Origin of the sequence: Acinetobacter sp. YH12120 (assembly GCF_013418795.1) — a bacterium.
Lineage (GTDB): Bacteria > Pseudomonadota > Gammaproteobacteria > Pseudomonadales > Moraxellaceae > Acinetobacter > Acinetobacter towneri.
The window spans coordinates 57,672-158,979 of the sequence record NZ_VPBI01000005.1 but is presented as its reverse complement, the minus strand read 5'-3'; the positions used below and the strand labels follow the sequence as shown (position 1 = coordinate 158,979).

Genomic DNA, 101,308 nt, shown 5'->3' with positions numbered 1-101,308 from the left:
ACTGGCAGTACTTTTATAATCATGAACGACCTCATATGTCAGTAAATGGTTGTCCACCTATTTTTAAACAATAACAAGGCTTTAGATTTTCTACCCATTAATTCAATTAAAAATGGGGGTATTACCTCACAACCAACATTTGATAAATATTTCTTTACCCAATACCAATCCGCAACACCCACCAAAAGAAGGGAAAAAGGCTTTTGTAACCTTCAAAATTCAGTTCAAACGAATTTTAGAAACGATTCAAGAAATTTCTGTACAAGAAAATCTCCAACTCAATAAATCACAAATATTAGATATCTCATACGTTATTTTTTACTTTGGTATAGAGGGAAGTTGGACGACATTTATAGTAAATAAACTATCAAGGTATAATGGATTTAATGAAGAATTAGTTATTAAAATTCAGAAAAGGTTAATGGAAAAGGATTTTAGAGGCTGCTTATTGAAAACCAATCAAACTCATTTAAGCTCTTATTTTAGAAATATGTATAATGCTATAAAAATAGTAGATGAATCAACAATCCTAAGTGATTTTGAAAAATACGAGTTAATAAAAATTTACCGTGCTCAACTTTCAAACCCTGAGCTTTATATCCTTTTTTTCAATGTTTTATCGCGTTTTGGAAAAAAATGGCTCCAAAATAATTTTATAAATAAATATGATTTTATTAAAAATATTCCATTTGAATATTGTGACGGATATGACCCTAAACATTACTTTCCATCTATCAAATTCGAAGAGGATGAATATTGATTTAAGTACTAACGCACAGAAAGGTGACATGGATGTAGCCTGTTCGTTAGGCACACGGACGTGCCCTCTAACGAACAAAGGATTTTTGTTACTTTTGATCCTTTAAAAGTAAGGCAAACATTTTAATTATTAGAATACCCTCATCCCAATCTTCTCCCAAAAGGCATAGGTATCTACACAAATAAATCACTTCATCCCAAAAATTAACTTTAATCCCAATACTGTCATGACCGCCCCTGCTGCACGGTCAAAAATAGCCTTAAACTTAATATAAGCCTGACGCGGTTTTTCTGCAGACAAAGCCACTGCAACCAATGAACACCAACCTGCATCAATAAAGAAACACAAAACTGGCAACACCACATAGAAATAAGTTGGAATTTCTTTAGGTAATAAAGCAGTAAAAATACTGGCAAGCACGATTGCAATTTTAGGGTTAGATAACTGCGTAATTAAACCTGTGGTAAACGCACGGCGCAGTGACATTTGCTGCCCATCCTCAAGATTGGTTTGAATAGGCGCTTTGGCATGCTTCACAATTTTATAAGCCAAAAATAACAGATATAAACCACCACAAATTTTAAGCAGAAAATATGCAGAAGGCACAGCCAATAAAATAGCCTGCAACCCCATCACCGCCAATAAACCAAAAATTGCGGCACCCGTACCCGTGCCTAAAGCAGTAAATAAACCATGCTTACGTGAAATGGCTATCGAATTTTTTGCCACATAAATAAAGGTAGGCCCAGGACTCATTGCCCCCAACATTAATGCCAAAGCAATAGAGCCTAAAATCAATAATGATTCCAAGATAGACCTCAAGATTAGAATAATTTTCAACTATTTATTTTACTTAAAAAACCATAATAGAAGATATAATTTTTTTGATTTATGTTTATAAATTTATGGATTTTTCAAGCAATTTGATATTTAGTAAAAAACCAAAAATAGAGTAAAAACTCAATTTAATTTTAATATCAAACAGTTAAAACATAGCATATGAACAGTAAAATTTTATTGTGCATCCATTTTTTCTATTAAAGTTTTTTTCTGATAATAATTTATCATCGATTTTTAGCAGAACTTTCATATATTTTTAAAACACATAATCCCATAATAAAATTACGGCTTTAATTTTCTTTAGAATTACAATCGAGGCACATCAGATGCAAAATAAAAGACTGAAAACATTAGACCACTCTAAATCACATCTTTGGATTGTAGGTGGAGGCATAGCTGGTATGGCTGCTGCTGCTTTTGCGATTCGTGATGCTAAAGTGCCAGCCGAACATATCCATATTTTAGAAGAATTGAATGTTTCTGGTGGTTCGATGGATGGTGGACATAATCCGCTTAATCCGAACCAAGCATGGGTCACACGTGGTGGACGTATGCTAACTGATGAAACTTATTTGTGTACTTGGGATTTATTTTCAAGCATCCCATCTTTAGAAAATCCAGACATTTCTGTTCGTGAAGAATGTCGTGAATTTAACGAACAAGTTAAAACCAATGCTCAAGCACGTTTGATCGACTCAAATCATATTATTGCAGAAGCTCAAAAATTGGGATTATCAACGCTCAACCGTGCTCAAATGTTACGTCTACTGGCATTAAAAGAAGATCGTATCGGTAGTCGCCGTATTGATGAATTTTTTGATGATGCATTTTTCCAAAGTAATTTTTGGCGGATGTGGCGAACCACGTTTGCCTTTCAAAAATGGCATAGCGCAGCGGAATTACGCCGTTATTTTCTACGTTTCATTCAAGAATTACCACGCATCCATACCTTAGCAGGTGTGAAACGAACTAAATACAATCAATATGATTCAATGATTCATCCTCTACAACGCTGGTTGGTGGAACAAGGCGTTGATGTTCGTTTCGGTAGTTATGTCACAGATGCAGACTTTGTCGAAGATGCCCAAACGAAGGAACGTAAGGCAACCCAACTTTATGTCAACATTCCAGAAGGCACTGAACAAATTCAACTGGGTGAGCATGATCTTGCGCTCTTTACTTTAGGTTCGATTACGGCTGATTCACGTTATGGCGATAAATTCGATGTTCCTGAGCTGATTCGTGATCGACAAGATCATGGCTGGCGTTTGTGGGAAACATTGGCTCAAAAAGCTCCTGATTTTGGTCGTCCAATGACCTTCTATGGCAACATTGATGAGCATAAATGGAAATCCTTTACGCTCACCATGCATGATGATGTGCTGCTAAAACGGATTATTGATTACACAGGAAATGAACCGGGTACAGGTGCACTCATGACTTGGTTTGAATCTGGTTGGCATCTATCTGTGGTCGTTCCAGCTCAACCGCATTTTGCTGACTTACCAGAAGGTAAATTCACCTTATGGGGTTATGGTTTTGAAATTGACCATATCGGCGATTACATTAAAAAACCGATGAGTGAAGCGACGGGTCAAGAAATTTTAATTGAGTTGATTCATCAACTTGGTTTCGATGACATTTTGGATCATGTGTTGGCACATACTGACATTACCACAGTAATGATGCCTTATGCCTCTGCCCTATTTGCATGTCGTAAAGCAGGTGATCGCCCATTGGTCATTCCAGAAAATGCAGTCAACTTTGCTTTCTTAGGTCAATTCGTAGAGCTTGAAGATGATGTGGTTTTCACTGTGGAATATTCCGTACGTTGTGCCATGATTGCCATTTATCAGCTCTTAGGTGTCGAACGTGAAATTCCAGAGATTTACAATGGTTTACTCGATCCTAAAGTTGGCTTAAATGCTTTGGAAGCAGTTTTTCATTAAATTTTAAAAAGCCATAGGGTAAATTGCTGCCCTATGGTTATTCAACTTATTTTGATAAAACGATCTTTGTACACGACAAAAAAGATAACTCATTGAAATAATGGCATAATACTTGTTTTCTGACGACGAATATGATCACACATTTCAATGAGTTACATCTCATATTAAACAAATATCTAAAGTGGAACAAGTCACATGTAAAATGTTTTACACTGATTATGCCTGCATTAATTGTAAAACAGACATGTAATCTTTCTTTTGTATCTAAAGCCTTACCCATCAAGTGCTTACCACAATCATTTTATCGACGTATACAACGCTTCTTTGCAGATCAGTATTTCGATTATCGTCAAATTTCTCAGTTAATTTTCAATATATTTTTATTCGATAAAGTCCAATTAACTTTGGATAGAACCAACTGGAAATGGGGAAAACGAGATATCAATATCTTGATGTTAGCCATCATCTATCGTGGAATAGCGATACCTATTGTTTGGACATTGCTCAATAAACCAGACCATGTGGAGCAGATTTCCACTGCTGCGGGCTCATAGTTCAGTGTACTCAAACCTGATAATGCCACAGGCAACTCTTTACCAAAGTGGTGCAACGTATTGCGGTACGCATCGCCATTGATCCAGAACAAAAAGGCATGGAAAACCTACGTCCTGGTATGTCGGTAATCACGTCGGTGGATACCGACTCATAAACCAACACTGACATTCTCAATCAAATACATTTACAATGTGGTCAAATTCATTTCTCGTTCGCAAAAAATGTTTGATCACATTGCTTTTCCTACCCCTTATCAAACATTAGAACTTCCCCAGCCTGTTCAACTGACCATCAAACGCCTTGATCAGATTCATCCCCAGATTTCGGGCAACAAGTTTTTTAAACTCAAATACAACCTCTTGGCAGCACAACAGCAAGGTTTTTCTCAAGTCCTCACTTTTGGCGGTGCATTTTCCAATCATATTGCAGCAACAGCTTTTGCAGCACAGCATTTTGGTTTTCAAAGTATCGGCATCATTCGTGGTCAGGAACTTGCGACCCAAGACTTAAATCCTACCCTACAAACAGCGCAAGATTTTGGCATGCAACTGCATTTTGTCAGCCGAGCCGAATATCGTCTGCGCCATGAAGTAGAATATTTACAACAACTTCAACAGCAATATCCTCAAGCCTTTATTATTCCAGAGGGTGGAAGCAATTCCCTTGCCATTCAAGGGACACAGGAAATCCTCTCCCCTGATGATTTAGAAAATTATGACGTAATTTGTTGTGCCGTGGGTACAGGTGGAACTCTTGCAGGCATCATTGAAAGCAGTTCAGATCACCAGCACATTTTAGGCTTTTCAGCCTTGAAAGGTGATTTTCTCAAACAGGACATTCAACAATGGACTGATAAAAGCAATTGGTCTTTAACCGATGCTTATTGTGGTGGCGGCTATGCCAAAACTACAGCTGAATTATTGAAATTTATTCAAAATTTTGAGCAAAAATATCAAATTCCACTCGAACACATTTATACAGGTAAAATGATGATGGGAATTCTTGATTTAATCCAGCACAATCATTTCCCTGCCCACACTCGAATCCTGGCCATTCATACAGGTGGGTTGCAAGGAAAGCTTAAAGCATATTAAAACCCCCACAAATCTTTTATAATTGCTCGCTTTTCGTCTACCGAGTAATACTCATGGTTCATCAGGTTGATGTTGTTGTTTTAGGTGCGGGCGCATCGGGGCTGATGACTGCTTACATGGCAGCACAACGTGGTCGTAAAGTATTGGTGCTAGAAAAAGCCAATAAAGTGGGCAAAAAAATTCTGATGTCGGGTGGTGGTAAATGTAACTTTACCAACTTAGAAGTCGAGCCAAACCATTATATTTCACATAATCCACACTTTGTCATTTCTGCACTCACCCGTTATACCAATTGGGATTTTATTGGTTTAGTCTGCGAATACGGCATTGAATATGAAGAACGCAAACACGGACAATTATTCACTTTAAACGGCGCTAAAGAAATTTTAGCCATGCTCTTAGCCGAATGTGAAAAAACCAAATTGGTCGATATTCAAACCAATTGTGAAGTCAAAGCCGTGAATGCGGTAGATGATCAAGGTTTTCAAATTGCAACGACTTTGGGTTATTTCCAAGCAAGCGCTGTGGTCGTAGCAACTGGCGGTTTATCTATTCCAACTTTAGGTGGCTCTGGAATTGGCTATGAAATTGCTAAACAGTTTGGTCATCGTGTTTACCCGACCCGTGCAGGTTTAGTGCCTTTTACCTTCTCAGACAGCTTTAAAGAAGTCACTACACGTTTAAGCGGTAATGCGGTGGATGCGACTTTATCAAATTCATTGACTAGTTTTACCGAAGCATTGCTATTCACCCATCGCGGTTTGAGTGGGCCGAGTGCCTTACAGCTTTCTAATTATTGGGATGTCGGACAAAGTTTTAAAATTAACTTTTTACCTTACTTAGAACTCTATGACTTTTTTAAAAATAAAAAGCAAAGCAGTCCTAAAGTTTTACTGCGCACCTTACTCAGCGAGCATCTGCCAAAAAGTGTAGTGGCTGAATTACAGCAACTGATTTGGCCTGCACTCTCTGAAACGGCAATTGGCAATATCAGTGATGAAAAGCTAGAACAGATTGCAGCACGTTTAAATGCCTTTGAAGTCAAACCATCAGGCACAGAAGGTTATCGTACTGCCGAAGTCACTTTAGGCGGAGTCGATACCCAAGAAGTTTCCTCTAAAACTATGGAAAGTAAAAAACAAAAAGGCTTGTATTTTGTTGGGGAAGTTTTAGATGTAACGGGACATTTGGGCGGCTATAATTTCCAATGGGCGTGGTCATCTGCACATGCAGCATCGGAGTATGTTTAAGTTTGCTTTTAGATGAAACATGCAAACAAATGAATGTGATAAAAATGATTCTAGTCTAAACAGAATAATATTGATCTTGCCGATCAAATTGCAAAATGACAAAAGCCAGTTTTTTCTAAACTGGCTTTTTCTTTAACACCGTCACGTACTATAAAGACTTAGCAATACGTGAATCCTGTTATTTTATTCTAAATAATCGGTACGAAATAATACCAATTTTGGCGTATTTGCCAAACGTGATTCAGTTTGCTGCATTTTAAGCACAGCATTTTGTTGATGCATAGGTAACGAATTTGCCACTTGAACTTTTAAACTGATACGTAATTTGTTTAGCATATTGATTTCTCTCATTATTGTCATCCTTGCGCGAATTTTAAGACTCAAATATTTCAGCTTGGTTAAAACCCAAGTTTTTTATTTTTCCCTTAAACCCTCATCAAGCTTTCCAAGTTATTGATCTGATTTATCCAAATCAGTCTTTGGCTCATTCCTGCCAAAGTTGATTAATTTTTAACATAATTTAAGAGCTTGGTCTATCCTCTTTTGGATGATTTTTCTCAACATTTTCAGTTGGTTTTGCGGTGGCTTCTGGCTTGGCAAAAACAAATTTATAGGCTGCAACAAAAAAGCCGATGGTGATGCCAGCAATCACGATTGGGGCAAAAAACTTATCGGGTGCTGATTTGGACATTAGTCTTTCCTCTTTTTTAATGAATACCGAAAAGAAATCGACCAATACGGTGATTGGTCGATCATCTTAGCGATTCAAATCAAAATTTGAACAGGTTATTTCGGGTCATTTTTTGGATGTTCATCAACATCTGGTTCAGCCTCACCTGTCGAACCAAATGGGTTATTGACTGGTGGATGTTCAGGATCAACCTTTAACGTATCTGGCACAGCATGATCAGTTGCCGCTTCAGGTGTTGTAGTCACATCACTTACAGACGCTTGTGGCTGCTCAGATACAATAGGTGTCATCACATTTGATGCTGACGTTGCCGTTTCTGTTTTGTGCAACGGATTCGGTTGATTCGCCTCACGTTTGGCTTTATCAATCAAATCAGTTAACACACGTTCTGCAGGTTGACGACCACCTAAACCAAAGGCAAGTGCGAAAGCCACTGCAACAGAACCAAGAGTTAAACCAAAGGCCAAGTTCACAATAGAGTCTGCAATACCCATCGCGCGTAAGCCCATGGCTACCACCAAGCCCATAATTAAAATACGGACTAAGTTTGCCAACCAACGCGAGCTGTTATATTCACCGCGCTGTACCACTTTGGCGACCAAATTCGCTAGCCAGAAACCCACCACCAAAATGACAGCACCCAACAGAATATCTGCACCAAACTGGATAAACATGGCAATCAAGCCGCTGACTTGATCAAAGCCCAAACGGTTCGCCGCTTCAGATACCGCAAATAGCATGGTAAAGAATACGATCAGATAACCAACCACACATGAAATTTTAGTTGTACCTAAAAAGCGCTGTAAGTCGAGTTTGGCAGGAATACCATCGACTCCTGTGCCTGCAACCACTTCCACCACAATATTGGCTACAAAACGCGACACCACATAAGCCAAAATAAGAATCAGACCTGCCGCAATAATATGCGGGATCGCATTCATAATTTCATACAGCATGGCAGTCGCAGGCTGTGAAATGGCTTCAATGCCAAGTGCCTCAAAACCAATAATCAAGGCTGTGATGATCACCAAGGCGAAAACAAACGAACCGAGTAATTTAGGTAAATTTGAATTTTTGAAGATGCCAACTTTTTCAGCATGCTGTTGAATATTCAAGCTACCCAATAAACCTTCGACAATGCCACGAACAATTTTTGCCAGAATGTATCCTACAAAAACAATCACGCCTGCAATGAAGATGTTCGGTAAATACAGCACAACTTCATTCACCATGTTTTGCACAGGGAACAACAGACCGTTTAAGCCTAAAATTGACAGCACAATTGGCAAGAACAGCAATAAAATCAGCCAATAAACAATTTCACTGATATTTTGACTTAAACCACTCACACCGACATCGGCACTGAGTTTTTCATCCAACTGAGTACGTGCCAACAGTTTTTGCATCCCCACTTTAACCAGATTTGCCAAAATCCAACCAATAAAACCAACAGCAACAGCAGCCAGTAAAGAAGGAATAAACAATAAGAACTGCTGAATCATATTACTGAATGGCCCACTGACACTGGTCAGATTCAACACGTTCAACGCACCAATGACTGCAATAATTAAAATTACCCAAAACACGACCCGTGACACAATCACTTCAATATTTGAACGATGCCCCGTTGCATTTGATAATTTTTGATCGGTACCTAATTTTTGTAGAACCTTTTTAATTCCACCCGCAACCAATAATGCAATCACCCACCCGACAAGTAAAATTGCGACTGCAGCTAAAATGGGTTGAAATTGCTCCCAATAATACATGGCATCAAAACCTCTGCCATGTAGGTTCCCATTAAAATAATCATTCATCTTGTTTAATCCTCATGGTGATTAGCTTCATTTTTAGGTTTGCACTACAGCGCAAAACTGCTTTTTATCGATTCAAATTATTGAGTAAAGCTCTACCCACCATAGAATTTGCATATTTTTTATTCAACCTTGGGATGCAGAATCGCAACAATTCTACAAAGGAGGGATAATAAACCTTGCGAAAATCCACAAAAAAGCCCTGCATCTAGGCAAGGCTGAATTTGTAAATACGATTTTTTGACGCTTAGGCTAAACTACCGATCTGTTGCTGTTGCAGTATTGCTGTCCTCTGCACGTGCTTCATCTCCAGCTGTGCCCGTTGTCGTGCTATTTGGCGTTGCTTGTTGTACGGTTGGATTAGGATGTCCAGGAGGTGCTTCGCTCGGACTCGGATTGCGATCCGCCATCATGTAAATCAGCAATGCCAATAAAAAGATTCCCACCAGTAGAAGCATATAGACTAGAATACGTTTTTTTCGCTTAATGTCTTCAGCTGAGTTTACATGAGGTGGTTTATTGAAATCATGCGGCATGTTCCCCTCACTTATGTATTTATCTGATGAATTTTCATACTAACAAGCTCCTCACGCTTATTGTGTGACAATACATAGCAAGATGGTGAAAAGATGTAATATACCTCAAGTACCACCTATGTTGCCCAATATCGACAAAGCTGCCTCTCACGGGGAAATGCGCTATAATCACGTACCGTTTTTTTGTGTACTTTGAACTTTATGGCGTATCGTCAACAAAGTGTATCGCTTGATCTTGACACTGACGTCACTCATCAATGTGCCTTGCACTATACCCGTGATGGGCATCTCATTGGTATTATTGAATTTAGCAAGCCCAGCTATCTGCTCAAATGGGGCGATTTGGAATATTTCCGTCGTCGTACCGAAGAATTTTCGGTCATGCCATTTCCAGATTGTGTGAATGCCATGATCATTGATATTCGCAACATTGCTGCATTTCTGGATAATGAAGTGCCAATTTTACCGTGGCGCTTACTTGAAGAAGAATGTCCTGTGCGTTTGGTGGTTCCTCAAGAGCGCTTAGAGCATTATGCAGGTTTTTTTGAACCGACTTGGCTAAGTAGCGATGTCGATAGCGCGATTCAGGAAATCCGCGAATATATGGATATGTTTGTGCATTAATCTCTTTAAAAAAATTCACTTTCAAGTATTACCCTTAAAAGTTGTTTTCAAACTGGAATCGTACAAAGTAAAAAACCTCATCTGCACCGTTGTAGATGAGGTTTTTATATGAATGGTGAAGATCACCTCAACAACCAATTTTTAGCGAATTGTGAAAATACATTTATTTTCAAAACTCGATTTAGGCAGCCACAAAACCTGCTTAAAACGCACCTGATCTATGCCAAAACTTCGCATTTTCTTAGATGTATAGCGCCAACCGACACAGTCTTGATATTTTTCATATTCAGGAGTCTGCCCTGCAATGGTTGAGCTTTGCTGAACTTTAATTTTCTGAAAAAAAGCGGTTTCCTTTGCACGGATTGGGCCAATATATTCATTATACATTTGTTCCATTTCGGCACTTTCAAATTGCATTTTTTGCAAACTGCCACCATGCCAACCCAACTGACTACGCAAGTTTAAATATTTTACTTTGCCCGCAGGAAACACATAATTGGCACAAGAAGAAAAGCAATACTGCGCAACTTCTACATTAAGTTGATGGTCAAAGACCAAATTGCCCAAATCAATACCTAAGCCGATCTCGCCACCCCGACTGTTGATTTTTAAGGTATCAATTTTATCTGACTGTTTAAGTAATTCCGCTGCACGTGCGTTGGCTTCAGGGCTAAGTGGCCCATCATAAATGAGTACGTGATCTTGCACAGCAACCTGAGTTTCCACCGTTTCAGCCTGTACGGTTTGTGCGACTATAAACATCAGCCCTGCGCTGGCTATATATTTGAACAGTTGATATTTGAATAGTTGTATCACATCCTCACCAATAATTTTCAACTGCAATATTACCTTCCCCACGGCGGTTCATGCTTAAACCACGTGCTTTTAAGGCTTCTTTGGTATCATCAACCATGGCAGGGTTACCGCATAACATCACATGGCTAGTTTCAGGGTTGAGTACACTGCCTGCAGCCTGTTCCAGTTCGCCATTCGCAATTAATACAGGCAAACGATCATGCAAAGCAGCTTGAGGGTCGCGAGTGATAATTGGGATAAACTCAAAGCCTGTATGCCCTTCGCCAAAAGTTTCGGCAATTTCGTGAATTTTATCGACATAAGCTAATTCGGCTTCGGTGCGCACACTATAAACCAAATAGATATATTGATATTTTGTCCACGTTTCAAAATCTTGCAGCATGGATAAAAACGGTGCAAGACCTGTACCTGTGGCCAACAACCATAAATCGTGTGGCGCAGGCAACTGATAACGCGCCAAGGTCAAAAAACCATAAGGGATTTTTTCCAAGTACAGCTCATCCCCCACTTGAAGGTGCTGCAAGTTAGAAGTAAATGCACCAGCTGGCACGACAATCGAGAAAAACTCTAAAGTTTCATCAAAGGGTGATGACACCACCGAATAAGCACGTACTACCAATTCATCGCCCACTTTTAACCCGATACGTGCAAACTGCCCTGCGGTAAATTTAAAATGCGCAGGTCGGGTCATGGTGAAGCTAAACAAGGTGTTGGTCCAACGATGAACCGAAAGCACTTTTTCTAAAGTAAATTTTTCAATTGACATGATTTGAGCGTGGCATGAAAGACTGTGCTCATGTTAGCATGTCGGGGTAATTTATGAATATTTTTTAAATGTTAAGGCTTGATTCATGCGCATGACTTTACGCCAGTTGGCGGTTTTTGTAGCAGTTGCCCAAGAAGGGACAGTAACCAAAGCCAGTGATGCCGTTAAGCTCACCCAAAGTGCTGCAAGCATGGCCTTAGCAGATTTGGAAGATGGCTTAGGCGCTCCACTGTTTGACCGTTTGGGTAAGCGTCTACAACTAAATGATTTGGGTCGTTTTTTATTGCCACAAGCCTTAGAAATTTTGGGTCGTTGTGAAGCATTTGAGCAAGCCGCTAAAGGCGAGCTACAAAGTATTGATTTGCGTTTAGGTGCAACTCTTACCATTAGTGACTATTTGATGCCTGATTTAATGGCAGACTTTTTGCAAATTCAGCCGCAGGCGCATTTACAGTTACAAGTGGGCAATACCCGCCAAATGATTGAAGCTGTAAACCAATTTCAGCTAGATTTAGCACTGATTGAAGGTTCTTGTCACTTACCCCAACTCCAATGTATTCATTGGCGTGATGATGAACTTGCAGTGTGCTGTGCGCCAAGTCATCCTCTAGCGCAGTTAAACCGTGCTTTAAGCATTGCAGATTTTGAAGATGCCGAGTGGATTTTACGTGAAGAAGGTTCAGGTACCCGTGAAGTGTTTGACAATGCAATTTTAAAAGACCTGCCTGATGCCAATATTCGTTTAACTTTGGGTCATAACGAAGCGATTTTAAAAATTGTCGCAGGTGGGATTGGTATGTCGTGTATTTCACGATTGGCGATTGAACCTTTACTAGAAAAAGGTCAATTGGTGATTTTAGATACACCTTTCTGGCAACTGACGCGCCCGTTATTCATGTTGGTGCATCGTCAGAAATACCAAGGGCCTGGCTTAAAGGCATTTATGAAGTTTTGCGACGCGAAATAGTTTATAAAAGAGTACCGATGATGGTACTCTTTTTTTAGCGATTAAACTGACTCTCACACGGTATGCCGTCACCATCACCGTCCATTTTAGTATTTGGACAATTTCGTATAAAGAATAATGCTTCTTCGTAAGACGTCATTTGACTACAGTGCTCACGCCCATCACAAGTAAAGTTCTGTTCAACAACAGGAACTTCTACTACTTTTTGTACTGATAAAGCTTCAGGCTGACTATTTTGCCAAGCTTGGTACTTATTAAATACTGCATAAGCCAAGCCGAATATAATCAATATACCAATATAAGTAACAAAATTGGATGAGTTATTTTCAGACTTCTGCTGTCTTTTATGATTCTGCTTTGTCGTATGAATTGCCCTTGATTGAGGTGTATGCCTTTCGACTGCAACCTTAATATCTAGACGGACAATATTATCTGCTTTGAACTTGCCATTTTCTTCTACTTTACGAAATTTTAGATTTTCTCCCACTTTTAGTGGAATATTTTTATTGGGAAAATCTTTAATATGAAAAAATAAATCTTTAGGCTCTCCTTCTATTTGAATAAAACCAAAGCCTCGTTCTTCGTTATAAGTTTTTATTTTCCCTTCTAAAAACATAAATTACTCTTTTCACGTTAATTTTTGATTATTGTACAAAAAAAGAGGCGAAAATGCCTCTTTTCTGTGCATGAAAACATTTAAAACTAACGCTTTAAGTTTGATAACAATGCAGACGTAATCGACGTATTCGCAGCAACCGCTTTGGCTTTTTTTGCTTTTTTGGATTTATCTTCTACAGGTTCAATATTAATGGCTTTATAACGATCACCATTTTGAACCACATTAAATTTAACGCGATCATTGCGCTTTGGCTCGCCTTCAGCCGCAGGAAAATCCGAGATATGGAAAAACACTTCACCTTCAGGTGCGGCAATAAATCCATAGCCTTTTTCGGCATTATATTGTATGATTTTCCCTTGATATTGTTCAGATTTCATGGCTTAACCTTTTACGAGCTGCACTTTATATGAGTATATAAAAAAGAGGCAGTTAATGCCTCTTTTTCACCGACATTCGGCTTAATCTTTTTGCACTGAACCAAAAATTTTATCGCCTGCATCACCCAAGCCAGGCACAATATAACCATCTTGGTTTAAACCTTCATCTACCGATGCAGTAAAGATCACCACATCTGGATGCGCGGCTTCTACACGTTGAATGCCTTCTGGCGCTGCAACCAAAACCATCACACGAATGTCTTTACAACCACTGGCTTTGAGCAAATCAATCGCTGCCACTAAAGATGAACCTGTGGCAAGCATAGGGTCAATAATCATCGCAATACGGTTTTGTACATCTGGTACTAATTTTTTGTAGTACGTACGCGCTTCTAAAGTTTCTTCATCACGTTCCAAGCCAAGTACAGACACTTTGGCACTTGGAATCAAGTTTAAGAAACCATCTAACATGCCAATACCTGCACGTAAAATAGGCACAACCGTAATTTTTTTACCCGCAATACGGTCTACAGTGACTGCACCATTCCAACCCGCAATTTCGTGCTCGACCATAGGCAAATCTTTGGTCGCTTCATAAGTCAGCAACATGGTGACTTCTTGTGCCAATTCACGGAAGTTTTTGGTGCTGATATCAGCACGACGTAATAGCCCTAATTTATGACGAATAAGCGGATGTCGGATTTCATGAATAGCCACGGGAGAACACCTAAAAGGAAAGAAAAGCAAATATCATTTTATTATATGCTGTTTTTATTGTGTATATAAACCAAAAAGCCCTCAATTTATGAAGGCTTTTTGACTGAAAGTTAAACTTCTTTCAAATTATTGCTGTGACAGCATGAAATGGATTGGTGACAAAATTTCAGCTTCAAGTGCAATTTTGATAATTGGGTCTGGATAAACACCAATCACCAATACCGCTAAAGCTGCAGCCAATACCATAATACCGCCCACTTTTTGACCCCAATGATCAACAGCGTCCATTTTTGGTTCATCTGGCGGTGTCATATACATCACCACCATAACGCGCAAGTAGTAGTACAAACCAATACCTGAACCTACGATGATCATCGCAGCTAAGAACCAGTGCTGAGTCGTTACCGCAGCCATCACCACCAAGAACTTACCAATGAAGCCTGCAGTTAATGGAATACCTGCAAGAGAAAGCATCATCACGGTTAATACAGCAGTCAATACTGGACGACGCCAGAACAAACCACGGTAGTCAGCCAAACTTTCAGCTTCTGCTACGTTGTTGTATGGGCTAGACATTAATGCCACTGCACCAAACGCGCCAATAGTCGTCAAGACATAGGTAATCACATAAACGCTGACATTACCCAAGCTTGCATAAGTCATGCTGATCAAACCAATCAACAAATAACCAAAGTGTGCAATTGATGAGTAAGCCAAAATACGTTTCAAGTTCACTTGACGTACAGCAAGGAAGTTACCCACCAAAATTGAAAGCACGGCAATAATGGTCATGATAGTTACAATCGAGTCGATCAGGATTGCCCCTGAACCCAAAATGTAACGCACGAACAAACCAATGGTTGCTACTTTCGCTGCAGTCGCAAGGAAGGTTGCGATTGGTGCAGGCGCACCGTCATAAACGTCTGGTGTCCATTTGTGGAATGGCGCCAAAGACAGTTTAAATGCCACAGCAAAGACAATTAAGCCTAAACCTAAAATTACCAAAGGTTGCTGGATGTTTTGCATTAATGCTTGAACAGAGTCATAGAACGACAATGAACCTGTGTACGCATAAATGTACGCCATACCCATAAGCAACATTGCTGATGCAGTTGCAGACAATACTAAGTACTTCACACCCGCTTCTAAAGATTTAGAACGCTGGTGGGTATATGCCAATAAGCCATAAACAGGAATTGACATTAACTCAAGGCTAATGAAGAACGATGCATAGTGCGAACTTGACACCATCAACATAGCACCCGCTACAGAACATAACATCAAGATGTAAAGTTCTTCGCGGTTGTCTTTATAGGTCTCAATATAAGCATGAGACAAAGTAGAACATGCCAATGCTGCGATCAGAATCACCAGTTGATATAACAAGGTGAACGGATCAATCATAAACATGCCCATCACGCTGGCAGGAGCAAAATTCCCGCCAAACATCATGAGTAAAAGGTAAGCAGCAGCGAGGTTCAAGCCCACCACTGATGCTGTAGCAATTAAGTTATGGTTACGCTTAATTGCAGTAAGGATCATCACGATAATCGCAGTTAAAGCCACGATCATCACAGGAGCTAAAGGCATAAGCTCAGAAAATGACATTGTGAAGTTCATGGCTTATTGGATCTCCACATTTTCGAGTTGAGCTGTTACTTCTTGCGTAACTTCAACTACTTCTTGAACTGGGATGTAGCTATTTGCTAACCACGCCATACTTGAATTTGAAATATCAAGGAAGGTTTGTGGATACAGACCAAGCCATACTAGACCCAGCGCACAAATTGAAAGAATCACAACTTCACGTGCATTTAAATCTTTTAACGGATTTGCATAGTGCTGTTTTTGCTCTTCATTTGGTACACCAAACAAAGCTTTGTGAATCAGGATTAAACCGTAAACACCTGCAAAAACTAAGCTGATTGCCGCAATAATTGTGAAGGCTGGGAACTGTTCAAATGAACCCATTAAAATCAGGAATTCACCAATAAAGTTACCTAAACCAGGAATACCAACTAACGCTGCCACAAAGAACATCAGGAAGAATGAAAGGTATTGGAATTGACCACGAATACCGCCCATTAAACGCATGTCACGTGTGTGTACGCGCTCATAAATTTGACCACACATAATGAACAGAGCTGCAGATGACAAGCCATGTGCCAACATCATGATCATTAAGCCTTGGTAAGTCAGAATATTACCTGCATAAATTGCAAGTAATACGAAGCCCATGTGCGAAATAGAGGTATAAGCAAGTAAACGCTTCATATCGGTTTGCTGGAAAGCACACCACGCACCGTAGAACACCCCAATTAAACCCAAAATAATGGCAATGTCAGCAAACTGAGCAGAAGCCGCTGGGAAGAATGGAATCACGAAACGTAGTAAACCGTATGCTGCAGTTTTAATCAAAATACCTGCAAGGTCGACAGAACCCGCTGTAGGCGCTTGTGCGTGTGCATCTGGTAACCAACCGTGTAATGGGAAAACTGGAAGTTTTACCGCAAAACCGATGAATAAACAGATCATGAGAGCATAAGCGACTGCTGGTAATTGTGCGTCAAGGGTATTCGCTACAGCCAATAAATAGTTGTAGTTGAATGAAATAGTACCTGACATCATGTATCCATAGATCACTAGACCTAAGATACCAATCAACATGATTAAACCAGCAACTTGCGTGTAGATAAAGAATTTGGTTGCAGCGTAAACACGTGAACGACCATTTGAACCTTTATGACCCCATAACGCAATCAGGAAGTAGATTGGTACAAGCATCATCTCCCAGAAGAAGAAGAACAGGAACAAGTCAATCGCAAGGAATACGCCAATTACCCCACCCAAAGACCATAAAAGGTTAAGGTGGAAGAAACCGACGTTCTTTTGAATCTCACCAAATGAACAGCCTACCGCTAAAATACCCAGTAATGCAGTTAAACCCACCATGAGTAAAGATAAGCCATCCACCGCTAAGTGAATGTTGATGCCTAGGGTTTGAATCCAAGGCAGCATAAATTCAGCCGACCAAGTTGGAACTTGAGCGCCTAATTCATAGTTATAGCTAGCACCTTGCCACAATGCGACAGTTAAGCCCAAAGTAACGAGCATGCCCACTAAAGCAATGTAACGCGGTAATTTATCGTCGAGTTTATCGACCAACCAGCAAATAAAACCTGCAATGAACGGAACAAGGATCAGCGCGGGTAGAATTAAATTGTTTGGAGTATCCATCTTATTTCCCCACGACCTGAATCACGATCAAGATCATTAGTAAGACCACCACACCAAGTGCCATACTCGATGCGTACTCACGTAATGAACCAGTTTGACGTGAACTTGTGAAGCTATGACCACCTTTCACCAGTGCAGGCAGTACTAACCACATACCATCCACTGGATCACGACCTAATAGTTTGGCAATCAGCAAGTATGGTTTTACAAATACGATGTCATACAACGCATCGAAACCAAGTGCATTACGGCAAATGTTGGCAAGGCCTGCGCCCAATGAAGTTTGCGCAAAACCTTTTACAGCATTGTAAGCAAAGGCAAATAACACCACACCTACTGCTAAACCAGCCAAAGCCACACCAATTGCAACATACTCTGCACCATGTGCGCCTGCTTCTAATGCTTCAGGAATCACAAATGCTGGGATTTTTGCAGCATCAAGAATGCTCATCACTGGTGCTTTTAATACAATCGCTAAACCAGTTGAAAGTACTGCAAGCACTGCCAATGGGAACCAGTAAGTTGCGCCTTTGATCTCGTGATACGGTGTGTTTTCTTTACCAAAGAATACAACCCAAATTAAGCGGAATGTATAAATTGACGTTAAGAATGCACCTGCTACACCCACCCAATATAAGGTGTTATATAGCGGAATACCTGCGATATGACTTTGCGTCCAAACTGCTGCCAAAATAGCGTCTTTTGAGAAGAAACCAATGGTCAAGAATGGAATCGCTGCCAATGCACCGCCACCAATTGCGAAACATGCAAATAGGAATTTGTTCTTGTAGAACAAGCCACCCATTTTGAAAATGTTTTGTTCGTGATGGTAAGCCAAAATCACCGCACCAGAAGACAAGAATAATAATGCCTTGAAGAATGCGTGAGTTAACATGTGGAATAGACCCGCTTGGTATGCTTCTGCACCAACTGCCATAAACATATAACCCAGCTGACTCATAGTTGAGTAAGCCAAAATACGTTTGATGTCGGTTTGAACCAATGCTGCAAAACCAGCAACTAGCAAGGTCACAGCACCTGTAATTGAAATGAATAACATCACTTCAGGTGCAAGTTCAAATACGCTGAACATACGGCAGCATAAGTAAACACCCGCAGTTACCATGGTTGCAGCGTGGATTAATGCAGATACAGGTGTAGGACCTGCCATCGCATCGGCTAACCAAGTTTGCAACGGAATTTGTGCAGATTTACCCGCAGCACCCAAGAACAACATTAACGCTGTCCAAATGGTGATCGACGAGCTTTGAGTCATTACATTGGCTGCATTTTCTACGATGTATTGTGTGTTCAACGTACCAAATTGTTGATACAACAAGAACAACGCGATCAGTAGGAAAACGTCACCCACACGTGTTACGGTAAATGCTTTGATTGCTGCAAAACCGTTTGCAGGGTTTTGGTAGTAATAACCAATCAGCAAGTAAGAGCACAAACCTACACCTTCCCAACCTAGGAACAATAACGCCAAGTTATCGCCAAGTACCAACAACAACATGCTCGCAACGAACAAGTTGAAGTAAGAGAAGAAACGTGCAAAGTCTTCTTCACCACGCATATACCATGATGCAAAGATGTGAATTAAGAAACCCACGCCTGTAATCATGCCCAGCATGAGCAAAGATAAACCGTCTAAGTGCAAGCTAAACGCAGGTGCAAAACCACCCACATTGAACCAAGTCCATAAATGTTGAGTCGTTGCAACCGAACCGTTGTTCACAAAGTCCATGCCTGCAATTAGCGCAAATAATGCAGACAGACCCACTGAACCTACGCCAATAATCGCAGCAACTTTTTCAGGTAAGTTGTTACGCCCTGCCGCTAAAAGGATAAAACCAATGAGCGGAAACAATACTGTTAGATATAAATAACTCATCCGCGCATCTCACTAGCAGCATCCACATCCAAATGATGGAAGCGATGATAGAACTGAAGGACGATCGCAAGACCGATACACGCCTCTGCCGCAGCAAGTGTCAAGATCAGGATAAACATGATCTGACCATCTGGTTGTACCCATGCACTACCAGCCAAGACAAACGCCAATGCCGCAGCGTTCATCATGATTTCAAGGCCCATTAAAATAAATAGTAGGTTGCGTCGCACCATCACACCGTAAAAACCGAGTGCAAAAAGAATGGTCGCGACAATCAAACCATGTTCTAAAGGGATGTTGCCCATTATTCTTTTTCCTCTTCTGCACTTGGTTCACGTTTACCGATGTGGAAGCCTGCAACCAAAGCTGCAAGTAATAACATTGCGGCAACTTCAACCAACAATAAGTACTGAGTAAAGAGTGCTTGACCCACTGCTTTTGGACCAACCATTTCGGTGCCCATAAGCGCGCTTGGTGCAGTGTAGTCTGAGCTTAATGACCACACTAAAACCAAACCAATTAGGAAGCTCATCAAAGCTGGGTATGCCCAAGTTGATGAAGTCAACCATTTACGCTCTTGCTCAACAGTTTGCTGACCAAGGTTGAGCATCATCACCACGAATACGAACAAGACCATGATCGCACCCGCATAAACAATGATTTCCAAGGCACCAGCAAATGGTGCACCCACGATCATGAACATGCCTGCAACCGCAAGTAATGACACGATCAAGCTTAATAAAGCATGTACTGGGTTCGCGTTAGTCACTACACGAACCGTAGAAACAATGGCCACGAGTGCCATCAAGTAAAACGGCCACATCATGGTAATAGACTCCGTACATCAATAGGTGCGCTTTCACGTTGCGCTTGACCTTTGTCTTTACCTGTAACAGCCATACCCGTTACACGGTAGAAGTTGTAGTCAGGATATTTACCAGGACCTGAAATGAGTAAGTGTTCTTTCTCATACACCAAGTCTTGACGCACATATTCACCTAACTCGAAGTCAGGTGTTAACTGAATTGCAGTCGTTGGGCATGCTTCTTCACACATACCGCAGAAAATACAGCGTGAGAAGTTGATACGGAAAAACTCTGGGTACCAACGACCATCTTCCTGTTCTGCTTTTTGCAGTGAAATACAACCTACTGGACAAGCAACTGCACAAAGGTTACATGCTACACAACGCTCTTCGCCATCTGGATCGCGTGTTAACACAATACGACCACGGAAGCGTGGAGGTACAATTTCTTCGGCTGGTACTTCCGGATACAAAATGGTGTCACGTTTACGTGTCACGTGCGAGAAAACCATCCACAGTGAACGTACAATTGACCCAAACCCAGCTAGAAACTTAAACATATTGTTCTCCCTGCTGTCTTAGGCCGAATGATTCATAAGAATCACAGCACCAGTTACCAAAAGGTTAACAAGCGCCAATGGCAAGCAAATTTTCCAACCAAAGTTCATCACTTGGTCATAACGCGGACGCATTAAAGAACCACGAGCCAAGACAAACATCATCACAAAGAATGCTGTTTTGATAATGAACCAGAAAGCTGCTGGAATGAATGGAATTTCAAGGTTAAACGGCGCTAGCCATCCACCGAAGAATAGAGTCACGATAAGCGCAGAGATCAGTACCACGTTGACATATTCTGCAACGAAGAACATCCCCCACTTCATACCGCCATATTCGACGTGATAACCTTCAGCCAATTCTTGTTCTGCTTCTGGTTGGTCAAATGGGTGACGGTGAGTTACCGCAACACCTGCAACCACGAAAATCAAGAAACCTAAGAATTGTGGAATCACAAACCAAACATCACGTTGCGCTTCAACAATTTCACGCATGTTGAATGAGCCTGCAATTGCAACCACACCCATGAGTGAAATACCCAAGAACACTTCATAAGAAATGGTTTGCGCGGCTGAACGTAAACCACCAAGCAAGGCGTATTTGTTATTTGATGACCAACCACCGAATAACACCGCATACACTGCGATACCTGCCATTGCCATAAAGAACAACAGGCCAATGCTCATGTCTGCCACACCTAAATAAGGTGATACAGGAATAACCATGAACGACAGTACCGCAGTTGCCATTGCAACTGCTGGTGCCATACGGAACGTAAGTTTGTCGGCAAATTTTGGTGTCCAGTCTTCTTTGAACATGATTTTCAGCATGTCGGCAACAATCTGGAACATACCGCCAGGACCTACACGGTTCGGACCATAACGGTCTTGCCATAAGCCCAGTAAACGACGCTCAATAAAAGACATGAGTGCAGCAATCAATACCACAACCAGTAAGATGACAATCGCTTGAATGACTGAATAGGCAATTGGCCAGTTCTCAGCCCACAGCGGCGTCTGACGGATTAATTCTTGTTGCATGAATTACACTCCTACCGCGACTGAAACAGGCTCTGCAAGAGATACCGTTGGTGCAAGACCAATTGGGTAGCCAATATAACCTGTAGGTAAATATTCAATCACTTGTACTGGCAACACGATAGATGTTTCGCCTGCTTGTACAGTAATTGTTTGACCATCTTGTAGATTCAAACGCTGCGCATCCTGCGTACCTACAGCAAATACTGCTTCAGGAATACGTGATTCCATTGCAGGAGTTTTCACCGTAAATTCCCCCGATGCAAAAATGTGATGCATTGGAATTAAACGGAAGCTGTCTGGATTTGCAAGTACTGGTGCAGGTGCAACATAGCTACGTGCAGGACGTTTCGCCAAACGGTCGAATAAACGAATACCTGCGTCACCACCTTTTAAGTGACCACCCACGTTGTCTTGGAATTTGTTCCAAGCTTGTGGCGAGTTCCAACCTGCAGACCAAGCAAATGGTACAAGTGCCGCTGGCGTTTGATTACCCACATAACCTTCCATAGAGAATGTTAATGCTGAATCTACATCGACAGGTTGTTTTGGTTCGTGAATGGATAACGGTGCACGCATAGCGGTACGACCTGAGTAACGACGTGGTTCACGCGCAACTTTTAAGCCATGTACACGGAAACCTGCATCTGGTGCAACATCTTGAATTGCTTCAAGTGCTGGAACATTCTTCACTACAGATTCAATCACGTCATCTAAAACAGTCCAAGCAATTGCTTTGCCTTTTAAGCCTGTTTCAAGTGCGTGTAACCAGCGCCAAGATTCTTTAATCGCCAATTCAGGTTTGTAGTAGCTTGGGTCATAAACTTGGAAGAAGCGTTGTGCACGACCTTCCTGACTCACCACCGTACCATCACCTTCCGCGAAGCTTGCTGCAGAAAGTACGATATTGGCTTTTTGCACAGTTGCGGTTTCAGCATGATCTAGCACGATGACATCTTGTGCTTTCGCTAAAGCTGCATCGACTTGTACTGCAGGTAAACGACGATATAAGTCATTTTCAACCACAATCACAGCATCGTAATCTTGCGCAAATGCTTGCTCTAAGCTTTGACCACCAAAAATAGCCAAGCCCATTGAGTTCACTTCTGGCACAGTTAAGCTTAAACCTGCGTTTTCACCCAAGTTTTGTGCCACTTGTGCAGCCGCTTCCATAATGGCAGCGTCTAGTAAGCTTGTACCTGAAATCACCAATGGTTTTTTCGCAGCTTTTAACGTGTCAGCAATGGTTTGTGCAAATGCTTTCGCATCGTCATCTAAACCTGTGATCACGTCACCTGCAACCGCAGCAGCAATGGCAAAACCTAAACGTGCGATATCATTTGGAGAAGCAACCACTTCACCTGTTGCGACATCAGCTAAACGAGTTTGCGTTGCAGCCAAAATGTAAATTGGTGATTTTGCATCTTGCGCAATACGTTGCACAGGTTCAGCCAACCAATCTGGCGTACGACGCTCTGCCGCCATTTCTTTGGCTTTGTTTTTCGCCGCTTGACGAACAGACAACGCCATACGTGGTGCAGTTTGGGTTAAATCTTCACCCAAAATTAACACAGCATCGTAGTCTTCAATTTCACGCATACCCGGGTTGTAAATCCCTTCGGTTTGCATGATTGAAGCTGCAAGTTCAACCAAGTTTTGCTCTTTTTGCGATAAACCTGTTGAGTAGTTGTCTTGACCCACCAACTCACGCAAAGCAAAGTTTGATTCAAGCGATGCACGCGGTGAACCAATACCCAAAACTTTTTTGCCTTGAACTTTGGCAATAATCGTATCAAGTGCAGCATCTACAGAAACGGTTTCTACGCTCGCACCGTTACGGAACTGAGGCTGACGTGGACGATCTTCACGGTTCACATAACCTGTACCGAATCGACCTTTATCGCATAGGAAGTATTGGTTGACTTCACCGTTAAAGCGGTTTTCTACACGACGCAATTCGCCATAACGCTCACCCGGAGAGATGTTACAACCTGAAGAACAGCCTTGGCATACGCTAGGCGCATACTGCATGTCCCACTTACGGTTATAACGCGCAGAGTGAGTTTTGTCGGTGAATACACCTGTTGGACAGACTTCAGTCAAGTTACCTGAGAATTCAGATTCCAAAGTACCCGATTCAGGACGACCAAAGTAAACACGTGATGCGTTGGCATAGACACCAAAGTCTGTACCGCCTGCATAGTCTTTGTAGTAACGCACGCAACGATAACACGCGATACAACGGTTCATTTCATGCGCGATGAACGAACCAAGCTCTTGGTTATAGTGAGTACGTTTAGTAAAGCGGTAACGACGACGATCGTGCTGTGTCATTACAGTCATATCTTGTAAATGACAGTGACCACCTTCTTCACAGACTGGACAGTCGTGTGGGTGGTTGGTCATCAAGAACTCTACAATTGAAGCACGGAACTCAGTTGCTTCCTTGTCTTCAATCGAGATATAGGTATTGTCAGCAGCAGGTGTCATACATGACATCACCAAGCGACCACGAGTATCTTCAGGGTTCGCATATTGGGTCACGGCACATTGACGGCAAGAACCGACAGAACCTAAGGATGGATGCCAACAAAAGTACGGAATGTCGATCCCAAGGCTCAAACATGCTTGCAGCAAGTTTTCCGAGCCATTGACTTCGTACGATTTTCCATCGACATGAATTGTAGCCATAGTCGAATTCCTTAAGCTTGTTCTACGTTGCTAGCTTGAGCAGCAGGACGGCTATTTGCCACTTTTGCTTCAAACTCGCCACGGAAATATTTGAGTGCGCCCATTAATGGCTCCATCGCACCTGGTGCGTGAGCACAGAAGGTCTTACCAATCCACAATTTTTTGGTGAGTTCTTGAAGATGTTGAATGTCTTCTTCTTTCCCTTCGCCATTTTCAATTGCTTTGAGTGCTTTTACAGCCCACGGTAAACCATCACGACATGGGGTACAGAAACCACATGATTCGCGCGCAAAGAATTCTTCTAAGTTACGGGTTGCAGAAACCATACACTGGGTTTCATCGACCACCATAAGCAAACACGTGCCTAAACGTGAACCTGCCTTCATGATGCTTTCTGCATCCATAGGCAAGTCAATGTGTTCTGCTGCCAAGAAGTCGGTAGATGCACCACCCGGTAACCATGCTTTTAGCTTCAAGCCATCACGCATGCCACCCGCATAGTCTTCAATTACTTCACGTGCAGTCGTACCAAATGGAAGCTCCCATAGACCTGGGAATTTCACCTTACCAGAAGCACCGTAAATTTTTGTGCCAGGGTCTTTCGATTTACCTGCAGATAAACCGATATACCACTCTGCACCACGCAACATGATTGCAGGTAAGTTGTTATAGGTTTCTACGTTGTTGACAATCGTTGGACGACCCCATGCCCCTGCAACTTGCGGGAATGGTGGTTTAGTACGTGGGTTAGCACGGCGACCTTCAAGCGAGTTAATCAATGCGGTTTCTTCACCACAGATATAACGACCTGCGCCTGTATGCACGTATAGCTCAAAGCCCCAGTTGGTACCTAAAATGTTTTCGCCCAAATAACCTTTGGCACGAATTTGCTCAATCGCTTCATTTAAGTACTGTGCAGCTTCGATGTATTCGCCACGAATAAAGATATAGCCGTGGGTAGCTTCAAGCGTGTACGCAGCAATCAGCATACCTTCAATCAGTTGGTGTGGAAGTTTTTCCATCAACAAACGGTCTTTGAAAGTACCCGGTTCCATCTCATCGGCATTACAAATCAGGTAACGTGGACCTGAATTGTCGTTTGGCGCCATCAGTGACCATTTGATCCCTGCTGGGAAGCCTGCACCACCACGACCTTTTACTGTCGCAGCTTTAATGACTTCAAGCACATCTTTAGGCGGCATAGAAATCGCTTTCTTAAAGCCTGCATAACCTTCTAGTGCTTCGTAATCATCTGCATTACGCACGTGCTCTTGCTTGCTTAAACGCCAAGTTAATGGATGCGTTTCTGGGTTACCGTCACCATAAATTGGTCTTGGTTCGGTATTCATACATACTTCTCCAATAACTGTTGCACCGATGTCACCTCAACTAAACCGTGAGTATCTTCATCAATCATCAAGGTTGGACCCTTATCGCAATTTCCTAAACAGCAAATTGGCAATAACGTGAAACGACCATCTGCAGTCGTTTGACCAAACTGAATGCCTAATTCACGCTGGAATGCTTCTGCCAGTGTTTCTGCACCCATCAAAAAGCATGCAATCGAGTCACACAATAAAATCACGTGACGACCTACAGGCTGGCGATAAATACGGTTATAGAATGTTGCGACACCTTCTAAATCAGCAACGCTGATGGTTAGAAGCTGTGCAATCGCATTGAGCTGCGCATCATCTACCCAGCCATTACGGCGCTGTACACACTTCAAGGCATCTAAAGATGCTGCACGTGGGTACGGATAATGACCAATGTGATGTTCAATTTCATGGATTTCTTCCGCAGTCAAAATCCCTTCAACATTCACACGTGGCTTTTTATCAGTCAAAATCATCATAATGCGTTTACCCCTTAGCGATCCACGTCTGCCATTACGACGTCAATGGTCGCTAAATAAATGATTAAGTCAGATACCAGACTGCCGTTAATCACAGAAGGCATTTGCTGTAAATGCGTGAAAGTTGGTGTACGAATACGGGTACGGTAACTCATCGTTGACTTATCTGAAGTCAAGTAGTAATTCGATGCACCTTTCACCACTTCTGCCATTACAGATGCTTCACCAGCAGGCATTACAGGACCCCAAGACACGCTTAAGAAGTGCGTAATCAGGGTTTCAATATCTTGTAATGTCTTGTCTTTTGGTGGTGGAACAGCCAATGGATGGTCTGCTTTATATGGACCAGATGGCATGTTATCTAGACATTGTTTGATGATTTTCAATGACTCTTCGATTTCACGGAAGTGAACCAGTACACGAGCGTAAGCATCGCCTTCGTACTCTACAGGTACTTCGAAGTCATAGTTTTCATAACCACTGTATGGACGGTATTTACGCACGTCAAAGTCGATACCTGTTGCACGTAAACCAGTACCTGTCACACCCCAAGCCAAGGCAGATTTCGCATCATACTGCGCTACACCTTGCGTACGACCCATGAATACCGAGTTGCGTAATGCCGCAGTGTAGTATTCGTTCATACGTTTTGGCATCCACTCTAAGATTTCACGAATCAGGTGTTGCCAGTTGTTTGGTAAGTCGTGTGCGGTACCACCGATACGGAACCATGCTGGATGCATACGGTAACCCGTAATAGCTTCAATCGCATCGTAGATTTTTTGACGGTCTGCGAACATATAGAATACAGGGGTCATACCGCCCGCATCCTGAATTGCAGTACCAATGAACAATAAGTGGTTATTGATACGGAACAATTCCGACATCATGACACGGATACATTGTGCGCGGTCTGGCACAGTAATGCCTGCCAGTTGTTCCACACCCATGACATACGGCATGTTTTGCGCACAACCACCCAAGTAGTCCACACGGTCTGTATAAGGAATGAATGAATGCCAAGTTTGACGCTCAGCCATCTTTTCCACACCACGGTGGTGATAGCCGATATCTGGCACACAGTCTTTCACTTCTTCACCATCCAACTGCAAAATTACACGGAACGCACCGTGCGCAGATGGGTGGTTAGGACCCAAGTTCAGGAACATGAAGTCTTCGTCTTTATTACCGCGCTTTAAGCCCCAATCTTCAGGCACAAAGCGAAGGTGTTCTTGCTCGAAGTCTTGTTTGGCTTGGTTCTGCATATACGGTGTATATTCCGTTGCACGTGCAGAATACTCTTTGCGTAACGGATGACCTTCCCAATATGTTGGCAACAAGATACGACGAAGCATTGGATGCCCTTCGAAGTTGATACCAAACATATCGTAAGCTTCACGCTCGTACCAGTTGGCATTTGGCCAAATGTTGGTTGCTGTTGGAATATTGAGATCACTCTCATTCAACGCAACTTTAATACGAATGTCCGTGTTACGCTCTAGCGATAACAAGTGATAGAACACAGTAAAGTCAGACGCAGGTAGACCATCGCGGTGAGTACGCAAACGCTCATCTACCGCAGACAAGTCGAACAACATCACGTATGGACGTGACACTGTACGCAAGAACATTAAAACTTCTTGTACACGTGCGCGCTCAACCCAGACTGTTGGAAAATCTTCAAAAGTCGTTTGCACATAGAAGTTCTCACCAAATTTGGTTTTGAGCTCTTCTACAATTGCAAATGCTGGGCGTGAATCAACTGCTGTTGATTCTGGCATAGCAATGTCAGTTTCAGCCATTGGCTTGGCTTCCTATTTAATACAAATTCAGTCAACCTAAACGACAACTACACCCGTCGGGTGCATCAATATTTGTACGTTTAAATTATTTAATTTCATCCATAGAGCGTAAGTTTTTCACCGCAATACGCTGCGCATTCTTACGGTCACGTTCTGGCATCATCTTCGGCTTATATACTGGCTTAAGATCATCACCAATCACCGCAGACAACGGACGACGCTCTAATTGAATTTGGTCTTGTAATAACATCAATGCTTGGATTAATGCTTCAGGACGTGGTGGGCAACCCGGAATGTACACATCCACAGGAATGATTTTATCCACACCTTGCACAACTGAATAAATGTCGTACATACCACCTGAGTTTGCACATGCGCCCATTGAGATTACCCACTTAGGCTCAAGCATTTGCTCGTACAAACGTTGAATTACAGGTGCCATTTTCACAAAACACGTACCTGCAACAATCATCAAGTCTGCCTGACGCGGTGAAGCACGAATAACTTCTGCACCAAAACGTGACAAGTCATGCACACCTGTTAAGGTAGTTGCATACTCTACGTAGCAGCACGATGTACCAAAGTTAAACGGCCAAACTGAGTTCTTACGTCCCCAGTTTACTGCTGTATGTGCCAAGTCCTCTAAACGAGTCATGAACACATTTTTATTCACTTCTTCTTCAAGCGGATCGGTTACGATCTGACGCTCTTGAAGTGGATATTGATCAGCATCGGGATTCGCACGGGTTAAGGTATATTTCATCCCGAGTTACTCCTTGTCAGATGAGGTAGTCGCAGATTTTTTTACACGACCAGAGGATTGAGCTGGAATTTGACCGGTAGGGTCCGTTACCAATTCTTCAATTGAGTTAAAGCGTGTGATTTCTGCAAGATCCATATTTGGCGAACCAATTTTAGGTTTAATCCCTGCTGCTTTACGCTTATCAGATGGAGCCCAGTTCAGCGCACCAGTTGATAATTCATAAATTAAGCCAACGAGTAAAACTAAAATAAATACAGCAGCCGTTGCAAAGCCCACCCAACCTACTTCACGAACAGAAGCTGCCCATGCGTATAGATAAAGTGCTTCTAAGTCGAAAACAACGAAGAAAATTGCAACCAAATAGAACTTTGCAGATAAGCGGATACGTGCTCCACCAGCACCTACAACACCCGACTCAAACTGCTCTTGCTTCGCACGCCCCCATGATTTACCCCCAAGGAGTAAAGGAACGGTCAGCATAAAGACGCATAAAAATGTAACGCCGATCACGAAGGCAATAATTGCCCATTCGTATGGAGTAATGGCACTCATGCGGGGATAACTCCTGGCAGGCCTATTTATTAACAAAGAATGTATGTATTGGCCTTCAAATACACCAAACACAAAATTAATCACGCCAATTGTACCTGATTTATGATTTCACTTGCTAGTTCATAAGTCTTAGTCTTTCGGATGATTTTTTATTCAAATACTTGATATTTTAGAATTCCACTACTCCGTAGGGCTCTTAATCGCTTTAACAAATAGATAAGTCAGTTGTGATTATTTTTTCCAAAACACCAATTGAGCGGTTCGTTGCAAAGTTTTTAAATTTATAGAGAGATCATCGCAACTTCAGGTTTCAGCTTAGTTTAAGCCGCACAAAATTTTGTGTAGTTTTTGCAACTTAGACCCTGAGTTTCTTTAATTTTTCACCCAGAGTGTGCTATTCCTAGTAAGCATTAAAAATTTGAATAATAAGGAGTAAACACATGAGCTTAGACTATACCCACAAACCAAATTACTTTATGTTTGCGCAATTATTTATTCGTCATTTGCAAAATTATTTTGAAAAACATCCTGACGCACAAAATGCAATTTTTGACCTGCGTGATATTTACGAGTTATTTCGCCAAGACAAAGCATCTGCCACCATTAATTTAGACGGCATTATGAATATTGCAGATGAATACCGCCTTGAAACCTTACAAGGCGATCAAAAATTAATTAGCCGTTATGCGATTGATCCACAAAATAATTCTTTGTTGGTAGATTTTAACCGCGAGGCTTTAGACAGCTTAAAACAAGGCAAAGCAATTTTACCACCTGATGCAACGCTACAAGAATAAAGCCGTATAGAATCTGCATTAAAGTGTGTTGCTTAAAACAGCCAACACTTTCATAAAGCACAAAAAAGCGAGCATCTGCTCGCTTTTGAGTATTGAGAGCCACAAGCCCTCCATCTAGAATAATTTAGCTTTTACGTGACAATAAAAACTCGGAAATTTGCTGTAACTCTAAGACGGTATCAGTTTTAAAATATGCCAACGCAGCAAAGGCTTGATCGTGCAATTCTTGTGCATAAGCTTGTGCTTTTTCCAAGCCCATGAGTGCAGGATAGGTCGACTTTTCAACTTGTTCATCTTTCCCCGCAGTTTTACCTAACACTTCAGTATCCGAAATAATATCTAAAATATCGTCTTGTACCTGAAAGGCTAAACCAATTGCCTGCGCATATTCACGCAATTGCGGAATCGCTTTATCTCGTCCATCAAACACGGTCACAGCTGCCATCATCACCGCTGCAGAAATTAACGCCCCTGTTTTATTACGGTGGATATTTTCCAAAGTCGCCTGATCTACCTGTTTACCTTCAGACTGCAAGTCTAAAACCTGACCACAGACCATTTTTGAAGAAGCGGTGGCTAAAATTTGCATCTGTTTGAGCACAATGCCTTGATCTACTGCAACAGCCTGATCAAACAAACGACTGCCTAAAATTTCAAATGCCATCGACTGTAAAATGTCGCCTGCCAACAATGCTGTATCTTCACCATACGCTGCATGGCACGTCGGTTGCCCACGACGCAACAAGTCATTGTCCATACACGGCAAGTCATCATGTGCCAATGAATAGCAATGAATCAGCTCAATCGCAACTGCAGCACGGCGTACCGCAGCAGAGTTTTGATTCGGTCTTAATGCTGCGGTGGCATAACACAAGGCAGGGCGAACACGTTTTCCACCCAACATGACGGCATGATGCACGGCAGACTTTAACGGTTCTGGCAATGCAAAAGCCTCTAAAGCGGTAAGCAAGTCTTGCTGAATACGTTGTTGGGCTGCGGTTAATGCATGCGCCTGTAAATCGTGAAGTGATGACACATTCGCCTCGAGTGGTTGGTTCATGTCTAATAAGCAGTAAGCTGCCTGTGTTGCAGCATTGTACCTGTAATTCAAAGTTTTTTAAGCCTTAACTGAACTGATATAACATTTCAGCCATAAGAAAGCCCCTATCGAGATAGAGGCTATATGTAGTTAATTAGGGTCTGTTGACACTTCATCTATGTTTGCGACAACGCATATTTTTTAGCTGATATAAGGCATGGGACAGGAAATTTAGTCATTCTAAATGACTGGCACATAACGCAATAGCAGCAAAAAATATGCTTGTCCTGAAAGGCTGTGGCTAAAACTTTCTCAGATTGCGTTATGAAACTTGGCAATAGACCCACTATTCCCTGCGTTTCATGCCTGATCTGCTCAGTTTTAGCCTACAGCGCAAGCCATTTATGAAATGTCAACAAACCCCAAATCTGTTCGAAGCAAAACTTATTCTAATGTTTCCGCAGGTACACGCACCCAACCTTCCATTAATACACGTGCACTACGGCTCATCACAGCTTTTTTGACTTGCCATTGTCCATTTTCCTGCACGGCTTGCGCACCCACACGAAGCGTACCTGATGGATGTCCAAAGCGCACTGCTTCACGCTCTCCCCCGCCCGCAGCCAAGTTGACCAATGTTCCCGGAATGGCTGCAGCTGTACCAATCGCGACTGCTGCTGTACCCATCATGGCATGGTGTAATTTACCCATCGACAATGCACGTACCAATAAATCGGTATCTTCAGCCTGAATTTGTTTACCACTTGAAGATACATAACTTTTTGGCGCAGAAACAAAGGCAATTTTTGGCGTATGTTGGCGTTTTTCAGCTTCAGCAATTTCCTGAATCAAACCCATTTGTTTAGCACCATAAGCGCGAATGGTTTCAAAACGTGCCAAAGCTTGTGCATCACCATTGATTGCATCTTGCAGTTCTGTGCCTGTATAACCAATTTCTTCTGCATTTAGGAAAATTGTTGGAATACCCGCATTAATAAAGGTCGCTTGGAATGTTCCAATATCTGGCACATGCAAAGTGTCCACCACATTTCCAGTTGGGAACATCGCCCCACCTTCTTCGCCATCATCGGCAGGGTCTAAGAATTCAATTTGTACTTCTGCGGCAGGAAAAGTCACGCCATCCAACTCAAAATCACCCGTTTCCTGCACCTGACCATGCGTCATTGGAACATGCGCAATAATGGTTTTTTCAATATTTTTCTGCCAAATACGTACGGTACAAATGCCGTTTTGTGGAATTTTACTGGCATCAACCAAGCCATTGCTGATCGCAAATGCACCGACTGCAGCTGTTAAGTTACCGCAGTTGCCACTCCAATCGACAAATGGCTGATCAATCGAAACTTGCCCAAACAAATAATCGACATCGTGATCGGGTTGAGTGCTTTTGGCTAAAATTACGGTTTTACTGGTACTTGAGCTTGCACCGCCCATTCCATCAATTTGCTTGGCATAAGGGTCTGGACTGCCAATCACACGCAATAAAATTTGATCTCGAATTTTGCCTGGCAGCTGGGCTGCTGCAGGTAAATCATCAAGTTTAAAAAATACACCTTTACTGGTACCGCCACGCATATATGTTGCTGGAATTTTAACTTGTGGTGCAAAACGCATGAATTTTATTCCCTTGTTTTTTGATTGTTATGGCCATATAAAAAGACCCTTTTGCATCATAACGGTTTTTATTCAAAAGGTATCGCGGTCTTGACTTAAGTATAAAAAAACAACATTTGGTAAATTTTACCCTAACCAGTCATCTTGATTTATAAGGCAAAAATAAAATTAATATATTGATTCACTTATCTTTTATACAAATAAAAACCATAAAATATTTTAATATTTATCATAAATTTATTTCATTATTGTCTAGCTACTAGGCTAATGAAATTTGATCTATTACAATCTTGTCACTTTTTCCTTGTCGGGCTGAATACTTTGAACAACGAGTCTTCACAACTTCAGCGTGGCTTAAAGAACCGCCATATTCAATTGATTGCCATGGGTGGCGCAATTGGTACAGGCTTATTCTTAGGTTCCGCGCAGGTCATCCAATCTGCTGGCCCTTCTATTATTTTGGGTTACGCCATTGGTGGTCTTATTGCATTTTTAATTATGCGCCAATTGGGGGAAATGATTGTTCATGAGCCCGTTGCAGGATCATTCAGTCACTTTGCCTATAAATATGCAGGTAAATTCCCTGGCTTTTTAGCAGGTTGGAACTACTGGATTTTGTATATTTTGGTGGCAATGGCAGAACTCACCGCAGTTGCCAAATATATTAACTACTGGTGGCCGCATATTCCTGCTTGGACTTCGGCATTGTTCTTTTTCATTGTGATTACCATTATTAACTTGGGCAATGTAAAGTTCTATGGTGAGTCAGAATTCTGGCTAGCAATCATTAAAGTCGCTGCTGTGGTTTCGATGATTGTGTTTGGTTTATATCTCTTACTTTCTGCAGATGCCAATTCAACCGCATCATTCAGCAACCTTTGGGCGCATGGGGGGTTCTTCCCGAATGGCTTTGAAGGTCTGTTCTTCATGCTTGCATTCCTCATGTTTGCCTTTGGCGGCATTGAGTTGATTGGTATGGCTGCCGCAGAAGCGCAAGATCCTGAAAAAACCATTCCTAAAGCCATTAACCAAGTGGTGTTCCGTATTCTAATTTTCTATATCGGTTCACTCACCATTCTATTGTCTTTAGTGCCTTGGAATCAGTTAGATTTAGGTGGTTTAGATAAAAGTCCATTCGTAATGATTTTTAGTCAAATGGGCATCGAATGGGCAGCGCACTTACTGAATTTCGTGATTTTGACTGCGGCACTTTCTGTGTATAACAGTGGGATGTATGCCAACAGCCGTATGCTGTTTGGTTTGGCCAAACAAGGTAACGCACCAAAAATTTTCCTAAAAGTGAATAAACAAGGTGTGCCAATTCCAGCAGTATTATTCTCTGCGGTATTAATTTTCGGCTGTGTATTGTTGAACTACTTTGTACCTGAAGAAGCTTTAAGCCACCTCATGTATATTGTTGTGGGTGCATTGGTTTTAAACTGGGCGATGATCAGTTTGACTCACCTTAAATTTACCAGCACACTGAAAAAATTAGCGATTCCAACTAAGTTCCCTGCGCTATGGTCACCATTTAGCAACTATTTGGTTTTAGCGTTTATTGCAGTGGTACTTTATATTATGTGGACACAAGGCTTTAAAGAATCAGTCATTATGATTCCTGTATGGGTGGTCTTGATGTACATTTTATTTAGAGTGCTTAATGCGAAAAAACCTTAATTTGCATAGTACGCATAGTACAGATTTCTAAAAATTAAAAAGTTATTGCTTCGGCAGTAACTTTTTGCTTTTAAGCCCCCCCCTTTTAATAGCCCATAAATAAAGTGCTGCACTTAAAATAATTTAAATTCCAACCTATTGTTTTCAGTTGATATTTCAACTTTTTGTAGCAAAAACTACATCATTTACATTCTAAATGATAAAAGGACTCTACATGAGAAGAGTTCTTAGTTATCATTTGAGCACAAAATTTGTCGTGTGAATAAACTATGAATGCGTACGCTGCTCAACCTGCCAATGTCTTGACGATCCAACAGCTCAGTAAAAAGTTTGGTTCGCGTTTTGCAGTGCAACAAGCAACATGGTCAGCGATGAGTGGACAAATTGTGTGTTTATTAGGTCATTCAGGCTGCGGCAAAACCACAATGCTACGTCTGATTGCAGGCTTGGAAACACCAAGCAGCGGCACAATCCAACTGGAACAAAATACCTTGTGGAGTGAGCAAGCACAGATTCCTGCGGAAGCACGCAATATTGGTTTAGTGTTTCAGGATTATGCACTTTTCCCACATTTAAGTGTGTTAGACAATGTTATGTTTGGCTTAAAGAAATTTCCCAAAGCGCAGCGGGAAACCATTGCCAAACAAGCTTTAGCGCATGTTTCCATGTTGCATCATCAAGACAGCTATCCATATACACTTTCGGGCGGCGAACAACAACGCGTTGCCTTAGCACGTGCCTTAGCACCAGAACCGCAAGTTTTGTTGATGGATGAACCTTTTTCAAATTTGGATCATCGTCTGCGTGATCAAATTCGTCAAAATACCATTCAACTCCTCAAACAAACTGCAACGACTACGGTTATCGTGACACATGACCCAGAAGAAGCATTGCAAATTGCCGATCAAATTATTTTGATGCATCAAGGGCAAATTATTCAAATTGGTTCACCGAAACAACTTTATTTACAGCCTAAAACGTTATTTGCTGCACGCTATTTTTCCGCATTGAATGAAATCCCAGCGCAAATCGATCACCAAGAAATTCATACCGTATTTGGCAAGATTGATTTGCCAGAACATACCACCGCTCAAGATTCACTGGTCTGCTGCTTCCGTCCGCATCACTTGCGTGTCAGCCAAACACCAAGTGAAAATGCGTTGCCCGCAAGCGTTGTGTCATCAAGTTTTATGGGACATGCGCAACAACTGCGTCTAAAACTACGCGATCACGATCTCACTCTTTTGGCGCAAGTCAGTCATCTTCAAGATATTCAGCCCGCTGAACAAGTCTATGTTTCTGTCAATTTAAACAGCTGTTATTTCTTGGCGTCTGATGAACAATCACCCACTGCTTCATCTTCTACTCAAGCTGCTGTTCAGGTTTAAATTTTTAATTAGGAATACTGCATGAAACCACTGTCTAATTTATCATTGCTTGTTACAGGTTTACTTGCATTTGGTGCAAGTGTCGCACAAGCAGCGGAAGTCAATTTATACACCACGCGCGAACCTGTGCTGATTCAAACCTTATTAACCGAATTTACCCAAAAAACTGGGGTAAAAGTCAATACGGTTTTTATTAAAGATGGTTTATTGGAACGTGTAAAAGCAGAAGGTCGTCGTTCTCCTGCCGATGTGATGCTGACTGTAGATTTTGGCAATTTGGTTGATTTAGTAGAAAGTGGTTTAACCCAGCGCGTAAGTTCTAAAACCTTAAATAGCGCAATTCCTGCCAATTTACGAGCTGCCAATGGTCATTGGTATGCTTTGTCGATGCGTGCACGTGCAGTCTACGCCTCTAAAGACCGTACACCGCTTAATGCGATTACTTATGAAGATTTAGCCAATCCAAAATGGAAAAATAAAATCTGTATTCGTTCAGGCAACCATCCATATAACACTGCTTTAATTGCGGCTTATATTGCCCATCATGGTGAAAAACAAGCCGAAACTTGGTTGCGTGGTGTGAAAGCCAATTTAGCTCGCCCAGCCAGCGGTGGTGACCGTGATGTGGCACGTGATATTTTAGGTAAAATTTGTGATATTGGCGTTGCCAACACCTATTATGTCGGCACGATGCGTACAGGTGATGCGGAACAAAAGCGCTGGGGCAATGCGATTAATGTTGTGTTACCACGTTTTAAAAATGGTGGAACGCATGTAAACGTATCGGGTGCAGTGGTTTCTAAACATGCACCAAACCGTAAAGAAGCTGTACAACTGCTCGAGTTTTTAGCTTCTGATCACGCACAAGCCATCTACGCACAAAACGGCTTTGAATACCCTGTCAAACCTGGGGTAAAAATTGACTCGATTATCGCTAGTTTTGGCAAACTGAATATTGATTCAATTCGTTTAAGCGATATTGCACGTCACCGTAAAGCCGCCAACTTATTGGTCGATAAAGTCCAGTTTAACCGCTAAAATTTTCTGCTTTTGTCTTACAGTGCAGCGCTTTGCACTGTAAGATGCTCAGCTGATCCCTCCCCCTTATTTAGTACCTCTATTGCAATGCTTAAAAATAAATTTAATTTTTTATTTTCGCTCAGTGGGTTATTGACGCTACTCGCCTGTTTACCTGTGCTCGCTTTAATTTGGACAGCATTACAAGGTGATAGCGAAATTTGGGGACATCTGCTGCGTTATGTAATTCCACACACGTTGGCAGAAACAGGGATTTTATTGTTGGGTGTGGGGATTCTCACCATCCTGATTGGTACAGGCAGCGCATGGATTGTAACAGCGTATCAATTCCGAGGTCGTGCATTTTTAGATTGGGCCTTACTGCTGCCTTTAGCCGTACCAACTTATATTATTGCGTATAGTTATATCGACATTTTGCACCCCATTGGCCCTGTGCAAAGTATCCTGCGGGATGGGTTTAATTTAGAATTACAACAGTTTTGGTTTCCTAATATTCGTACCGTTTGGGGCGGCATCTTCTTGCTTAGCTTTGTGCTGTATCCGTATGTGTATTTAAGCACCCGTGCAATGTTTCTGATGCAATCGGCCAGTTTAATTGAGGTTGCACGTACATTAGGATTAAAACCCGATCAAGTGTTTTTACGTGTTGCAATTCCACTGGCACGTCCTGCAATTGCTGTGGGTACTAGTCTGGTTTTAATGGAAACCATTAATGATATTGGTGCAACAGAATTTTTAGGCATTAAAACCTTAACTTTGTCGATTTATTCAACCTGGACCAATCAGTCCGATTTAGCCAGTGCTGCACAAATTGCCATTTTCATGTTGATGATTATTACCTTATTGGTGTTAGTAGAGCGTTTAGGACGACGTAAACAGCGCTATATGAACTCGGCTCAACGCAGCCGTTTAATGCCTGCACAATCGGTCAAAGGGCTTAAAGCGCTTGTGTTATTAGGCTTGGGCTTAATTCCTGTTTGTATTGGCTTTTTAATTCCCATCAGTCACTTACTTGTAGAATCTTACAAACGCATTCAATATGCAGGCTTTTCAGATTTCCTAATCCAAGCCTCAATCAACACACTAATCCTTGCCAGCCTTGCCACCATCGTCACCATTTTGATTGGTTTCTTTATTGTCAGTGCGGCACGTTTTAGCAAACACAACTGGTTTAGCCGCATTTCTAGCTTAGGCTATGCCATTCCAGGAACTGTTTTAGCCATTGGTCTCATGTTGGCTTTGGGCAAAATTGATCATGCCGTTGCAGATTTTTTAGAGTTTAAATTAGGGATACACACAGGTTTATTATTTCTCGGTACTAGTTTTACCCTTATTTATGCTTATGCTGTGCGTTTTTTAGCTATTTCGGTGGGCGGCATTGAGTCAGGCTATAACCGTATTCATGGTGTTTTTGATGATGCTGCACGCAATTTAGGGCAAAACAACTTTGCACTGTTGTGGCGTGTACACCTGCCATTATTACGCCCTGCTATTATTTCTGCAGCTTTATTAATTTTTGTAGATTGCATGAAAGAGCTACCTGCCACTTTGTTGCTCCGTCCTTTAAATATGGAAACACTCGCTACCCAGCTATATGCAGAAGCGTCTAGAGGCACTTATGAAGATGGCGCAGTAGCAGCTTTATTAATTGTATTGGTTGGGCTGATTCCTGTCATTCTTTTGGCAAAGCTTGCAAAAACCACACGTTAATGCACCCCATTTTGTTGCAAAATATGCCTTGCAACAAAATGAGTTTCGATAAAAAAGTATTTTTTTTAACCAATTAAAAACATTTAAACAAGAGATTGATTTTTAAATTTTATTATTTAATTTCAATCACTAACAAGCCAAAAACCCACACAAATTAGAACAAATACTCTATTCAGCGTGTTTTTTATACTGATTAGTTTTTTCTAGAGCATTTACTCTTATTTTAATTGTGATATTTTTGTCACATGGAGTAACAAATGGTCTCGGTTTGCACAAATCGAAATCATCCTAAATGAAAGCTTAAAGCATCAACAAAAACTGTCATAAAAGACTTTATAGCCCAAGGGAAATGTATAATGAAATTAAAAGCACTTAGCACAGCAATGATTTTAGCAACTGTACCAATGACGGGTGCTTTTGCTGCAGCAATGGACCGTTCAGGCCAATCTATTGCAGCCTTCCTGCAACCGGGTAACTATTTTGAAGCGGGGATTTCTGTTTTAGATCCTAATGTATCTGGAAAAGAAGTTGGCGAAGCTCCTGCTCGTCGTAATATTAGTGATATGGCGGGTGATTATTATTTTCCAAGTGCTGCATTGAAACTCCAACCGACTAGTAAATTCTCATTTGGTATTTTATATGATCAGCCATTTGGTGCTGAAGCAGAATATACAGGTAACAATGCGTTTGTCTCTCAACCTACTGACACGATTTTACCTCAACCTCTTTTAGATGGTTTAGTATCTCAGCAAGTCGATGCTACTCTTGAAAGCTTATCTAGTCTAGAATTAGTAGGTTTAGCTGCTCAAGGATTAGTAGCTCAGCAAGATATTACGCCTAATGATCCAACTTATGATACAGCGATCGAAAATACAGTTACAGAAATTATCACTCAAGCAGGTGGAGATGTAGACGCAGCAGCAGAAGGTGTACTACCTCAAGTACGAGAAGGTGCTCTTGCTCAAGGTCAGGCACAGTTAGCAGAAACTTTAGAAGGTATTCCATTGGGAACAGGCAATACCAAAGTTGATGTTCAAACACAAAATCTTACTTTCTTATTGGGTTTCCAACCTAATGAAAATTGGAATATTTATGCGGGCCCAGTTTACCAAACTGTGAAAGGCACAGTAAGTTTACGTGGTCAAGCCTATAGTATCTTTAATGGCTATGATGCCACTATAAAAGAAACTGGTGATCTTGGCTGGTTAGCAGGTGTTGCTTTCCAAATTCCAGATATCGCCCTTAAAGCTTCGGTAACCTATCGATCTGAAATTGACCATGTAGCTGCTACTACTGAGCAACTTTCTGCAGCAGCAGGTTTCGGATTGATTAATATTGATCCAGCAGATATTGTTGGTACTCCAGGTAAAACCAAAATTACTACTCCACAATCTGTAAACTTAGACTTTCAGACAGGTATCATGGCAGATACTGTGGCATTTGCTAACGTGCGTTGGGTAGAGTGGTCTAATTTCTCTATTCGCCCATATCAGTTTGGTTTAGCCTCAGAGGCGGTAGGACAATTAGAAGCTGTTAATCGACCAAATGGTTTTAATTTAGTTGAATATTCTGATGATCAAATTTCAGCTACTGCTGGTATAGGTCGTAAATTTAATGACCTATGGGCTGGTAATGTCTCTGTAGGTTGGGATTCTGGTGCAGGTAATCCTGTTTCTACGCTTGGTCCAACAGAAGGATATTGGAATCTGGGCTTAGGTCTACAATATAGTCCAACACCAGCCACTTTTATTGCTGGTGGTGTGAAGTACTTCTGGTTAGGCGATGCTAAATCTCAAACTGCAGCTCAAGTAGGTGAAAGCAATCGTATTGTAGGTGACTTCCAAGATAACCACGCAATTGCATATGGTTTAAAAATGGGTTACCGCTTCTAATTCCAATATTTTTCAAAAGAGCCACCCTTCGGAGTGGCTCTTTTTGCACTTAAAACTCCTCTTTTTTATACAAGTGTTAACTAAATGTTCAAATTTAAAGCAATTAAACTCATATTTACCAAAACATCACCCTAAAAATTATTTAATAAAATTCATTCACTTAAGACCTGAAAATAGTACTTTTACTCTAATCAACTGCGATTTATAACTTATTCAGTTCATTTATTCTACGAAGTTGAGCATTTACTCTTTTTCTAAATATGTTACTTTTCCTGCACTTTTTGTTACATAAAGCATCAGGGAACGACCATGAAGCTCAATAAAATCTATTCGGCTATTTTACTTAGCACTCTCCCACTTACACCTGCGCTTGCTGCTGGTTTAGACCGTTCTGGTCAATCTATTGCTGCATTTTTACAATCAGGCAATTATGCAGAAGCAGGTATTTCAGTTTTAGATCCAACAGTTAAAGGAAAAGATCTTATAAAAAATAACGTCAGCGATATGGCTGAAGATTATTACTTCCCTTCCGCTGCAATTAAAGTACAAGCGACTGAACAAATTTCTTTAGGTCTTTTATATGACCAGCCATTTGGTGCAGATGCGATGTATAGCCTAGAACAGAGCATGTTTACTAATGGAATTGAAGGCACAAAAGTTGAAGTTGAAACACACAATCTTACCGCTTTAATTGGTTACCAACCTACAGAAAACTGGAATTTCTACGCTGGACCAGTTTGGCAGACAGTAGAAGCAGATATTAATTTACGAGGTCGTGCATACATCTCCCCTAAAGACCCTTCAAAAGTTTTAAGTGGTTACAATATTAAAGTACATGAAGAAGAGGCTTTTGGTTGGCTTGCAGGCTTTGCTTATCAAATCCCCGAAATTGCACTTAAAGCATCAGTAACTTATCGCTCAGAAATCAAGCATAAAGCTAAAAGTGATGAAAGTTACACGTTTGCACAAGCCACTCCGATTGCACCTAATGTTATCGTACCAGCAGGCACAACTGTTAACTTAAGTAATGCTAGTTTAGATGCAACTACGCCACAATCTGTTAATCTAGATTTTCAGACAGGCATTGCAGCCAATACCTTAGCTTTTGCAAATATTCGCTGGGTGCACTGGGATCAATTTGCTGTCACTCCAAAAGCATTATTTGCTCGTTCGGGTGGCAACAACCTCATCGACTATTCAGATGACCAGTGGTCTGCAACAGTCGGAGTAGGACGTAAATTCAACAATCAATGGTCTGGCTATGCTTCTGTAGGTTATGACTCTGGTGCGGGTAACCCTGTCACCACTTTAGGTCCAACAGAAGGTTATTGGAGTGTTGGCTTAGGTGGTCAATATAGCCCAGCAGAAAACTATTTTATTCAAGCTGGGGTAAAATATTTTTGGTTGGGTGATGCTCACGCTCAAACGGGTGGTAATATTGTGGGTGAGTTTACCGACAACTACGCATTGGGTTATGGCTTAAAAATTGGCTACCGATTCTAAATCAATGCACAGTTAATATCACATAAAAAACAAAGGGCATCAAATGATGCCCTTTGTTGTACTCAGCTTCAGATTAAGCTGGAATATCACGTACCGAAGCACCACGAATTGCTTCTTTTAATGCTTCATAACCATTAATTGCAGGGAATTGTGGGAATTCTGCAATCACATTCTCAGGTGCATCAAATAAGAAACCATGATCCGCTTCACCTAGCATTGTGGTATCGTTATATGAATCGCCTGCAGCAATTACACGGAAATTTAAACCGTGTAACGCTTTAACGGCTTGACGTTTTTGGTCTGGTTGACGCAATTTATAAGCGGTAATCATGCCATTTTCATCTGATTCTAGTTTGTGGCAGAAAATTGTTGGCCAGCCCAATTGCTTCATCAACGGATGTGCAAACTCATAGAACGTGTCTGAAAGAATAATCAATTGGAAGTGTGTGCTCACCCACTCTACAAACTCTTTCGCGCCAGGAAATGGCCCCATATCCGCAATCACGGCCTGAATATCATTTAAGCCCAAGCCATGCTGCTTTAAAATATTTAAACGCTGAGTCATCAACACATCGTAGTCTGGAATATCACGTGTAGTTGCTTCTAGTTCTTTAATTCCAGTTTTTTTAGCAAAGTTGATCCAAATTTCTGGAACTAACACACCTTCAAGATCAAGACATACGATTTCCATGGGTTCTCCCAAAATACCAATAAAAATTTTCACTATCATAGCCGAAGATTCGGTTTTTGCCTTGTTCTTTTTTAAATCTATTTAGTTCATAAGCATTTATTTTTTAGTGATAATAGAGTTTTGACAATTCTATTAAAATAAGCGCTTAATTCAGTAAGATTAGCTTCTCCAAGCCGAATGCTAGGAACATATAATGACCACCATTCCAACTATAGATATCGTTGATGCACTCGCAACCGAATATGCAGACAAATCGCCTAGCGAGATTTTAAAACTTGCTTTGAACCAGCAGGGTGAAGTTGCAATTTCTTTTTCTGGCGCAGAAGATGTGGTACTGATTGATATGGCGTCTAATTTAGGTTTGCCATTTCGTGTATTTAGTTTAGATACAGGACGTTTGCATCCTGAAACCTATCAATTTTTAGAAACTGTACGCAAATATTATAATATTGAGATCGAAATTTGCTTTCCTGAAACCGAAGCAGTCCAACAATTGGTACAAGAAAAAGGCTTATTTAGCTTTTTTGAAGATGGGCATCAAGAATGTTGTGGGATTCGTAAAGTTCAACCTTTACGTAAAAAACTGGCAACACTAGATGGCTGGATTACAGGTCAACGTAAAGACCAAAGTCCAGGTACACGCCAAGATATTCCTGTCGTACAAGCAGATGCAGGATTTTCAGGTCCAGATAAACAATTAATCAAATACAATCCACTGGCAAACTGGTCAAGTAGTGACGTGTGGAATTACATTCGCATGATGGAAATTCCATACAATCGTTTGCATGAAAAAGGTTTTATTTCAATTGGCTGTGAACCTTGCACCCGCCCTGTTCTTCCGAACCAACATGAACGCGAAGGGCGTTGGTGGTGGGAAGAAGCAACGCACAAAGAATGCGGTCTACATGCTGGAAATTTAAAATAACACATCTATTACTACAATAAAAATCACAGTTTTACTGTGATTTTTATTGACTTGCGATGGCGCAAAAATCACTATATTTGTTTGATAAAAAAGATATACTGAATTAAATCTTATATAACTCTAAAAACCTTGTTCAGATAAGAACAAGCGTAGAAATTGCAGTGAGGCAATCCACAATATGCGTCCATTACACCCTATTGATTTTATTTTCCTATCACTCGAAAAACGTCAACAGCCCATGCATGTGGGTGGATTATTCTTATTCCAAATTCCAGAACATGCGCCAGACACTTTTATTCAAGACTTGGTTGCCGATATTCGCAATTCAAAGTCGATGCCTATTGCACCATTTAACAATAAGCTCAATGGTCTGTTTTGGGATGAAGATGAAGAGTTCGATCTCGATCATCACTTCCGTCATATTGCCTTGCCAAAGCCAGGCCGTATTCGTGAATTATTAACTTATATTTCACAAGAACACAGCTCGTTGATTGATCGCGCCAAACCACTCTGGACTTGCCATATTATTGAAGGTATTGAAGATAATCGTTTTGCGATGTTCTTTAAAATTCATCATGCCATGGTAGATGGTATTGCTGGCATGCGTTTGGTGGAAAAATCCCTTTCGCACGACGAAAATGCAAAAAGAATTGTACCGCCTTGGTGTGTGGAAGGCCCACGTGCTAAACGTCTGAAAGAACCGAAAGTCAGCCGTTTAAAGAAAATTTTTGGTGGGGTTAAAGGTCATGTTGAAGCAACCCCTCGCGCAGTTTATGAAGTATCACAAACCGTTGCTAAAGATATGGGACGTAACCCCGATTATGTTTCTAGCTTCCAAGCACCAAGCACCATCTTAAACCAACGTGTGAGCGCCTCACGTCGTTTTGCCGCGCAATCTTTTGAGTTTGCACGTTTGCATCGCATTGCTAAAGCTTTGGGCGTAACCATTAATGATGTGGTACTGGCAATTTGCTCAGGCGCATTGCGTGAGTACTTACTCAGCCAATATGCTTTACCGAAAAAACCTTTAATTGCGATGGTGCCTGCCTCTATTCGTGATGACGATTCTGAAGTATCTAATCGAATCACCATGATTTTAGCCAACTTGGGTACGCACAAAGAAGATCCGCTTGAGCGTTTAAAAATTGTGCGCCGCAGTGTACAAAATGCCAAGCAGCGTTTTAAGCGCATGAATGCCAATCAAATTATGAACTATAGTGCTTTTGTTTACGGCGCTGCTGGTTTAAATATTTTGTCAGGCATTATGCCAAAGCGTCAGGCCTTTAACTTGGTGATTTCCAATGTACCTGGCCCACGTGAACCTTTGTATTGGAATGGTGCAAAGCTAGATGCACTATACCCTGCTTCAATCGTGTTAGATGGACAAGCTTTAAACATTACCATGACCAGCTATTTAGACAAATTAGAAGTTGGTTTAACTGCTTGTCGTCATGCCTTACCGAAAATGCAAAACTTATTGCAACACTTAGAAGATGAAATTCAGCGCTTTGAACAGATTATTGATGCGCCTGAAGGGGTCAATAAAATCGTGGATTGATACGTCAATCCATCAGAAAAATAATTCAATAGAATCAATTAAGGGGCAATTGCTGCCCCTTATTTTTGAATAGTACGACACTGTTTTAATAATTGCTGACAAACTGCGCTAACCATTGCAGTGGTAATTTGAGTTTCTTTACCTTGCTCATCCACAATATAACCGTTATGTGTCACTTTACGATCTAATACTTTTAAACTCTTTTGAATCACAACTTTACTCATACCCATGGCATACCTCATTTGCTAAACCGAGGGAGATGTTCGGCTTTGGCTACTCTGTATGCTTAGTATTGAGAATTCGCTCAAAAAAGTAAAATTTCAGATGTAACAACTGTTTAGCGATATCCTGTTACAATTTCAGCTCAGAATGATATCGTATTGCTCTTGCGTATATAAATTTTCCACCTGAAATTTAATCACACGGCTGACAAAGTGCTCTAAATCCGCCACTGCTGGCGCTTCGGCAGTTAACAATCGGTCAATCACCGATGGGTGTGCAACGACAGTAAAGCCACGTTGTGATTCAAATGCGCGTGCATATCTTAAAATTTCTCGAAAAATTTCGTAACACACTGACTCTGCTGTTTTGACATATCCCCGCCCCTGACAAGTTGGACAGGCTTCACAAAGTAAATGTTCTAATGATTCACGGGTGCGTTTACGGGTCATCTCGACCAAGCCCAATTCAGACACTTGGGTAATTTTGGTCTTGGCATGATCTCGTTCAAGCATTCGCTCAAACTGACTCAAGACTTCATCACGATGCTGTACTTCTTGCATATCAATGAAGTCAATAATGATGATGCCACCCAAATTACGCAAACGTAACTGGCGGGCAATGACCTGTGTCGCTTCCATATTGGTTTTAAATACGGTGTCTTCTAAAGTCCGACCACCGACATAAGAACCCGTATTCACATCAATGGTGGTCATGGCTTCGGTCTGATCAATCATCAGATAACCGCCTGACTTTAATGCCACACGGGTTTGCAATGCTTTTTGAATATCTTCTTCGACATTGTATAAATCGAATAGTGGGCGCTCGCCTGGGTAATGAATCAGGCGATTGTGCATATTGGGCACAAACTCATCCACAAATTCTTTTAATTTGGCGTGAATTTCACGTGAATCGACATAAATTTTGGCGGTGTTATCATTCGCCAAATCACGAATTACGCGTTGCGGTAACGGCAACTCTTCAAAAATCAAAGAAGGCACAGCAATGCTTTTTTGTTTACGCTGAATATATTCCCACAATTTTGCCAAGTAACACATATCTTGCACTAAGGCCGCTTCATCGACGCCTTCGGCTGCTGTGCGTACAATCACTGAGCCTGGTAATTTATGCTCAGCCTGAATGGTTTCAATGATCCCGCGTAGACGCTCACGTTCTTCACTCGATTCAATGCGTTGTGATACGCCAATATGACTGCCATACGGCATTAGAACCAAATAACGCGAAGGAATGGAAAGATCAGTGCTCAGTCGTGCGCCTTTAGTACCAAGCATATCTTTCATCACTTGCACAGTTAGAATTTGTCCAGGCTGCAATAATTCAAAGACATTCGGTGTAGGTTGGCTGCGCGGCCAAATCATGTCATTGATATGTAAAAAAGCAGTACGCGATAAGCCAATATCGACAAAAGCGGCTTGCATGCCTGGCAGCACGCGCACCACTTTGCCTTTATAAATATTGCCCACCAAACCACGCTTGGCTGTACGCTCAACGAATAGTTCATTGACCGTGCCGTTTTGAATTAACGCCACCCGACACTCCATCGGTGTGACGTTAATCAACAACTCGTCAGACATAATAAAACTCAAAACATTATAAAAATTTTTGTGCAGCAGTTAATTTAGTGCCTTAACTGTCTGTAATAACTGTACGGTTTCATAGAGTGGCAGGCCGACAACATTGCTATAACTGCCCTCAATACGCGGAATATAACGTGCTGCGATGCCCTGAATCGCATAAGCACCCGCTTTTCCAATCGGCTCACCTGTTGCCCAGTAGCTTTCCATATCATCTAGGCTAAGCGATTGAAATTCAACCTGTGTACGTACCACTATACTGGATTTTTTCTGTTTTGTACGCACACAAACCCCTGAAAAAACATCATGTTTTCGACCAGAAAGTTGTGACCAAATGGCAAAGGCATGTGCTTTGGATTCTGGCTTGCCCAAAATCTGCCCATCTACGCCTAGACTGGTATCGGCAGCAATCACAATAGCATCAGGAAATAGCCGTAAAACCGCATCGGCTTTGGCACATGCCAACCGCTCAACATACGCGGCAACATCTTCGCCCGCTAAAATAGATTCATCGATGTCTGGACTGTAAATTTCAAATTCCAGCCCAAGCTGTTGCAGGAGTTCCCGACGGCGCGGTGAACTTGAGGCAAGAATTAAATGCGCCATTTTCGCAAGAAATAATACAGCACAGGCCAGAGCAAAATACTACTCAGCAAAGGTTGCCAATGACGGGCAAATGGGAACTGAATCCCACCCATGACTTGCATCACCCAAATCAGGGCGAGGTGAGCCAAAATTGCGATTACACTAATGACCCATAAATTCGCAAACGTCATAATACGGCGCTCACGAGTCAGGAAACGCGCCACAAAAGTAATCACCACAAAACTTAGGGCATTCATGCCCAAAGGTGCATCGAGGAGCAAGTCTGCAAACAAGCCTGTACCAAAGGCAAACCAAATACCACACCAAGTTGGTTGCCCAAGCACCCAAAACAAGGTCACCATCAACATAAACAATGGTCGCCAACCCGAGCCTGTATAAGACAGCGGATACACCATGAGTACAGATGCAGCAATTACAGAAAAAATAATCGGAAATAGTGGATCTTTATTCTTGTTTTGTCCGAGTCGGGTTTGTCCAATTTTAGCGATTGGCATTTGGCTGCTCCTTCGCTAAAGATTCTGAGAACAGCACCACCACATGATGACCACCCGCCAATTGTGCTGCAGGCATCACATCAATTTGTGCAAACTCACCAGAATTATGTCGGCTGATTTTGGCAATGCTTCCAACCAAATATCCTGCAGGGAAATGCTCGCCCAAGCCTGAGCTATAGACTTTCTCTCCAACCTGAATATTGGCACTGGTCGGTACATATTCCATTTTCAAACGCCCTAAATCGCCCGTACCCGACACAATGGCTCGCATGCCTGTATGTTCCAAACGCACTGAAAGTGAGTGTTCTTTGTCAGAAAGCAACATGACACGGCTACTGTGTGGATACACAGCAATGATCTGCCCCATAATGCCTTTATCATCCAAAACGGTTTGCCCGACTTTGAGCTGATTTTGTGAACCACGGTTAATCACAATAATGTGGCGCAAAGGATCGGCATCGGTACCAATTACTTCAGCAATTTCCATGCGTCCATCAATGATTAGAGGCGTATCGAGTAGACCACGCAGGCGGGTATTTTCTGCAGAGAGTTCAGACAATTTTTGCAAACGGACTTGAGCCTGTAATAGCTCTGCCTGCATCGCGGTATTTTCACGACGCAATTGAGCCTCAGACTTACTTTGTTGACTTAGCCATTCTCGCGACAATACAGGATAGCTTGCAAGGGCATAAATTGGATTATATGCCGCATACAAAACATCACGTGCAGGTTGAATTACATGCGGGACACGCCAGTTAAAGAACAGGATGACCAAGCAAGTAATGACCGCAATTATAAAAGAGCGAAAAGATGGCGGTTGTCTGGAAAACAGATTTGTTTGCACCGCCGAATCCTATGTATTAGCCAACAAATAACATATCGTGGTTTGGATTATCAAAGAATTCCAAGACCTTGCCACCACCACGGGTAACGCAAGTTAATGGTTCTTCTGCGACTACCACAGGCAAGCCAGTTTCCTGTGCCAAAAGCTTGTCTAGGTTACGCAATAACGCACCGCCACCGGTGAGCACAATTCCACGCTCTGCAATATCGGAAGAAAGTTCTGGTGGAGTTTGTTCCAGTGCAGATTTTACTGCCGATACAATGCTTTGTAACGGATCAGAAATGGCTTGGGTAATTTCATCAGAAGTTACAGTAATGGCACGTGGCACACCTTCTGCCAAGTTACGACCACGCACTTCAATTTCCAGTGGTTTAGCACCTTCATCTGGCAATGCCATGCCAACTTCTTTCTTAATAGTTTCTGCTGTGGTTTCACCAATCACACAACCATGTGCCTTGCGCACGTAGTTAATGATTTGCTCATCAAACACATCGCCACCAATACGCAATGAATCTGAATAAACACAACCTTGTAATGAAATAATCGCGATTTCTGTCGTGCCACCACCAACATCTACCACCATTGAGCCACAAGCTTGCTCGACAGGCATACCTGCACCAATTGCTGCTGCCATTGGCTCTTCAATTAAACGTACATCACGTGCGCCCGCATTAAACACGGCTTCACGAATGGCACGGCGCTCTACCAAAGTAGATTTGCATGGTACACACACCACTACACGCGGTGCAGGTGGGAATAAACGTTTTTCATGCACTTTGCCAATAAATTGGTTCAGCATGGTTTCAGTCACTTCAAAATCAGCGATGACACCATCTTTCATTGGGCGAATTGCAGAAATGTTTGCAGGGGTACGACCCAACATTTGTTTGGCATCAAGACCGACTGCGGCAACAATTTTCTGTGAACCGCTGTGACGAATTGCCACAACTGTCGGTTCATTTAATATAATGCCTCGTCCTGGCGCATAAATAAGTGTATTTGCTGTACCTAAATCAATGGCTAGGTCTGGCGAAAACAAGCCAATTAGTCGTTTTAGAATCACGGAGTCGTTCTCGATTAAACTTTATGTGGACGCAAGTTGGCAACTTTAACTAAATGTGGTGCGTTGAACAAGTCAATCGCTTATTATAACGCACGATATTTTGAAATTTTTTATTAATACTGATTTTAGGTGATGTTATGTCTACCTCGGATGCTCAGCATTCTGCAGATTTAAATGCACAAACAGTTTCAGCAATTGCCCATCTTGCTCGTCTTAAACTCAATGATACGCAATCTGCTGAGTATGCTCAAAGTCTAAATAAAATTTTAGGCATGATGGAAAGCTTAAAAGGCATAAATACCGATGACGTTGAGCCTTTAAAAAGCCCATTTGACCACCCTCAACCATTACGTGAAGACGTCGTAACCGAACAGAATCATCGTGAGCAATATCAAGCTGTTGCCCCTGCAGTTCAGGATGGCTTGTACCTTGTTCCACGTGTGATTGAATAATTTATTCGGCTGTTACATTTTGACTTCATAAAAAGGTAAAAGAATTTTTCTCATGACAGATTTACATCGCTTATCGATTCGTGAAATCTCTGAGGGTTTAGCGGCAGCCAAATTCTCCTCTCGCGAACTAACAGAACATTATTTAAAACGTATTGCCAAAATTGATCCGCAAGTGCGCTCTTATGTCACCGTGACCAATGAAGTAGCACTGGCACAGGCAGATGCAGCCGATGCATTACGTCAGGCGGGTCAAGCGACAGCACTGACAGGTATTCCTGTTGCACATAAAGATATTTTTTGTACCCAAGGCATTAAAACCTCTGCGGGTTCAAAAATGCTGGATAACTTTATTTCACCTTATGATGCAACCGTGGTTGCACAAGGTAAAACAGCAGGTTTGGTCACTTTAGGTAAAGTGAACATGGACGAATTCGCAATGGGTTCAACCTCTGAAAGTTCATTCTACGGCGCAACCAAAAACCCATGGGCGCTAGATCACGTACCAGGTGGTTCATCGGGTGGTTCGGCAGCCGTTGTAGCGGCTGACCTTGCTCCTTTTGCTACGGGTACAGACACTGGCGGTTCAATTCGTCAGCCTGCATCATTCTGTGGTTTAACTGGTCTTAAACCAACCTATGGACGTGTTTCACGTTACGGCATCATTGCTTATGCATCTTCTTTAGATCAGGCAGGCCCAATGGCACGCTCTGCAGAAGACTGCGCATATTTAATGAATGTAATGGCTGGTCATGACGCCAAAGACTCAACCTCTATGGATAAAGCGGTTGAAGATTATGTGGCTAACCTGAATGCAACAACGCTCAAAGGCTTACGCATTGGTATTCCGAAACAATACTTCAATGTGGCAGGTTTAGATGCTGCGGTGAAAGCACGTGTTGAAGAATCACTAAAAAAATTAGAAGAATTGGGCGCAGTATTGGTTGAGATTGATCTCAACATGACTGAAAGTTACGTCCCGACTTACTATCTGATTGCTCCTGCAGAAGCATCATCTAACCTTTCACGTTACGATGGTGTGCGTTATGGCTACCGTGCAGAAAATCCGCAAGATATTTTAGACCTTTACAAACGCTCACGTTCTGAAGGTTTTGGTGCAGAAGTGCAACGTCGTATCTTGATTGGTACGTATGCTCTTTCTGCGGGTTATTACGATGCTTACTACGTGAAAGCACAAAAAGTTCGTCGTTTAATTCAGCAAGACTTCTTAAAAGCCTTTGAACAGGTAGATGTAATTGCAGCACCGACTGCACCAACCACTGCATATAAAATTGGCGCGTCTTTAGACCCTGTTGAAATGTATTTGGGCGATATTTACACCATCGCGGTGAACTTGGCAGGCTTACCAGCAATTAGTGCGCCTGTTGGTTTTGACCAAGATCACTTGCCTGTAGGTTTACAATTGATTGGCAATTACTGGTCTGAATCACAACTGTTATCTGTGGTACATCAGTATCAACAAGCGACAGATTGGCATACTCAACGCGCTGCAATTGCTGAGGAGAACGCATAATGGCGAAGAATACCGCTAAACCAAAATCAAACCTGATTGATGGTTGGGAAGTCGTGATTGGTATTGAGATTCACACTCAGCTTGCAACCAATTCTAAAATTTTCTCAGGTTCATCAACCGAATTTGGTCAAGACCCAAATACGCAAGCCAGCCTTGTTGATTTAGCTATGCCGGGCGTCTTGCCTGTGCTGAATAAAGAAGTGGTGGACTTGGCAATCCGTTTTGGTTTGGGCATTGATGCTTACATCGACCAAGCATCTGTATTTGCACGTAAAAACTATTTCTACCCGGATTCTCCAAAAGGCTACCAGATCAGCCAGATGGACAACCCTATTGTCGGTTTAGGTCATATCGACATCCAACTTGAAGATGGCACGACCAAACGCATTGGCGTAACCCGTGCACACCTTGAGGAAGATGCAGGTAAATCGATTCACGACCAATTTGAAGGCATGTCAGGTATTGACTTAAACCGTGCAGGCACACCTTTATTGGAAATAGTATCTGAGCCAGATATGCGTTCGGTTGAAGAAGCGGTTGCTTACATTAAAGCGATTCACACACTGGTTCGTTGGTTAGGTATTTCTGACGGTAATATGGCGGAAGGTTCATTCCGTGCGGACTGTAACGTGTCATTACGTCGTCCGGGACAACCTTTCGGTACACGTTGTGAATTGAAAAACCTGAACTCATTCCGTTTCATTGAACAGGCAATCAATGTTGAAATTGAACGTCAAATGGAAATCTTGGAATGGGATGGCACCATTGATCAGGAAACACGTTTGTTTGACCCTGTGAAGATGGAAACGCGTTCAATGCGTTCGAAGGAAGAAGCGAACGATTACCGCTACTTCCCTGATCCAGATTTGTTGCCTGTGGTTATTCCAGATGCGCAAATTGAAGCAATTAAAGCCACTATGCCTGAATTGCCTGCTGCACGTCGTGCGCGTTTCGTGGCGGACTTTGGTGTGACTGAGTACGATGCTCACGTGCTTACACTAACTCGTGAAATGTCAGAATTTTACGAAGCTGTAGTTGCTGCGGCTGGTGGTGCGGCACAAGGTAAGATTGCTGCAAACTGGGTAATGGGCGAATTCTCAGGTGCTTTAAACAAAGCAGGCTTAGATTTGGCGGATTCTCCTGTATCTGCGGAAAAACTTGGCGGTATGATCGCGCGTATTGTGGACAACACAATTAACGGTAAGATCGCGAAGCAAGTATTCGGCTTTATGTGGGAAGAAGGCAAATCTGCGGATGAAATCATTGCTGAAAAAGGCTTAAAGCAGGAAACAGATACAGGCGCAATTGAAGCAATTATTAAAGACGTACTTGCTGCGAACGAGAAGATGGTTGAAGAGTATAAATCTGGTAAAGAGAAAGCCTTTAACGGTCTTGTTGGTCAGGTAATGAAAGCTGCGAAAGGCAAAGCCAACCCTGCACAAGTAAATGAGTTGATGAAGAAATTGATTGGTTGATTTAGTCTTTTTTTAAAAGAAAACCCGCTTAAGAGCGGGTTTTCTTTTTCAGAATTTAAAAACTTCCTTTGCTTTTTCAATTGTCTTTGGACCTACGCCTTGTACTTCTGATAGTTGCTTAAGCGTTAAACCATTATTTTTGACTCTTGCCACTACAATTGCTTTGGCCACATCCCTCTTTACATTAAGTAATGCTTCAATTTCATCCAATGAAACCTCTGTGATCAATGGTTGAGTTGTTCTACTTCTAGGATCAACATTTAAATACTCTAGAAGATCTGCAAGCATTAAATAAATATGGAACATAGCTTTTGTTGCTTCTAATTGTGATACCTCTGTATGTACACCTTTACAAGTTAAGGTGTAATCAGCAGCCATCCAACTCCCCAAATAATCTAAATGGGCTTTGGCCATATCTTTATTGCTTTTCGATTCAATAGAGAGATCCATGAATCTCCAAATTCGGTTTATATACTGATTTTGTTTAAAAGTACGCCCATTAATATTTTCGTCTGTAGCAGGATATAACCTATCTGCTAAGCTCTCTAATAAACGCCTACATGTTGCTAAAGCCTGAGACCATTCTTCTTTAGAATCCGAGGAAACTGATTTAAAAGCTAACATGAGTTGTTCAGCAATTTCAGGATCGAGATCAAGTAATTTGTCATCTACTGCATTTTTTAAGAGATCAAAGCCTGAAGCAACTGTTCCTGAAAATTTCAATCTATTATATAAATCAGTTAGATACTTATGACATTCACCCTTAACATAAGCCAACCTCTCTTGAACATTATTCAAATACAAAGTTTTATCATTACTATGTTTCTTAAGATAGCTTAAATGATCCTCAAGATGATGAATAGATTTATCAAGACCACCTGTTGCTGAATTTGTTTTTAAACGAAAAAAAATTGTAGTACAGATAAACTGAATATCTATGTCAACCTCTGTAAGCTTTTCTAACAGAGGTTTATATTCTTCATCTTTATAAATCTTTATATCTTTTTGTTTTTCATTATCTTCCATAATTTTTGAAAGAAATTCTTTTAAGGGTTGGATAAACTTCTCATTTCCAAGTTCAATTTCCGCCCAAATATAATAATTTTTTTCTTCTAGTAAGTTTGAAGCCCTCGAGAGCTTTTGTACGCCAACTGTTATACTTCCTTTTTGAGATTCTAATTCTTTGATTCCTTCTTCAACAATTCTTAAAGCTTCTTCTTTCTTGTTCATTTCCCCAAAAACCTCAATTTTTCAAAAGCTAAACATACAATAATATAATCTGAAACTAATTTTTTATGTGCTCAAAATACTCATTTGCGCATAGAAAATTTAACCTTACAATCAACCCAAACACTTCATGCTCACAACAAACATGACCATCAAAAAAGTAACCTCAATCATCTAACTCGAAGACTTGGGACGTATCCAACTTTCAAAGTCTTTCTTTATGCGTGATTTCAGAATCCCCTTCCTTGCCAAGCTTCGCTTCTCACTTTTTCCAAAGGGGGACTTGTCACGTAATCCATTGGATACGCGTGGTTCCCTCTCCTTTTTAAAGGAGAGGGCTAGGGAGAGGATTATTATTTAATTTTCAACATTTAAAATATACAATCAATCCAAAAATCACACCAAAAACAATATGACCATCAAAAAGTATCATCCATCGCCAAACTCGAAGACTTAGGACGAATTCAACTTTCAAAGTCTTTCTTTATGCGTGACTTCCTCTATAGCGAAATCGCTAATTGGTATGGTGTACCCAACTTCCCCGACCATCCTGACATTGCCATTCGCACAGGCAAAGAACTCTGCCAACAACTGCTCGAACCACTCCAAGATAAATTTGGACGAATTGCGATTCGCTCCGCTTATCGCTCACCAAGCGTCAACCAACTTGGTAATGAAAAAGGACATAACTGCGCCAGTAACGAGAAAAACTTTGCCAGTCACATTTGGGACTATCCCGATACAAAAGGTTATGGGGCAACGGCGTGTATTGTCATTCCATCATTTTTAGCACTGTATGAAAAAGACCAAAGCAATTGGCAACAACTCGCCTATTGGATTCATAATAATTTGAATTACAACCATCTACAATTTTTCCCAAAACTTTGTGCATTTAATATTGGCTGGCATGAACAGCCTGCACGAGAAATTTATAGTTATATTCAGCCCAAAGGCTATTTATTACGTGGTGAGGCGAGAATAAAGAATTTGAGCAGTTTTATCCTGATCTTATTTAGTTTTACCTTTTAAATCACCCCTCCCCCTTGCGCAGCAGTACTGCTCATCCAAGTGGGAGAAGGAGCTTCCATTACCCATTAAATGCCATCAAAAATTTAATATTGGATATTGAAAAGGTCTTTAAAACAAGCACTAGTGATAAACTGCACTGTGGTGCAAGGGAGAGATAAATATTTAAATTTTAAAATGAAGAGCAGATCAGAAATTATGCGCTCCTCACTTCATGCCTCTTAACATATTCTTAGCCCCTGCATGATTATAATTATTGGCTAAATTCTGCAAAATACGTTTTACCTGTGCATCTGAATTTGGAAAACGACTCCGATAACTCGAAACACCCGTTAAACAACGTGCCACCAACATACCAGATTCTGTATAAATACGTGTACCCTCTGCGCCCTGTAACTTGCCATAGTTATAAGCACGTTGTGCATTATTACAGGCATTAATCTGATTACGCCCACTATTTAAATCACGACGCGCAGCGACATATAAACGTGTCTGTTGCTGTTGTGGTGTTTCAACCACACGTGGTGGAGCTGTTTTTAATGATGCAACTACAGGCTCTTTTTTCTCTTCAGGTTTTTCTTTCACTTCAGCAACTTTAGTTGCATTTGTTGTTTTTGGATTACTTGGAGCTGCTTTAGGTGCAGTCTTTGCAGATGTAGAAACCGCTCGGTAAAAACGTCGCGCTTCATCTTCAGACATTATTTTAGTGACCAAACTCACCACTCGCGCTTCACCACGCTGTTCCGACTGGCGCTCTGCCACAGGCTCAATTGAGACAATCCAACTATCACCCTGACTACCTACACAGCGGTATGCCCCAATCCCCTGTTTTACATCTCGATAAGTATTGAGTAGTTTTTTAGACCATGCATTTTTGACTAAACTCATTGAGCTTTTATAGGCCAGCGTTAAGCGTCCATTTTGTGACTGACAATAGCTGCCCATATATTTACGTGGAATCATAGATTCAGCAGGCTGATCTTTGCGCTGTGGCCCCCAATAATAGACATATTCTTTAGCAGCACCACTGGGCTGATTTAAGTTTTTTTGAACAATCAGTTCTTGTGCAGATGCAAAATGCTTCACCGAATTTGGGCTAAATTGATCAACTGTTGCACAACCAAATAATAGGCTGCCAATTCCCCCAATCAAGAGTAATTTTTTGCAGGTCACGTCTCAATTCTCAATTGTTTTTATATCAATGAAAATATATGAATTAGCGGAAAATAACAAATACAACACCTTGATTTTATAGTTAATTAATCATAATTTTATTTGAATCAAGTTTGATATTTTTATAAAACAATCCAATTCATCACAGTTTTTTATGATTTTGAACACTAGCACCAGTATTATTTTTATACAACTGTTCAGATCAATTTATATTTGGCAGTCACCACTCTAAACATTCGAACGCGACATCCACAACACTTATGAATGTCGCCATCAAAACTATTGATCCAAGGTCGATTCAAATGCTTTTAAACGCTTATGAATAGACAAGAGCTCAATAATAGTCGGCCAAGACGCGATGAGGTACTGGAACGACTCACGGACTTTGCCAAATACGTTGGCGATTTGCATCATCAAGCCCAAGGTAATTGCCCCTGCGGCAATGCTTGGGAATAACACAAATAAGCCGTAAATATTGTCTAATTGCATATACCAAATACGCACCAAGTTAAAATAGGCGTAGTGGAAATATAGACGGAAATAATTAAAGCGCACCTTGCTAAACAGTTCTTTTAAACTCAGCGGATCGGCACGTTCTGGATGATCTTCACCATAAACCAGTTCTTTACGATATGCAGCTTCGACTTTTTGGTTGTTAAATTCCAAACCTGGAAGTTTTGCACCCACCACCATCAACACCACCGTACCAAATACTGCCCAGCCAACAGCCGCCCACACTAAGGCATACGGAATTTCCCCAATTATAGGCAAGGCTTTGACATGCACAGACAAACTAAACAGCACAGGTAAAAATGCCAACAAAGTCATTAGGGCTTCGACTAAATTCACCCCTAAAGTTTCCATGGTTCTGGCAAAACGCATGGTATCTTCTTGAATACGCTGTGATGCACCTTCAATATGTCTGAGTTTTTCCCAATGTGCGGTGTAATAATTATTCATTGCCGTACGCCAACGGAAGACATAGTGACTGACAAAAAACAAGTTCAAAACCATTAAGGTCACAGCCACCATGGCGATGTATAAAAAGGTCAGCACGCCTGTATAGAGCTCATTGACATCTCCACCACCACTACTGAGCATTTTTTGAATCAGGTCATAAAATGGGTTGTACCAAGCATTCACCACAACATTGACTTGTACCCCAAACCAAATATTAAACAGGATGAATGCCGATCCCCATACAGACCAGCGCTGCCATGGGTGATTTGCTTTAAGTTTCCAGAAAATGGCAAACAGCGTCGTTGCCACAAAAAACCACAGGTAAAACCATAAAAATGCAGGTGACCAAAAACGGCTGACATCGATGGGTAATGTTGCTTCAGCATAACCTTGCGGAAGGCCAATCAAGCTACCCCATGCGCTACCGCCTGAATACCACAAGGCTAGATTGATCGCGAACCAAACAAGCAATGAAATAAAAAACCACTTTGGATTTGGAAAAAATGACTTAAACATGCAGACAAAAAGCCTTTATTTTTTAAATTGGAATGTAAAACCCAGTGCCTTCACCACTTAAAAAAGCGTGGATGGATACTTTAACTTTTATACTTTATACGCTGTTTTTTCAGCAATAATTTTATTTTTATACTGAAAACTGTAAATTTCATCAATCGGCTATATTTTACTGCGCTGTTCATTTGCCATTCATCTAAAAAATTAAATGAAATTGCAATTTTTCTCTATATTTTTAAAGTGTCAAATTATGCAGTATTGGAGATATTTATTGCGTTTTTTTGACCAACCATTTAAATACCAAATGTTTAAACCCGACACAAATTTACGATTTTGTGTAGATTATTCATCAATTTACTATATAATACAGTTGATTAAAAATAACTCATTTAGGGTGCGGTATGGAATCTCCAACAGAAAACATTGCTATTGAGCTACTTGAACCTATTGTTCTACGTAAAGAAAACTGCGCACCAATTGAATTCGAGCAAGGTACAATTTTAAAAGTTTTATTGGTTAATCCTAACTCCTACTTGGTTACCGTAGACGACGAATTTAACTTTACTGTCTCTTTAGAAGATGAAAATAAGGTGTGGCGTAAACTTTAATTACTGAGTCGCCACAAACTTTAATGATTGAATGTACGCAAAGCACATTCAATCATTAGATAAAGCTTGATAAATACGCTACTGCTTTCATGGCTTATAAAAACTAAACTTTCATTACACCTATCAATCACAGCATCCTTTTAATTTTTCAGAAGTCCACTTCGGGTATGGCTCTCTGAAAATGTTGCCTAAGATTCAGTTTTCAATCCTCTGTATATCATTGTAGATTTTGCAACAATCTCATCAAAATCACCTTTATATTGGGCAAAATGAGATAAAAATTAGCTTTAAATTTTCATCTTATTTTCTCTATAAAAATCAATAAAATATACCAATTGATCAAACCAAAACAACAACAGCAATGACTTTAAATTCACTTTTACAACTAAGCAAAACCAAAATTAATCAAAAATTATGATAAGATCATGCTTCTTGTAAAACACATTTTTTTATAAAGATGAGTTGCTTAAGCAATTTTTACTGTCTTTAGTGTGTTTTATTTTTTCTATTTTTTTAATTCACATCCTATTTTGACAAGATCTACTTGATCTCTAAATTTAGGATTGTATTTGCTTATTTTTATAATGCGGATATTTAAAATCCTGAATTGTGTCACTCAAAATTGGAGAAGTAATTAAGAACTCAAAAACTAATGGAGATAGCAATGGATCGAATTGCAATTATTGGCGCTGGCCCAAGCGGCATGGCCCAATTAAGAGCGTTTCAGTCAGCAAAGGCCAAAGGTCTACAAGTTCCTGAAATTGTATGTTTCGAAAAACAAAATGATTGGGGTGGACTCTGGAACTATACTTGGCGCACAGGTATAGATGAACATGGCGAACCTGTCCACGGCAGTATGTACCGTTATTTATGGTCAAATGGCCCTAAAGAAGCGCTAGAATTTGCCGATTATACTTTTGATGAACACTTCAAAAAACCAATCGCGTCTTATCCGCCACGCGCAGTGTTGTGGGATTATATTCAAGGTCGTGCAGAAAAAGCACAGGTGAAAGACTTAGTCCGCTTTAATACCGCCGTTCAGCATATTCATTATGATGATGCGACGCAAAAATTTACGGTTGATGTCGAAGATTACGCACAGCAACGTCATTATTCAGAACAGTTTGATTATGTTGTGGTGGCCTCTGGGCACTTTTCTACCCCGCGTGTCCCTGTTTATGAAGGCTTTGATCAATTCCATGGTCGTATTTTACACGCGCATGATTTCCGTGATGCACTGGAATTTAAAGGTAAATCAGTGCTGTTGGTGGGCAGCAGCTACTCTGCCGAAGACATTGGTTCGCAATGTTATAAATACGGCGCCAAACAAATTTACAGTTGCTATCGCAGTAAAGCCATGGGCTTTAAGTGGCCCAAAAACTGGTCTGAAAAACCACAATTACTGCGTGTAGATGAAAATACTGCTTATTTTGGTGATGGAACATCGGCCAAAATTGATGCCATTATTTTATGTACGGGCTATTTACACCACTTCCCGTTTATTGAAGATGGCTTGCGCCTCAGAACGCATAACTGCCTTTATCCACTAGGTTTATATCAAGGTGTGGTTTGGGAAAAGAATCCACGTTTGTTCTATTTGGGTATGCAAGATCAATGGTACACCTTCAATATGTTCGATGCGCAGGCATGGTTTGTCCGCGATGTGATTTTGGGCAAAATTGCGTTGCCAAGCATAGACGAAATGCAAAGCCATACCCAAACCTTGCATGAAAAAGAACAACGCTTAATGAGCGATGAACAATCTGCACGTTTTCAAGGGGATTACATCAAACGCCTGATTGCGCAGACCGACTATCCATCTTTCAATATTGATGCAGTACACGATATTTTCATGCAATGGAAAAAGCATAAAAAAGAAAATATTATGGGCTTTAGAGATAAAGTTTATCGCTCAGTGATGACAGGAAAAATGGCTAAACCGCATCACACACCATGGCTTTATGCACTAGATGATTCTTTGGAAAGTTATCTAGAAGATGAAGCTCAACGTGAGGCAATGTAAGGCGTAATCTAAAAGATCAAAGTAACGAAAAAACAGCTACAAGCCTCAAAAGTTTTGCTGATGAGGCTTGTGGTTTAAAGATTTATTTCAACTTAGCGTTATTTTAGAAATAGCGCTGATTATAAGTCTGACTTAGCACGTTTTAAGGCTTGTTGCCAACGCGCTAAATGTTCTGCACGCTCTGCTTCATTCATTTGGGGTTCAAATACCCGATCTAACTGCCAAGATGCTGAAATTTCAGATAAGTCAGAAAATACACCCGCCTTTAAACCTGCCATAGCTGCTGCTCCCCAAGCGGTTGATTCCAACATTTTAGGACGTAACACAGGCACATTTAAAATATCGGCTTGGAATTGCATCAACATATCATTTTGACTAGCACCACCATCGACTCGAAGCTCTTTCAGTGGATGATCTAAATCGGATTGCATCGCAGTGAGTACATCCGACACCTGAAATGCAATGGATTCCAAGGCAGCACGGGCAATATGTGCCTTGTTGGTGCCACGTGACATTCCACATAAAAGCGCTCGCGCTTCACTGTCCCAATGTGGCGCACCAAGCCCTGTAAATGCAGGAACTAGCACTACACCATCGCTAGAAGTTACACTATTGGCAAGTTGTTCCACATCGCTGCTTTTTTGGATAATACCCAAACCATCGCGCAGCCATTGCACTACAGCACCTGCCATAAAAACACTGCCTTCAAGGGCAAAATGGGTTTGATTTTGACATTGCCACGCCAAAGTAGTGAGTAACTTATTTTGGCTAAATTGCACCTGATTGCCTGTATTAAACAACATAAAACAGCCTGTGCCGTAGGTATTTTTTGCTGTACCAACTTCAAAGCACGATTGCCCAAACAACGCCGCCTGCTGATCGCCTAAAATACCTGTAATTGGGATATTCGCCCCCAATAAACCCGTTGCGGTATCTGCAATATAGCTGTCGGATGCAATAATTTTAGGTAAAACTGATGCGGGAATTTGAAATAATTCCAGCAATTCTTCATCCCAAGTTTGGTGATGTAAATTCATCAACATCGTTCTTGAAGCATTACTCGCTTCAATGACATGCTCTGCGCCTTGGGTCAAATTCCAGATTAACCAACTGTCGATGGTGCCAAAAGCCACATGCCCCTGCTGTGCCAATGCTTTTAATCCATCGACATGCTCAAGCAGCCACACCAGTTTGCCTGCACTAAAATACGGATCGATACGCAGACCTGTTTTTTCCTGAATCAATTGCATCTGATTATTTTGAATCAGGTGATGACACCAATCAGCCGCACGACGATCTTGCCAAATTATTGCAGGCGCTAATGGTTTGCCTGTGCGTTTATCCCACACCACTGTGGTTTCACGTTGATTGGTCACACCAATTGCGCGAATGTCTTTAGCCAAAATACCTGCAGTCGCCAGAGCCTGTTGCACCACAGCAATTTGATTTGACCAGATTTCTTGAGCATCTTGCTCCACCCAACCTGAATGTGGGGTCTGAATATGGGTTTCTCGTTGTGCCGTTGCCTGAACTTGTCCGTGTTCATTGAAGATGATAGCGCGACTAGAGGTTGTGCCTTGATCGAGTGCTAGTAAATAACTCATATTTTTTATTGTGTTTGACTTGAAAAATAAAATATTAGCGCAATTATGTAACTAAGCGCATCGAAATGTGTAATTGTGCAGAAAATACATCGTAATTTTTGCCAGCTATGCTATGATTGCGCTGTGATATGGGGATGTTATTGGCTTCGACGCTGATGATGAAGCTCATAGATGCATGCCGAGAGCGCATTTTCTCTCGTAAATCAAATTTGCATTAAAATAGTCGCAAACGACGAATCTTACGCTCTAGCTGCCTAAGGGCCGCTTGTCCGCTTCACTGAATACTTGTGGTCAGTGAACCCGACTGAAGCGCACGCACACAAGTCCGTATAGAGTTGAGCCTCGGGACTTTATACCAAACTTAGAGGATCGCACTTTAAACCCTGTTCGTCGGGTCTTAGAGTGTTAAAACAATAGACGATATCTAAGCATGTAGTATTCTCGAGTGTAGTGTTGGCGGACGCGGGTTCAACTCCCGCCATCTCCACCAAATTCTTAAATTCATATGAAGTTACATAACTAAATATGACTAAAAAAGCCTTAAACATCAGTGTTTAAGGCTTTTTCTATGGGTTTTGCGTCCAATGCTATCCAGAACAAATTGACCCAAATTTGAATAAATTGGGTCAAAATTGCGTCAATTTGACCCACAACTTTTAGATCTATAATGACCTGAAGCGAAGTACATCTCTCAAACAACCCTTGTCATAAATTTGTAATGTTTGTTGCTTATAAATTCTTAGAAATTTCAACTTTATATTTTAAGGTTCAGGAATGTCAGCAAACATCAGCTTAAAGTATCTAAATTCATTGATCAGTGATGCTCAGACTAAAGGCAATAAAATTGAGAAAATATTATTGGGCTATAAGGCTTATTATTTTTTCATGTCAGATAGTGATTTCCATAAGGCAGTGACTAGCTCTGCACTCTCGCCAAGCAAACGTAAATATAAAGACCATAAAATTAAAGTGACCCAAGACGACTATCAAATTGAGGTAAAACTTCACGAAAAATGATCAGGATTGCTCACTTTTGCACAATACAGGTTCAAATCCACTTTTAGGATTTAAGCCTTTTTATTGGACGGTTTATTCATCTCCAAACATTTTTCGCTTTCATCCCCCAAACCGAATAACTCTCCCGCACAATAACAAAATAGATTATATTCTCCTTAATTGATAAAAAATTATGCGGAGTACACATGCAGGTATTTCCCTTAGGCAAGCGAACGATTTCCGTGATTGTGGTCATTGTAGCTTTGGTTTTATTGTTAATTTACGTAGTCTTACGCACAGGCCCATTTGCCCCTGTCAACGTCACCCTCACGCAAGCCAAATATCAATCCATTCAACCTAGCCTGTTTGGCATAGCTACCGTTGAAGCGCGTTATAACTATAAAATTGGCCCAACTGCAGCAGGTCGCTTAAAAAACTTAAAAGTAGATATTGGCGATAACGTACAAGCAGGACAACTGTTAGGCGAAATGGATCCTGTCGATTTGGAAGATCGTTTATTGGCTCAACGTGCGATAATCCAAAAAATTACCGCTCAGCAACAAGACACTCAAATCCGTCAAAATTTTGCGCAGCAACAAGTCAAGCGTTATCAACAACTGGCCAAAATCAATGCCACCAGCCAAGAATCTTTAGCCATTAAACAACAAGAGCTCGATTTGGCAACGGCGGCACTCAGCGCGATGCAACAAGAACTCAATAAAGCACGCGCAGACTTAAACACCTTACAAGCACAGCGCGATAATTTAAATTTAGTGGCCACAGCCGCAGGTGTCGTCACTGCACGTTATGCAGAACCGGGTTCAACAGTCGTGGCAGGTCAAACAGTACTAGAAATTGTCGATCCTAACTCCATTTGGATGAATGCCCGTTTCGATCAATCCAGTGCGATTGGTTTAGCTGCAGGTTTACCTGCTCAAATTCATTTACGTTCACGGCAAAATAATGCTTTGGCAGGTCATGTGTTATGGGTAGAACCCCGTGCCGATGCCATTACCGAAGAAATTTTAGCCAAGGTGGTTTTTAATCAACCACCAACGCCTCTTCCGCCTTTGGGTGAGTTAGCAGAAGTCACCATCAGCCTCGCACCATTGGCACGCAGTTTAACCATTCCCAATGCGGCAGTTCACCGTATCGATAACCAAGTGGGGGTGTGGAAAGTTGCAGCAGAAAAACCACAATTTGTTGAAGTTCAATTGGGACGTTCAAATTTAGCGGGCGATGTGCAAGTGCTCGCAGGCTTATCTAAAAATGATCAAGTGGTACTGTATAGCGAAAAACCACTGCATGCCAAAAACCGTTTACGGGTTGTGAAGCAACTTGCAGGAGCAGCTAAATGATTAGTCTAGCAGGTCGTGATATTTTCCATTCATGGGGTAAATTTGTATTTACTGGCTTTGGACTCGGCTTGCTGATTGGTGTGACCTTAATTATGGCTGGCGTGTATCGCGGCATGGTAGATGATGCCAAAGCCCTGCTGAATAACAGTGGTGCTGACCTATGGGTAGTACAGCAAGATACACTTGGCCCTTATGCAGAACCTTCAAGTGTGCGTGATGATTTATATCGCAGCGTGATGAATATGCCCGGGGTGGCGCATGCTTCAAATATTACTTATTTAACCATGCAAGTGCATCATCAAGATAAAGATATTCGCTCGATGGTGGTCGGGATTCAAACAGGTGAACATGCGTGGAATAACTTGGGGTGGCCGCCACATTTATTGGCAGGACGTCAATTGACCCGCGGGCACTATGAAGCCGTAGCCGACATGAGTACGGGATTAAAGTTGGGTGATCGTATTAAAATCCGTCGTAACACCTTTACCGTGGTGGGTTTAACCCGACGCATGGTGTCTTCGGGTGGTGACCCGATGATTTTTATTCCGCTGAAAGATGCACAACAGGCGCAATTCCAAAAGGACAATGCTGCCATTTTACAAGACCGTAGACGAATTGCAGTAAACCCAATTTATAACCGCCCTGCTTATCCTGACTTGCTTGAAAGCGTACTCAATGCACAAAGTAGCAACCGTTATGTGAATGCTATTTTAGTCCGTTTAAATGCAGGTGCTTCAGCTGAAGAAACAGCAGCACATATTCAGCGTTGGCAACAACTAACAGTCTATACCCGCCCGCAGATGGAACACATTTTAATCAGCAAAATGATTGCCACATCCGCCAAACAAATTGCCATGTTTTTGGTGATTTTGGCCTTGGTCAGCGCCGCGATTGTGGCATTTATTATTTATACCCTGACTATGGACAAAATTCGTGAAATTGCGGTCTTAAAATTAATTGGCACACGCAATCGCACAATCGCTTGGATGATCTTGCAACAAGCACTCGCGCTTGGATTAATTGGGTTTGCTGTTGGTAAAATCAGTTCAACCTTTGCCGCACCATATTTCCCGAAATATGTCTTATTGGTTCCGCAAGATTCTATTTTTGGATTTATTGCGGTGATGCTGATTTGCATGTTAGCCAGTTTGGTTGCAATTCGGATGGCACTGCGCATTGACCCTGCCGAAGCAATTGGGGGATAACATGACACACGGCATTTTAATTGAAGGTTTAAAAAAGCGTTTTGGACAAGGTGACAATGCCTTTTATGCCTTAAAAGATGTCAAAATGCAGGTTGCACCCGGTGAAGTGGTTGGGCTGATTGGCCCCTCAGGTTCGGGTAAAAGCACCTTGCTCAAATGTTTAGGTGCCGTGATTGATCCTACCGAAGGACGCATGACTTTGGGCGATGAGGTGATTTTTGATCAACGTTGGTTAGTCAAAGACTTAAGTGCCTTACGCCGCGATAAAATTGGTTTTATGTTCCAAACCCCGTACTTAATTCCTTTTTTAAATGTTTTGGATAATGTAGCGCTGCTGCCGATGTTAGCAGGCGTAGCCAATGACATTGCCCGCGCCCGCGCATTGGAAATTTTAACGGCGCTCGATGTGCAGCATCGGGTACATGCCATGCCTGGGCAATTGTCTGGTGGTGAACAACAGCGTGTCGCCATTGCACGTGGTTTGATTAATCAACCGCCTGTGATTTTAGCCGATGAACCCACTGCACCATTGGATAGTGTACGCGCGATGACCGTGATTCGCTTATTACACGAAATGGCAGAAAAATTTCAAACTGCAATTATTGTAGTCACACATGACGATAAAATCATCCCTACCTTTAAACGCTTGTACCACATTCGAGATGGTGTGACTTATGAAGAACAAGGCGAAGGACGTCCTTTTAAGTAGGCTCTAAAGTTTTCAGCGCTGGAAACTGATGTTTTAGCTCAATATCAAAAGCAATAAAATATCTGCATTTCAAGTTACATGCGACACAATGCTAAAAAACGGTTGATGTGGTATTCTGATAGCATCAGAAATGCAAAAATATAATACTTACTAGCTTCATACTGTTCTTGGAATTTAATCAAAATACGCATATATTGATTAAATAGAGCAATTTATTCTTAATCCAAGAATTGACGCGCTAACCATGAAACTTAATCACCTAGAGGTTTTAGATATGTCAACTAGAAACCGAACCAATGAAAGTGAAATCGCTACAGCTGCAGCTGACGTTTTGCGTGAACGCTTCATTGCAGTAGCTCACAGTGATCGAGTACTTTATGTGGAAAATGATGCCTTAGTCAGCAAAACCCCGAATGGCAAACCAGTTTTAATCAAACAGTTATCTGGTCGGAACCCTGATCTAGCCCGCCAGTTTAATGGTCGCAGAACCTTTAAAATTAGAAAACGTAACATAGAGGCTACTGCAGAATAATTTATGTTGCCAAAAACACCTCGAATCAGAATGTTTGCGGGTCCAAATGGATCGGGCAAAAGTACGATGATTAATGGTTTAGATAGCCGTTTATCTAAATTGTTTTTGAATGCTGACAACCTTGAGCGCGATCTTAAAGCCACACCCATTCTTGATCTAAGTCAATTTGATATACGCATTAATGCAAACATATTGGTTGATTATCTTACTCAAGCAAGTCGACCACTAAAAAATGCAGATGGTACTCTAAGCAAAAGTCCTCTCCTCTCAGTAGATCCTGTGATTGATGGAAGCTTAATCGACTTAAGCGGGAACACGATTGATTCCTACCTCGCAGCCCGAATTCTTGATGTCATCCGTAAAGAGTTACTTACGCTTAAGGTTGGATTTACATTTGAAACCGTAATGTCTCATGAGAGTAAAATCGAGTTTTTGCGAGATGCTAAAACGCAAGGCTATCGTACCTATTTATACTTTGTGACGACTGAGGACCCTGATATTAATGTGGACCGAGTTAAACAACGTGTGAAAAATGGTGGTCATCCAGTCGAAGAAATTAAAATCCGTGAACGCTATTTCCGCACTATGCACATGTTGATTGATGCGATTGAAGTATCCGACCGAGCGTATTTATTTGATAACTCAAGTAATGCGACCAAGAATATGGCTTCTTATATCTGTGAAGTGACTAACGGAGATACATTGATCATTAATCCAGATTTTAAAGGAGAGTTTCCGATCTGGTTTGAAAAATATGTACTTGTTCATTTGGTTGATGAAGAATAAAAAAACCGCGCTTGAATCATTCAAACGCGGTTTTTTAAATATTCACAGGTCAGTAAACTGAACCCATCGGCATCTTACTCAGCCAACATTTTACTCAGTATTCATAGCCATTGTTGATTGACCATTGCTGCAATTTGCCATAATAGATTTCATCGTTGAACAGTAGGTCTGCTTTAGAGGCAGCATTACTTTCTTCAGTTGGGCAGAAACCATCATCACAATCGGCATCGACAACCCAGCAACCACGAACGAACAATACTTTATTGCCTTCTTGCTCCAGTTGTTTCTGAACGCGATCAATCGCTTCATGTAAGTCATCTGCGCCTAAATATGCGGTCAAATACGCATAAGAGCCTGTTTCATCGGATGCTTTGCGGAACTCGACACCCACACAAAATAAATGTTTTTTCATTCTTGGCTCCTTGTCATCTTATACAGCTAAACTAATCTTTAATTTGGTCTAGGTCTAGTGCTTTTTCTTACACTTAACAATACGTTACCTATTCACAATACTGCAGTTCAAAGTAAAAACATAGTATCCAAATATTAGACTTAAGCCATAATCGCTGTATAAATGAGGTAGAACGCAACACCAATGACTGTTGTAGCAAATACCTTTTGTACAGTATTGCTATTCATGCGATGTACCAAAGTACGTCCAAGTAACATCCCGACAATACACGCCAGAACAAAGGTGATGGTGACTGCCATTGGGTACTGAAAGCCATCTAAAACGTGTGCTGAAATACTCACGCCACCAATCAGGAAAATAATCATCAAAGAGGTTGCGACGATACTGCGCATATCCAAATCGGTAAATTTACGCAATAACGGCACAATAATAAAACCACCGCCCACACCCAACAAACCCGTCAACAAGCCTGCAATTACACCAACACCACCAAGCAAAGACGCCGTTTTAACATTCCAAATTAAGCGTCCTGTGTTTTGGTTTACCTTACACGGTGGATTAATTTGGTCGTTGACTTTATTAAAGAAAATACGATACGCCACAATAAACATGACCAGACTGAACGCCAGTGTTAACCAAATGGGCGGGACAATACCTGCCAAATGCACCCCATAACGTGCAGATGGAATACTGATTAAGGCAATCCACAATGCAGCACGATAACGCACAATACGTTTGAACAAGCCTTCAACTGTGCCAACCAAAGCTGCCAAAGTGACTGCCAATAAACCCACGGGTGCAGCCTGCACCACAGTCCAGCCCTGACTTGTCATAAGTGCAGGAACGGCAAGAATACCGCCCCCTGCCCCTGTCAAACCCAGCAAAGTACCAATCGCCAAGCCTTCTAGGATTAACATCCACATGCGTATTTTCCCCTATTCCATCACTGTGTTGTGCTGTGCAAGCATTACTTGCCGCAAACTTTATTGGCAGGCAAAGCCACATCAATATGTTTTGGATAAGGCAGTTTTAAATTCTGCATGAGGGTAATAAATTCCGCTTTGGTGCGCCCTTGTCCTAAACGCGAGTTATTGCGTTTTTCCTGCCCAACGGTAGAAGACACACGCCCTTTGTAGTCATGCCCTGGGTACACCAAAGTGTCATCAGGTAAGCTAAAAATTTGTAGATGAATGCTGTCATATAAAGTCGCTGGGTTGCCTTCCTGAAAGTCAGTACGACCACAACCATCAATTAACAACGCATCGCCAGTGAATACCATGCCATTGACCACATAGCTGGTACAGGCGTTGGTATGACCCGGGGTATAACGTGCTTCAATCAACAATTCACCCACATGAATGGCGCTGCCATCGGTAATGAAAATATCGCCACACACCACACCTGAATTACGATGTAATACAGTTTTACAACCAAAACGTGTTCTGAGTTCGTTGGCAGCAGTAATATGGTCAGCGTGTACGTGCGTATCTAAGCTATACACCAATTGCAAATCATGCTGTTCTAGAAAAGCAGCATATTGCTCAACCTCTGAAATTACAGGGTCAATCAGCACCGCTTCACGGGTTTGTTCAGATGCCAATAAGTAAGTATAGGTCGAGCTGTCAGCTTCAAAATATTGATGAAAGATCATGAGATAGATACTGAGTTTTATATTTTGTTATTCTTAATTTTGCAAATATAGTGCCAACTTAATCTCTTTTAAATATATTAATAAAATACAATATATTAAGAGATATTGTTTAATTTAGATCATCCTCCATGTTTCACATCTGTTGCATTTTGTGTTTCAATTGAATCAATAATGAAACAAAAGATGAAACATCATGAATGCGATACATGACTTTGAACAACAAGCCAGTCTTGAAAGCTTTTTGTTTCATTTACAACAACTTTGTCCAGACAGTTTGCTCTATGTTTATGACGACATTGCTCAAACATGGATTTATGAATATGCACAAGATGCTTCTGTTTCTGCAGCTACGGGTAAAACATTAAAAAATCAATTATTGAAATTAAAACTACAATCACAATCAGCATCACAACCACAGACAGGTCTGCTGCAACTCCCGAATAGTGCTAAGGCATGGCACTACCACAGCTTAAATATTCGTGTCCATACAGCCGATTTCACAGGATGTTTATTCTTTCTGCAGCCTAGCGTTGCAACAGTGTCATCACAAACACTCACCCCATCTGCCCAAGCACAAAATAGTTTGGCGGAGTTTTTCCATAGTGATTCGCCACAAATGCAGCATATGTATTCCATTATTGAACGGGTAGCGATTACTGAGTTTCCTGTTTTGGTGCGTGGTGAATCTGGTAGTGGTAAAGAGTTGGTGGCGCAAGCAGTACATGCACGCAGCCAACGGCATACACAAGTCTTTATTGCGATTAACTGCGCGGCTTTAAATGCCAATATTTTAGAAAGTGAATTGTTTGGGCATGTGAAAGGTGCATTTACAGGGGCAATTCGTGAGCATAAAGGTGTGTTTGAACGTGCTGCAGGTGGTACTTTATTTTTAGATGAAATTGCAGAAATTCCACTGGAACTGCAAGCCAAATTATTGCGAGTATTAGAAACGGGCGAATTCACCCCTTTGGGCGGTGAAAAAGCGATTAAATCGAATGTCAGAATTATTACCGCAACCCATCGCGCTTTACGTGAAGAAGCGCGTTTAGGCAGATTTCGCCAAGATTTACTTTATCGTTTACGGGTGATTCCAATTTTTGTGCCACCACTACGTGAACGTAAACAAGATATCCCTAAAATTGCAGCATTTATTTTGCAACAACAAGCCCAGTTTCAGGTCACGCCACATTTGACCGAGCAAGTACTGAAGGTATTAATCAATTACGACTGGCCAGGCAACGTACGTGAATTAAAAAATACCTTGCTGTATGCATTGACCATGTCAGCAGGTAAAACGGAAATTGATCAACACGATTTACCCGATGAAATTGTGCATGCTAGTTTGAAACTCGCCACAGCTACCCCAACGCCACAACCTATTGAGCTGCCCATCAAAACCAACAATAAAGTAGATAAAGACACACTGCAGGATTTACTGGAAAAATATCAGGGGCAAACTGAATTGGTGGCACAAGCCTTGGGCATTAGCCGAACCACCTTATGGCGTTATCGAAAAAAATATCATTTATGAGGCGGAAGTTTGCTGAATAAAGGACGCTTTGCTTTGATCTGCATATTCATAAATGGTGTCTAAATCTTTTTGAATGGCAGCTGCGACTCGGCTAGGCATCAACTGATTAAGTTTTACAAAGACTTTTTCAGGATAACCGACCTGATAGGATTGACGGTCTGTTTGTAAAAATTGATACAGTTCTTGTGCCACAAATTCAGGTGAATCCACTTTTGTACCCATTTTGATATTCATTTCAATCACATCGGGATTGTTCATACTGGTATTGGTCGCGCGTGGGGAGAAATATCTAAAACGAATGGCAGTCTGACAATACTCTCGCGCCAACGCTTCAGTTGCACCACGCAAGGCAAACTTACTGGCGCAATAACTCACATAGCCAGGATAGCCGATGCTGCCAAAAGTCGAGCCAATATTGATGATCTGACTCGGCTGACTGTCCGACATATATGGAATCACATCCTGAATCAGTTGCAGCGGATAAGCCACATTGACCAACATCATTTGCTCAATGGTATCCTGTGATTGCTGCGCAAACAGACGAAAATCATTCATGCCTGCATTGTTAATATAGTAATGAATCGGCTGTTTTAATGCGGCAAGTGCCTGAATAAAATCATGACGACTGCTGGCATCAATTAAATCACAACGCAGACTGTGTAATTGCAACTGAGGATACTGCTGCGCCAGACTTTGCTCTAGTTGTTGCAAGGTGTCTTGCTTACGCCCAACCAAAATTAAGTTTAAGCCTTTTTTAGCAAAATGATGCGCAATCGCATGACCAATCCCGCCTGTTGCCCCGAAAATCACCGCAGTTAAATTTGACATAAAAGATACTCTCAATTTTAAGATATTCGATACAACTCAATTATAAAAATGCAGGATTCAGTCCCAAGCCCATACAAATATAGAGTTTACGATCTTCTAATGGCACCAATATTTCACGTCTGCCATGCATAAAGCGCTTGTTATCAATGAGCACCACATCACCATCTTGCCAGTCAATTTCTGAGGTTTCACGCTCGCATCGCTCTGCCAACTCTTCCAATAATTCCGCTTGGATTTCGCTGCCATCGGCAAAGTAAAAACGCGGCTTTTCGTAATTATAAGAAGGCCCCAACAAGGTGTTGGCAAAGGTAGGCACAGCTTTTAAATTGTCATGGCGAATCATCGGCATGCTTAAATCGTACTGTACGCCTTCATCATGCGCAGGGCGAATCCGTTGTATAGGAATCATCTCAATAAAATGAGCGAGTTCCTGCTGCCCGACCTGTACGGCATCGGCAATATTGAGTGCTGTCGCCACATACTTTTGCCACATCGCTTTGGGTAAGTAACGGCTGATGGTCATCGGTTCAGCAAATTTCTGCTTCAGTGTGTCAGGCAGTTTTTGCCATACCTCATGTCCATCACATAAAGTAGTCTGCGAACCACGCGAAGCACTTTTTTCACTAAAAAAAGCAATAATATCAGGCGGCATTGGGGTTGAACCATTTTCTATATGCAGTCCCATTGCCTGCGTACCTGCATCTACTTTTTGCGATTGTCGGGTCACATTTTCACGTGCAGGGTCATAGGTCAGCTTTTGGCAAATATTGCTCATCAGCCCACTAAACGCATTCACATCATAATGTTCATTTCTAAGTAAAACCCAACCGTGCTCCACCAAACGATCTTTAATTTGTTGTGGGGAATGTTTGAATTGCTGTTGTGCAATATTCATGTGATTTCTCTCTATCTCTATTGATGACTGACAGGTTGATGTCTATCTGTGAAACATCTCCAAGATCAGCCATTAAATACGTTGTAGGATGTGCCAAAGCTGTCTGATACTGTTGCTGAATGACTGCTCTACGCAATTTTCCGTTATCGGTTAACATCTGATTATTTAAAGAAAAAGGTTGTTCAGCACGGCACCAGTGTTTAATTTGGGCATAATCAGGCATACGGGTATTGGCACGATAAATCGCGGCTGCCAATTGCGCATCTGAACGATGTTCCTCGGCATAAATCACTGCAGATAATGACGGCTGCGCTTCACCAAACACGGCAATCTGTTGAATTTCAGGCTCACTCAAACTGTTCGATTCAACCCATTCTGGTGAAATATTGCACCCAAAACTGCTGACAATAATTTGCTTGATACGCCCCGTGATATATAAATAGCCATCTTCATCAAAATAACCTGCATCGCCTGTGTGAATATCGGCTGATACCGCATCCTGCTCACGCCCAAGTTCATGCATATATCCCAACATGGCATTGCCCTTGACCACCACTTCTTGATTGGCAGCAATTTCGACTTGAACATGCGGTAATACGCGGCCAACACTGCCAATTCTGCGAGCTTCAGGCAGGTTTAAACTCACGACCGATGCACATTCAGACAGACCATAACCTTCATAAACAGGTAAATTGAATTGCTGACACTGCTTGAGTAAATCTGCAGACACCTTGCCACCACCCACGGCAATAAACTTCAAAGTGCGCAAGCCCAAATCGCCGTGTTGATGGATATATTCCACAATCGCTTTGAGCATTTGTGGCAATAAAATCACGCTTTCAATATGATATTGCTGCACGGCATCGACAAAGCGTGAAACATCAAACTCATGGTTGGACAGCAAACCAAACTGACTGACTTCAGCCACCACCACTGCACGCCCCATGTGAAAAGGCACATACACGCCTGCGATATTTTCAAGCAATGTTGCAAATGGAATTAGACACAAATGCCGCCCAAGCTGGCTGCTTTGCAATGCCTGACTTAAAGAGTACGTAATTGAATTAATGGTGGCTTCTGCCAAACATACACCTTTGGGAGTACCCGTACTGCCCGAGGTATAAGTAATTTTTGTAGGCTGCTCAGCAGAATTTGGGGATAAATGCGGTTGTGCTGTTTCAACGCTTAGACGAAACAACTGCCCTTGATATAAATCTGATGGTGGCAAAACCTGTGCCTGAACTGCATCAATCATCTCCAACAAAGCTTCTGGAATAGCAGTATTTCCAATAGCCGAGTTAACATTGGACGGAGTATCGCTTTGTGCAGTATCCGTCAAAATACACAGCAACTCGGCTTGGCTGTCTTGCAGTAAATGTTGCACTTGTGCAGCAGTAAAAAATAAAGGCACAGGAATGACTGTCATTGCAGCTTTACGTGCGGCTAAATCGACCACAATCCAATCGGCCTGGTTCACACCCCACAACGCCAAACGCTGTACTTGATAAGTTGCCAATTCTGCACTGAGCAACTCAACCCGTTGCTGTAATGTGGCATAACTCAGTGTGGTTTGTGCCGTCACAATTGCTTCACGCTCAGGGTCTGTTTGGGCATAGTGATTCAGGTTTTCAAACAACTCATTCATCTTTCAATTTCCGCCTTTCTGCATAACCTTAGGCATAAAAACAATATTGCTGTTGCGTGACCGCCAACGCTGCTGCAACGTCAATCGCCAGTACATAAGGCTTCTGTTGGTAATAACTGCCCCATTGATGCTGTGCATCGCCCAAGGCTTCGGGGTTGGCTTTTTCTAGCACCTGAAAATGCAGTCCCATTTGCTGTAACACATAGCGCACTGCTGCTGTTCCTGTGCAAACTGCCCACGACACATTGTTCTGCGATAAGTGAAAGACCAAAAAAGCCACCATCAATTTGGCTTTGCTCATGTCTTGCGCTGCCAAGTTGCCAATTTCAACAATCTGCGCGCGCGTTACAGGCACTTGGCTCAATTGGGTTAAAATGGTTTCAATGGGTGCACCTAAATACTGTTCCAAAAAGGCTTGGTTTGCGCCCAATGGTTGCATGCCAATCACCACTTGCATGTCGTGGTTTACATAGCCTGCAAACAAGGTATCTGAAAAAGTATTTATGGATGCCTGATGGACTTTTTGGTATTTATCTCGAATAAAATGCTCTAATGCCAAGCGTTGTTCGCTAGCATCTCGGGTCACAGTTGTCACATTTAAATGTTGTGCTGTTGTGTGTGCTTGAATCACCGAGGCATAGCTGTGTAATACATCTAAATGTGGCTGTTCTAGGTTCAACTGTTTTGGGTTCGTTTGTGGTTTATACGGCTGCGCTACAGATGCATACCCGTTGAATTGTTTTTTATTTTTTTGCTGATGAAAATTCGCATCCAGAAAATGCGTTTGACTGGATGATTGAGCATCAAAATTAAATTTGATCATGTGCATCACATTGGATAGAAAATAACTCAATGCTCAAGATAGAAATCTAAACTTAAAGAAAACTTAAGTCGCTACAAACTGTCACAATTCATAAAGTTGTTTATGCACACAAAAAAGGAGCTGATCACTCAACTCCTTATATGTCTAAAACAATAAACTAATCAAAATAAACAGTCATCCAATTAGGCAAAACACAATTGTTCGCGCCCTACCTTAGATTTTAATAGGCATAAGACGCAATTGCCGTTGCAATTGGTTTATCTTCATCATTGACCATCGTCATGCGCATGGTGCAGCCTTTACGCCCTAAACGTAAAGTTTCCGCACGGGCAATAAAATACTTACCGCGTCCCGGTGCTAAGTAATCCACCCGCATATCTACGGTAGCCAAACGGGTGACTTTTTTTATGGTATCGGGCAAGTCGTCAGGTTCAGTTCTTTTATATAACTCACCCATCGCCACAATACCGCCCACACTGTCCAAAATGGTTGCAGCAACACCACCATGTAAAATTTGGAAAGCCACGTTGCCCACCATATACGGTTGCATCTCAATATAGGCTTCAATTTGACCATCGACCACACGCATGCTCATGCCATTGTGTTGAAAAAATGGCGATCCATTAAATGCATTGACCAATTGTCTTAGCACGACATCAATATCGACTTTCGCGCCTAAATGTATATTCCCAGTCCAATTTTTCTCTGCATTACTCATAACGTGCCCAAAAGTCCAAACAACTCAATTTACCAACAATAAAAACAGCCAATGTATGCCCAAATGAAATTTAAGGGGCTACAATAGTCGTCTAGTTTAATACTGATCAGTGAGATTTTTATGACCTATACGTTCAATCGTCCTGCATTTCCTGCCACTCGTATGCGTCGTATCCGTAAAAATGATCAATTACGCGCCATGGTTCGCGAAACTCACTTAACCACAGATCACTTGATTTATCCTGTATTTGTTTTACCAGGACAAAATCAAACCCAAGATATTCCAAGCATGCCGAATATTCAGCGTTTATCGGCAGACTTATTACTCAAAAAAGCCGAGCGTTTAATGCAGCTGGGTGTGTCTAAACTGGCATTGTTTCCAGTCACGCCACAAGAAGATAAAAGCCTGACCGCAGAAGCAGCATGGCGTGAAGATGGCTTGGTGCAAAACACGCTACGCCTGCTGAAAAAAGAATTACCAGAGATGGTACTGATTACCGATGGCGCACTTGACCCTTACACCACCCATGGTCAAGACGGCATTATTGATGACACAGGTTATGTGCTGAATGATGAAACCGTTGAATGTCTGATTAAGCAAGCCTTAAGCCATGCTGAAGCGGGTGCTGACGTGGTTGCACCAAGTGACATGATGGATGGTCGCATCGGTGCTATTCGTCAGGCCTTAGAAAGCAACGGCCATATTTACACCTCAATTATGGCCTACTCTGCCAAATATGCCTCTAGCTTTTACGGCCCATTCCGTGATGCAGTCGGCTCTGCAAGCAACCTAAAAGGTGGCAATAAATACAATTATCAAATGGATATTGGCAACCGTGCCGAAGCCTTGCATGAAATTGCACTGGATATTCAAGAAGGTGCAGACATGGTCATTGTTAAACCTGGTATGCCTTATTTAGACATTGTCCGTGAAGTGAAAGATACTTTTGCTGTGCCTACGTTTGTATATCAGGTCAGTGGTGAATATGCCATGCTTGCTGCAGCCATTCAAAATGGTTGGTTGTCGGACAGCGTGATTATTGAATCACTGATGAGCTGCCGCCGTGCGGGTGCAGATGGTATTTGGACATACTTTGCCGAAGAAGCTGCGCTCAAACTTAAAGACATGGCATAAACAGGCGAGCTTTCATGCATATTGCAATCATTGGTGCAGGCATCAGCGGTTTGTTGTCTGCACTTGAACTGGTAGAGCAAGGTTGCTCTATCAGTATTTTTGATCAACAACAGGCAGCTCAAGCCGCGTCATGGGCGGGCGGTGGGATTCTTTCTCCCATGTATCCGTGGCGCTATCCTCAAGCGGTTAATGACTTAGCCAAATTTGCCAAACCACAATACCTCGCATGGAATGAAAAACTCAAACCAATTACTGGCATTGATTTTGAAATCCATGAAACAGGCATGCTAATTTTTGATGAAGATGATTTTGAGATTGGCCTAAATTATGCTACGCAGCATAATGAGCCAATGCAGCAGTGTGACTATTTAAATCAGGAACAACTTGAACAAGTTAACCCGCACATTGCTGCAAAATTTAAACACGCCTTGTATTTTTCGCAATTGGCCAATGTGCGTAATCCACGCTTATTGCAATCTTTGACCCAATACTTAAAGCAGCATCCCAAAGTACAGTTTTTGGAGCATTGCCCTATCCAGCAATTTCAGTTGCAGGGCGATCATGCACAAGCCATTCAAAGTGCAGATGGTCAGTTGCACCATGCAGATCACTTTATTGTCACCACAGGGGCATGGTCACAGCAATGGGCAGCACAACTTGGTTTAAGTATTCCTGTACAGCCTGTTCAAGGACAAATGCTGTTGTTTAAAACCCCTGCGCAATGGTTGCCTACCATGTGCATGAACAAAGTGATGTATCTCATTCCACGCTGTGACGGACATGTGTTGTGCGGTTCGAGTATGCGTCAAGTCGGTTTTGATACTCGCCCTGATCCTCAAATTAAGCAGGATATTTTAAGCGCTTGTTTGGAAATGGTTCCTGAATTGGCGCAGTTTCCAATTGTGAAACAATGGGCGGGGTTACGTCCTGCTTCACCAACAGGTGTGCCTTATATTGGCCAAACGCCAAACTTTAATAATGTATGGTTGAATTTTGGACATTTCCGTAATGGTTTATGTATGGGCACAGCCTCGGCACAGCTATTAAGACAACTCATGCTTGGGCAAGAGACTTTGGTTAATCCTGCAGCCTATGACCCGAAACAGCTACAAGCTGATCCAATCTGCGCATAATACTCAGCACATTACCCTCTTTTATTTTGAGGGTACTGCTGAACCTAAACAAGCCTCTAACGCCTGTGCAAGTTTTGGATATTTAAAATGGTAACCTGCCTGCACTAAAGCTTGCGATTCAACATATTGTCCATTTAAGACTAATTGTGATTGTTCACCCAGTAACCAGCGCAGTACCAAAGCTGGCAGCACAAACAATGGGCGGCGCTTTAACAACTGTGCTGCCGTTTCTGCAAAATATTGCTGACTGCTCATTTCAGGTGCCACCACATTCAAAATTTGTGCCTCAACAGGATTGGTCATCAGCCATAAAATAGCCTCTAAAACATCTTGCAAATGCACCCATGCCACAGGTTGACGTCCATGCCCAATCCGCCCGACAGCATTTAATCGAATCGGCAATAACATTTGTGGCAGAATTCCACCGCCACGTCCAAAGACCACGCCTAAACGAATAATTTTGGTATTTTGCTGACTAAAACTTAAAGCGGCTTGTTCCCATTGCTGGCACAGCTGTGACATAAAAATATCTTGTGGGTGACTTTGCTCAGTGCAAGGCTGTTGCCACTGCTCAGTGGGATCAATACCGTAATAACCGACTGCAGAACCTGAAATAATACATTTGGGGAAAATACGGCGCTTTTGCAAATATTCATACAGCTGTAGTGTGGTTTGCACCCGACTTTCAATGAGTTGTTGTTTTCTGGCAGTCGTCCATCTTCCCTTTCCAATACTTTCACCCGCCAAATTAATGACATAATCAATCTGATCGGTGTCGAGTTCATCCAGGTGCTGAATCCAACGTAATTGGGGATGTTTAGATACTCGATTGGGCTGTCGAGTCAGCCCCACCACGCGATAATCTTGTGCCAATAAAAATGGCAACAACTGTGAACCAATAAAACCACTTGCCCCTGTAACCAGCACCAACGGTTTATACATCGCTCAGTCTCTGCAGTATTAGAATATGCTGTTAGCTATACGTGATTTCAACCGATTGTTCAAGTCTGAGCCAAATCATCATAGCTGGAGGAGCCGAGTTTCATAAAGGTCTTATGCAGTTTGATCAGTGCTGACCAAACATTTTGACTACCATGCGCTGCGCCTGTTTACCGTAAAACCAGTAGGTCAGCAGATACAATGGAATTGCAATCAGTAAGAACATGATCACCACCACACTCATAAATTGTGGTTGTTGCAAATATTGTAAAAAATCTTGCCAGATACTTGGGTTCTGCCGTGAAAAAATCACCAAACCTAACAATAAAAAGGCCAAGTTATAGCCCCAAAAAATCAGGCTAAAGCCTAAAGTAAATTTTTTACGTTCAGCATCGGAAGGTGCACGGCGTTGTTGCTTTAAAAATTTATACAGCACCAAAATCATTGCCACCAAATAAGGCACCGCCGTTAAAATACCGCCTACACCTGCAGGTAAAAGTGCAGCCAACACGCCACAAATACAGGTCATCACAAAGCAATACAGGAAAAACCAAAGAAAATAACGGCTTAGTGATGGCATAGTGCAAACTCAAACAAAAGATTCAAACTAGTATAAAAAAATTTGATTTTTTTTTCATAAGATTGTCAACCGAATCGCAACGCATGGCGTTATATAGGCTACAAGGTCACAACAACCGTTAATGTGTATTGGCATCCACAATATTTTCGGTGACCTGACTAAAGCAATAAATCGCATGCAGTGAAGTTTTGAACAGCAGCCAAAGCTTTACTGCATCGCAAGTTTTCTTTGACCGACGATTTCATCATCACTCGAATCGTCGGTCTTTATTTTTTAAGGTCTTTTTTTAGCCTTTCTAACATCAGTATTTTAACTCTCTATATTTTTCTATACAGATCACGACAGATTTTACTTTCCCTTCTCTTTAAAATCTCTGCGACCTAAATTGTCGCTTTAAAAGCAGAAAACTGGTTTTTTGCCGCAGTGTTGCGCTCAGTTATGTTAAGTTATCCCATAATTCAACATCAAGATTGGAACACGCATGGCTGTTCATTTTTTACATACGTCTGATTGGCATTTGGGGCAATTTTTCCATCACCATGAACGTGAATATGAACATACTGAATTTTTAAATTGGCTCTTAACTCAAATTAAAAGCAAACAGCCGAATGCCCTGCTCATAGCAGGCGATATTTTTGATGTGGTCAATCCTGCTTCGAGCGCTCAGAAACAACTCTATCAATTCCTTACCGATGCGCATGTGCTTGCTCCACACATGCAAACCTTAATGATTGCAGGCAATCATGACTCTGGGTATCGCATTGAGCAAGTTGAACCCTTTTTAGACCGCTTCAACGCCAAAGCTGTGGGCGTGATTGGTAAAACAGCCGAGCAAAAATTAGATTTAGATAAACTCCTAGTGCCTATTTATGACGCTGCGCAAAATATTGTGGCATGGTGTCTGACCCTGCCCTATTTACGCAGTGCAGAAATTACAGGTTTAAATGAACATAGCAGTGACAATCAATCTGCGGTTGCTTACTTACATCAACAACTGATTGCAGAAGCCAAAGCCCGTAAACAACCCGATCAAGCCCTGATTTTAATGTCACATGCACACATGCAAGGTGGCGAAACTTCCGACTCAGAACGCCCAATTGTAGTGGGGAATGAAGAAGCCTTATCGACTGCGCTGTTTGATGAGGTGATTGACTATGTCGCACTCGGACACTTACACAAACCGCAACAGGTCGGACAGCCACACATTCGCTATAGCGGCTCACCCATCCCTTTATCATTTAGCGAGCTGAATTATAAACACCAAGTCCTTGAAGTTAGGATTGATCCATTACAGGCAGATGCACAGCGTTTCCAATATGAAAGCTTGCTTATTCCACGTACGGTAGAGCTGCTTCGGATTCGCTGTGAACTTTCTGAATTAATCACCGAACTGAATAAATTGCCAAAAGATGAAATTGCAGAAGTTTGCGCACGGCATTTTTTAGAAATTGAATATATCAGCGATGCCCCGCCACCCATTGATTTACGCCAACAAATTGAACAAGCACTGCCTGCCAACCGCTATCGTTTACTGCGCATTGCACGACGCTTTCAAAACTGTGAAAACTCGAACGTGCAACAATCAAAAATTGATTTAGAGCCGCCTACGCCTGAAAAATTATTTTTAGATTTATGGGAAAAAATGGGCTATCAACCTGACCCAGAAGTGAGCCAAGATTTTTTACAGCTTTTGGCCGAAGCCCAACAAGAACTTGATCAGAATAAAGCTTAAGGATTTGCCATGAAAATTTTACGTTTAAGTTTAAATAATTTGGCATCTTTGGCAGGCACGCATGTCATCAATTTTGAAGATGAGCCACTGGCACAGGCAGGTTTAATTGCAATTACGGGCAAAACTGGTGCAGGCAAATCGACTTTGCTGGATGCCATGTGTTTGGCACTTTATGACGAAATTCCACGTTTGAGAGGTGCAACAGGCAGCCTGACCGATACCGCAGGCAAAGAAATTTCCTTAAAAGATTCTAAACATATTTTACGTCGTGGTACGACTTCTGGCTTTGCAGAACTTGAATTTATCGCGCTTGATCAAAAACGCTATTCGGCACGTTGGCAAATTCGCCGTGCGCACAATAAAGTGGATGGGAACTTAAAAGTTGAACGTGCCATCACCTGCTTAGATGAACAACGGGTTTTAAATCAAAGAATTTCTGAAGCTACGCCAATTGTAGAGCAGTTGATTGGCCTTAGTTTTGAGCAATTCACACGCGCAGTATTATTGGCACAATCGGAAGTTGGGGCATTTTTAAAAGCCAAAGACCATGAACGGGCAGATTTACTTGAATATTTAACCAATTCGCAAATTTTTACCGAAGTCAGTAAACGTGCAGCCGTTAAATTTAGTGAAATTAAACAAAAGCGAACAGATCTTGAAAATGTCATGGGGCATGTGGTGCTCCTCAGCGATGAAACACTAAAAGACTTAGAAACCCAACAACATGACCTAAGTCAACAATTAGCTTTGCTGACCCAAACCGAAAAACTGTATGAAAATGATGTGAAATGGCACAAAGATTGCCATGAACTCTATGCCAGCACCCAAGCTAAAAAAGAAATATATGATGTTCAAGTCGATGCCGATCTTAAACTCGCCTCTCAAAAACAATTGCTCAAACATTTAGATGAATTTCAAACCATCCGCGAGCAATTTGTCTTGCGTCAGCAAGCAGATACCGAGCTAAAAAATCTGAATCAGCAGCTTTTGAAATTTGAACCAAACTTGCAACAAGCGGAATACGCACAACAGCAAGCGATTAGTCAGCAACAGCAAGCGGAAAAAGACCTTCAGGCATGGCAGCAGCATGTTGAACAATTGAAACCACAACTTGAAATTGCGGCACAGTTACAACATGAAATTTCTAGCAAACTTCAACAATATACCGCTTTGGATGCTGCACAAAAATTATTTGCAGAGCAGCAAATTCAGCCTGTGCAAAATAATTTGAAGCAACTGACGACTCAACTTGCAACCGAGCAACAACAACAGCAACATTTACAACAGCAATTCAAACAGACTGCGGCATGGGCAAATTTTGATGATAATTTAGCCCTTACGTTGCAACGTCTGCAAGATTATTTGCAGCTTGAACAGCAGCTACGTCAGCAAAACCCTACGCTGTTCCAATCTGCATTAGATACTTTAATTGAGCAACAACAACATACACAGCAACAACTGTTGGTTTGGGAAAAACAATATCAACATCCTGAACAACTTGAGCAGCAACTCACGGCAGAGCAACAGCAATTACAACATGCTTTAAAGAGTGTGCATGTTTTAGAGCGCTTGCAACAGGCACTTGAACAATGGCAACAACAGACCACCCTATTTGAGCAGTTACAACAGCGTCAGCAAGAAACTTTAAGTCTGCAACAGCAGACACAGACTCAAATTCAAACCCAACAGCAGCAAGTGCAAATTACTGAACAAGCCTTGCAACAATTACAGCAGATCTTTGAACAGCAGCGTTTATTGCAGCATCAAAGTGTGCAGGATTTACGTGCCCAATTAAAACCGAATGAAGCCTGTATGGTCTGCGGCAGCCATGAACATCCGTTTATTCAGCATGAAAATTTACTCAGTGACGCTTTAAACCAATTGCAGGATCAGCAATTGCAGCAGGCCAAAACTGAATTTGAGCATGCGCAAAAACAGCTACAACAATTGGAGCGTGCTCGCAGTCAATACGATGCAACTTATCATCAACAACAACAACGCAGTCTTGAACTGCAACAGCAACTTGAACAACAACAGACATTGGTGCAACAGCTTGCAACATCCTTATCTTTAGATTTGGATGCAGCGCTGCCTGTTGCAAAGCAAATTGAACACGTACAGCAACATTGGGCAACAACACATCAATCCACTCAACACTTGCAGCAGAGTATTCAACAAGCAAACGATACCCTGAAACAATGGCGCAATGCTGCACAGCAGGCAGAACAACTCAAATATGCTATTCAACAACGCCAAGACCTCGCTCAGCGTTTACAGCCTATTTTGTCGCTTTTAGATGCAGAACAAAGACACGCTTGGCTCAATCAACCGATTGAATACTATCAAAATGCCTTACAACAGTTAGAGCAACGTCATCACTTGCAGCAGCAGCAAGTTCAACTGAGCAAAACGATTGAACAACTGACTCAACAACAGCAGCAAGTGCAAGAAAAGTTGCTATTTTTACAACAGCAACATGCAGAGAAAACCCTACAACTGCAGCAGATTAAAACTGCAGGAAGTGAGCTGCGTGATCAAATTAAGCAGCTTACAAGAACTCATGCGGGATGTGAATATCAGACCTATCAAGAATGGCAGCAGGCTTTAGATCAGCAACAACAGCAACTCAATCTTGCACTTAGCACACAACGAACTGTACTTAATCAAGCAGAACAGGTGTTAAAAGACTTACAACTGCAAAAACATGGTTTGGATAGTAGAATTCAACAGCGCATGCAGCAACACACTGAATGTCAGCAACACATTGCAACGTGGCAAGCGACACACACGCATTTTCAAGCCAGCATCATTGATAAATGTTTACAGATTTCTTATGCCGAACATCAGCAAATACGCAACATGCTGCAGCAACAACAAAACAGTTTGGAGAGTGCTAAAACGGCTTGGCAAACATTGGAAGAGCAATATCAAAAACACTTAAAGCAACAGCCACAACTGAGTTTTGACGAGGTCACCACGCAACTGGCAGCGCTGCAAACAGACAAAGCCAAACAACAGCAAAACTATAATGAGATTGAGGCACAGCTACGCCTGAATAGCACCAATCAAGGGATTTTTGCTACCTATCAAACTCAAATTGAAAATATCAAAGCTGAAGAATATCGTTGGGGACGTATTTACGATTTAATTGGGCATAAAGAAGGGACAAAATTTAAGAAAATTGCCCAAGAACATCACTTGGATATTTTGGTGGAATACGCCAATCAGCAATTGCTACCACTGAGTTCGCGTTATCAATTGCATCGTATTCCAGACAGTTTGGGGTTAGCGATTATTGATTTAGATATGAACAGTGAAATTCGCCCTGTTCTGTCTTTATCGGGTGGCGAAACCTTTTTGGTTTCTTTAGCTTTGGCACTAGCAATTGCCAATATGGCATCTGGCTCAATGAAACTGGAATCGCTATTTATTGATGAAGGCTTTGGCACTCTCGACCCGACTTCCTTGCACATGGTGATGAATGCCTTAGACCATCTGCAAAGTCAGGGACGTAAAGTGGTGCTGATTTCGCATATTCAGGAAATGCACGAACGAATTCCTGTGCAAATTCAAGTCAAACCAGTGGGTGCAGGGGCAAGTGAAGTCAATGTGGTGGGTTAAAGCCAATACTGCCTAAAATCTGAAGATTATTTGTCGATTGAAGAATTATTGAGATGACTGTGAGATTTCAGATTTTAGGCTTCCATGAAGTTGTATTGAATTTATTTTAAAATCACCCACACTTTAAGTACTTAATTTTATGGATATAAAAACGATTATTCTCTTTGCTGTATTGCCCAGTTTAAGTATTATTTTTCTCACATGGTTAATACGTTTCCCTAAACCTTGGGTTTTTAAAGCGGTTTTAATTTTTGAAATCATTCTCACCGTCTGCACTTTAGTCATTGAGTTGGATGCAAGAAAAACACCTGGAAATAGCGGTTGGACCATCATTTTCACAGGCTTCTTTCAGTTCTGTTTTTTGCTATTTTTACTGATTGCCCGTATTCGAATCTGGATAGAAAATAAATCTTGAATGTCTACTTCACCTATTTACTGGACGGAAGTGGCGCTTTCTAAAAATAGTGAAGGTCATTAAAAATAATCTACACAAGCCAAAACTTTGACAGCTTTACAGCATACATAACTAAAAAAGCCTCGACATCCTGTCGAGGCTTTCTAGATTCATTTTTTGGTATAACTCCTGTCGTACCAAGCACTTCCGTGTTGTTCTATTTCTTATTCTTCTTATTTAGGAAACTCCCTGATTCCCGATAAGTTCATATTAAGAAAATCCAACCTTCAGCACTAGCCGCAAAATTCCGCATTTCATGTCAGCCAAAACGTACAAGATAATGTTTGCAAAATCTTGGCAGATTCTTTGTTCATCTAGCAATTAAGCCTTGGAATAGTCACGTGCGCCAAACAATGCTGTACCAATCCGTACCATAGTTGAACCTGCTGCAATTGCGGCATTTAAATCGCCCGACATCCCCATACTCAAAGTATCCCAATCTTCAGGTTGTGCATGTTGTGCTTTCACTGCATCAAACAATTGTTTGGCATCTTGAAAAGCTTGAGGATGATCAGGTGCAGGAATCACCATCAAACCGCGTAGTTTTAAATGCGGTAATTGGCTGATCTGTCGGACTAATTCTGCAACTTCGCTCGGCTGACAACCATCCTTCGTGTCTTGCGCATCAATATTTACTTGTAAACAAATATTCAGGGGCACTTGTTGAGCATCGCGCTGATTCGATAAACGCTCGGCAATAATCAAACGATCTACCCCATGCACCCATGCAAATTTTTCTGCCAAATGTTTGGTTTTATTGCGCTGCACATGCCCAATAAAGTGCCATTCAATTTCTAAATCACTCAGGGCCTGCATTTTATCCAAAGCTTCTTGCAAATAATTTTCGCCAAAAGCGCGCTGCCCTGTCACATACATTTCACGCAAGGCTTCACTCGGATGAGTCTTAGACACTGCCAACAATTGCACCGTATTTGGCTCGCGCTGTGCCAACTGGCATGCCTGTTGAATTTGTTGCAAAACCTGAGTGCGCATAAGCTGCAGATTATTCATTGATGCATTTCTCATTTCATTCATCTTTTTTTACCTTGTCCAGCAACTAACAGTTGGTTAAGCTGATGGAAAGCCGTATTATTCTATCAAAATAATTAAGATTTAATTGATCTCGGGGACTTTCATGGATATTACAGAATTATTGGCGTTCTCCGCTAAAAACGGCGCTTCGGATTTACACTTATCTGCGGGCATGCCACCACTGATTCGTGTGGATGGTGAAATTCGTCGAATTAACTTACCAGCATTAGAACATAAAGAAGTACACAAATTAGTGTACGACATTATGAATGATAAACAACGTCGTGATTATGAAGAAAATCTAGAAACGGACTTTTCTTTTGAAGTCCCAGGCGTGGCTCGTTTCCGTGTGAACGCATTTAACCAAAACCGTGGTGCAGGTGCAGTATTCCGTACCATTCCTTCTAAAGTTTTGACCCTTGAAGATTTAGGCATGGGACAAATCTTTAAAGATATTTGTGAATATCCACGTGGTTTGGTATTGGTGACAGGCCCAACAGGTTCAGGTAAATCAACCACACTTGCCGCGATGATTGACTTTATTAATGACAATCGCTACGACCATATTCTGACCGTCGAAGACCCAATCGAATTTGTACACCAATCTAAAAAATGTTTGGTTAACCAACGAGAAGTACACCGTGATACGCATGGCTTTAACGAAGCATTACGTTCGGCACTGCGTGAAGACCCTGACATTATTCTAGTTGGTGAGATGCGTGACTTAGAAACCATTCGTTTGGCACTGACTGCTGCTGAAACGGGTCACTTGGTATTTGGTACGCTACACACCACCTCTGCAGCAAAAACCATTGACCGTGTGATTGACGTATTCCCTGCCGAAGAAAAAGACATGGTACGTGCCATGTTGTCTGAATCTTTACAAGCCGTCATTTCACAATCCCTGCTCAAGAAAAATGGTGGTGGTCGTGTAGCTGCGCATGAAATCATGATTGGTATTCCTGCAGTGCGTAACCTGATTCGTGAAAACAAAGTAGCTCAAATGTACTCGGCAATTCAGACTGGTGCCAACTACGGTATGACCACCCTTGACCAGAGTTTGAAAAACTTGGTATCGCGCGGTGTGATTAGCCCACAAACGGCTCGTACGGTTGCAAAACAGCCTGAATCATTCTTATAAGTTTAAAATTCGAGATACGCGATGGACTTTAATGATTTACTGAATTTAATGATTCAGCAAAAAGCGTCTGACTTGTTTATTACAGCCGATGTTGAACCTTCCATGAAAATTCATGGACAAATTGTGCCTGTAGCCAAAAGTAAACTTACAGGTGAAATTGTCGGTCAGCTGCTTAACTCAATTATGAGTGAAAAACAGCGCAAGGAATTTGCCGAAACCCGTGAATGTAACTTTGCGATTACCAACCGTGAAAAAACAGCACGTTTCCGTGTCAGCGCATTCCAACAACGTGATGAGCCGGGCATGGTACTCCGTCGGATTGAAACCAAAATCCCGACCATGGATGACTTGAAACTGCCACCTATTCTCAAAGATTTGGCGATGACCAAACGTGGCATCATCATTTTTGTAGGTGCGACAGGTACAGGTAAATCGACCTCTTTAGCGTCTATTATTGGTTACCGCAACCAAAATTCCAAAGGTCATATCATTACCATTGAAGACCCGATTGAATTTGTGCATGAACATGCAGGCTGTATTATTACCCAGCGTGAAGTCGGGATTGATACCGACTCCTTTGAAATCGCATTAAAAAATACCTTGCGTCAAGCGCCTGATGTAATTCTGATTGGTGAGATTCGTTCCCGCGAAACCATGGATTATGCAATTGCCTTTGCCGAAACAGGTCACTTGGTATTTGCCACCCTGCACGCCAACAACGCTAACCAAGCAATTGACCGTATTATTCACTTCTTTGAAGCAGACCGACATAACCAGTTGTTCATGGATTTGTCGCTAAACCTGAAAGCGATTGTGGCACAGCAATTAATTCCAACCATAGATGGCAACTCACGTCGTGCTGCGATTGAAATTTTAATTAACTCACCATTAATTGCAGATTTAATCCGTAAAGGTGATGTGCACGAAATTAAAGACCTAATGAAGCGTTCTCGCGAATTGGGCATGCAAACCTTTGACCAAGCTTTATACGACCTCTATAAAGCCAAGCAAATTAGCTACAAAGACGCACTTAAACACGCCGACTCGCCAAACGATTTGCGTCTACAAATCAAATTATCAGAAGAAGGTGGCGAGCGTTTGTTACATGCAACCTCGAATATTACCTTCGATGGGCAATAACTTCGCAACAATGCTTAAACACAAACAAAATAGGCTTCCATACGGAAGCCTATTTTTTATACCTACAGCAAATTATTTCTTGCGCAACGCTTCACGACATTCTGGCGCATCACAATAACCATATAAATTCAGCGAGTGCCCTGTGAGCTCAAAACCAAATTTCTCTGCCACATCATGCTGTTCTTTTTCAATAGTATCATTAATAAATTCAACCACTTTGCTACAGTTCAAGCAAACTAAGTGGTCGTGGTGATCTTCCTGCATGATTTCAAACACAGAATGATTGTTCTCAAAATTATGACGCTCAATAATGCCTGCAGCTTCAAACTGTGTTAACACACGATACACAGTTGCTAAACCCACATCTTCACCCTGATCGAGTAAAGTTTTGTAGATATCTTCTGCACTTAAATGATGTTGTTTTGAATTTTCCAATAATTCTAAGATTTTAATTCGTGGAAGGGTAACTTTAAGTCCAGCTTTGCGTAATTCTTGATTTGAAATAGGCATGAAAAAAGGTCTCTCAACAAAATTAAAGTTGGAATATGCAACAAAGTTAAGATGCAGTATGATCTAACACTGGATCAAGATCAAATGCATCATAATTAATTTGGGATAGTGTAGCAAAATGCAAAAAATCATGTTGACGTTATTGGTCACTTCACTGCTCGCAGGCTGTTCGACCTTGGGCGTTTATAAAGTCGATATTCCACAGGGTACACCTTTAACCCAAGCTCAAGCGTCTAAAGTCCAAGTCGGTATGAGTCATCAACAAGTCCGCTTTTTGCTGGGCAGTCCTACCATCGCCGACCCGATGAATCCATTACGTTGGGACTACATTTACAACTATATCCCAGGAACTTATGCTAAAAAAGCCAAGATCCCTGCCGCGCATGGTCAGCATTTGAAAATCTTTTTCAATCAAAATGGTATTGTAGAAAAAGTTGAAGGATTGGAAACGATTCCAGAATCTCAACCAGGCCTACCAGGATCGAAAGAAGCGATTCTCAACGCGCCACCACTATAGCCGCTTTAGAATAAAAAGAAACCCCTCACTGAAATTCATCTGAGGGGTTTTTTAAATCATTGCAATTGTCTCAAGCGATTGCTTTTGGCATAACGCCCTACTGGGTTCTTTGCGGCACGTTTACGACGAATATCTTTCGGGTTAATGGTCAAAGCACGATAAATCTCAACCCTATCACCTGCTTGTAATACATGCTGCGGCTCAACCCGTACACCAAAAATACCCAGCATCAACGGTTCAGGTAAAGTCGTTGCTGTCACAAGTCCACTCTGCTGAATTGCATCCAGTACAGTCATGCCCTGCTGAAATGCGACAGCCACATGCCATTGTTGTTCGGGTGTGGCATACGCCACCCAAACCTGCGCCATTTGACTCATGCGATCCACTGTCCAATTAACGCCACCATCGCCACTACGATAGATACAGGTAACACCACACGTACCGCAATACGCCAAATGTTATAAAAGGCTTCACTGCTAAAGTTCATGGCTTTACGCAAATGGCTGATTTTCATAATCCAGCCTGCAAAAATAGCGTAAATCAAACAAATAACTAAGCCCCAAAGCAATAAGGCAAAATTAAATACAGGACTAATGGCAGGAATTGCCCAAGCCAAAGTTGCTGCAATCAATACAACCCACTGAATCGCAACCACCATTTGACGTTGTGCCAATTGTTCACGTGCCAATTGTAATAAAACCGCTGCTGCTGCAACAGTTGCCACCACCAAAGCCAATGCTGGAATTTGTGCTTGCACGGCAAAGAATGCAAAAGCAACGACTGCCAATAGCTGAGCAATCCAAATTGGCAATACCGTTGAAGTTGCTGCAGATTGTTGCTGTACTTGCGGCAAACTAGTTTGCCAGTACAAGCCCATGCCTAAACCACTGGCCACCAAAGCCAAAACGGTTGCACTGCCCCATTCGCTAAACTCAATTGAGGTGACTTGCCATGCAGGGAGTTCTGAACCCATCACCATCGATAAAACCAAAGCCGCCACAACAGCAACAGCGGTACATAGCAATAAAATTTGACGCGGCACTAATGACAATGCCAGTGCGAAAATAGCCACAATCACAAATAAGACATGACTAGCCAAGTCTGCAGCGGCATATTGATTTAAAATTTGCGCAGCATTAGACAACAAACCGCCTGCTAAAAATGGAATGAACACCACTGCAAGCCAGCCCACCAAACGCCATTTTTGAGAAGCATCGGCATCACGGGTTAAACTTGAAAGTGCTTGTAATGCTGTCGTTTTTGAGCGTTTGGCTAAGGCAATTTCCAAATAAGTAATCGGTAATGCCAAAATCAGCATGGTTGCTAACCACAACAACCAAAAGTCGAGCTGGCGCTCAACCTGAATACCTGTCATTGGTGCGAGTGTGGCAATAATAATGAATGATAAACCAAATGCCATCAGCGGCGATAACCATCGTGACATAGCATTGTCCTGCATGACGCTGTCCTAATAAAAATCTACGGCTATTTTGCCTTTGTCATCAAGGAAAAGCAAAACCTCAAAAAAGAAAAAAGCAAACTATCGTTAGACAGTTTGCTGCGCAAATTTATAATTTTTATTCTTTCATTTTTTATGGCTTCAGACTTATGAGAAGAAACGAGCGAACCAACCTTTACCTTTCTTCTTCTCATTTTCCTTAATAATGCCCATCATATTCTCTTTCACAGCACCAACATAATCGGCGTCATCGTGTTGAATATGATTAATTAACCATTTTGATAAGACTTCATGCAATTCGCCTTCAATGGATTGTCCCATTTCATAACGATCGCGATAAGACTCAATTTTTTTAATGAATAAATCATGCACACGTTTATGTGGTACGCGGTATTTATAACCCGCTTCTTCTTGTAATGATTCTTCAAACGTAAAATGCGACTGGGTGTAATCAATAATATTATCTAAAATCTGCTTTACACGTGCTCGATCTGTACCATCGCTAATTTCAACAATTTCATTAATATAATCGAGGATACGTTTATGCTGATCGTCAATCACATCGATACCAGTATTGTATTCTGGAACCCATTTCATCTTCATACGACCACCTTACAGAAATAAATGATTAATCACATTGCGGAATGGTAGCCGTATTTCCCATAAATAAAAATGAAGCGAATTGGTAGGGATTGGTTTAAATCGCACAAAAACAACACAAGACATTGATTTAAATAAATTTTAACAAAAATACCCGACTAAAAGAATCAATTATTAATTAACCAATTTATACATTTTCATTCTTGATTTAATTGAATTATACAATAATAAAATGAATATTTTTCAACCACACATACCCGTATAAATTAGTATTGATCCGCTTTGGTGATCCGTCTTAATTCAGGATTTAAACGCTCACGTTCCAAACGCGCAATATGTGTCATTTGGGTTTTAATTGGGCGTCCATGTTGAAATAAAATCATTTCACCTGGCTGAAATGCTGTCCATGTTTCATTTTGAGTCAAGGGTTCAGTGGTAATCACTGCCACACAATCCTCTGCTGTGGTGACTTGGCTAAAATCAACCTCAACATCTAAATCAATTAATTGTGCAGGCTGAAATGGATAAGCACGCACCAACCAATGTAATTTGGTCACCGCATAACTAAATAATGCCTGACCATTGGACAAACAAAAATTAAAAGTGCCATGTTCTGCAATTTTAGGAGAAATTTCGGCTAACAAGTCAAAAATTTGCGTCAGGCTCGGTTCATCATAACCAAAATGATTTACCAATTGATCTAACAAATAACAAAATGCACGTTCACTGTCGGTATTGCCCACAGGGGTAAAACGACCTGATAAACGTGGATGAAAGTCATGTAAATCACCATTATGGGCAAAAATCCACTGGCGTCCCCACAACTCACGACTAAACGGATGTGAATTTTCTAAATTAATTTTGCCTTGTGTCGCTTTACGAATATGGGCAATCACATTACGCGATTTGATGGGATAGTTACGGATCAATTCTGCAATGGGTGACTCCACTGCAGACTGGTTATCGACAAATAAACGGCAAGCTTTATCTTCAAAAAAAGCAATGCCAAAGCCATCAGAATGATCTGAGGTGATTCCTGCGCGCTGCGAAAATCCCCGAAATGAAAAGGTAATATCGGTAGGTGTCGCACAATTCATTCCAAGCAACTGACACATAAGGCCTTATCTTTATACAAATAATGAAATTATCTGATTATTGTGCATCAGCCATGTGGATAATTCAAATCTGAAAAATATAAATAGATTTCTACAGTACCACTTCATAGATATGCAGTGCTGTAGAAATCTCTGCTTAATTATTCTAGTTAAGATGCTTTCACTTTCTTTTGGCGAATAAAATGTTTCGCCATTTGTTTCACATCTAACAAAACAAAATAATCTAGACAGTTAAACTCACGGTCATAAAATGCTTGCTCAGACAGCTTAGCATTCATTTTCAGATAAACATCAAACAGTTTAGGTATTCGTTCATCTTGGCTAAAGCTATGACTTGGACAACTTGGCTCAAACGGCTGCTGTGACTGAATATCGCAGCGTTGATTTTCTGCCAATTGTTGAATCGCTTGATGGGTATGATACGCGCGTGCTTCATTACCTTCCAAACGAATACTGACACAGCCAATCATGTGTTTGGCACGCATTTCCCATAACACTTTAGGCACTAAATTCAGCCATAAAATAGAGAGTGTTTTGCCTGAACGATAACGTGGATGCACACAAGTACGCCCCATTTCGACAATATTCGAGAGATGCCCTAACTCATCTATAATTTTAAACTCGTGCGCACTATAACTGTTGGCTAGCTCATGCCCTTGCCAAAGTTTTAAACGAGTATAAGCAACAATTTCACCCGTAGATTTATCTCTGAGTACGGCGTGTTCACAGCCAAAATCGTACAAGTCCTGATCTAAAGCCGATTCAAATTCAATGCCAAATTGCTTGGAAAATTGCTGTGCACGAAAGCGCTGTACTTCTTGTAGTTGCTTTAAATTTTCAACCCATTCAAACGCATATTGCGTAGCTTTGCTGTTTTTTTTCTGTGCTTTACCCACTTTAACCATAGGAAAGCTAAACTGCTGACGATACTGATTTAATTTTTGTAGCATCATAGATACCTCATGTTTTCTCCTACACTAGGACAGCAGCATGACACTATGATGACCGCGATTTTAGCGACTACAATTTTAAGATTGCAGGATAGGTGCAAAGCAATTTCAAGGATGCTGAATCAACAAAATTTCAGTTTCTTGCCGTAAATTTGACATAAAAAAGAGCTTCAATTGTGAAGCTCTTTTAGGGATCATCTTATAGAGTTTTATTTACGCGTTTGGACACGGTTGGTAATTAATGTTCCCACACCATGATCAGTAAAGATTTCCAATAAAGTAGCATGTGGCACACGACCATCTACAATATGTGCACTGATTACACCGCCTTTAACTGCATCCAATGCACAACCCACTTTTGGAATCATGCCACCGTAAATCACGCCTGTATCAATTAAACGATCTACTTCCTGCGTAGTCAAACCAGTTAACAGGTTTTTATTTTCGTCTAATACACCCGTAATATTGGTCAGCAAAATTAACTTTTCCGCACCCAATGCTTCGGCAACTTTACCTGCGACTAAATCGGCATTAATGTTATAGGTATTGCCTGCATCATCGACACCTAAAGGTGCAATCACTGGAATAAAGTCGCTGCTGGTAAACATTTCCAACACGTCGGTTTTGACACCCACCACTTCACCCACCAAACCAAGGTCAATTTGTTGTACTTCGCCTGTTTCAGTAGTTTTTTGCATCAATAATTTTTGTGCGCGAATCAAGTTACCATCTTTACCCGTCAAACCAATGGCACGACCGCCATGTTGGTTAATCAGATTGACGATAGATTTGTTGACGCTACCACCCAAGACCATTTCTACGACTTCCATAGTCGTAGGATCGGTGACACGCATGCCATCAATACGGTCAGACTCACGTCCCAATTGCTTGAGCATAGAATCCACTTGTGGGCCACCGCCATGCACCACAATCGGGTTTAAGCCTACAGTCTTTAACAACACGATATCACGAGCAAAAGAACTTTCCAGCTCAGGATCGGTCATGGCATTGCCGCCATATTTCACAACAAGGGTCTTGCCCGCAAAACGTTGAATATACGGCAAAGCTTCAGTCAAAATTTGCGCTTTGTCGATACCAGTCTGTTGATGTGGCATTCGCCTCTCCTTATTGAGCATCTAAAATGTCTTGGGCGATTTCAGGGTATCGCTCACTTAACATGGAAACAAATGTATCGCGAATATCATTCAGTCGTGATGGATTATCGGCATCAAAACGCACCGTAAAATATTCGCCTGTATTGGATGCTCGAATAATGCCAAATCCATCTTCAAAATCAAGTCTTACACCATCTATTTTACTTAATTCTGCACCACTGCGATGGCTAGAACTTTCAACATCATTTAAAACCGCACTCGGTTCAATATTCCGTGTGCTGATATACGTGTCTTCAGTGCAGCAACGCTCAGGGTATTTCTGCATCAATGCCGAAAGGCTGCTGTAATTACTGTGGCTTAAATATTCCAACACGCGCAGCGCTGCGTAAATACCATCGTCATAGCCAAAACCACGTCCATCATTGAATACATAATGTCCTGCGTATTCGCCACCGAACACAGCCTTGCCTTGCGACTGCGCCAAATAACGCCGCAAGAAGGTACTGCCCGTGCGAATCATCACCGCTTCGCCACCCAAATCACGCACGGTATTGCGCACCATAGTGGAGCATTTTACATCAAACACCACTTGATGCTGAGGATGAGTTTTTAAACACATTTCTGCAAATAAAGACAGCAAACGATCTGCTGAAAGCACATTGGCATGTTCATCCAAGAGGACGACACGATCACCATCGCCATCTAAAGCAATGCCAATGTCCGCCTGATGTTCACGCACCGCAGCTTTTAAATGTTGTAAGTGTTTTTCTTGTGATGGATCGGGTGCATGTTCTGGAAAATGACCATTGGCTTCGCAGCGTAAAGCAATCACCTCACAGCCCATTTTTTGCAAAACCAAAGCAGCGCAATGACCTGCCGAACCATACATCCCATCTAAAACCACTTTAAAAGTGCCCGCCAGTTGAATATCGTTCAACATTGCCTGCTGATATTGCTGACACGCATCTTCAATAAATTCATGTGAAATATTGGTGGCGTGTTGTGAGGCGATGGATGGTGCTGCATCGGTATTTAAATAATATGGCGCTGCATCGTGTGCCACGTGTTGAATCATTTCAGGGGTTGGCGGTTCGCCCTGCACAATCCATTTAATGCCGTTGTCTGATTTTGGATTATGACTGGCCGTAAGCATAATGCCATTGCCTGCCGTGTGTCGTGCCATAAAATACAACATCGGGCTAGAACAACAACCCACCATCGTCACTTGAAATTGATGGGCAAGAAAGACTTGGCGCATAATTTCAGCATAAGCGGGGCTATTTAAACGCGCATCATAACCAATACTAATTTGAGTTTGCTTTTCTTGTTGATATTGTTGCACCAATCCTTGTGCAATGGCGTGTACCAATTTCGCGGTCAGCACAGTTTCTTTGCCACGAATGTCGTAAGCGCGAAAAATATGCTGAGGAAAAAGTGTTTGTGGATTGTTCATAGGCTTACAACTACAAAGATGAGCCAACATAAAGTGAATAAATCTTGGCTCGAGATATTTTGAAAATTCTAATTAGATTTTTTAATAGATGTGCAATGGTCTCATCAGAGCTAGTGATTTACTTGTCATTATTAGTACATCTTTCGTTACTTTTCAAGAATTGTTGGTAAAGTTTCAGATAAAACTTTACCAAACGATATAGGCTGAAACCTAAGTAACTTAGTTTTTGCCCGTATGCCCAAAACCACCTGCACCACGTTCGGTGGCAACAAATTCATCTACTTGTTCAAACTTGGCCTGTACCACAGGAACCAAAACGTATTGCGCTAAACGCTCACCAGGTTCTAAGCTAAATGCTGTTTGGCTACGGTTCCACACCGAAACCATCAATTCACCCTGATAATCTGAATCAATCAAACCCACCAAGTTCCCCAACACGATGCCATGTTTGTGACCCAAGCCTGAACGCGGCAAAATCATGCCTGCAAAACCTGTATCTTGAATATAAATCGCTAAACCTGTTTTGACCAAGACTGTTTGACCCGGCTCAATCACGGTGCTGCTGTCTACACAAGCACGTAAGTCCAAACCTGCCGAACCTGCGGTTGCATAAGTTGGCATTGGCCATTCTGTGCCTAAACGTGAATCTAAGACTTTAACTTGAACTTTCATGAAGTTTATCCTGTTTTTAAATTTTCAATTTTCTTTCGATTTTCGATGTGCCATTTGATGCTGTACTTGCATCAATGCCCTAAGTATTTTCAAAAAATTAGCGCTTGATTAAGGCACGTAAATTTTCCAAATAATGCTGTGCCTGTAATTTCGGATCGACATCACCGGCTAACTTTTTCTTACGTCCGAGCCATTCCAATTCATCTTGTGGTAATTCATCCAAAAAACGACTTGGGGTCATTTGTTTCATTTGCCCGCCCGCTTTGCGCTGCTCTGCCAAAGTAATGGTTAAGCCCTGACGTGCACGAGTAATCCCCACGTACATCAAACGGCGTTCTTCCTCGACAGTATCTGCCACAATTGAGTTTTTATGCGGTAAAAGCTCTTCTTCCAAACCAATCAAATACACGTACGGAAATTCCAAGCCTTTGGACGCATGCAGGGTGAGTAAATTGACTTTATCAGTGTCTTCTTCTTCCTGTTGCTGTTCGAGCATATCGAGCAGCACCATTTTACGAATCACGCTTTCAATATTCTTTTCATCGACATCTTCAGCACGGTTAATCAAACTTTGGATGCTGCTATATAGAACTTCGATATTATCTAGCTTGGTTTTTTCCTGCGCAGGGGTAGCTGCTTGCTCTTTAATGTAGTCGATATAACCTGCTTCGAGCATCATTTGACGGATGATTGGCACAGGTTCATCATCTTCCAATAAGTTACGCGTAAAATTGCTAATAAAATCTGAAAACTCTGCCAACTGCGTCGTGGCTTTTTTCGGAATTGCCATGGTTAGGCGCTGATCACCTGCAGCAGCCAATAATGACAAATGGTTTTCCTGTGCAAACAGCCCTAGTTTTTCCAAAGTCACAGGACCAATCGCGCGTTTAGGCGTGTTAATAATGCGTAAGAATGCGCTGTCATCTTCAGGGTTAATAATCAGACGCAAATAACTCATGATGTCTTTGATTTCAGCACGTGCGAAGAATGACTGCCCCCCCGAAAGCTTGTAAGGAATTTGCATTTGACGTAATTGGGTTTCCAGAATACGTGCCTGAAAGTTCCCTCGGTACAAAATTGCATAATCTTTCCAGCTTTTACCATTCATCAGTTTATGCGTGAGTAAGTCTTTAACCACGCGTTCTGATTCATCATCATCATTGCGGCATGTAATTACCCGAATCACTTCACCATGACCTTTATCTGACCACAGTTTTTTGTCAAAAATATGTGGATTATTGCCAATGACGGTGTTGGCCGCTTTTAAAATGCGACTGGTCGAGCGATAGTTTTGCTCAAGTTTAATCACTTTTAAATTCGGGAAATCATCTTTCAGCAAGGCCATATTTTCAGGCTTCGCACCGCGCCAAGCGTAAATCGATTGGTCGTCGTCACCTACCGCAGTGAACTGCCCCATTACGCCCACAAGTAATTTCACCAAGATATATTGTGCGGTGTTGGTGTCCTGATACTCATCGACCAATAAATAACGAACACGGTTTTGCCACTTGTCACGCACTTCGGCATTTTCTTGCAAAAGTCGTGTCGGCATTACAATTAAATCATCAAAATCTACCGCGTTATAGGCACGTAAATTACGTTCATAAAGTTGATATAAATGTGCAAACTGGATGTCTTCTGGCGTTTCGCAGGTGGTATGCGCCTGCTCTGGTGCAATCAGATCATTTTTCCAGTCTGAAATCATCTTCATGGCTTTGGCAATCAATTCTTTGCTTTCTGCACCCGACAAATTATCGCGGTGCATTAAATCCATCAGAATACGTTTGCAGTCATCGGCATCTAAAATAGAGAAGTTGGCTTTTAACGGCGTGTGTTTTAATTCAAGACGTAATAAATTCAGACCAAAGGTGTGGAAAGTCGAAACCGATAATCCTTTAGCTTCTTCACGTGACAACAATTTGGTCACACGCTCTTTCATTTCTCGTGCTGCTTTGTTGGTAAAAGTCATCGCTGTAATACGATGCGCAGGAATCCCGCAATGCTTAACCAAATAGGCAATTTTTCGGGTAATCACCGAAGTTTTGCCTGAACCTGCACCTGCAAGCACTAACAAGGGTCCTTGAGTGTATTTCATCGCTTCAAGTTGCTTGTCGTTTAACTGACTTGCCAGTGTCATAGTATTTCCTCTATTTCGGTTCGAGCTCGATTATAGTCATCTCCGCCAAAGATGACTAATCTAAAATGCTACTTTAGACGTCATTGTCTATTTGCTGAGTAGACCCTAGAAATTGCTTGCATAAAAAAACCGCCCGAAGGCGGTTCTTTACAATCTATACAATGCCAGATTATTGGATTGCATAAATGCTGATTTCTACACGACGGTTTTGCTCACGACCTTCTGCAGTAGCATTCGATGCGATTGGGTTTGCAGCACCGTGACCTTGTGCATTAATACGTGAAGTTGATACACCACGGCTAGCCAAGTAGTTTGCAACCGATTGTGCACGTGCTTGTGACAATGGAATGTTGATTGCGTCGTTACCAGTGCTGTCAGTATAACCTGTTACCAAAATACCGCTCTTGTTATCTTGGGTTAGCGTTTGCGCTACTTTGTCCAAGGTAGAATAGAAGTTTGGTTTGATGTTTGATTTGTTAGTATCAAACGTGATGTTACCCGGCATGATCAAGCCAACAGAACCATCGGCATTACGGTTTACTTCTACGCCTGTACCAGCCATTTGTTGACGAAGTTGTTTTTCTTTATTGTCAAGATAAACACCCGCAGCAGCACCCACTACAGCACCAATCGCTGCAGCACGGTTGTTTTGTGCGCTTGTATTTGCGTTACCTTTAGAGATGCCATAACCCGCAGCAGCACCAATTACTGTGCCTAACGCAGTTTTGTCATATTCCATACCACCAAGGTTGTTACCAGTCGTTTGACAACCAGTTAAAACCATTGCCCCTACGACTGCTGCCGAAATTGCTAATGCACGCATGGCATGCCTCCTTACTTGTGTTTTGTTGTATATGCTGAATATTGAATGAAAAAATATACTTAGACCATTGATTTTTTGTTAATAAAAAAACTTTTACTTACAAATATACATGATCATGTACAAA

93 protein-coding genes, 1 other RNA gene and 4 pseudogenes are annotated in these 101,308 nt (G+C 41.6%); 40 read left to right on the top strand and 58 right to left on the bottom strand.

Annotation, left to right across the window (positions count from 1 at the left end):
• The first annotated feature begins 112 nt into the window (after positions 1-112).
• Complete coding sequence (locus FTU58_RS05740) at positions 113-760, top strand: putative phage abortive infection protein (protein WP_180062194.1); 648 nt, start codon at positions 113-115, stop codon at positions 758-760.
• Positions 761-946: 186 nt separating this feature from the next.
• Here FTU58_RS05740 and FTU58_RS05735 read toward each other — a convergent pair whose 3' ends face one another.
• On the bottom strand, positions 947-1,570 hold the full coding sequence (locus FTU58_RS05735; RefSeq protein WP_180062193.1) for a LysE family translocator: 624 nt from the start codon (positions 1,568-1,570) through the stop codon (positions 947-949).
• 356 nt (positions 1,571-1,926) lie between these two features.
• Between FTU58_RS05735 and FTU58_RS05730 the strand changes: the two genes are divergently transcribed.
• The 5 genes and pseudogenes from FTU58_RS05730 to FTU58_RS05710 all read left to right on the top strand — a co-directional run bounded on the left by FTU58_RS05730 (position 1,927) and on the right by FTU58_RS05710 (position 6,448).
• Positions 1,927-3,549, top strand: coding sequence for an oleate hydratase (locus FTU58_RS05730; protein ID WP_104852352.1), 1,623 nt, complete (start codon positions 1,927-1,929; stop codon positions 3,547-3,549).
• Between the two features lie 134 nt (positions 3,550-3,683).
• Positions 3,684-4,061: pseudogene (locus tag FTU58_RS05725) on the top strand (IS4 family transposase); the annotation flags it as partial.
• A gap of 6 nt (positions 4,062-4,067) precedes the next feature.
• Positions 4,068-4,258, top strand: a pseudogene (locus tag FTU58_RS05720) (HlyD family secretion protein); the annotation flags it as partial.
• 67 nt (positions 4,259-4,325) lie between these two features.
• Positions 4,326-5,198, top strand: a complete 873-nt coding sequence (locus tag FTU58_RS05715) for a 1-aminocyclopropane-1-carboxylate deaminase/D-cysteine desulfhydrase (RefSeq protein ID WP_167846176.1) — start codon at positions 4,326-4,328, stop codon at positions 5,196-5,198.
• 53 nt (positions 5,199-5,251) lie between these two features.
• Positions 5,252-6,448, top strand: coding sequence for an NAD(P)/FAD-dependent oxidoreductase (locus FTU58_RS05710; protein ID WP_131261523.1), 1,197 nt, complete (start codon positions 5,252-5,254; stop codon positions 6,446-6,448).
• Between the two features lie 183 nt (positions 6,449-6,631).
• Here FTU58_RS05710 and FTU58_RS05705 read toward each other — a convergent pair whose 3' ends face one another.
• The 4 genes from FTU58_RS05705 to FTU58_RS05690 form a co-directional block, all read right to left on the bottom strand.
• Positions 6,632-6,799, bottom strand: coding sequence for a hypothetical protein (locus tag FTU58_RS05705; RefSeq protein ID WP_004975492.1), 168 nt, complete (start codon positions 6,797-6,799; stop codon positions 6,632-6,634).
• A gap of 169 nt (positions 6,800-6,968) precedes the next feature.
• Positions 6,969-7,139, bottom strand: a complete 171-nt coding sequence (locus FTU58_RS05700) for a hypothetical protein (protein WP_004975491.1) — start codon at positions 7,137-7,139, stop codon at positions 6,969-6,971.
• A 95-nt stretch (positions 7,140-7,234) separates the two neighbouring features.
• The gene (locus FTU58_RS05695; protein ID WP_167846178.1) at positions 7,235-8,956 is read right to left on the bottom strand and encodes a mechanosensitive ion channel; all 1,722 of its coding nucleotides are present in this window, start codon (positions 8,954-8,956) and stop codon (positions 7,235-7,237) included.
• Between the two features lie 254 nt (positions 8,957-9,210).
• Positions 9,211-9,489: a hypothetical protein gene (locus FTU58_RS05690; RefSeq protein ID WP_180062192.1), complete on the bottom strand. Its 279-nt coding sequence runs from the start codon at positions 9,487-9,489 to the stop codon at positions 9,211-9,213.
• Between the two features lie 201 nt (positions 9,490-9,690).
• Between FTU58_RS05690 and FTU58_RS05685 the strand changes: the two genes are divergently transcribed.
• Positions 9,691-10,113, top strand: a complete 423-nt coding sequence (locus FTU58_RS05685; RefSeq protein WP_004975486.1) for a hypothetical protein — start codon at positions 9,691-9,693, stop codon at positions 10,111-10,113.
• Between the two features lie 141 nt (positions 10,114-10,254).
• On the opposite strand, the gene FTU58_RS05680 is transcribed toward FTU58_RS05685, so the two are convergent.
• Together FTU58_RS05680 and FTU58_RS05675 are read right to left on the bottom strand one after the other, a co-directional pair.
• Positions 10,255-10,875 (bottom strand): hypothetical protein, encoded by a 621-nt coding sequence (locus FTU58_RS05680; RefSeq protein WP_180061258.1) that lies wholly within the window; start codon positions 10,873-10,875, stop codon positions 10,255-10,257.
• A gap of 58 nt (positions 10,876-10,933) precedes the next feature.
• The gene (locus FTU58_RS05675) at positions 10,934-11,695 is read right to left on the bottom strand and encodes a ferredoxin--NADP reductase (RefSeq protein WP_154320449.1); all 762 of its coding nucleotides are present in this window, start codon (positions 11,693-11,695) and stop codon (positions 10,934-10,936) included.
• A gap of 85 nt (positions 11,696-11,780) precedes the next feature.
• Between FTU58_RS05675 and gigC the strand changes: the two genes are divergently transcribed.
• The gene (gigC, locus tag FTU58_RS05670; RefSeq protein ID WP_004975482.1) at positions 11,781-12,662 is read left to right on the top strand and encodes a LysR family transcriptional regulator GigC; all 882 of its coding nucleotides are present in this window, start codon (positions 11,781-11,783) and stop codon (positions 12,660-12,662) included.
• A gap of 34 nt (positions 12,663-12,696) precedes the next feature.
• Here the strand turns inward: gigC and FTU58_RS05665 are convergent, their stop codons facing one another.
• From FTU58_RS05665 to ndhC, 16 genes are all read right to left on the bottom strand, one after another.
• Positions 12,697-13,278, bottom strand: a complete 582-nt coding sequence (locus tag FTU58_RS05665) for a cold shock domain-containing protein (protein WP_096901807.1) — start codon at positions 13,276-13,278, stop codon at positions 12,697-12,699.
• Between the two features lie 86 nt (positions 13,279-13,364).
• Positions 13,365-13,658 (bottom strand): cold-shock protein, encoded by a 294-nt coding sequence (locus FTU58_RS05660; RefSeq protein WP_180062191.1) that lies wholly within the window; start codon positions 13,656-13,658, stop codon positions 13,365-13,367.
• An 81-nt stretch (positions 13,659-13,739) separates the two neighbouring features.
• Entirely contained in the window at positions 13,740-14,375 is a 636-nt protein-coding gene (upp, locus tag FTU58_RS05655; RefSeq protein WP_004975475.1) for a uracil phosphoribosyltransferase, read from the bottom strand.
• Positions 14,376-14,501: 126 nt separating this feature from the next.
• A complete protein-coding gene (gene nuoN, locus FTU58_RS05650) occupies positions 14,502-15,995 on the bottom strand; it encodes an NADH-quinone oxidoreductase subunit NuoN (protein ID WP_179989664.1) in 1,494 nt (497 codons plus the stop codon).
• Between the two features lie 3 nt (positions 15,996-15,998).
• Entirely contained in the window at positions 15,999-17,612 is a 1,614-nt protein-coding gene (nuoM, locus tag FTU58_RS05645) for an NADH-quinone oxidoreductase subunit M (protein ID WP_180062190.1), read from the bottom strand.
• 1 nt (position 17,613) lies between these two features.
• Positions 17,614-19,509 (bottom strand): NADH-quinone oxidoreductase subunit L, encoded by a 1,896-nt coding sequence (nuoL, locus tag FTU58_RS05640; protein ID WP_131261529.1) that lies wholly within the window; start codon positions 19,507-19,509, stop codon positions 17,614-17,616.
• Positions 19,506-19,814, bottom strand: coding sequence for an NADH-quinone oxidoreductase subunit NuoK (gene nuoK, locus FTU58_RS05635; RefSeq protein WP_004975463.1), 309 nt, complete (start codon positions 19,812-19,814; stop codon positions 19,506-19,508). Before nuoK ends, nuoL begins: the two co-directional genes overlap by 4 nt.
• Positions 19,814-20,332 carry an NADH-quinone oxidoreductase subunit J gene (nuoJ, locus tag FTU58_RS05630; protein ID WP_171062597.1) on the bottom strand — a complete coding sequence of 173 codons (519 nt, stop codon included), beginning with the start codon at positions 20,330-20,332 and terminating at the stop codon, positions 19,814-19,816. The genes nuoK and nuoJ overlap by 1 nt, the downstream gene beginning before the upstream one ends.
• Positions 20,332-20,874 (bottom strand): NADH-quinone oxidoreductase subunit NuoI, encoded by a 543-nt coding sequence (gene nuoI / locus FTU58_RS05625; RefSeq protein ID WP_004975460.1) that lies wholly within the window; start codon positions 20,872-20,874, stop codon positions 20,332-20,334. Before nuoI ends, nuoJ begins: the two co-directional genes overlap by 1 nt.
• 18 nt (positions 20,875-20,892) lie before the next feature.
• The gene (nuoH, locus tag FTU58_RS05620) at positions 20,893-21,912 is read right to left on the bottom strand and encodes an NADH-quinone oxidoreductase subunit NuoH (RefSeq protein WP_004975457.1); all 1,020 of its coding nucleotides are present in this window, start codon (positions 21,910-21,912) and stop codon (positions 20,893-20,895) included.
• Between the two features lie 3 nt (positions 21,913-21,915).
• Positions 21,916-24,600, bottom strand: a complete 2,685-nt coding sequence (gene nuoG, locus FTU58_RS05615) for an NADH-quinone oxidoreductase subunit NuoG (protein ID WP_131261530.1) — start codon at positions 24,598-24,600, stop codon at positions 21,916-21,918.
• A gap of 11 nt (positions 24,601-24,611) precedes the next feature.
• Positions 24,612-25,949 carry an NADH-quinone oxidoreductase subunit NuoF gene (gene nuoF, locus FTU58_RS05610; RefSeq protein WP_004975453.1) on the bottom strand — a complete coding sequence of 446 codons (1,338 nt, stop codon included), beginning with the start codon at positions 25,947-25,949 and terminating at the stop codon, positions 24,612-24,614.
• A complete protein-coding gene (nuoE, locus tag FTU58_RS05605; RefSeq protein WP_004975451.1) occupies positions 25,946-26,455 on the bottom strand; it encodes an NADH-quinone oxidoreductase subunit NuoE in 510 nt (169 codons plus the stop codon). The genes nuoF and nuoE overlap by 4 nt, the downstream gene beginning before the upstream one ends.
• 14 nt (positions 26,456-26,469) lie before the next feature.
• Positions 26,470-28,257 carry an NADH-quinone oxidoreductase subunit C/D gene (gene nuoC, locus FTU58_RS05600; protein WP_004975450.1) on the bottom strand — a complete coding sequence of 596 codons (1,788 nt, stop codon included), beginning with the start codon at positions 28,255-28,257 and terminating at the stop codon, positions 26,470-26,472.
• Positions 28,258-28,342: 85 nt separating this feature from the next.
• Positions 28,343-29,020, bottom strand: coding sequence for an NADH-quinone oxidoreductase subunit B family protein (locus FTU58_RS05595; protein WP_004975447.1), 678 nt, complete (start codon positions 29,018-29,020; stop codon positions 28,343-28,345).
• A 6-nt stretch (positions 29,021-29,026) separates the two neighbouring features.
• Complete coding sequence (gene ndhC / locus FTU58_RS05590) at positions 29,027-29,572, bottom strand: NADH-quinone oxidoreductase subunit A (protein ID WP_004975445.1); 546 nt, start codon at positions 29,570-29,572, stop codon at positions 29,027-29,029.
• Between the two features lie 440 nt (positions 29,573-30,012).
• Between ndhC and FTU58_RS05585 the strand changes: the two genes are divergently transcribed.
• On the top strand, positions 30,013-30,369 hold the full coding sequence (locus FTU58_RS05585) for a hypothetical protein (protein WP_096901797.1): 357 nt from the start codon (positions 30,013-30,015) through the stop codon (positions 30,367-30,369).
• Between the two features lie 124 nt (positions 30,370-30,493).
• On the opposite strand, the gene FTU58_RS05580 is transcribed toward FTU58_RS05585, so the two are convergent.
• Both FTU58_RS05580 and prpF read right to left on the bottom strand, forming a co-directional pair.
• On the bottom strand, positions 30,494-31,429 hold the full coding sequence (locus FTU58_RS05580; RefSeq protein ID WP_178866902.1) for a polyprenyl synthetase family protein: 936 nt from the start codon (positions 31,427-31,429) through the stop codon (positions 30,494-30,496).
• A 423-nt stretch (positions 31,430-31,852) separates the two neighbouring features.
• Positions 31,853-33,043: a 2-methylaconitate cis-trans isomerase PrpF gene (gene prpF, locus FTU58_RS05575; protein WP_096901795.1), complete on the bottom strand. Its 1,191-nt coding sequence runs from the start codon at positions 33,041-33,043 to the stop codon at positions 31,853-31,855.
• Between the two features lie 321 nt (positions 33,044-33,364).
• Between prpF and FTU58_RS05570 the strand changes: the two genes are divergently transcribed.
• From FTU58_RS05570 to FTU58_RS05545, 7 genes and pseudogenes are all read left to right on the top strand, one after another.
• Complete coding sequence (locus FTU58_RS05570; RefSeq protein WP_171287414.1) at positions 33,365-34,720, top strand: amino acid permease; 1,356 nt, start codon at positions 33,365-33,367, stop codon at positions 34,718-34,720.
• Between the two features lie 269 nt (positions 34,721-34,989).
• A complete protein-coding gene (locus tag FTU58_RS05565; protein WP_180062189.1) occupies positions 34,990-36,108 on the top strand; it encodes an ABC transporter ATP-binding protein in 1,119 nt (372 codons plus the stop codon).
• 21 nt (positions 36,109-36,129) lie between these two features.
• Positions 36,130-37,146, top strand: coding sequence for an extracellular solute-binding protein (locus FTU58_RS05560; RefSeq protein ID WP_180062188.1), 1,017 nt, complete (start codon positions 36,130-36,132; stop codon positions 37,144-37,146).
• An 87-nt stretch (positions 37,147-37,233) separates the two neighbouring features.
• The gene (locus FTU58_RS05555) at positions 37,234-38,856 is read left to right on the top strand and encodes an iron ABC transporter permease (protein ID WP_180062187.1); all 1,623 of its coding nucleotides are present in this window, start codon (positions 37,234-37,236) and stop codon (positions 38,854-38,856) included.
• Between the two features lie 356 nt (positions 38,857-39,212).
• Positions 39,213-39,582 (top strand): annotated as a pseudogene (locus FTU58_RS14200) (long-chain fatty acid transporter); the annotation flags it as partial.
• Positions 39,583-39,860: 278 nt separating this feature from the next.
• Positions 39,861-40,748, top strand: a pseudogene (locus FTU58_RS14195) (outer membrane protein transport protein); the annotation flags it as partial.
• A gap of 309 nt (positions 40,749-41,057) precedes the next feature.
• Positions 41,058-42,251: an OmpP1/FadL family transporter gene (locus tag FTU58_RS05545; RefSeq protein WP_180062185.1), complete on the top strand. Its 1,194-nt coding sequence runs from the start codon at positions 41,058-41,060 to the stop codon at positions 42,249-42,251.
• A 73-nt stretch (positions 42,252-42,324) separates the two neighbouring features.
• Here the strand turns inward: FTU58_RS05545 and thrH are convergent, their stop codons facing one another.
• Positions 42,325-42,942, bottom strand: a complete 618-nt coding sequence (gene thrH / locus FTU58_RS05540; RefSeq protein WP_131261537.1) for a bifunctional phosphoserine phosphatase/homoserine phosphotransferase ThrH — start codon at positions 42,940-42,942, stop codon at positions 42,325-42,327.
• 193 nt (positions 42,943-43,135) lie between these two features.
• Here thrH and FTU58_RS05535 point away from each other — a divergent pair, with 193 nt between their 5' ends.
• Positions 43,136-43,867 (top strand): phosphoadenylyl-sulfate reductase, encoded by a 732-nt coding sequence (locus FTU58_RS05535; protein ID WP_179996036.1) that lies wholly within the window; start codon positions 43,136-43,138, stop codon positions 43,865-43,867.
• A 178-nt stretch (positions 43,868-44,045) separates the two neighbouring features.
• Positions 44,046-45,425 carry a wax ester/triacylglycerol synthase family O-acyltransferase gene (locus FTU58_RS05530; RefSeq protein ID WP_004975420.1) on the top strand — a complete coding sequence of 460 codons (1,380 nt, stop codon included), beginning with the start codon at positions 44,046-44,048 and terminating at the stop codon, positions 45,423-45,425.
• 59 nt (positions 45,426-45,484) lie between these two features.
• On the opposite strand, the gene FTU58_RS05525 is transcribed toward FTU58_RS05530, so the two are convergent.
• The 6 genes from FTU58_RS05525 to FTU58_RS05500 all read right to left on the bottom strand — a co-directional run bounded on the left by FTU58_RS05525 (position 45,485) and on the right by FTU58_RS05500 (position 50,246).
• Positions 45,485-45,655 (bottom strand): PA1571 family protein, encoded by a 171-nt coding sequence (locus FTU58_RS05525; RefSeq protein WP_004975418.1) that lies wholly within the window; start codon positions 45,653-45,655, stop codon positions 45,485-45,487.
• 129 nt (positions 45,656-45,784) lie between these two features.
• Positions 45,785-47,239, bottom strand: a complete 1,455-nt coding sequence (gene rng / locus FTU58_RS05520; RefSeq protein ID WP_104852376.1) for a ribonuclease G — start codon at positions 47,237-47,239, stop codon at positions 45,785-45,787.
• Positions 47,240-47,278: 39 nt separating this feature from the next.
• The gene (locus tag FTU58_RS05515; RefSeq protein ID WP_004975413.1) at positions 47,279-47,845 is read right to left on the bottom strand and encodes a Maf-like protein; all 567 of its coding nucleotides are present in this window, start codon (positions 47,843-47,845) and stop codon (positions 47,279-47,281) included.
• Positions 47,833-48,339, bottom strand: a complete 507-nt coding sequence (mreD, locus tag FTU58_RS05510; protein ID WP_154320436.1) for a rod shape-determining protein MreD — start codon at positions 48,337-48,339, stop codon at positions 47,833-47,835. Before mreD ends, FTU58_RS05515 begins: the two co-directional genes overlap by 13 nt.
• A complete protein-coding gene (gene mreC, locus FTU58_RS05505) occupies positions 48,326-49,183 on the bottom strand; it encodes a rod shape-determining protein MreC (protein WP_167846190.1) in 858 nt (285 codons plus the stop codon). Before mreC ends, mreD begins: the two co-directional genes overlap by 14 nt.
• A gap of 16 nt (positions 49,184-49,199) precedes the next feature.
• Complete coding sequence (locus FTU58_RS05500) at positions 49,200-50,246, bottom strand: rod shape-determining protein (RefSeq protein ID WP_004975408.1); 1,047 nt, start codon at positions 50,244-50,246, stop codon at positions 49,200-49,202.
• 137 nt (positions 50,247-50,383) lie between these two features.
• Here FTU58_RS05500 and gatC point away from each other — a divergent pair, with 137 nt between their 5' ends.
• The 3 genes from gatC to gatB are packed head-to-tail and all read left to right on the top strand — an operon-like array spanning position 50,384 to position 53,704.
• Positions 50,384-50,698 carry an Asp-tRNA(Asn)/Glu-tRNA(Gln) amidotransferase subunit GatC gene (gatC, locus tag FTU58_RS05495; RefSeq protein WP_004975405.1) on the top strand — a complete coding sequence of 105 codons (315 nt, stop codon included), beginning with the start codon at positions 50,384-50,386 and terminating at the stop codon, positions 50,696-50,698.
• A gap of 52 nt (positions 50,699-50,750) precedes the next feature.
• Positions 50,751-52,229, top strand: coding sequence for an Asp-tRNA(Asn)/Glu-tRNA(Gln) amidotransferase subunit GatA (gene gatA / locus FTU58_RS05490; RefSeq protein ID WP_180062184.1), 1,479 nt, complete (start codon positions 50,751-50,753; stop codon positions 52,227-52,229).
• Complete coding sequence (gene gatB / locus FTU58_RS05485) at positions 52,229-53,704, top strand: Asp-tRNA(Asn)/Glu-tRNA(Gln) amidotransferase subunit GatB (protein ID WP_180062183.1); 1,476 nt, start codon at positions 52,229-52,231, stop codon at positions 53,702-53,704. Before gatA ends, gatB begins: the two co-directional genes overlap by 1 nt.
• 48 nt (positions 53,705-53,752) lie before the next feature.
• Here the strand turns inward: gatB and FTU58_RS05480 are convergent, their stop codons facing one another.
• The gene (locus tag FTU58_RS05480; RefSeq protein WP_180062182.1) at positions 53,753-54,934 is read right to left on the bottom strand and encodes a helix-hairpin-helix domain-containing protein; all 1,182 of its coding nucleotides are present in this window, start codon (positions 54,932-54,934) and stop codon (positions 53,753-53,755) included.
• Positions 54,935-55,417: 483 nt separating this feature from the next.
• Here FTU58_RS05480 and FTU58_RS05475 point away from each other — a divergent pair, with 483 nt between their 5' ends.
• The gene (locus FTU58_RS05475; RefSeq protein ID WP_257222335.1) at positions 55,418-55,960 is read left to right on the top strand and encodes a hypothetical protein; all 543 of its coding nucleotides are present in this window, start codon (positions 55,418-55,420) and stop codon (positions 55,958-55,960) included.
• A 204-nt stretch (positions 55,961-56,164) separates the two neighbouring features.
• On the opposite strand, the gene FTU58_RS05470 is transcribed toward FTU58_RS05475, so the two are convergent.
• A complete protein-coding gene (locus FTU58_RS05470) occupies positions 56,165-57,130 on the bottom strand; it encodes a hypothetical protein (protein WP_180062181.1) in 966 nt (321 codons plus the stop codon).
• 279 nt (positions 57,131-57,409) lie between these two features.
• Entirely contained in the window at positions 57,410-58,606 is a 1,197-nt protein-coding gene (gene sbmA / locus FTU58_RS05465; RefSeq protein WP_180062180.1) for a peptide antibiotic transporter SbmA, read from the bottom strand.
• A 398-nt stretch (positions 58,607-59,004) separates the two neighbouring features.
• On the opposite strand from sbmA, the gene FTU58_RS05460 reads away from it, so the two are divergent.
• Both FTU58_RS05460 and FTU58_RS05455 read left to right on the top strand, forming a co-directional pair.
• On the top strand, positions 59,005-59,211 hold the full coding sequence (locus FTU58_RS05460) for a hypothetical protein (RefSeq protein WP_004975391.1): 207 nt from the start codon (positions 59,005-59,007) through the stop codon (positions 59,209-59,211).
• A gap of 664 nt (positions 59,212-59,875) precedes the next feature.
• Complete coding sequence (locus tag FTU58_RS05455) at positions 59,876-61,234, top strand: NAD(P)-binding domain-containing protein (protein WP_104852384.1); 1,359 nt, start codon at positions 59,876-59,878, stop codon at positions 61,232-61,234.
• Between the two features lie 119 nt (positions 61,235-61,353).
• Here FTU58_RS05455 and glpK read toward each other — a convergent pair whose 3' ends face one another.
• A complete protein-coding gene (gene glpK / locus FTU58_RS05450; RefSeq protein WP_104852385.1) occupies positions 61,354-62,838 on the bottom strand; it encodes a glycerol kinase GlpK in 1,485 nt (494 codons plus the stop codon).
• Between the two features lie 130 nt (positions 62,839-62,968).
• Between glpK and ssrA the strand changes: the two genes are divergently transcribed.
• From ssrA to FTU58_RS05415, 7 genes are all read left to right on the top strand, one after another.
• Positions 62,969-63,328, top strand: a transfer-messenger RNA (tmRNA) gene (gene ssrA, locus FTU58_RS05445).
• Positions 63,329-63,612: 284 nt separating this feature from the next.
• Positions 63,613-63,855, top strand: a complete 243-nt coding sequence (locus FTU58_RS05440) for a hypothetical protein (protein ID WP_004975383.1) — start codon at positions 63,613-63,615, stop codon at positions 63,853-63,855.
• A 185-nt stretch (positions 63,856-64,040) separates the two neighbouring features.
• A complete protein-coding gene (locus FTU58_RS05435; RefSeq protein ID WP_180062179.1) occupies positions 64,041-65,192 on the top strand; it encodes an efflux RND transporter periplasmic adaptor subunit in 1,152 nt (383 codons plus the stop codon).
• A complete protein-coding gene (locus FTU58_RS05430) occupies positions 65,189-66,397 on the top strand; it encodes an ABC transporter permease (RefSeq protein WP_136144179.1) in 1,209 nt (402 codons plus the stop codon). The genes FTU58_RS05435 and FTU58_RS05430 overlap by 4 nt, the downstream gene beginning before the upstream one ends.
• Position 66,398: 1 nt before the next feature.
• Positions 66,399-67,106, top strand: coding sequence for an ABC transporter ATP-binding protein (locus tag FTU58_RS05425; RefSeq protein WP_096902281.1), 708 nt, complete (start codon positions 66,399-66,401; stop codon positions 67,104-67,106).
• 274 nt (positions 67,107-67,380) lie between these two features.
• Positions 67,381-67,638: a hypothetical protein gene (locus FTU58_RS05420; protein ID WP_004975373.1), complete on the top strand. Its 258-nt coding sequence runs from the start codon at positions 67,381-67,383 to the stop codon at positions 67,636-67,638.
• A gap of 3 nt (positions 67,639-67,641) precedes the next feature.
• On the top strand, positions 67,642-68,424 hold the full coding sequence (locus FTU58_RS05415; protein WP_225543583.1) for a hypothetical protein: 783 nt from the start codon (positions 67,642-67,644) through the stop codon (positions 68,422-68,424).
• 94 nt (positions 68,425-68,518) lie between these two features.
• Here FTU58_RS05415 and FTU58_RS05410 read toward each other — a convergent pair whose 3' ends face one another.
• The 3 genes from FTU58_RS05410 to FTU58_RS05400 form a co-directional block, all read right to left on the bottom strand.
• On the bottom strand, positions 68,519-68,836 hold the full coding sequence (locus tag FTU58_RS05410; RefSeq protein ID WP_004975369.1) for a hypothetical protein: 318 nt from the start codon (positions 68,834-68,836) through the stop codon (positions 68,519-68,521).
• A 140-nt stretch (positions 68,837-68,976) separates the two neighbouring features.
• Positions 68,977-69,759, bottom strand: a complete 783-nt coding sequence (locus FTU58_RS05405; RefSeq protein ID WP_180062178.1) for a sulfite exporter TauE/SafE family protein — start codon at positions 69,757-69,759, stop codon at positions 68,977-68,979.
• A gap of 44 nt (positions 69,760-69,803) precedes the next feature.
• The gene (locus tag FTU58_RS05400) at positions 69,804-70,487 is read right to left on the bottom strand and encodes an MBL fold metallo-hydrolase (RefSeq protein WP_180062177.1); all 684 of its coding nucleotides are present in this window, start codon (positions 70,485-70,487) and stop codon (positions 69,804-69,806) included.
• Between the two features lie 193 nt (positions 70,488-70,680).
• Here FTU58_RS05400 and FTU58_RS05395 point away from each other — a divergent pair, with 193 nt between their 5' ends.
• Positions 70,681-72,018 (top strand): sigma-54-dependent Fis family transcriptional regulator, encoded by a 1,338-nt coding sequence (locus FTU58_RS05395; protein ID WP_180062176.1) that lies wholly within the window; start codon positions 70,681-70,683, stop codon positions 72,016-72,018.
• On the opposite strand, the gene FTU58_RS05390 is transcribed toward FTU58_RS05395, so the two are convergent.
• From FTU58_RS05390 to FTU58_RS05370, 5 genes are all read right to left on the bottom strand, one after another.
• The gene (locus FTU58_RS05390) at positions 72,013-72,846 is read right to left on the bottom strand and encodes an SDR family oxidoreductase (protein ID WP_004975352.1); all 834 of its coding nucleotides are present in this window, start codon (positions 72,844-72,846) and stop codon (positions 72,013-72,015) included. The genes FTU58_RS05395 and FTU58_RS05390 overlap by 6 nt on opposite strands.
• A 40-nt stretch (positions 72,847-72,886) precedes the next feature.
• Positions 72,887-73,741, bottom strand: a complete 855-nt coding sequence (locus FTU58_RS05385) for a TauD/TfdA family dioxygenase (protein ID WP_180062175.1) — start codon at positions 73,739-73,741, stop codon at positions 72,887-72,889.
• Positions 73,695-75,386, bottom strand: a complete 1,692-nt coding sequence (locus FTU58_RS05380) for an AMP-binding protein (RefSeq protein WP_180062174.1) — start codon at positions 75,384-75,386, stop codon at positions 73,695-73,697. Before FTU58_RS05380 ends, FTU58_RS05385 begins: the two co-directional genes overlap by 47 nt.
• A gap of 28 nt (positions 75,387-75,414) precedes the next feature.
• Positions 75,415-76,209, bottom strand: coding sequence for a thermostable hemolysin (locus FTU58_RS05375; RefSeq protein WP_179988608.1), 795 nt, complete (start codon positions 76,207-76,209; stop codon positions 75,415-75,417).
• A 220-nt stretch (positions 76,210-76,429) separates the two neighbouring features.
• Positions 76,430-76,927, bottom strand: coding sequence for a thioesterase family protein (locus FTU58_RS05370; protein WP_096902274.1), 498 nt, complete (start codon positions 76,925-76,927; stop codon positions 76,430-76,432).
• A gap of 120 nt (positions 76,928-77,047) precedes the next feature.
• Here FTU58_RS05370 and hemB point away from each other — a divergent pair, with 120 nt between their 5' ends.
• Positions 77,048-78,061, top strand: coding sequence for a porphobilinogen synthase (gene hemB, locus FTU58_RS05365; protein ID WP_180062173.1), 1,014 nt, complete (start codon positions 77,048-77,050; stop codon positions 78,059-78,061).
• A 14-nt stretch (positions 78,062-78,075) separates the two neighbouring features.
• On the top strand, positions 78,076-79,194 hold the full coding sequence (locus FTU58_RS05360; RefSeq protein ID WP_180062172.1) for an FAD-binding oxidoreductase: 1,119 nt from the start codon (positions 78,076-78,078) through the stop codon (positions 79,192-79,194).
• A 21-nt stretch (positions 79,195-79,215) separates the two neighbouring features.
• On the opposite strand, the gene FTU58_RS05355 is transcribed toward FTU58_RS05360, so the two are convergent.
• Positions 79,216-80,136: a TIGR01777 family oxidoreductase gene (locus FTU58_RS05355; RefSeq protein WP_180062171.1), complete on the bottom strand. Its 921-nt coding sequence runs from the start codon at positions 80,134-80,136 to the stop codon at positions 79,216-79,218.
• Positions 80,137-80,260: 124 nt separating this feature from the next.
• Positions 80,261-80,713, bottom strand: a complete 453-nt coding sequence (locus FTU58_RS05350) for an ABZJ_00895 family protein (protein WP_180062170.1) — start codon at positions 80,711-80,713, stop codon at positions 80,261-80,263.
• 481 nt (positions 80,714-81,194) lie between these two features.
• On the opposite strand from FTU58_RS05350, the gene FTU58_RS05345 reads away from it, so the two are divergent.
• The 3 genes from FTU58_RS05345 (at position 81,195) to FTU58_RS05335 (ending at position 86,481) form a co-directional block, all read left to right on the top strand.
• Entirely contained in the window at positions 81,195-82,445 is a 1,251-nt protein-coding gene (locus tag FTU58_RS05345; RefSeq protein ID WP_154320420.1) for an exonuclease SbcCD subunit D C-terminal domain-containing protein, read from the top strand.
• A 9-nt stretch (positions 82,446-82,454) separates the two neighbouring features.
• The gene (locus tag FTU58_RS05340) at positions 82,455-86,066 is read left to right on the top strand and encodes an AAA family ATPase (protein ID WP_179996952.1); all 3,612 of its coding nucleotides are present in this window, start codon (positions 82,455-82,457) and stop codon (positions 86,064-86,066) included.
• A gap of 139 nt (positions 86,067-86,205) precedes the next feature.
• Positions 86,206-86,481 carry a hypothetical protein gene (locus FTU58_RS05335; protein WP_004975329.1) on the top strand — a complete coding sequence of 92 codons (276 nt, stop codon included), beginning with the start codon at positions 86,206-86,208 and terminating at the stop codon, positions 86,479-86,481.
• 360 nt (positions 86,482-86,841) lie between these two features.
• Here the strand turns inward: FTU58_RS05335 and FTU58_RS05330 are convergent, their stop codons facing one another.
• Entirely contained in the window at positions 86,842-87,531 is a 690-nt protein-coding gene (locus tag FTU58_RS05330) for a YggS family pyridoxal phosphate-dependent enzyme (RefSeq protein WP_167846204.1), read from the bottom strand.
• A gap of 124 nt (positions 87,532-87,655) precedes the next feature.
• Between FTU58_RS05330 and FTU58_RS05325 the strand changes: the two genes are divergently transcribed.
• Together FTU58_RS05325 and FTU58_RS05320 are read left to right on the top strand one after the other, a co-directional pair.
• On the top strand, positions 87,656-88,693 hold the full coding sequence (locus FTU58_RS05325; RefSeq protein WP_004975327.1) for a type IV pilus twitching motility protein PilT: 1,038 nt from the start codon (positions 87,656-87,658) through the stop codon (positions 88,691-88,693).
• A 21-nt stretch (positions 88,694-88,714) separates the two neighbouring features.
• On the top strand, positions 88,715-89,833 hold the full coding sequence (locus FTU58_RS05320) for a PilT/PilU family type 4a pilus ATPase (RefSeq protein ID WP_004975326.1): 1,119 nt from the start codon (positions 88,715-88,717) through the stop codon (positions 89,831-89,833).
• A gap of 72 nt (positions 89,834-89,905) precedes the next feature.
• Here the strand turns inward: FTU58_RS05320 and fur are convergent, their stop codons facing one another.
• Positions 89,906-90,343 (bottom strand): ferric iron uptake transcriptional regulator, encoded by a 438-nt coding sequence (gene fur / locus FTU58_RS05315; RefSeq protein ID WP_004975325.1) that lies wholly within the window; start codon positions 90,341-90,343, stop codon positions 89,906-89,908.
• A 118-nt stretch (positions 90,344-90,461) separates the two neighbouring features.
• Between fur and FTU58_RS05310 the strand changes: the two genes are divergently transcribed.
• The gene (locus tag FTU58_RS05310) at positions 90,462-90,860 is read left to right on the top strand and encodes an outer membrane protein assembly factor BamE (RefSeq protein WP_004975323.1); all 399 of its coding nucleotides are present in this window, start codon (positions 90,462-90,464) and stop codon (positions 90,858-90,860) included.
• 56 nt (positions 90,861-90,916) lie between these two features.
• Here FTU58_RS05310 and FTU58_RS05305 read toward each other — a convergent pair whose 3' ends face one another.
• The 10 genes from FTU58_RS05305 to FTU58_RS05260 all read right to left on the bottom strand — a co-directional run bounded on the left by FTU58_RS05305 (position 90,917) and on the right by FTU58_RS05260 (position 101,184).
• Positions 90,917-91,237 (bottom strand): RnfH family protein, encoded by a 321-nt coding sequence (locus tag FTU58_RS05305; protein ID WP_004975319.1) that lies wholly within the window; start codon positions 91,235-91,237, stop codon positions 90,917-90,919.
• Positions 91,234-92,319, bottom strand: coding sequence for a hypothetical protein (locus FTU58_RS05300; protein WP_180062169.1), 1,086 nt, complete (start codon positions 92,317-92,319; stop codon positions 91,234-91,236). Before FTU58_RS05300 ends, FTU58_RS05305 begins: the two co-directional genes overlap by 4 nt.
• Before the next feature lie 147 nt (positions 92,320-92,466).
• Complete coding sequence (locus tag FTU58_RS05295; RefSeq protein WP_004975314.1) at positions 92,467-92,922, bottom strand: bacteriohemerythrin; 456 nt, start codon at positions 92,920-92,922, stop codon at positions 92,467-92,469.
• 263 nt (positions 92,923-93,185) lie between these two features.
• Positions 93,186-94,034, bottom strand: a complete 849-nt coding sequence (locus tag FTU58_RS05290) for a class II glutamine amidotransferase (RefSeq protein ID WP_004975313.1) — start codon at positions 94,032-94,034, stop codon at positions 93,186-93,188.
• A 149-nt stretch (positions 94,035-94,183) separates the two neighbouring features.
• Complete coding sequence (locus FTU58_RS05285) at positions 94,184-94,984, bottom strand: GNAT family N-acetyltransferase (protein ID WP_168710353.1); 801 nt, start codon at positions 94,982-94,984, stop codon at positions 94,184-94,186.
• 209 nt (positions 94,985-95,193) lie between these two features.
• Positions 95,194-96,099, bottom strand: coding sequence for an acetylglutamate kinase (gene argB, locus FTU58_RS05280; protein WP_004975310.1), 906 nt, complete (start codon positions 96,097-96,099; stop codon positions 95,194-95,196).
• 10 nt (positions 96,100-96,109) lie between these two features.
• A complete protein-coding gene (locus tag FTU58_RS05275; protein ID WP_004975308.1) occupies positions 96,110-97,552 on the bottom strand; it encodes a phosphomannomutase/phosphoglucomutase in 1,443 nt (480 codons plus the stop codon).
• Between the two features lie 219 nt (positions 97,553-97,771).
• Positions 97,772-98,224 (bottom strand): dUTP diphosphatase, encoded by a 453-nt coding sequence (gene dut, locus FTU58_RS05270; protein ID WP_004975307.1) that lies wholly within the window; start codon positions 98,222-98,224, stop codon positions 97,772-97,774.
• A gap of 97 nt (positions 98,225-98,321) precedes the next feature.
• Complete coding sequence (locus tag FTU58_RS05265; RefSeq protein ID WP_154320416.1) at positions 98,322-100,361, bottom strand: UvrD-helicase domain-containing protein; 2,040 nt, start codon at positions 100,359-100,361, stop codon at positions 98,322-98,324.
• A 169-nt stretch (positions 100,362-100,530) separates the two neighbouring features.
• Complete coding sequence (locus FTU58_RS05260) at positions 100,531-101,184, bottom strand: OmpA family protein (protein ID WP_104852412.1); 654 nt, start codon at positions 101,182-101,184, stop codon at positions 100,531-100,533.
• Positions 101,185-101,308 lie beyond the last annotated feature (124 nt).

Excerpts from the sequence above, each read along its gene's own strand:
- FTU58_RS05585 (WP_096901797.1), top strand. The coding sequence starts at position 30,013 with ATGAGCTTAGACTATACCCACAAACCAAATTACTTTATGTTTGCGCAA.
- FTU58_RS05300 (WP_180062169.1), bottom strand. The coding sequence starts at position 92,319 with ATGCAGGACAATGCTATGTCACGATGGTTATCGCCGCTGATGGCATTT.
- gigC (WP_004975482.1), top strand. The coding sequence starts at position 11,781 with ATGCGCATGACTTTACGCCAGTTGGCGGTTTTTGTAGCAGTTGCCCAA.
- FTU58_RS05675 (WP_154320449.1), bottom strand. The coding sequence starts at position 11,695 with ATGTCAATTGAAAAATTTACTTTAGAAAAAGTGCTTTCGGTTCATCGT.
- FTU58_RS05460 (WP_004975391.1), top strand. The coding sequence starts at position 59,005 with ATGGAATCTCCAACAGAAAACATTGCTATTGAGCTACTTGAACCTATT.
- FTU58_RS05305 (WP_004975319.1), bottom strand. The coding sequence starts at position 91,237 with ATGAGTCAAATGGCGCAGGTTTGGGTGGCGTATGCCACACCCGAACAA.
- FTU58_RS05530 (WP_004975420.1), top strand. The coding sequence starts at position 44,046 with ATGCGTCCATTACACCCTATTGATTTTATTTTCCTATCACTCGAAAAA.
- FTU58_RS05665 (WP_096901807.1), bottom strand. The coding sequence starts at position 13,278 with ATGTTTTTAGAAGGGAAAATAAAAACTTATAACGAAGAACGAGGCTTT.
- dut (WP_004975307.1), bottom strand. The coding sequence starts at position 98,224 with ATGAAAGTTCAAGTTAAAGTCTTAGATTCACGTTTAGGCACAGAATGG.
- FTU58_RS05395 (WP_180062176.1), top strand. The coding sequence starts at position 70,681 with ATGAATGCGATACATGACTTTGAACAACAAGCCAGTCTTGAAAGCTTT.
- FTU58_RS05360 (WP_180062172.1), top strand. The coding sequence starts at position 78,076 with ATGCATATTGCAATCATTGGTGCAGGCATCAGCGGTTTGTTGTCTGCA.
- FTU58_RS05555 (WP_180062187.1), top strand. The coding sequence starts at position 37,234 with ATGCTTAAAAATAAATTTAATTTTTTATTTTCGCTCAGTGGGTTATTG.
- FTU58_RS05440 (WP_004975383.1), top strand. The coding sequence starts at position 63,613 with ATGTCAGCAAACATCAGCTTAAAGTATCTAAATTCATTGATCAGTGAT.
- FTU58_RS05730 (WP_104852352.1), top strand. The coding sequence starts at position 1,927 with ATGCAAAATAAAAGACTGAAAACATTAGACCACTCTAAATCACATCTT.
- nuoM (WP_180062190.1), bottom strand. The coding sequence starts at position 17,612 with ATGGATACTCCAAACAATTTAATTCTACCCGCGCTGATCCTTGTTCCG.
- FTU58_RS05480 (WP_180062182.1), bottom strand. The coding sequence starts at position 54,934 with ATGAACAAGAAAGAAGAAGCTTTAAGAATTGTTGAAGAAGGAATCAAA.
- FTU58_RS05285 (WP_168710353.1), bottom strand. The coding sequence starts at position 94,984 with ATGCTACAAAAATTAAATCAGTATCGTCAGCAGTTTAGCTTTCCTATG.
- FTU58_RS05295 (WP_004975314.1), bottom strand. The coding sequence starts at position 92,922 with ATGAAGATGAAATGGGTTCCAGAATACAATACTGGTATCGATGTGATT.
- gatC (WP_004975405.1), top strand. The coding sequence starts at position 50,384 with ATGTCTACCTCGGATGCTCAGCATTCTGCAGATTTAAATGCACAAACA.
- FTU58_RS05525 (WP_004975418.1), bottom strand. The coding sequence starts at position 45,655 with ATGGGTATGAGTAAAGTTGTGATTCAAAAGAGTTTAAAAGTATTAGAT.
- FTU58_RS05425 (WP_096902281.1), top strand. The coding sequence starts at position 66,399 with ATGACACACGGCATTTTAATTGAAGGTTTAAAAAAGCGTTTTGGACAA.
- prpF (WP_096901795.1), bottom strand. The coding sequence starts at position 33,043 with ATGCGTTTTGCACCACAAGTTAAAATTCCAGCAACATATATGCGTGGC.
- FTU58_RS05695 (WP_167846178.1), bottom strand. The coding sequence starts at position 8,956 with ATGAATGATTATTTTAATGGGAACCTACATGGCAGAGGTTTTGATGCC.
- FTU58_RS05400 (WP_180062177.1), bottom strand. The coding sequence starts at position 70,487 with ATGATCTTTCATCAATATTTTGAAGCTGACAGCTCGACCTATACTTAC.
- FTU58_RS05370 (WP_096902274.1), bottom strand. The coding sequence starts at position 76,927 with ATGAGTAATGCAGAGAAAAATTGGACTGGGAATATACATTTAGGCGCG.
- FTU58_RS05705 (WP_004975492.1), bottom strand. The coding sequence starts at position 6,799 with ATGAGAGAAATCAATATGCTAAACAAATTACGTATCAGTTTAAAAGTT.
- thrH (WP_131261537.1), bottom strand. The coding sequence starts at position 42,942 with ATGGAAATCGTATGTCTTGATCTTGAAGGTGTGTTAGTTCCAGAAATT.
- nuoN (WP_179989664.1), bottom strand. The coding sequence starts at position 15,995 with ATGAACTTCACAATGTCATTTTCTGAGCTTATGCCTTTAGCTCCTGTG.
- nuoE (WP_004975451.1), bottom strand. The coding sequence starts at position 26,455 with ATGATGATTTTGACTGATAAAAAGCCACGTGTGAATGTTGAAGGGATT.
- FTU58_RS05420 (WP_004975373.1), top strand. The coding sequence starts at position 67,381 with ATGTCAACTAGAAACCGAACCAATGAAAGTGAAATCGCTACAGCTGCA.
- FTU58_RS05690 (WP_180062192.1), bottom strand. The coding sequence starts at position 9,489 with ATGCCGCATGATTTCAATAAACCACCTCATGTAAACTCAGCTGAAGAC.
- FTU58_RS05740 (WP_180062194.1), top strand. The coding sequence starts at position 113 with ATGGGGGTATTACCTCACAACCAACATTTGATAAATATTTCTTTACCC.
- FTU58_RS05560 (WP_180062188.1), top strand. The coding sequence starts at position 36,130 with ATGAAACCACTGTCTAATTTATCATTGCTTGTTACAGGTTTACTTGCA.
- nuoK (WP_004975463.1), bottom strand. The coding sequence starts at position 19,814 with ATGGGCAACATCCCTTTAGAACATGGTTTGATTGTCGCGACCATTCTT.
- FTU58_RS05430 (WP_136144179.1), top strand. The coding sequence starts at position 65,189 with ATGATTAGTCTAGCAGGTCGTGATATTTTCCATTCATGGGGTAAATTT.
- FTU58_RS05415 (WP_225543583.1), top strand. The coding sequence starts at position 67,642 with ATGTTGCCAAAAACACCTCGAATCAGAATGTTTGCGGGTCCAAATGGA.
- rng (WP_104852376.1), bottom strand. The coding sequence starts at position 47,239 with ATGTCTGACGAGTTGTTGATTAACGTCACACCGATGGAGTGTCGGGTG.
- FTU58_RS05545 (WP_180062185.1), top strand. The coding sequence starts at position 41,058 with ATGAAGCTCAATAAAATCTATTCGGCTATTTTACTTAGCACTCTCCCA.
- FTU58_RS05700 (WP_004975491.1), bottom strand. The coding sequence starts at position 7,139 with ATGTCCAAATCAGCACCCGATAAGTTTTTTGCCCCAATCGTGATTGCT.
- nuoJ (WP_171062597.1), bottom strand. The coding sequence starts at position 20,332 with ATGTGGCCGTTTTACTTGATGGCACTCGTGGCCATTGTTTCTACGGTT.
- gatB (WP_180062183.1), top strand. The coding sequence starts at position 52,229 with ATGGCGAAGAATACCGCTAAACCAAAATCAAACCTGATTGATGGTTGG.
- FTU58_RS05380 (WP_180062174.1), bottom strand. The coding sequence starts at position 75,386 with ATGAATGAGTTGTTTGAAAACCTGAATCACTATGCCCAAACAGACCCT.
- FTU58_RS05260 (WP_104852412.1), bottom strand. The coding sequence starts at position 101,184 with ATGCGTGCATTAGCAATTTCGGCAGCAGTCGTAGGGGCAATGGTTTTA.
- FTU58_RS05595 (WP_004975447.1), bottom strand. The coding sequence starts at position 29,020 with ATGAAATATACCTTAACCCGTGCGAATCCCGATGCTGATCAATATCCA.
- FTU58_RS05405 (WP_180062178.1), bottom strand. The coding sequence starts at position 69,759 with ATGTGGATGTTAATCCTAGAAGGCTTGGCGATTGGTACTTTGCTGGGT.
- FTU58_RS05660 (WP_180062191.1), bottom strand. The coding sequence starts at position 13,658 with ATGAAATCTGAACAATATCAAGGGAAAATCATACAATATAATGCCGAA.
- FTU58_RS05335 (WP_004975329.1), top strand. The coding sequence starts at position 86,206 with ATGGATATAAAAACGATTATTCTCTTTGCTGTATTGCCCAGTTTAAGT.
- nuoF (WP_004975453.1), bottom strand. The coding sequence starts at position 25,949 with ATGAATACCGAACCAAGACCAATTTATGGTGACGGTAACCCAGAAACG.
- FTU58_RS05345 (WP_154320420.1), top strand. The coding sequence starts at position 81,195 with ATGGCTGTTCATTTTTTACATACGTCTGATTGGCATTTGGGGCAATTT.
- FTU58_RS05350 (WP_180062170.1), bottom strand. The coding sequence starts at position 80,713 with ATGCCATCACTAAGCCGTTATTTTCTTTGGTTTTTCCTGTATTGCTTT.
- FTU58_RS05275 (WP_004975308.1), bottom strand. The coding sequence starts at position 97,552 with ATGAACAATCCACAAACACTTTTTCCTCAGCATATTTTTCGCGCTTAC.
- nuoI (WP_004975460.1), bottom strand. The coding sequence starts at position 20,874 with ATGTTTAAGTTTCTAGCTGGGTTTGGGTCAATTGTACGTTCACTGTGG.
- ndhC (WP_004975445.1), bottom strand. The coding sequence starts at position 29,572 with ATGAGTGCCATTACTCCATACGAATGGGCAATTATTGCCTTCGTGATC.
- hemB (WP_180062173.1), top strand. The coding sequence starts at position 77,048 with ATGACCTATACGTTCAATCGTCCTGCATTTCCTGCCACTCGTATGCGT.
- nuoH (WP_004975457.1), bottom strand. The coding sequence starts at position 21,912 with ATGCAACAAGAATTAATCCGTCAGACGCCGCTGTGGGCTGAGAACTGG.
- FTU58_RS05375 (WP_179988608.1), bottom strand. The coding sequence starts at position 76,209 with ATGATCAAATTTAATTTTGATGCTCAATCATCCAGTCAAACGCATTTT.
- sbmA (WP_180062180.1), bottom strand. The coding sequence starts at position 58,606 with ATGTTTAAGTCATTTTTTCCAAATCCAAAGTGGTTTTTTATTTCATTG.
- FTU58_RS05330 (WP_167846204.1), bottom strand. The coding sequence starts at position 87,531 with ATGAATAATCTGCAGCTTATGCGCACTCAGGTTTTGCAACAAATTCAA.
- FTU58_RS05435 (WP_180062179.1), top strand. The coding sequence starts at position 64,041 with ATGCAGGTATTTCCCTTAGGCAAGCGAACGATTTCCGTGATTGTGGTC.
- FTU58_RS05580 (WP_178866902.1), bottom strand. The coding sequence starts at position 31,429 with ATGAACCAACCACTCGAGGCGAATGTGTCATCACTTCACGATTTACAG.
- FTU58_RS05455 (WP_104852384.1), top strand. The coding sequence starts at position 59,876 with ATGGATCGAATTGCAATTATTGGCGCTGGCCCAAGCGGCATGGCCCAA.
- argB (WP_004975310.1), bottom strand. The coding sequence starts at position 96,099 with ATGCCACATCAACAGACTGGTATCGACAAAGCGCAAATTTTGACTGAA.
- mreD (WP_154320436.1), bottom strand. The coding sequence starts at position 48,339 with ATGCCAATCGCTAAAATTGGACAAACCCGACTCGGACAAAACAAGAAT.
- FTU58_RS05680 (WP_180061258.1), bottom strand. The coding sequence starts at position 10,875 with ATGTTTATAGTCGCACAAACCGTACAGGCTGAAACGGTGGAAACTCAG.
- FTU58_RS05385 (WP_180062175.1), bottom strand. The coding sequence starts at position 73,741 with ATGAATATTGCACAACAGCAATTCAAACATTCCCCACAACAAATTAAA.
- FTU58_RS05290 (WP_004975313.1), bottom strand. The coding sequence starts at position 94,034 with ATGTGTCAGTTGCTTGGAATGAATTGTGCGACACCTACCGATATTACC.
- FTU58_RS05565 (WP_180062189.1), top strand. The coding sequence starts at position 34,990 with ATGAATGCGTACGCTGCTCAACCTGCCAATGTCTTGACGATCCAACAG.
- FTU58_RS05265 (WP_154320416.1), bottom strand. The coding sequence starts at position 100,361 with ATGACACTGGCAAGTCAGTTAAACGACAAGCAACTTGAAGCGATGAAA.
- FTU58_RS05320 (WP_004975326.1), top strand. The coding sequence starts at position 88,715 with ATGGACTTTAATGATTTACTGAATTTAATGATTCAGCAAAAAGCGTCT.
- FTU58_RS05340 (WP_179996952.1), top strand. The coding sequence starts at position 82,455 with ATGAAAATTTTACGTTTAAGTTTAAATAATTTGGCATCTTTGGCAGGC.
- FTU58_RS05410 (WP_004975369.1), bottom strand. The coding sequence starts at position 68,836 with ATGAAAAAACATTTATTTTGTGTGGGTGTCGAGTTCCGCAAAGCATCC.
- gatA (WP_180062184.1), top strand. The coding sequence starts at position 50,751 with ATGACAGATTTACATCGCTTATCGATTCGTGAAATCTCTGAGGGTTTA.
- nuoC (WP_004975450.1), bottom strand. The coding sequence starts at position 28,257 with ATGGCTGAAACTGACATTGCTATGCCAGAATCAACAGCAGTTGATTCA.
- fur (WP_004975325.1), bottom strand. The coding sequence starts at position 90,343 with ATGCCTATTTCAAATCAAGAATTACGCAAAGCTGGACTTAAAGTTACC.
- FTU58_RS05355 (WP_180062171.1), bottom strand. The coding sequence starts at position 80,136 with ATGTATAAACCGTTGGTGCTGGTTACAGGGGCAAGTGGTTTTATTGGT.
- FTU58_RS05535 (WP_179996036.1), top strand. The coding sequence starts at position 43,136 with ATGACCACCATTCCAACTATAGATATCGTTGATGCACTCGCAACCGAA.
- FTU58_RS05475 (WP_257222335.1), top strand. The coding sequence starts at position 55,418 with ATGCGTGACTTCCTCTATAGCGAAATCGCTAATTGGTATGGTGTACCC.
- FTU58_RS05685 (WP_004975486.1), top strand. The coding sequence starts at position 9,691 with ATGGCGTATCGTCAACAAAGTGTATCGCTTGATCTTGACACTGACGTC.
- FTU58_RS05325 (WP_004975327.1), top strand. The coding sequence starts at position 87,656 with ATGGATATTACAGAATTATTGGCGTTCTCCGCTAAAAACGGCGCTTCG.
- nuoL (WP_131261529.1), bottom strand. The coding sequence starts at position 19,509 with ATGAGTTATTTATATCTAACAGTATTGTTTCCGCTCATTGGTTTTATC.
- FTU58_RS05310 (WP_004975323.1), top strand. The coding sequence starts at position 90,462 with ATGCAAAAAATCATGTTGACGTTATTGGTCACTTCACTGCTCGCAGGC.
- FTU58_RS05390 (WP_004975352.1), bottom strand. The coding sequence starts at position 72,846 with ATGTCAAATTTAACTGCGGTGATTTTCGGGGCAACAGGCGGGATTGGT.
- glpK (WP_104852385.1), bottom strand. The coding sequence starts at position 62,838 with ATGAGTTATTTACTAGCACTCGATCAAGGCACAACCTCTAGTCGCGCT.
- FTU58_RS05710 (WP_131261523.1), top strand. The coding sequence starts at position 5,252 with ATGGTTCATCAGGTTGATGTTGTTGTTTTAGGTGCGGGCGCATCGGGG.
- FTU58_RS05715 (WP_167846176.1), top strand. The coding sequence starts at position 4,326 with ATGTTTGATCACATTGCTTTTCCTACCCCTTATCAAACATTAGAACTT.
- nuoG (WP_131261530.1), bottom strand. The coding sequence starts at position 24,600 with ATGGCTACAATTCATGTCGATGGAAAATCGTACGAAGTCAATGGCTCG.
- FTU58_RS05515 (WP_004975413.1), bottom strand. The coding sequence starts at position 47,845 with ATGGCGCATTTAATTCTTGCCTCAAGTTCACCGCGCCGTCGGGAACTC.